Consider the following 115343-nt stretch of genomic DNA (forward strand, 5'->3'; position numbering starts at 1 on the left):
GCCAGCTCCGCCTTGATCTCCAGCGTCTCATCAAGGCCCTCACGCTCAGCCAGGGCCGCCAGCGCGACCTGATCGGCCATTTCATCGACGAGCCCGGTCTCGAAGAGGGCAAGGGTCGGCACATTGGCGGTATCGAGAATGTCAGAGATTGCCACCTGCGCTCGAGCATCGGACAGCCGAATCGGTGTCGGCCCGACCTCGGCCAGGATCGGATCGCCGCCTGTCTCGGCAATGTCCGGAGAGGGGGTCGCGAGAGGACCGTCCACCGCCTGCGCCGCAACCCAGAAAATCGTGCCCAGCGCCCCGATGGCTGCCAGGCCGTCCCTAAGGCCAAGGCGGCCCCCCGCTTTGACGCAGAGCTGCGCTGGATAAAAAGAGTTGAGCTTCGGCAAAATCTTAATCATTCCTTTCCATTTGGCCGATGCGCGCAAGAGTCAATAAGCGATAAGGAAACAGGCCCCGCGCCGGTTTGACACTAGAGGGGGGCTTTCTTATCTGTCCGGCACTGCGATGCCGAGCTGACGCCGATTGCCGCGCCCCCTCGCCGCACCGCCTCGATATAGCGCCGTCAACCGAAGCGAGATCGCATTTCATGGCTCAGAAATCATTCGTCCGCCGCCTATTCGGCTCCGCTAATGAGCGCCGGATGAAACCGCTGATGAAGCGGGCCAACGAGATCGACGCCTTGGCCGACCAGATGGCGGCACTCTCCGACGCAGAAATCATCGAGACGACGGAAAAGTTCAAAGCCCGCCACCGCGACGGTGAGACCCTCGACAGCCTGCTCCCCGAAGCCTTTGCGCTGGTGCGAGAGGCGGCGGACCGCGCCTTGGGCCTGCGTCCCTATCCCGTTCAGCTGGCGGGGGGCATGGTCATCCAAGGCGGGAACATCGCCGAGATGAAGACCGGTGAGGGCAAGACCCTCGTGGCCACCCTCCCCGCCTATCTCAACGCCCTGACCGGGAAGGGTGTCCATGTCGTGACGGTCAACGACTATCTCGCCAAACGCGACTCAGAATGGATGGCGAAGGTCTATAACGCCCTCGGCATGACCGTCGGTGCCGTCGTTCATGGCATGGACGATGCCCAACGACAGCAGGCCTATGCCGCGGACATTACCTACGCCACCAATAATCAGCTCGGCTTCGATTACCTCAGGGATAATATGAAGCAGCGGATCGAAGACATGGTGCAGCGGGGCCACCATTTCGCGATCGTTGATGAGGTCGATTCGATCCTGATCGACGAGGCCCGCACGCCGCTGATCATCTCCGGCCCCACCGAAGACAAATCCGACCTCTATAACGCGATCGATGAACTGATCCCCCTATTGGCGGAGGATCACTATGAGGTCGACGAGAAAAACCGCACCATTCAGATGACCGACGATGGCAACGAAGCCATTGAGGAGTTGCTGCGGGAGCGGGACCTTCTCGAAGGGGATCAGCTTTACGAAGCGGCGAATGTCAGCATCGTCCACCATGTGCAGAACGCGCTGCGGGCGCATAAGCTCTTCGTCCGCGACAAGGATTATATCGTACAGCGCGACCAGGTGGTCATCATCGATGAATTCACCGGACGGATGATGGAGGGACGGCGCTGGTCCGATGGGTTGCACCAGGCGGTCGAGGCGAAAGAAAACGTCCGTATCCAACCCGAAAACGTGACCCTCGCCTCGATCACCTTCCAAAACTATTTCCGCCTTTACGAAAAGCTCTCCGGCATGACCGGCACCGCACTGACCGAAGAGGGCGAATTTCAGGAAATCTACGGCCTGTCGGTTTACGAGGTCCCCACCAATCGCCCGATCGCGCGGGAGGATCTGGACGACGAACTCTATATGACGGCGAAGGAAAAATATCGCGCCATCGCCGCGCAAATCGCAGAATGCCATTTGCGCGATCAACCGGTCCTTGTCGGGACGGTTTCGATCGAGAAATCCGAAATTCTCTCCTCCCTCCTCTCCGACAAGCGTTTCTGGAAAGAAACGGCGGCTGTCCTGAGAGAGCGAGCAGCGGCGCTGAAAGAGGGCAAGCACGACGAACTGATCGCCCAGATGACAAAGCAGGCGGACGACCTAGAGGGCTTGGCTCGCAAACCGATCCCTGTGCCCCACAATGTTCTCAATGCCCGCTTTCACGAGCAAGAGGCGGAGATCGTCGCCCAGGCGGGGGTTCCCGGCGCGGTGACCATTGCCACGAACATGGCCGGCCGCGGGACCGATATTCAGCTTGGCGGGTCGGTGGACATGGAGATCATGACCTCGCTTTCCGAGGAGGATGACGCCGAAACCATCGCCCGTAAACGCACAGAGATCGAAGAGAAAATCCGCTCACAGAAAGAACGCGCCCTTGAAGCCGGCGGGCTCTACGTCCTCGCGACGGAACGCCATGAAAGCCGCCGTATCGACAACCAGCTGCGCGGGCGGTCCGGGCGTCAAGGGGACCCTGGCGCGACGAAATTCTTTCTTTCCCTCGATGATGATCTGATGCGGATTTTCGGCTCCGGTATGGAGAAGATGCTCAATCGGTTTGGGATCAAGGAAGATGAGTCGATCGAGCATCCCTGGTTCACCAAGGCCGTCGAAAACGCGCAAAAGAAGATCGAGCAGCGCAATTTCGACATGCGCAAGAACGTCCTCAAATATGATGACGTGATGAACGATCAGCGCCGCGCGATTTTCGAGCAGCGTATCGAGTTCATGAGCGCGACCGATGTGTCCGACATTGTCGGCGATATGCGGGCCACCTTTATCGACGATGTCGTTACCACCTATATTCCGCCCAAATCCTATGCCGAGCAATGGGACACCGAAGGGCTGAGTGAAGAACTTAAGGCCGTCTTTGGGCTTGAACTGCCGGTGGCGGATTGGGCCGCCGAAGAAGGCGTCGCCGATGCGGAAATCCGCGAACGGATTACCGAGGCGGCTCAACAGCGCTGGGCCGCCAAGGAACAGGAATTCGGCGAAGACTTCGTTCGGCAGGTCGAGAAAGAAATCCTGCTTCGGACCATCGATACAAATTGGCGGGAGCATTTGCAGATGCTCGACCACCTGCGGTCCGTCGTCGGGTTGCGGGGAATGGGGCAGCGCGATCCCCTCCACGAATTCAAGACCGAGGCCTTTGCGCTCTTCTCCGGTCTTCTCGAAGACCTTCGGCGGGACGTGACGCGCAATCTGTATCATGTGCAGATCAGGCGGCCGTCGGAAGAGGATCAGCGCTTCGACATCGAAGAGGCCAAACGCCTTTTGGAAAAACTTCAAGCAGAAGGGCGCCTCGACCCCGCCAGCCTGCAAGAGCGCCATATCGATGCCACGACCGGGGAAAACGATGCCGGTCACGGCAATCCCGATGCCCCCCAACGGACCTACGGTCAGGCGATCACTCACCGGACACGGCGGTCAGAGCGGGTCGGTCGGGAAGTCAACGCCGATGATCCGTCCACCTGGGATAAAGTGAGCCGCAACGCCCCCTGCCCCTGTGGATCAGGCAAGAAGTTCAAACATTGCCACGGCGACCCCAAGCGGCAAGCAGGACAAGCCGCCGAATAAGCAGCAGGCGCGATCTTGGCGCAATGACGTCGCCCCTATCGTCCGTTGGCGCCCCGTGCTTCCATCCCGAACCACGAAAGGGAAGACAAATGACAGAGCCACGAGCCGCCCTAGGGCGCCGCTTCCAGTCGATCCTCGAAACAATCGGCGCAACGCCGGTCGTGAAGATCAATCGCCTCAGTCCCGAGGGCGTCGATCTGTTCGTGAAGGCGGAATTCTTCAATCCAGGGGCGTCGGTAAAAGACCGTCTCGCCCTCTCGATTATCGAGCACGGGGAACGTACCGGTGCCCTGAAACCCGGACAGACCGTCATCGAAGCCACTTCGGGCAATACCGGCATCGGTCTTGCGATGGTTTGCGCGGCAAAGGGATACCCCTTCGTCTGTACCATGATCGAAACCTTTTCGATCGAGCGACGCAAGCTGATGCGGTATCTTGGCGCAAAGGTGATCTTGACACCGAAAGAAGAAAAAGGGGTTGGGATGGTCCGTAAGGCAAAGGAACTGGCCGAAGCCAATGGCTGGTTCCTCGCCCGGCAGTTCGAGACCGAGGCCAATGCCGATATCCATGAAAAGACCACCGGACCGGAAATTCTCGCTGATTTTGACGGCCATCGCCTCGATGCCTTCGTAACGGGGTTCGGCACGGGCGGCACTGTCACGGGGGTCGCGCGGGTCCTGCGCCAGCATCGTCCCGACACCAAAATCATCTTGTCCGAACCCGATACGGCGCAAATGCTGGCGAGCGGCACCCCGCAGGAGCGGGCGACGGACGGCAGCGCGGCGGCCACCCATCCCGCCTGGTCCCCCCACCCGATCCAGGGCTGGAGCCCGGATTTCATCCCCCTCGTCCTTCAGGAGAGTATCGACAAGAAGCTCTATGACGCGTTGATCCCGGTCAAAGGAGAGGACGGCATTCACTGGGCCAAGCGGCTGGCCGCCGAGGAAGGCATTTTGACGGGAATTTCCGGTGGATCGACCTTTGCCGTTGCTCACGACCTCGCTCAGCAAGCCGAAATAGGAAGTGCCATTCTCTGCATGCTTCCCGATACCGCAGAACGCTATCTGTCGACCCCGCTCTTCGCTGATATCAGCGCCGAAATGAACGACGAAGAAGTGGCGATCTTCAACGGCCCGATCATCTAACCTGTCGACACCGCGGATGGTCGGCTCGCCCCCCCTCAAATGAGAGCCGCGCCATCCGGTACGGTCGTCTCGACGAGGCGATGGTCGTCGATATGAATGACACGGTCCATCTGGGCCGCAAGGGATCGATCATGGGTGGCGATCATCGCGGCCAACCCCTCTTGGCGGACAAGGGTCAACAACGCCGCAAAAACCCGGCCTGACGTATCGACATCAAGGTTGCCTGTTGGCTCATCGGCCAGAAGGAGACGGGGTTGGTTTGCTAAGGCCCTGGCGATCGCCGCGCGCTGCTTCTCCCCGCCGGAAAGCTGCGCGGGCTGATGGTCCAGTCGATGATCGAGCCCCATCTGGCTCAACAAATCAGTGGCCCGCGCCTCCGCCGCCTTGGGGGAAACCCCGGCGATCCGTAGGGGAAAGGCCACATTCTGACGGGCCGTAAATTCCGGAAGAAGATGGTGAAACTGATAGACGAAGCCGATCTTTTCCCGCCGGACGGCCGTGCGCTCTCTGCTCGACAGGCGCGACACCTCGCCCCCCTCGATCAGGACGGTGCCCGCGGTCGGCGCCTCCAATAATCCCGCGATATGGAGCAAAGAGGATTTTCCGGAGCCTGACGGTCCCAATAGGCCGACGATCTCCCCCGCAGCGATAGAGAGAGTCGCCTCTTCAAGAATAATGAGGTCGCCATAGGCCCGCTTGATCCCCTCAAGCCGCAACACCGGCGCTTCATTGGGCGCACTCGACCGGACCTCATTCATAGCGCAAGGCCTCAACCGGATCGACCCGCGAGGCCCGCCAAGCGGGATAGGCGGAGAAAACAAAAGACATGCCGAGGGCAAAGCTCACCACGATCAGCACTTCTCGCCATTCGAATATCGCCGGGATCTCTTCGAGGTAATAAACATTCGGGTTGAACAGTCGGAAGCCGAACACCGCCGACAATGCCCGTTCGATCAAGGACAGGTTACTGATAATCAGGGCTCCAAGGCCGACGCCCGCCAGAGCGCCCAGAACGCCGATGATGGCGCCGGTCAGGAGGAACATGCGCATCACCATGCCCTCGGTCGCGCCCATCGTCCGCATCACCGCGATATCGCCGCGCTTGTCCTTCACCAACATGACAAGGCCGGAAACGATCAGCAAGGTGGCGACGGCAACAATCATCAGCATCAAGATCCTCATCAAGCCCCTCTCCGCCTGGACGGCATTGAAAAGATCCGCATTACGATCGCGCCAGTCGGAGAGATAGGCCGCCTCCCCCGCCGCCGCCTGGATGGCCGGTAGAACAAGATCAGGGGTCAGGGGATCGGAAATCCTGAGTTCAATCTCCGTCACCTCCCCCGGTCGTCGCGCAAACCGTTGAGCCTGCTCAAGGGGGAGATACATATAATACTGGTCGAAGAAAGAATTCCCGACGCTGAAGATCGCCCCGACACGATACTGAATTTGCGTGGTCGGTGTTCTGCCAAAGGGGGTTTCCGCTCCACCGGCCGTAATCGCGCTGATCACATCCCCCACCGAGGCGCCGAGGAGCCGCGAAAGCCCCACGCCGATCGCAACCTCGCGCTGGCCGGTTTCACCAGCCCCAAAGGTATCAAGGCTTCCCGCCCTCACCCCGTCCGCGATATCCTCAATCGCGCGCAAATCCTCCGCGGTAATGCCGATGGTCTGCGCCGCGCTTTGCCCCCGCGGACCGACGAGATAGGTCTCAATCCGCAAAACAGGCGTTGCCCGCTTGACGAAGGTCAGGTCTTCGATCCGCGAGATCTGTTGGGCCCGATCCACAGACTCTGTGTTCTGAACAAAAACATGCCCATTGACGCTCAACAATTGGGACAACAAATTGACGCGAAATCCCTGAAAAACACTCATGACCACAATCAATGTCGCCACCGATAACATAATACCGGAAAAAGCAATGAGGGTGATCAGCGAGACTCCGGCCCCGCGGCGGGTCGCCCCAAGATATCGGCGCGCCACAGACCATTCGAAGCGGCCAAATGGCCGAGCCCGACCAGCGGTCGGCGCGAATGCGGTCATGATGATATCTCCGTGGCCCCGATGTCTTCGGCCGGGATCCTCCTGCCATGGGGCGGCAGCAGCATCCATCCCGTATCATTCTTTTCGCAGCGATCGATCTGAAGGCGGAGGAGGTCGACCCGTGGCGGCACGTTGAACCGTAACGGTAGGCCTGTCATCCCGACCCCTGACGTCACAAAGAGCTGGCCCGAGGGGGTCGACGCCAGCCCATACCGCAAAATATCACAGGCGAAGGTCAGGCGGCAGGTCACGCCGGGCAAAAACACCTGACCGCCATGGGTATGGCCCGCCACCATCAGATCGAATCGGCCAGTTCTTGGGTCGGTAATCGCCTCGGGATTATGCTCGATCACGATGGTCGGCATCGGCGCCGCACTGCGCGGCGGCACCATGTCCAAGCCCTCCATCGTCGCCTGCTGATAATCCCGATAGCCAAGAAGGCGCAAATATTTGCCCTCCCCCTTGAAAATCGCTTCCCCTGGATTGAGCAAGGTAATGTCGGCGGCTTCCAATGCCTTGATCAAGTCGTCGCCATAGTCCGGCCCCGGATAGCCGACATCGTGGTTCCCAAGAACCGCGTAGACAGGCGCCTCAATGGCGGCAAAAGGAGCAAACGCATCCTTCAAACGAGCGGAATGCAGATTATTCGTGAAATCACCCGGCATGAGAACCAGATCTGGATCGAGGCTATTCACCGTACGAACGATCCGCTGCATGGAGGGCGTATTGGCAAACGACCCTCGGTGAAAATCAGCCACCACCGCCATATCGATCGTGCCCGGCAGGCCGGAGCCACAGAGCTCCACCGGCGTTTCGAAGACCAATAGCCGATAAGGTTCGATGAACCGGGCCCAGACCCCAAGCCCAAGCACAGCGGCGAGGATGAAGGTTGCTAGCCGTGTTGCAGGGCCGCCCCCCCGCACACTCAGCCAGACGGCAAGAAGGAAAATCGGAAGGAGGAGAAAGCTCCCCCAATAGATTACCGTCTGCATAATACCGCCGACACCACTTCGTTCTTGTCACACCGTCTTCGACCAGCTTGCCCCCCAAGGGGCTAGTGCCATCGAGCGCCCCAAGCGCCGCCCGCCCAGTGGCCCCAGCTCATCTCTTACGACAATTCTTGTTCGACGGCCTCGAAGGGTTTCGAGAGGACATCCTTTTTCGCATAGATCCCTTCGGCCTTTTGCGCCAACAGGCGATCGCGGTCTCGTTCGCGATATTCGGCCATGATGTCGGCGATCAATTGTTCCGAAAATCCCAACCCGGCGAGGGTTTCACCGGCGAGGGCCATGCTGCTTTCATACATCTCTCGGACCACGAAATCGGCCTTTACATCCATCATCTCGATCTCATGAAGGCGGTCATAGACCCGGGCCAGGATCCGTACCTTGGGGCACCGTTCCCTGACCGCCTGAACCACGGGTTTCAGCTTCTCCTTGGCATTCAGGGTAAAGACTATAGCATCGACATCGAGGGCGCCGGCCTGAAACAACAAATGGACATCGGTCCCGTTGCCGAAATAGACCTTATTGCCGAAGCGGGAGGCAACCTCGATCCGGCGCGGGCTGTTATCAATGCAAATCGTTTTGACGTTCGAGCTGCGGAGCACCTGATTGACGAGTTGGCCCATACGGCCAAAGCCAACGATCAGGACCGACCCGTGATCCTCCATATCGGTCACCGGGATGGCCGCCCCCGATGGATTATGCTCGAGCTTGGAGACCGCCATCATGATGAGCGGCGTCGCCATCATGGACAGGGTGACGATAGCGGAAAACATGGTGGCGTCCGCTGAGGTCAGCAACCCCTCCCCGACGGAGAGGCTGAAGACGACAAAACCAAACTCCCCCCCCTGCGACAGGACCGCCGCGGTCTTGAGGGCGGTGGGGGTGGCGGATTTCAGGATCCGCGCAAGGACAAAGATCACCGCCGCCTTGAAGACGATCAGCGCTGCGGCCCCGAACAGGACGACGACCCAGGCATTGCGCAGGACGGCGAGATCGAGCTGCATCCCCACGCCGATGAAAAACAGACCGAGCAGCAATTCCCGAAAGGGTTCGATGTCGCTCTCGATTTGGTGGCGGAAGGTGCTTTCGGCGAGGAGGACACCGGCGAGAAACGCGCCCAGCGCCATGGACAGCCCGGCCGCATCGACAATCAGGGCGGTGACGGCAACGATCAGCAGGGCGGCGGCGGTGAAAGCCTCCCGCGAGCCGGAGATCGCCACCAATCGCAGCACCCTGTCGAGAACGAAATGCGACAGGAACACGATGGCGGCAATGGCGCCCGCCGCAAGGCCGATGGCCTGCCAGTCGATGGGAAGGCCATCGGCTGCATTGTCCCCTTGCGTCGCAACGAAGGGGATCGCCGCGAAAAGAGGGATCACGGCCACATCCTGCAGGAGCAATACCGAGAACGCCTTGGTCCCATGGGGCGTGTTCAGTTCGTGTCGTTCCTCAAGCAGGCTGAGAGCAAAGGCCGTAGAGGAACAGGCGAGGCCAAACCCCACAATATAGGCAGGGCCTGTGCTCAGGACGTCGATGTAATCGATGACCCACCCGATCGCGGTGCCGGTCACGAGAAGTTGCATCAGCCCAAGGCCAAAGATTGTGTGCCGAAGCGACCATAGGCGGCTCAAACTCAGCTCGAGCCCGATCACGAAGAGAAATAAGACAACCCCGAGTTCGGCAATCGCGAAGACCCCATCGCCATTGTAGAGAAGGTTGAGCGCCGACGGCCCCAACAGCACGCCGGCACCGAGATAGCCGAGGATCGTTCCGAGCTTCAGCTTACGGAACAGCGGCACGGCGACCGCCGTCGCGCCAAGATAGAGCGCCGCATCGACCAGAAATTCAGTGCCCCCGCCAGCTGCCATCTCTTCTCAGCCCCCTTCCGTTGCCATGGGTTCGATCGCCGCCCCAAGCCCGTTCATCAAGTCGATGAAGCCTGGAAAGGATGTGGCGATCATGTCGGCATCGTCGATGGTCACCGGTGCCGCCGTCGCCATCCCCATGACCAAGGCGGACATGGCGATTCGATGATCGTGATGGGTCGCCACAGCCCCGCCACCACCAGGCCTCCCCCCATCGATCTCGATCCAGTCCTCTCCCGTCCGAACATCGACCCCATTCGCGCGAAGCAGGGCGGCGGTGGCGGCCAGGCGATCACTCTCCTTCACCCGTAATTCACCGAGACCGTCAAAGCGGGACGTCCCCGCCGCGAATGCCGCGACGACACAAAGGATCGGATATTCATCGATGAGCCCCGGCGCTTTGTCGGCGGTTATGTGGATGGCCGTGAGCGGCGCATATCGGAGGGTCAGATCGGCGATCGCCTCCCCCTCTTCCCCCCCCACTGGCACGGTTGAGAGGTCGGCGCCCATGGCGCTCAACGCCTCGAAAAAGCCGGTCCGATGAGGATTGGTCATCACACCCCGGAGCGTCACCACCGATCCATCGACAATGGCCGCCGCCGCCAGGGGAAAGGCCGCCGAGGAAGGGTCGCCGGGGACGGGGACGATCCCCCCCGCCGTCAATCGCTGGGCGCCGGGCAGCCGCAGGCGCCGCCCTCCCCCCCCAAGGGGCTCGATCGTCAGTCTACCGCCGAATTGAGGTAACATCCGCTCAGTGTGATCCCGGCACGGCACCGGTTCCTCAATGACCGTCTCGCCTTCGGCCCCGAGCCCGGCGAGCAGCACGGCACTCTTGATCTGGGCCGAGGGCTTGGGGAGTCGGTATTCGATGCCGCGGGGCCGTCCGCCGACGAGCCGGACGGGCAACTTGCCCTCCCGCGCGTCGCTCTCAATCCCCATCTCGCGCAGCGGGGCCAGGATCCGCTCCATCGGACGACCGCGCAGGCTCTGGTCGCCGTCGAAGGTGACGCTCACCCCCTGTCCCGCCGCCGCCCCCATCAGAAGGCGGGCGCCCGTGCCGGAATTGCCGCAGTAAAGCGCCTGGGCGGGCGAGGACCATGAGGCGCCCGTAACAGTCCACGATCCCTCTCCCTGGCGCTCAACCGCCGCGCCAAACCCCCTGACGCAACTGGCGGTCCGCAACACATCGTCGGCCTCCAGCAACCCCGTGATGGTCGTCGTACCCTCGGCCAGGCCGCCAAGGATGAGCGCGCGATGGGAGACCGATTTGTCACCGGGGGGGGAGATTGCCCCATTAAGGGGGCCGACCCGCCGCGACCTATACGTCGAAACCACGCGGACCCCCCTTTTATTGAAATCGCCGACGGTTCCGTTTTGACAGTGCCATAAGGCTCTGGCAACACCGCGCCTTCGATCGAGAGGTCCATGTGAGGGCCGTCGTCAATTCTTTTATCGGAGTGCTTCCATTGGCAAATGAAGACCTCGGTACCAAGCGCGATTGTCCCGAATGCGGGGCACGGTTCTACGACCTGAACAAAGATCCGGCGCAATGTCCGAAATGCGGAAATGAATTTACCCCCGAACTCCTGCTGAAACCGCGGAAGGCGCGGGCGGAAGAAGAAACCGCAAAGCCCGCCCCTGAGGCTGAGGACGAGGATGAGGACGAGGTCGACGAGAGCGAAGTCGAGACCAGCCTCGATGAGGCGGATGAGGACGGGCAACCGACCAAGAGCAAGCGCAAATCAGGGCTCGCCGAAGAAGATGAGGACGAAGATGAAGACGAGGATGACACCTCCGACATCGACGATATCGACGTTTCCATCGATGACGACGACGATTCGCTGCTCGACGATGATGACGACGACGATGACGATTTAGGCGGCGTCGTTCCCGGTGCGGGCGACGATGATGACGAACGCTGAGAGCACAGGGCTCCTGTCATATCGGTCGATATGATGGGCAACTGACCTTGAGCCGTTTCAGGACACTCGGCGCCGTGAAACGTCTCTAGGTCTTTGTGTGTCGCATGTTATTGACGCGAACCGGTTTTCCCTCGGTTGAAAATACGCAGGAGAGGAAGGCGGGCGTTGGCCCGCCTTTTTCTTCTGCCGCCGTCAAAGGCCCTCGTCAGGGGGTCGTAGACCCCCTGTCTGGCCTCCCCGCCTATGCGTCCTCGCCCCCGACCCGCTGAGCGAGGGCGGCCCCCATAAAGGCATCGAGATCCCCATCGAGGACCGCATCCGGCGAGGGGCTTTCGACGCCGGTGCGCAGATCTTTCACCATTTGATAGGGCTGCAACACATAGGATCGGATCTGGTGTCCCCAGCCGATGTCGGTCTTGGAGGCCGCCTGGGCATTTGCCTCTTCCTCACGGCGCTGCAATTCCATCTCGTAAAGACGGGCACGTAGCATGTTCCAGGCCGTGGCGCGGTTCTTGTGCTGCGATCGTTCCGACTGGCACTGCACCACGATGCCCGTCGGCTCGTGGGTGATGCGCACCGCCGAGTCGGTGGTGTTGACGTGCTGACCACCGGCGCCCGATGCCCTGAACGTATCAACGCGGCAATCGCTCTCAGCCACTTCGATCTCGATATTGTCGTCGATCTCCGGATAGACCCATACGGAGGAAAACGAGGTATGGCGGCGTGCGTTGGAGTCGTAGGGGCTGATCCGCACAAGGCGATGCACCCCCGATTCGACCTTCAGCCAGCCATAGGCGTTGATCCCCTTCACCAAGATGGTGGCGGATTTGATGCCCGCTTCCTCGCCGCCCTGCTCTTCGATGATATCGACCTTGTGGCCATGCTGCTGCGCCCAGCGGACATACATCCGATAGAGCATGTTGGCCCAGTCGTTCGACTCCGTCCCCCCTGCCCCCGCATGGATCTCGACAAAGGCATTATTGGCATCCGCCTCGCCCGACAGCAGGGCCTCAAGCTCGGCACGCCCGGCCCGATCTTTGAGATCGGCGAGGGCCGCCTGGATGTCATCCACCGCCGCGTCGTCGCCTTCGGCCTCGGCCATTTCGGCCAATTCCAGATTGTCGTCGAGCTCGGTCTGCATAGCGGTCAGGGCCGCAATCTGGTTTTCCAGATGGGTGCGTTCCTGCATCAATTTTTGGGCTGTGGAGGGATCGTCCCAGAGGCTGGGATCTTCGGCTTTTTCGTTCAGTTCACTGAGACGTTTGTTGGCAACGTCCCAGTCAAAGACGCCTCCTCAGCAGGGCCAGCGATTGCCGCACCTGCTCAGCGTCATGGGTCATTTCTGCGCGCATTGCGCTCTCCTCACTTCGGCCCCGGAAACTATCTTTTTCGGCCGAAAATGCAAGCCGCCGCCGGGGATCAGTAGATCCCGCCCAGATCGTCCGAGATGCTCTCATCAGCTCGCCCCTGGAGCGAGGGATCGCTATCCGTCGCGAAGCGATTGGCCCCATAGACATTATCCTCGGCCTTGAAGGCTTCGAGGATGACATTGGGGTCGCCGGACTGCGCAGGCTTTCCCGTCTTGGCGTTGACGCGGACCAGCCGAATACCGGACGGCGCCCGAAAGGGAACCACATCGCGCTTTGGCAGGACGCGGGCCATGAATTCCCCGAAAATGGGCGCCGCCACATTCGAGCCGCCTTCCCCCTGCCCCAAGCTCTGGGGCGTGTCGTAACCGACATAGACGCCAACGGCGAGGTCGGGGGAAAAGCCGACGAACCACGCATCATGATAATCGTCTGTGGTCCCGGTCTTTCCCGCCAAGGGATAATCGCCGTCAATTTGACTTTTGATGCGGGCCCCTGTCCCCCGGTCGATCACTCCTTCGAGGATGGAGACCATTTGAAAGGCGGTACGCGGATCAATAACATATTCCCGATCGTCCGCCAGAACCGGTTCGCCCTGGCCGGTCCAGGCCTCGGCATCACAGTCAAAGCAGGAGCGCTGGTCCCAGGCGTAAATTGTTTCCCCGTAGCGATTTTGCACCCGGTCGATGAGGATCGGTTCGATGCGTCGACCGCCATTCACAAATTGCGCATAGGCGGTGGTGATCCGCATCAGCGTCGTTTCCCCGGCCCCAAGGCTGATCGCCAATTCCCGAGGCAACCGCTCGGAGACGCCGAAGGTTTCGGCGGTGTCGATGATCCGCCCAATGCCGATATCCTGGGCAAGGCGGGCCGTCATCGTGTTCCGCGACTTTTCGATCCCGAGCCTTAGGGTCGATTCGCCGTAGAACCGGCCGGCAACGTAATTGCCCGGCTTCCACCAGCTATTCCCAAGCGACGGCGCCACGAACGGGGCGTCGAGCACGATCGAGGATGGCGTGTAGCCATTTTCAAGCGCCGTGGCATAGACGAACGGTTTGAAGGTCGAGCCGGGTTGCCGCCAGGCCTGGGTTGCGCGGTTGAATTCCGAAAGATCGAAGGAAAACCCGCCCACCATGGCAAGCACCCGGCCGGTATGGGGGTCCATCGCCACCAGTCCCCCATTCACCGCAGGGATCTGATAGAGCGCGAAATCCTCCCGCGCCTCGGACAGCGCCTCGACATAGACAACGTCGCCGGCGCTCAGCACCTGACCGGCGCGCGTGATCTGCGGCCCACGGCTGTCGATCGATCCAAATTCCCGTGCCCAGGTCAGCTGGTCGAGGGGAAGGCGACCGCGCTGGCCGTCCAGCAGCCCGATCTCGGCCGACTGATCGGCGACGGAGAGAACCACCGCCAATTCCCACGGATCGAGGTCCGCCGCCGCTTTTCTATCCTTGTAAAGACGGGTCTGTTCATCTTCGAGCGCCACTTGCCAGATGAAGGGCGCCTCACTGCTTGCCTCCCCCTCCACTGGCAGGCGTTCGGCGAGATCGTTCGGCAGGGCCAAGGTTGAAATCGGCCCGCGATATCCATGCCGACGATCATATTCCACCAGATGCATGCGGAAGGCGAGCCGGGCCATCCGCTGCATTTCGGGGTCCAGGGTGGTGCGGATCGACAGGCCCCCATCGTAAAGCGCCTCACTGCCATAAAGATCGGCGACCCGGCGGCGAACTTCCTCGGCAAAATACTGACCGGCATCTTCCCGCGCCCCGAGGGGCGGCGCGAGCGAGGCGCCGAGCGGCTGCGCCCGCGCGGTCTCCAACTCCTCGTCCGTCAGATAGCCATCTTCGTGCATCCGGCCCAAAATCCAGTTTCGCCGAGCGATCGCGCGGTCTTCATAGACGGTGGGACGATAATTGGCGGGCGCCTTGGCCAGGGTCGCAAGATAGGCCGCTTCATGCGGTTCAAGCGCAGAGAGCGGTTTCCCAAAGTAGTTGAGGGCCGCCGCCGCGACGCCATAGGAGCGATTTCCGAGATAAATTTCATTCAGATAGAGCTCAAGGATATGCTCTTTGGAGAACGCTTTCTCCATGCGCTGGGCGACAATCGCCTCCTTGGCCTTCCGCTCGAACCGTTGATCTGCGGTCAGCAGCATATTCTTCGCCACCTGCTGCGTGATCGTGGAGCCCCCCTCAAGGGAATTCCCCTGGAGTTTATCCGGAATGAAGCGGAGCGCGGCCCGTGCGATCCCGCGATAATCGAGTCCCCCATGATCGTAGAAATTCTTGTCCTCAGCCGAAATGAAGGCCTGCTTCACCACGGCGGGGATCGCCGCATCGGGGACGAATAACCGTCGCTCCCGGGCGAATTCGGCGAGCAATTCACCGGTGCCCGCATGGACGCGGGTGGTCACGGGGGGCTCGTAATCCGCGAGGGTCTGTTCGCTCGGCAGTCCGACATGCAGGCTCTGCAACCAGACGAAAATACCGATCACGACGGCGATGGCGGCCACCGTGCCGATCGCCGCCAGCCCGCCAATGATCCTCAGAAGGAGCATCCAAATCCCTCCTTTCTTGGCCTTGGGTTCATCTGCCGGATCGCTCGCGCGGCGTTTGACCCCGCCAAGATCGTATTTCGCGTTCATTCTGGATGCCGTTTCCGCCTAATGGCTCGTTATCGCCCGGATTGGGGGAGCGCTTCAACCGCTCATGCCGACCGTTGACCGATCACCCCCTTCTTAAACGGAGTATGCCTGCTCCTCACCGCCAGGGAAAGCGGGGCCTGCCTTACGATTTTTCGATCTTTTCGTTCGTTCGCTAAGGCTTTTCAGGGACGGAGATCCTCCGGTAAAGGCGGCCTGAGCAACAAGAGAATTGCGGGAGGGTGCCATGGGATTGAATACGCCGTCCGATGAGGAAACGGATCTGATGATCGGCCCGACCGATCAGGGCATGGTCCGAATCTATATCCAGTCGACCAGCGTGGACCTGCCCCTGGATTTCTCTCCGGAAGATGCTCTAGCCATCGCTGAGGAATTGAGCGCCGCGGCCAGCATGGCCCAATCTGTGGGGACCAAATGAAGAAGCTGTTTCTGGGCCTGGCCCTTCTGATCGTGGTCTTGGTGGCCGTCTTATTGATCGCGCCGTTTTTCATTCCCGCTTCGGTCTACGAAGAAAGGATCGAAGCGGCCGCTTCTGAACAATTAGGTCGCCAGGTGACCATTGAAGGCGCGCCGAGGATCTCGCTGCTTCCCGCAGAAATCACCGTCACAGGACTGACCGTCGCCAATGCTGACGGTTATGAGGCGGCGGTCTTCGCCGAAGTCGATCGGGCACAGATTGGGGTCAAATTGTTGCCGCTGCTGTCCCGGCGCGTGGAGATCACGAAATTCGACCTCGACCGTCCGACGATCAATCTCGAAGCGAGCGAAGACGGCGGAAATTGGGCGTTTGGGCGCCCTGCCGCCGATACGGAGACCGAGGCCGCCCCCCCAGGTGAAGCCCCCGACGCCCTGCCGGATCTGCGTCTTGGAACCGTGACGATCAATAAGGGGCATATCAGCTACCGCACGCCCGATGGGCAAACCTGGCTCGCCGAAAACGCCGATCTGCGTTTGACGCTTGAGAGCTTGGAGGACCCGCTCACCATTGAGGGGACCATGGTCGTCCAGGGCGAGCCCTCGCGTCTCGATGCCACTTTCACCACGCCGGGCCGATACGCTCGCGAAGGGGCGGCGGATCTGCGGCTTTCGATGACCGTCGGTGAGAATCACGCCTCGACGGAGATGGCGCTATCGGACGAGCTGAGCTTTGACGGGCGTCTTGATATCGACTTTCCCGCTTTGCGGAGCCTTTTTGCCCTCGCCGGCGTGGACCTTGGGACGGCCAATGGATTCAAGCGCCTGCGGCTCGACGGGCCGGTCAGCGGCTCCCTCGACGGCGTTCGGTTCGGTGAGGGGACGGCGTTGACCTTTGACGATATCACCGGGACCGGAAAGCTGGCGATCATGATCGACGGCGACAGGCCGAAAGCGACAGGCACCGTCGCCCTTGGGACCCTGGACCTCACCCCCTATCTGCCCCCCGAGCCCGAAGGCTTTGCGGCCCGTCGAAGGGCGGAGACAGGGGCAGACGCGGACTTCCCCGAATGGTCCGACGAGCCCATGGATTTCTCCGCCCTCCGCGCAATGGACGCCGATCTCGATATCCGTACCGGCGAGATCATCACTCCAAGCCTCACCGTGGGGGCCTCGGCCCTGCGTCTCGTGGCGGTGGACGGCAAGGCCCAGGCGATCGTCTCGGACACCTCGGTCTATGATGGCAGCGGCCGCGGTACCGTTACTCTCGACGCCACTCGCACCGTGCCGGAAGTGGCGATCGACTTCACGATGGAAGACGTCGATGCCGGCGCCGCCGCGCAAGAACTGGCAGGGATTACGCGCCTTGGCGGCAGAGGCTCGATCCGGCTCTTCAACCTGCGGGCCCGCGGGCAATCGCAGCGCGAGATGGTGGAGAGCTTGACCGGCGAAATCCGCCTGGTCCTCGACGATGGTGTGATCGAGGGGATCAATCTGGGCCAGATCGGGCAGGTCGCCTTCGATCTCTACGACCAGGTTCAGGCGGGGACTCTGTCGCTCAAGGCGCTCGATGCCGCGACCCTTGCCACCCGCTCCACCGAACTGTTCGCCGCCGCCAGAGGCCCGGCGCAGCAAACCGATTTTACGAATTTCACCCTCACCCTGGTGGCCGATCAGGGACGCGTGACCCCGACCACTGCCCAACTGGCAGGGCCCTATTTCGAATTCACAGGGGACGGCGACATCATCTTGCCCACACAAAGCCTTGAGCTCGCCCTCGCTGCCGCGGTGACGAAAGAAGGAACCGATACCAAACGGGTCCTGCCAACACCGATCCTTGTGACGGGGACGTTCAGTGATCCGAAGATCGGGATCAATCTCCGCAGCGTCGCCGAGCAAGCTGTGCGGAACCGGGTCGGCTCGGCCCTGTCCGATCGCGGTGTCGACCTTGCCCCGGGCGAGACCTTAGAGGAAGCGCTGACCGGCACCGCACGGAACGAGTTGATGCGTCGGCTTGGCGGCGCGGTGCCCGGCAATACGCAAACGCCCCCCGCCCCCGCGGAAGAGGGGGGCGACGAGGAGACCAACAGCGAGACCAACAGCGCCGAGCCGAGCGCGCCCGCCCCAGCGCCGTCGCCGCGGGAGGAATTGATCCGCCAGGGGATCGGCGCATTGCTCGGTGGGGGCGCGCGCCGGGACACCACCGGGGACACCGCCGACGAAGCGCCTGCTACGGACGGCACAGAATGAGGGGGGCAGGAACAGCCCCCTCGGGCCCGTCACAACGCAAAAGGTGCGGCCATGCATCTGGTGCATGATCCCGCCGCCGCCCCGCAAGCCGAGATCGATTTCGGCTCTTTTCTGACGGTCGATATGCGGGTTGGGACAGTCATCAAGGCCGAACCGTTTCCCGAGGCCCGTAAGCCGGCGATCAAATTGCTGATCGATTTCGGTGACGGCGTTGGCGAGAAGAAAAGTTCAGCGCAGATCACCGCGCATTATCAGCCCAAAGATCTCGTCGGCCGGCAGGTGGTGGCGGTGGTGAACTTCCCGCCCCGCCAGATCGGGCCCTTTATCTCAGAGGTGTTGGTCCTGGGGGCCGCCGATAGCACAGCCGGGATTGTGCTCCTCGCCCCCGATCAGCCCGTCCCCAATGGGGCCCGTATCGCCTAACCAACACGCAAAGGTCGGCGTGGCCGATCCGCGCCCATTGCTCGCGCCAAGGGGAGCCGCTGACGCCTCCCCTGACACTGGAGAAGAGAGCAAGGGCGAAGCGGTCATAGACCAGCGCCGTCAGACCGTTGGAAGCGTAAAGTCAGCAAACTGCTTCCGCAGCTCGGTCTTGAGAACCTTCCCTGTCGCGCCGAGAGGAATAGTTTCCACCGTCTGGACATCGTCGGGCCAGGAAATTTTCGGCAATTGCTGGCGCGTAAATTCCAGAATCTCCGCCGGCTCGGCATTCGCCCCCTTGGCCATCTCCACGATCAACAAAGGACGCTCCTGCCATTTCGGGTGCGGCATGCCGATCACCGCCGCATTGGCCACCGCGGGGTGAGAGAGGGCGGCATTCTCGATATCGATCGTCGACAACCATTCGCCGCCTGACTTGATCACATCCTTGGCCCGGTCGGTGATCTGCATACGGCCATCGGGATGGATAACCACCACATCGCCGGTATCGAACCATCCATCGTCGGTGAGCGTCTGGCCGTCATATTCGTAATAGGCCGACAGGACCCACGGGCTCTTGACCTGCAAATGGCCGTCGCTTTCCCCGTCATGCGGCAGGCAATTGCCCTCATCGTCGACAATCCGCATCTGCATGAACGGCACGGCCTTGCCCTGGCGGAGCTGAATTTGCACCCGCTCCTCTTCGGGCAGTTCGGACCAATCGTCTTCCTCGACATTCGTGGTCCCGATGGGCGACATTTCGGTCATCCCCCATCCCTGGCGCACCCTAACGCCGTGACGCTCAAAGCCCTTGATAATCCGTTCACTGAGCGCAGCACCACCGACCATCGTATGCTTCAGCGAGCTGAACGACAGATTGTTCTGATCGACATAGTTCAGAAGATTGAGCCAAACCGTCGGGACACCAAGGGCGTAGGCGACCTGCTCGCTTTCGAAGATTTCATAAAGGCTCTCCCCATCGAGCCCCGGCCCCGGCATGACCAGCTTTACCCCCATCATCAAGGCTGCGTAGGGGACACCCCAGGCATTGACGTGGAACATCGGCACCACGGGTAAGAGCGCGTCGCCCCGATCGAACGCGCCGACATTGGGCTGTGCGAGAACGAGGGCATGCAACACTGTCGAGCGATGGGTATAGAGCACACCCTTGGGCCGACCGGTCGTGCCGGAGGTATAACAAAGCCCGCAGGCGGTTCGTTCATCGAATTCCGGCCAATCATAGGTCGTCGGATGTTTTTCGATCAGACTCTCATAATTATGGACAGGCTTGTCACCAATCTCCGGCAAGGCCCCGGTGGCCGACAGAGCGATATAACTTTCCACCGTCGCCAGATGGGGCGCGAGCCCCTTGACCAGCGGCAGGAAGGTCTCGTCGTAGAACACGACCTTGTCCCGCGCGTGGTTCATCACATAGCCCGCATTTTCCGGCCCCAGGCGCGGATTGATCGTATGGCAAACCGCCCCGATTCCGGCGGTGGCATAATAGAGTTCGAGCTGGCGATGGGTATTCCAGCCCATCACGCCGACCCGATCGCCCTCGCCAACCCCAAGCGCGACCAATGCATGGGCAAGCTGGGCAATGCGCTCCCCCGCCTCCTTGAAGGTGTATCGGTGCATCCCGCCCTCAACGAGGCGCGTCACGACTTCTTGATTGGGACTTGATCGGACGGCATGGCGGAGGATTTCCGTCACAAGTAGCGGCGTTTCCATCATCAGACCATGCATATCAAATCTCCCTCAACCGTGGCGCCGAGCGCCATCCTGATTATTTGTCTTATGGCCCTTTTTGTGGCCGAACAATGCAGGAGACGCAATCATAGCAGGGGGAACTTTACCCAGGGGCGGTGCCGAGAGATCCCTGCTTCGCGATTAGATCGCCGCCATCACTTCATCGAAGAGCGACCGCACAATGGCGGGGTCTTCGGGAAAATTGGCCTGGGCCCACCGCTCGGTGAAGTCCTTAAGCGCGTTCCCCACCATCGGACCGGCGGTCAAACCCGCCGCGATGAAATCCGCCCCGCGAACGGGCAATACCGGAACCGGCGCCGTCGTCAGAGCACGGACGATTTCCGCCTTCGCCGCCGCGGACAGACGACAAAGGGCGAGCCCCTCCTCGGCGGCAGGGCGGCCATAACTGAAGAGCACCTCCCTTGGGGTGGCGCCGGCTTCCCAGACCTTGGCAATCTCCGGCAGGGTCAGGGCGTGCGCGAGCACGCTAGTGGGCGGTTTGAAAGCCGATTGCAGCATGGATCGCGTCGCCGTCGGCCACAGCGCGGCCAGGCACAGCCCCGCTGACGGCGCCCCCTCCCGCGCGGCGTGGATCCGCGCGAAGCTCACGGGGTCGGGGGCAACCTGGATGATCGCGTCGAGTATCGGCCCCTTCGCCGCCTCGCTCAAAACTGTCGGGGCCCCCGCCGCGCAAAAGAGTCGCGACACCTCGCTCCAGATCCGTTCTTTAGAGAGATGAAGCAGGCCACCGGCCAACGCCTCGGACGCCTGCCATCCGGCGACGTCGAGAGTGCCGCCGAAACGAGCCGAAAATCGCATAAAACGGAGTATGCGGAGATAATCTTCCTTGATCCGTTGTGCCGGTCGACCGATGAACCGTACCCGCCGCGCCATCAGATCCGCCCGACCATCATGATAGTCGTAAAGGCGCCCCTCCTTATCGAGGGACAAGGCGTTGATTGTGAAATCTCGCCGCGCGGCGTCTTTTTCCCAATCCTCCGTAAAGGAGACGGTCGCATGCCGGCCATCGGTGGCCACGTCGCATCGCAGGGTCGTTATTTCAAAAGGAACGGCAGACAGAACGGCAGTGACCGTACCATGTTCAAGACCTGTCGGGATGACCCTTATCCCGTGGCGGCCCAACAGCTTTAGCGTCTCTTCGGGCAGCAGGGTCGTGGCGATATCGATATCGGTATGCCCCGCAGCGCCCGGCGGCTGACCCAGCAGGCTGTCCCGGATACACCCGCCGACGAAACGGGCCTCCCCTTCCTCGTTGAGGATGGCGAGGAGCTTTGCTGCGTCCCCCGAGCGGGCCCAAGCGAAGGGGTCCGCCGTCATGACCCGATGGGCCGGTCGTGCCAGGCCCGCATGAAGGTATGCAAGATCCCGGCGGTCAGCCCCCAGACATTCCTGCGGGGCCCGGCTCCCTCATAAGGCGCGGCATACATCCGATAAACCACGTCCTTGAACTGACGTTCGGTGACCTGATGACTGGAGGGGTCGATGAAATGGTCGAGCGGCACCTCGAACGCTTCATCGACTTCGCGTGGACAGGGAATGATCGGCGGCGGGGCGGTCACAAGACCCACAACAGGGGTGACGGCGTAGCCAAGCCCCCCATAGTGGATGGCGAATGTCCCCACGACATCGACCGCATCGGGGGTGAGGCCGACCTCTTCCTCCGCCTCCCGCAGGGCCGTCTCGATGACGCTCTCCTCCTGCCGCTGTCCCCCGCCGGGGAAGCTGATTTCCCCGGCATGGGAGGGCATGGTCGGAGAGCGGACCGTCAGCAGAACGGTATGCCGCCCCTCCCGCTCGATAATCGGGATCAGGACGGAGGCCGGCCGAAATCTCTTGGGCGGCGAGGACAATTGAGGAGAATGAAGGCGATCGGGGTTCAGTTCACGGAACAGGTGACGTTCGGCGCGGGCCGCCTCCGCCTCGCAAAGACGTCTCAACCGGTCGGCAATGGAGGGGACCCCCGCAGAATCAAGCGCCATCACCTCGCCTCGCCAAGATCGAGGGGACGGTCCAGTCCCGGCAGCCTCAGAACATACCGCCCGTCTTCCCCCTCGACGGCCTCCTCCATCAGACGATAATATACATTTCGCCCAAGGCGTGCCCACAGATCATCGCGTATCCGTACATAGGGGATCATGGGCGTCTCTTTTGGCACCGCTGCTCCCCCGCCGGGGGGGGCGTCGGGCCGCAACTCTATCGGATGATCGGGGCCGAGGGTGACGACGTCGCCGACATTCGTCCGCATCCGGCAGGCCGTGCCTGAAAGATCCATATCCGTAATAATGAACGGGACGTCCTCGACCGTGATCGCCAATTTTTCCGCCGGACTGACCAGCACATATCCGTCCGGATCGTGGCGCAGAATGCGGGAAAGCAGCCTGACAAGGCGAGGCCGCGCAATGATGCCCCCCTCATGGATCCAGGTACCATCGTGCCGGATCGTCAACGCCATCCGTCCGTGACGGGCCGGATGCCATTGCGTCACCGGCAACGGCCCCTCTTCGGGAAGGTCGGCAAGGGCGGCGGCGATGGTGGGCAAATCGGACATACGCCCATAGGTGTGCGATCCCACCGCCGGGTCAAGATGGACGATGATCGCCCCGGCCCTTCCTCGCCACGCCGTCGGGCCGCCCTCCTACTCCCCCTCCTACTCGGTCGGCAGGCAGGTCAGGCAGCGGACATAGGTCCCTTGGGGATCGTTATAACCGGCGAGGGAACGGATTTCCGCCACCACCCGCCGGGCGACACGCCCCGCATCGAGCGCCGACGCCCCGGTGCCAGCGAAAAGGGTATCCGCCTCTCCGGTAATCCCATCATCGCGACCGGCAAGTCCTTCGAGGAAACGCTCAAAAGGGGTCCGCTCACGGGTGAGACCGATCACGGCGTAGTCTTCAAGGCCGGCCTTTTCGGCCGCCGACGCCAGGGCGTCATCGAGGGTGCCAAGTCGATCGACCAGCCCCAAACGCTGGGCGTCGAGACCGCTCCACACCCGCCCTTGGGCAATGCTGTCGACCCCATCGGGGGTCATTTCCCGCCCCTCGGCCACCAAGCCGAGAAAGCGGCCATAGATCTCCTCGACCGACGCTTGGATGATCTCTCCATAAGCTTCCGGCAGGGGCCCAACGCCGGTGGCATAAATGCCGGTCAGAGGCGTCGTCCCAACGCCGTCGGTGGAAATCCCGATTTCGGCAAAGCTCTCCTCGAAGGTCGGGAAGAAACTAAAGACCCCGATCGAGCCGGTGATCGTCACCGGGGAGGACCAGATTTCATCGGCATTCGCGCTGATCCAATAGCCCCCCGAGGCAGCCAGCGACCCCATGGAGACGATGACCGGTTTGCCCGCCGCCTTCACCGCCAAAACCTCGTCGCGAATGACCTCGGAGGCAAAGACCGACCCGCCGGGACTGTCGACCCGCAGCACCACCGCCTTGACGTCTTTGCGCGTACGGGCGCGCTTCAACTCAAGGGCAACCGCGTCTCCGCCGGCCGCGCCCGACCGTTCATCGCCATCGACAATCGCCCCGGCGACCGTCACCACAGCAATCTTATCGTCCTTATCATGGGGGTCTGAGACCGGCATGGACAGCCGGTAGGTGCGATAGCCGACGCCCCGAAAGCCCTTGAGCTCGCTCTTCTCGTCCCGCCCCACAATCGACGCGATATGCGCGATCTGGGAGGGACGGTCCATCAGTTGATCGACCAGGCCCGCCTCCAGGGCGGCCTTGGCCGCATTATTCCCCGCCGCGCGCATCAGGGCGGGGAATTGAGCCGCATATTCCTTGACGCCGCCGGAGACGGTCACGTCGCGCCGGGCGTCGACCTTGTCCGCATAGGCGCTCCAGAGATCGGAGAGATAGGCGATATTCGCTTCTTTGGCCTCGGCCGACATGTCGTTGCGAAGAAACGGTTCGACCGCCGCCTTGAAGGTGCCGACCCGGAAGACATGCGCGGTGACCTTCAGCTTTTCGAGCGCCTCGGCCAGATAGGTGTTGTAGGCCCCATAGCCCTCGATCGCGACCATCCCGAAATCGTGCAGCAAAATTTCGTCGGCAGCGGCGGCCACCAGATATTGCTCCTGGGTGTAATAATCACCGATGGCGATGACCTGTTTCCCCGCCGCCCGCACCTTTTCGACTTCGTCCGCCAGGTAGTGCGCCTTGGAGGCCGAGCCGGAGGGAATGAACAACCCTTGGAGATCGAGAACGACGACGTTGATCCGGTCGTCCTCAGCGGCGCTGCGCAGCACCGCGACAAGGTCGTGAAGGGAGACCGGCCCTTCGACGGGCATGGACAGCGCCGCCGCAAAAGCATCGGACAGCGGATCGGCCGGTGGTGTCGTTTCCACCAAGACGCCGGCCGGATTGATCACGAGCGCGCTTTCCGAGGGGACCTTGATTGAGGGGCCCCCCTCCTCCGCCTCCCCCGCCAGATCACGGGAGACCGAGGAGGCGATACCGATGACCACCACAAGGACCATCAAAAACAGGAGGGATTGGGCAAGTAGCGACAGGCCGATAACGACCTTGAACAGGCCCTTGAGAAATGACCACACGGTCAGACGGCTTCGCTCTTCGGCCATGATACCCCTCCACACAGATACGATTGCTTACCACAGCCGCCTTCCCCGTAAACCGTCGAGTCCGCGCGCGCTTGAGAGTTCTGTCGCCGCACTTGCCGAAAGTCCATTTGCTCCGAAGGGCGACCCTGACTACCCATGGGGACGAGACTGGATTGATCTGACGGCCGGCGGCAAAAAGGCGGCGGCAAAAGGAGACCTGATGGCAGACAAGGCCCCTTCGGCGCCCCCCCCAGACACCGACGACCTCCTTTCTTCGTTCGAGCGGCTATCGATGGTCGCAGCGGAGGTCGAAGCGGCACTGAACGAGGTGGTTTTCGGTCAGGAAGACGTTGTGAGGGAGGTCCTCACCACAGTTCTCGCAGGGGGGCACAGCTTGCTGGTCGGGGCACCGGGACTGGCCAAAACACGGCTGGTCAGTGCCATGGGCACAATCCTCGGGCTCGACCATGCCCGGGTACAATTCACCCCCGACCTGATGCCCGCCGACATTCTCGGGACGGAGATCCTGGAGGAGGACGGCACTGGGCGACGCGCCTTCCGTTTTATCGAAGGGCCGGTGTTCACCCAACTTCTCATGGCCGATGAAATCAATCGCGCCAGCCCACGCACCCAGAGTGCGCTCCTCGAAGCGATGCAGGAGCGGCAGGTCACCGTAGCGGGCGCGCCGCGTGCCTTGCCCTCCCCCTTCCTGGTCCTCGCGACGCAAAACCCCATTGAGCAGGAAGGGACCTATCCGCTCCCCGAAGCCCAACTCGACCGGTTCCTCCTCCAGACCTTGATCGGCTATCCCGATGCCGAGGCAGAGAAGCGGATGATTGCCGCCACGACCCGTAATGAGGATCTCTCCCCAAGTTCGGTGACATCGCCCGACACCCTCAAAGAAGTGCAAAGGCTCGTGCGCGCCATGCCGTTGGGGGAAAATCTGGTCAGCGAAATTCTCTCCCTTGTCAATGCGCTGCGTCCCGGGGGGGAGCAGGCGGATCACCTCCTTTGGGGCCCCGGCCCCAGGGCCTCCCAAGCCCTCAGCCTCGCGGTCAGGGCAAGGGCGCTGATCGACCGTCGCCCAGCGCCGGGGCTCGAAGATCTCATCGCCCTCGCCCCCGCCGCGCTCCGCCACCGAATTGCCCTCACCTTTGCCGCCCGCGCAGAAGGTCTCACCGTCGATCGCTTAATCAGCACCCTGACCGATCGCCTCTAAAGCCCCGATGTCCAGTCCCCGTCCCCTCGATCTCGAGCAATCCGCCACAAAGACGGCGGGGCACCTTCCTGCCTTGCTCGTCGATGCCGAGACCGTGGCGAATACCCTGATGGCGGGGGCCCATGGCCGTCGCCAGGGGGGATCGGGCGAGACATTTTGGCAGTACCGCCCCTATACAAGCGACGACAGCGCAACCCGTATCGATTGGCGGCAATCGGCCCGGTCGGCCCATCAACTTTTCGTGCGCGAGACCGAATGGGAAACAAGCGCCGTGATCGGCCTATGGAGCGCCGCCAGTGCCAGCATGGCCTATGGCTCGGATCAAAACGGCCCGACCAAACGCTGGCGCGCCCAGGTGCTGGCCGTTGCCCTTGCCCTCCTTCTGACCCGCGCGGGCGAGAGGATCTTGGACCTTGGACAGAGCCGCGGCGGGGGGCAGGGGGGAGAAGGCAGCGGCAGCGCAGGCGCGGTCATGGCCTTCGCCGAGGCCCTCCTCGCCCGCCCGCCATTGCCCACCGATTTGCCGCCCCTGGCCAGCCGACCACTGGCCCAGATCGTCTATATTTCTGATTTCTACGACGATCTCGACCCCTTGCTGAAACGCCTTTCTACCATCGCCGGAACGGGCCAGCCCCTGACCCTCGTTCAAATCTCCGATCCGGCGGAGGATGCGTTTCCCTTCGAAGGGCGCCGCCTGTTTCAGCAGGCAGCCGGGCAGGACCGGATCGTCTTTGGCGATGCGGCGGCGGTCAGAGACGCCTATCGCCAAGCCCGGACCGCGCATTTAGGAACCCTCGAGGATTTCTGCCGACGTCGTGGGATCCCCCTCCTTCATCACCGGACGGATCTGCCGGCGACCGCCTGTCTCTCAGCGCTTCACGCTGCGATTTCGGGATATCGCTTCCGATGACGGGACTGAGTTTTGCTGCCCCCTGGCTCCTTCTCGCCTTACTCGGCCTTCCCTTGCTCTGGTGGCTTCTCAAGGCGACCCCGCCGCCGCCCACCCGCACCCCTTTTGGCGGCACGGTCTTTCTCAAGGGCCTGCGCGCGACAAAGGATACGCCCGCGGCGACGCCTCTTTGGCTGTTGTTGATCCGTCTGTTCGTCCTTGCCCTGTTGATCATCGGCTTGGCAGGCCCGATCTGGGGCGCCAGGGATACGCTCGCCGGACAAAAACCACTATTGATCGTCCTCGACGACACCTGGCCCGCCGCGCCGGGCTGGCGCCAGCGCCAGGAGACGGTCAGAGCGCTGGCCCTCGACCCTGAGGCGGCAGGCCGTACCGTCCGTCTCCTGAGGACCGCAGGGGAAGCCAGCCTCTCCGACCCCATGCGGTTTGACCGGGCCGCCGATGACATTGCCGGGATTGTTCCGCAGGCGGGCAATGCCGATCGCGCCGGGGCCCTCCCCCTGATGGAGGGGGCGACGAGCATCCTGTGGATCAGCGACGGCGTTATCGGGCGCAGCGGCGCGGACGCCTCTTTTCTACAGCGCATAGCGCGGACCGAGGAGGTGTACCTCCTGCGTCCAGGCCCCGCCGGCGCCCTCGCCTTGCGGGGGATGACGGCGGAGAGCGAGGGACTTCGCCTGACGGTCGAGCGCATCGGCGATCATTGGAGCGAGGCCGATCTGCGCGTCATCGGGCGGGAGGGTCAGCGCCTAGCCGAGACGACCGTGCGCTTTGACGCAAACGCGCGCCAGGCGACCGGGAAAATCCGCCTCCCTCTCGCCCTCCAGAACGAAGTGATCCGGGCCGAGATCGGCGGCGTGACAAGTGCCGGCGCCACCTGGCTGGCCGATGCGGGGAGCCGCAGAGTCCGCGCCGGGGTGGTTTCGGACGGTGACGAAACCCTTCTGGACGGCGGATTTTATCTCCAAAGCGCGCTTGAGGAGGCCGCGGTGGTCGCCACCGCCCCCCTCGCCGATCTGTTGAACGCCGAGACGGGGATGATCATTCTCGATGATATCGGCACCATTCGCCCCGACCTTACCCAACGGGTCAGTCAGTGGGTCGAGGCGGGCGGGGTGCTGGTGCGCTTTGCCGGGCCGAATACCGCCAACACCTCCACACATCAGCGGCGTGACCTCCCTCCCTTGCTTCCCCTCCCCCTGATCGCCGGGGAGCGGGCCCTTGGCGGGGCGCTGTCCTGGACCAGCCCGCAAACCCTCGCCCCGTTCCCTCAGAATAGCCCTTTCGCGGGCCTCGACCTCAGCGGGGCGCCGGTGGTTCGCCGCCAGGTTCTCGCCAATCCCAATGCCCTCGACCAGGCTGAAATCTGGGCGTCGCTGACCGATGAGACGCCCCTTGTCACCGCCAGGCGGCAAGGAGACGGGGTGATCGTCCTGTTTCACGTCACCGCCACCCCGACATGGTCCGACCTGCCCCTGTCGGGAGTCTTCCCCGCCGTTTTCGGCCGTCTTGCCGATCTCGCGGCGGGCACGCTTGAGGTCGAAGCGGCGGCGACCTTGCCGCCCTACCTCCTCCTCGACGGCTTCGGCCGTCTCCGCCCCCCGGGCGACCGTGCCGAGGCCTTAAGATCGGCGCCGCGCGACGCCCAAGCGCGCCGACCGGCTCCCGGCCTCTATGGCGATGCGCGCGCGGCGCGGGCCGTGAACACCTATCCAGAAGGGGCAGCCCAGCTCGATCCCCTGACCGGCGTGCGGACCCCGGCCAATGTCACCTATCTCGCCACCGAGGGGACGGCGGGGCGATCGGGGCCGGCCCTGATTACCGCCGCCCTCGTCCTGCTGCTGATCGATGCGCTGGCAGGGGGCCTCCTGCATCGCCGTACCATCGGGACCGCCGCCCTGGTGGTCCTCGCCGCCATTCTGTTCCCTGTCATGACGAATGAGGCCGCCGCCCAAACCCGACGCCCTCCCATCGATCCGGCGGCGGCGACGGCAACCCTCAAGGTTCGGTTCGGCTATGTCGAAACCGGCGATGCGGCCACGGACCGCCTCTCACGCCAAGGATTGACGGGCCTTGCCACCGAAGCCTATCGGCGATCGGCCCTGGAACCAGCGCCGCCCATGGCCATCGACATAGAGAGCGACGACCTCTCGGTCTTCCCCCTTATCTATTGGCCGATCCGGCCGGATATCCCGCCCCCCTCTGATGCAGCCCTCGCCGCTCTTGAGAGTTTCATGGCGGGGGGCGGCTTGCTCTTGATCGACACGATGGACGGCGAGCAACAGACCGATGCCAGCCTGACCGCCGCCGGCGATGCCCTAAGGTCGATCCTCCTGCGGATGAATGTCCCCCCCCTCGAACCGTTACCCGAAGGGCATATTCTGACCAAATCATTCTATCGCCTCGACGATCTCCACGGACGAAATTCAGGTGGAGAGGTGTGGATCGAATCCGATAGTGCCCTACGGGAATCGACTGACGGCGTCCCCTCCCTGATCATTGGCGGACGTGACTGGGCTGCGGCCTGGGCCATCGACGACCGCGGCCAGCCGGTGAGGTCACCGGGAAGAGGGGGAGAGCGACGGCGCGAATATGCGTTCAGAGCCGGGATCAATATCGCTATGGTCGCCCTGACCGGAAACTATAAGGGCGATCAGGTCCATGTGCAGTCGCTCCTCGACGAGATGGGGGAGACGCGATGACCAGTTTGACGTTCTCTCCGATGTTGCCGCTGGTCCTCCTTGGACTGCTGGCGGGGATTGCCGTGATATCGGCTCTTTTGCGCGGGATGCGATCGGCGGCGGCGGGGGCGATCCAGCTCTTGGGCACCCTCTTCGGCGTCGTCTTCTTGCTGTCCCCGCAGATAACGGTCACGGACGGCGAAGCGATCCCCGATCTGGCCGTCATCCTGAGCGATACCAGCCGCAGCGTCTCCTTTGGGGATCGGAACACTATCGTCGAGGCGACATCGGCCAAATTATCCGAAACGCTGACCGCGATGGGCCTCGATGTGCGGCAGGCGAGCTTTGGCGGCCCGACGGAGAGCAACCTTGCCGAGGGGGTTGAGCGCGCCTTGACGGACATCTCCCGGAACCGCCTTGCCGGGGTTTTCGCCGTCACGGACGGACAAGTCTCAGGCGAGACGGCCAATGCGGCGATAAGAATAGAGAGCCCTCTCCACGCGCTGGTCACGGGCAATCCGCAAACGGAGCGGGATCGCCGCATCGAGTTGGTGGCGGCACCGCGCTACGGACTAGTGGGGGAGACCGTGAATATCCGCCTGCGTATATTATCTCCCGGCGAGCAGGGATCCCTGCCCGCAACGCTCTATGTCGGCGGCGAGGTCTATACCGAGACCAATCTGCCAATCGGGGAGATCGTGACCCTTTCGGTTCCCCTCGCCGTTCCCGGCGATCGGCTGATCGAACTGGAAGTCGCCGCCTCGCCCGCAGAACTCACCGAGCTGAATAATCGGGCTGTCGCCGTCATCACCGCCGTCCGGGATCGCCTGAGGGTCCTTTTGGTGTCCGGCGAGCCCCATGCGGGGGAGCGCGTGTGGCGGAATATCCTGAAAAGCGATCCCGCTGTGGACCTAGTCCATTTCACGATCCTCAAGCCGCAAAACAAGGTCGCCGTCGCGCGCGAGGAAGAGCTCAATCTCATCCAATTCCCCCATATCGAACTGTTCCTTGAGAAGCTCCCGGATTTCGACGTTCTCATTTTCGATCGGTATACCTACCGAAATGTCCTTGAATCCTTCGAGTTCGAAGAGATCGCGCGGTATGTTGAAAATGGAGGCGCGGTTCTTATCGCCTCGGGCCCTGAATATGCTGAGAGTGGCAGCCTGGCGAACCGCCCGAACCTCGCCTATATCCTCCCCGCGCTCCCCGCTGGAGCGGCCCGCGAGGGCGCCTTTATTCCCCAAAGATCTGCCCTCGGACAAAAACATCCCGTCACTCGATCGCTCGACGGTGAGGATCAGTGGGGACGGTGGCTTCGCTACATTCCGATCGCTGCCCCCGAAGGCCAAGTCCTGATGACCGGGCCTGAGGGCGCCCCCCTCCTCGTCGTGGACCGCGTCGGGGAAGGACGGATCGGCGTTTTGCTGTCCGACCATGTCTGGCTGTGGGCACGGGGCTTTGACGGTGGGGGGCCCCATCGAGAGCTTCTGCGCCGATTGGTACACTGGTTAATGAAGGAACCGGAATTGGAGGAGGAGGCCCTGAGTGGCCGTCTTGAGGAGTCGGGGCAATTGCGCATTGAACGCCAGTCCTTGGAAGCAGCCCCGCAGCCCGTCCAAGTCACCTCCCCCCGTGGGGAAACCCAGACCGTGCCGGTCGAGGAAGTCAGCCCAGGGCAGTTCGAAGCCCTCCTTCCCGGTGGGGAGCCCGGCCTCTATCGATTGAGGTCGCAGACCGCCGAGGGACGTCGCCTCTACGCCCTCGCATCGAGTGCCGAAGGGGGCACAAGCGAGACCGAGGCGGTCATCACCACGACAGAAAAAATTACGCCGATCACGGAAGAGACGGGCGGGGGCACCTTCATCATCCGATCGGCCCAAAGCCCCCTCCCCGACATCCGCATGGTGGGCGACGGCCGACGTGCCGCTGGGCGGGACTGGGCGGGTCTTGTCCGCCGCAATGTCATGACCGTTCAATCCGTCAGGCAAAAGCCGCTCCTCTCCGCCCCCCTAAGTCTCGCCTTTATCGGAGGGGCGATCCTGCTGGCATGGTTAATCGAAGGACGGAATTTTCGGCGATCCTCTTAGGGAAAGCGCAAATCGAGGGTGGTAGACGGATGGGTGATTTCTTGGGGAAAGGCCCATTCATGGCGAACCAGCATCGTCTTTTTCGATTGAGTGAAATGTCGTCGGACGACGCTGAGAAACTATCCTGGGACAGCCCCGCATCCGCCCGGATCAGATCAACATTGTCTCCCCATATCGGTAGTTCGGCGGATAAGGCCCCCCTCGATGAGCCCTTGAGGGTCGCCATCATCACCCTCGACGATGCCTGCATGGTGTTGGACGGTGTCAGAGCGCAATTGCGGGATATCGCCGAACCCGTAATTGCCGCGGCGGCGGACCCCGATCCCGCCAACCGCGCCCTTTTCGCCGATGAATATGACGAGCATCGAGAGCGGTTCCACAGCTTTCGACTAGACGATCAGGACCCGGCAGCCGCGATTCTCGGCGAGTCTTCCACCGCGATGAGTATCGATCTGCCAAATGGGACGGCCTATCGCGTAGGGCGCTTTTCGCTCGGCCAACAGGCAGAACTGACCCTCCCCCCGCCGGTCACCGCTTTCGCCGATCATGGGGAAATTGCCGAGATTCTTGGCGCCATCGACGCCGCTTTTTCGGTTCTCGACGGCGCGCTTGTCCGCTATCGTCAAGACAGTCGTTTTCTCTCGGCCCGGTTTTCCTTGCCGACCAAGGACGATGACGCGCCGCCGCCGGTCGCCTGACGCGATCGATTAGGGGTCTACCATGACAAAAATGATCTGTTCCCTCTTGGGCCTTTGCCTGCTGCTGTCCGGCTGTGCCGTCGGCACCACGGCCCGTCTTGCGGGCGATGTCGTGGAGGGCTCAGCCAAGACCGGTCTGATGGTGGGAAAGACCACGGGCAAGCTGGCGATCAAGACTGGGCGGGTCGTCACCCCTGGTGGTTCCCCTCAAGACTAGGCGAATCGGGGCAGCCTTTCTGCGATGGTCGCGCCGCCTCCCTCCTCCGCCGCCGCCTGGCCCGTATTGACGGCTGCCTTTCTGCGTCACCTTGAGACCCAGACAAGAGCCAGTCCCTACACGATCAGAAACTATCGGCAGACGATCGACCGGTTTTCGGATTTCGCGCGACGTCATCGCGGGGGTGAGGTCGACCTGGTCGATATTGCGCGCTGGCGAACGGCCGATTTCCGCGCTTTTCTCGCCGATCGCCGCGCTGAGGGGATCGCCCCGCCGACCCTCAGGCTCGACCTATCGGCGCTGAAGCAATTATTTCGTTTTATCGATCGCCGCACGGGCAGCGAAACGACCCCGCTTTATGCGTTAAGAACGCCAAAGGCACCGCGGCGCCTGCCCCGACCGATCGGTCAGGCCCCGGCCTTGGCCCTGGCTGAGGCCGCCGAGCACACCCAAGACTGGACGGTGCACCGGGATCGCGCCCTCTTCGCCCTTCTCTACGGGGCCGGGCTGCGCCTCTCTGAGGCCCTCGCCCTCGATCGTCGGGATCTCCCGCCAAGGGGGGTGTCCCTAAGGGTCCTCGGAAAAGGCGCCAAGATGCGCGATGTTCCATTGCTCGATGTCGTCCGCACAAGAATAGACACCTATCTCGATCATCGAGACAAGGCGATACCGGGCAACACAGCGCCCGCCCTGTTCCTCGGGGCCAAGGGCCGGCGGCTGTCCCCAGGGGTGGCGCAACGCGCCTTACGGCGGGAGCGGGCCACGCTTGGCCTGTCGGACGATGCCACGCCCCACGCCCTGCGCCATGCCTTTGCCACCCATTTATTGGCGGCCGGTACGGATCTCAGAACCCTCCAGACATTGCTCGGCCATAGCTCGTTGAAGACCACGCAAGGATACACCGAGATCGATGCCGGTCGACTGCTGGCGGTCCATGCCGCGGCCCATCCGCGAGGCAGATCGTCAGACTAGATCCATTTAACGTCAATAATAGTCGTGAAACGTGTCTGGGGCTATATTCTATCGCCTTTTCTCCTCGCGAATCTGCGCCTGCATTTTCTTGAATATGCGCTAGTCGCTGATCTGTCCGAAAGCATCGTGCTCAGGGGTCTGACCATGAAGATCCTGCTTGAGGATAACATCCGCCCCCGGCACTTCTTCGCGAAGCTTGAGGTCGACACGGTCGGCAATTTCCTGGGCATGCTTCAAGGTTAAATGGGGATCGAGCTCCAAATGACCTTGAATATAGGTCGTCGGCCCAGCCTTCCGCGTTCTTACGGCATGAACCCCCGCAACCTCGGGGTCGGCGGTGATGATACGCAGGATTTTCGCCCGTTCCGCCGCCGACACCTCCTCGTCCATCAATTGCGGCAGGGCACGCCGGGCGATGGAGATCACCGACCAGAAGAGAAACCCGGCCGCAAGGACACCGGCGACCCCGTCGGCCCAGAGGATCCCGAACCGCCCGGTCAATATGACCGCCAATAGGATCCCAGCATTGGCGATGAAATCGCCAAGATAATGCGCCCGATCGCTTTCGGTCGCGAGGGAGGTGGACCGGGAGAGGGCAAAGGTTTGGAACGCGACCAGGAGCAAGGTCGCCCCGATCGAGGCCACCATGACTTGGATCGCCAAATTGGCGTGGGCGAGCGGCGCCGGGTCGATCAGCGCCCTGATCGATTCGACCAAGACAAAGACGGCCGACCCGGTGATCATCACCAATTGCACGAGGGATGAGATCGCTTCGGCCTTGGCGTGGCCGAAGCGGTGGTTCTCATCGGGGGGTTGGGCCGCAATCCGTACACCAAGAAACGCAATCAGGCTCGCCAGGAGGTCAAGCAGACTGTCGGCAAGAGAGCCGAGCATCGCCACCGACCCCGTCTCGATCCATGCCGCAGCTTTTAGAATGACGAGGAGTGTCGCGACGAAAGCCGCCGCGCCCGTCGCCAGGCTTGGCCAGGATATGCCGCTCCGCTCGCTCATGTCGATCGGGACGCCAATTGGCCTGCCACGGCCCGAAGGCGGTCGGCCCGCGGCCCCAAGCCGGCCAGAGCGGCGAGGGCAGCCGCCGTAAGCGCCGAAACCCGGTCCCGCGCCCCGGCAAGACCGAGAAGAGACACAAAAGTCGCCTTGCCCGCGGCGCCATCAACGCCCGCAGGTTTACCCAATTCGGCGCTCGACGCGGTCTCGTCGAGAATATCGTCGACGACCTGAAACGCTTCCCCCACCGCCGCAGCATACTGGCGCAATGCGGCTTCATCCGACGGCGCCGCAGCCCCGACGATCGCCCCCATGACCGCAGCGGCCTCAATCAGCGCCCCGGTCTTGCGGCGCTGGATCCCCACTATGGCCGCTTCATCGCCGCCATCGGGATAAAGATCCATCATCTGGCCGCCAACCATCCCCCCTGAGCCCGCCGCCAGGGCCAGCTCTCGAACAAGGCGGCAGGCCGTCGGCGCCGTATATGTCCCCTCTTCGGTGAGAAGCGCAAAGGCATCGGTGAGCAGCCCATCACCGGCGAGGATAGCGATGGCCTCGTCATAGGCCTTATGGACACTGGGCCGTCCCCGGCGGGTGTCCGCATCGTCCATGGCGGGAAGGTCGTCGTGAATCAGCGAATAGCAATGCACCATTTCGATCGCCGTTGCCGCGGGCAGCGCCGCCTCATCGTCCGCGCCGAAAATCGACGCCGCTTCGAGGACGAGAAAGGGTCTGAGGCGCTTGCCCCCGCCCAAGGCCCCATGGGCCATCGCCGCGCGCAGGCGCCCCAGGGCCGGCGACTCCGTCCGATTGATAACAAGCCGATTTTCTAGGCTTTTGGTAACCAAGTTCGCACGGGTTATGAGATAATCGGAAAGGGTATCTGACATGGTCAGTCCCTTTTTCGAACTATATCGGTGGGTCAAGGCAGGTCCCGTCTCTATCCGCCATAAAACAGGCCTAATGTGAGTAAAAAATCGATCAGTCATTGTGCGATTGTTGGGGGCCTTATCCTTCCCGTTGCCCTTTTCGCCTCTTCTGCGTCGGGAACATTGGTCCGCGATCTCGAGATCGCCGTTACCATTGAAGGTGTCGACGATTCCGATCTGCGAGGCGATCTGCGTGCCTTGAGCGTCGTGATCAATCGCGATGAGGAAGAGCGCTTCACCGCCCTTGCGCCCCTGCGGCGCGCCGTCGCCAGCGATGCGCAAAAAATGAAGCAGGCGCTGCTCTCCTTGGGATATTACGCCGCGACGGTGGAGCCCAAGCTCACCCGCGCCGGTCTTGATGTCGACATTACCTATCTCATCGCCCCCGGCGAGCGTTTTGAGATCACCGACTACCGGATCGATTACACCGACCCTCAGGGGGAAGCGAGACCGGCCTCCCTCTCAGAGATCCCCGGCCTGACCCTGGACGGCGACCCGACGGGAGACCGGTTGAAGGGGCTTGGCGACAAGCTCATCAGCTATCTTTGGAACAACGGATACCCTCGGGCGGAAATCCGCCGAGATTATGTTGCGGCAAATTTCGGCGCCGGGACGGCAAGTGCCGTCTATGACGTCACCACAGGCCCCAGAGCCAGCTATGGCGACATCCGGGTCAGCGGCAATGAGCGCACCAAGGACAGCCACATCAAGGCTTATTTCCGTGAGGACGAGGGCGCGCTCTATCAACGCCGCGCGATCGATGCGTATAGAGATGCCCTTTCCCGCACCAGCCTCTTCCGTGAGGTCTCCGTCCAGCCCGCCCCGCCGCTCGAGGGCGGACGCACCGACCTTTTGGTCGAAGTGGCCGAGCGCCCCCATCGCACCATCGGCGGGGGGCTCAGCTTTGCCACCGATGTCGGCATTGGGGCGACCGCCTCGTGGGAGAACCGCAATACGTTCCGCGGCGGCGAGCTTCTCTCCGTCACCCTTGAAGCCTCTCAGCCCGAACAGCAATTCGGGCTCCTCTACGAGGATCCGCTTCCCCGTTTTCCGGGGGCGTGGAACGCGACGGCGCTGTTCCTCAACGAACAGACCGACGCCTATGAGGCGGTCACAGGCAAGGTCGGCACCGGCATCGAGCGAACCTTCCGTGAGGATCGACTTCGTTTGAGTGCGAATATTCAGTACACCTATTCAGATATTACGGATCTGTCCGACCCCGATTTTCCCGAGGGACGATCGGAGACGGTCCAATTCCTCTCCTTTCCCCTGCGCGCGCAGTATAACAATGCCGATGACGAGTTAAATCCAACCACTGGATTTAGCGCCGGGGCCACCGTCACCCCCTTTGTCGGCGATCTCCAGTTCAACCGCGTGACCCTTTCCGGTGCGACCCGACACAGCTTCGGCGAGGATCGGTTCATCCTGGCAGGGCGCGGCCTTGTCGGCGCGACCCTCGGGGCGAGCGGTACAGACCTCCCCGCCACTGAACGCTTTTACGCCGGCGGCGGCGGCTCGGTCCGCGGCTATGCGTATCAAGAGGCCGGACCGATCAATATCGAAACCGGCAACCCGACGGGGGGAGCCTCGATTACGGAGCTGAACCTTGAAGGCCGGGTCATGGTGCGGGAAAATATTCAGCTTGCTGTCTTTGCCGATGCCGGCACCGTGTTCGAGAGCGAAACGCCTGACTTCTCTGGGGACACCCTGGTCGGGGCCGGGATCGGCGTGCGCTATATGAGCCCCATTGGTCCGGTCCGCCTCGATGTGGCAACGCCCCTCGATCGTCGCCGCCTTACCGGCCTCCGCCCGAACGATGAGGGCGATCTGGTCGAGCAGACCGTCTTTCAGGACGATGTCATCCAAGTCTATATTGCCCTAGGACAACCGTTTTAATGTTGCGTGTTCTGACTTTCGTCGCCTGCGTAATCGGCGCTCTCTTGCTGCTGCTCCTGGCCACCGTTTTCGTCCTGCCAAAGACTGGGCCTGGGCGGGACCTCATCAATTCGATCGTTGAACCGAAAATTATCGATCTTGCCGACGCGCAGCTCGGTAGCGATCTAAGCTATGATGGAATCAAGGGCGCCCTTCCTGGTGAGATCATCATCGACAATATCGTCCTCTCTCAGGAGGGGGAGCGGTGGCTCACCGCTGAACGGCTGGTCCTGCGATGGTCCCCCTTCGCCTTGATCCGTCGCAAGGTTGTCGTGCAGGAGCTCGAAGGCCAGGCCATCACCGTCTATCGTCAGCCCACCCTTCCCGAGCGCCCCGCCCCTGAGGCGGAGGAGCAGCAGAGGGACGACGTCAGTCTCCCCTCCTTCGACGTGCAACGGCTGGCGCTGACTGATCTGTCGATCCGCGAGGCCGTACTGGGTGAGCGATACGACCTGACCCTGGTTCTCTCTGCCAAAGGGGCGGGGCAGACCTTGGAGGGGAAAGCCGCCCTCGACACCGAAAGCGGCAGCGATCGGCTCAGGCTGTCCGGCGCCTTTACCGGGACCCGTCTCAATCTCACATTATCCGGCAATTCCGCCGCCGATGGCCTTCTGACCACCGCCATTGGCGCAGAGGCGCCCATCGTCATTGCCCTCTCCGGAGAGGGGCCCCTGACCCAATTCGCCGGTAAGCTTAAGGCCGAGATTGGCGATTATGGCCGGGCCGAGGGCACCCTTTTAGGAGACCTTCAAACCCTTAATGGCGTCAACCTCACCCTGACCGCGTCCCCGGGCCGCCTTGCCCCGGCCCCGACCGAGCAAATCCTTGGCGACAGCGCGCGGATCACCGCGGCGGCCCGGCGCGAAGGCCAGACCATCACCGTCGATATCGAGGAAATTGACGGGCGCTTCGGACGCATTACGGGCACAGTAAAGCTCGATGCCGAGACCGAAAACGACCGACAGGTGGTTGCCGATCTTCGCGGCGAGCTGTCCACCGCCCTCGCCACGGATTATGGGGCCGAAATTGTCGCCGGTCCCTTGTCGTTGCAAGCGACCGCGACCCTTGGCGACCAGGTCACGCGTTTTGCGGGATTGTTCACCACCGCTATCGGGACCCTTACCGTTCAAGAGGGCCTGTCGGGCGGGGACCGCCTGTTCGATGGTCTGGTCACCGTCGACCTTAAGCGCGCGCCCGTTGAGGTGCCGCAGATCGGGCCCCTTCTCGACGAAGGGGTCACGGCGCGCACCTCCCTCTCTGTCGGGCAAGATCTGGTGATCGAAGCCGACGCAATCCGCCTGGTGGCGGGCGGGACCGCCCCCCTGCGCCTCAGTGCGGAGGGCCAAGCGCGCTACGCCGTCGATGGTGGGGCCTTTGCCGCGGATCTTCGCCTCAACGCCGATGCGGCGGCGGCGGCGCTGTTGCTGAGCAGTGACGTTGTCGAGGGGCCCCTCACCACAACCCTTGTGGCCGAGGGGACGACAGACAGCTTTACCCTGGAGGCCGATGCCGCCATTCCAGCGGGCCAGCTCGGCGGAGAGCCCTTCGCGGCGGGACGATTGCGGGCGGATCTGACCGGACTGCCTCTCCAGCCTCGGGGCGAGGTGCGCCTCTCTTCAACCGATCAGTCCTATGACGGTCGGGCCGTCCTTACCGCGACCGGTGACCGCATTACAGTGGAACAATTGCGGTTTCGCGGCGGCGATCTGGTCATATCGGGTCAGGGGGCGGTGACCCCCTCCCCCCTCACCGCCGCGGCGGAGTTGAGCATCGATGCAGGAGATGGCGCGGCCTTGATCACCGGCGAAACGCTGGTGGGACGGGCCGACCTTACCCTTAATTACGATGCGGGCGGCAGTCGGCTTGCCGCCAATGCAGATCTCAATGCCTTTGGCTATGGGCCGGTTTCGGCGGACAGCCTCGCATTACGGGCGTTAGGTCCCCTCAACGCCATCGCCTATGACCTCAGGGGCCAGAATCTTTCCCTTCCCTCCGCGTTCCTCGCTCGCCTTTCGGCCAGTGGTCAAGCCGACATCGATGAGGACGGCCCGCGGGTGATAGGGATCGAGACCTTCAGCACAGCGCTTAACGAAGACACCGAGCCCAATCGGATTACTCTCCTGGCCCCGACGCAAGTGACGATCGGCGAGGCCATCACCATTGCGCCGACCCGAATCGACTGGCTTGCTGAGGGCACGCTCTCCCTGTCCGGCAGCTATGCGGCGCAACGCTGGCAGGCGGCGGTCACCGCAAGGGACATCGCCGTTCCCGCCCTGACCAGCCCCGTGAGCGCCGATATTGCCGTCGATACATCCACTTCCCCGATCGCCCGCGCCGAGCTGACTAGCACGGTGAGCCCGGAGGATGAGGATCAACTCTATCGTCTGGGTGCCGAAGCCATATGGGATGGGCGCACCTTTGGGGTCGATGCGACGGTCACCCCCGAAAATGGCGCACCGCTGATCACCGTGGATATTGGAGTGCCCCTCGACCTGACCCGGGGGGAGAGCCTTGGCCTCGTCCTGCCCGACCGCCCCCTCACCGGCACCATCGCGGCGGAGGGGACCATCGATCCACTCTATGCGTTCATTCCGGCCATCCCCCCCTATCTGACCGGTGACTTATCGGCCCAAATTGCCCTTGAGGGGACACCGCAGGCCCCCGGCGCCTCGGGCCAGATCCGGCTCGAAGGCGGACGGGTGGAGGAGCCGCAGGTCGGGCTGACACTGACCGACCTCCGCGGCACCATCGACTTTGCCTATCGCGATCAGGCGGCCCGCGGCACGATCGACCTTACCGGCTCGGGGGTGAATGGCCGGGCGGATGCGTTTCGGCTCACCGGCACGGTCGATACCACGCCGAGCGATCCGCGGGTCGACGCGCGCCTCATTTTGGCCGATGCCACCTTGATCGACAGCCGTGATCTCGAACTGCGCACCGATGCGGATTTGACCCTCGCCGGCCCGTTCACCGATCTCTCGCTCAGCGGGTCGATCACGCTCGACGAAGTCTATGCGACGATCCCCGAGACCGAAGGCGGCGGTGGTCCCTCCTATCGTGAGGTTGAGGTGGTGCGGGTCGATGGTCCCAATCCGGAAGCCCCGACCCTCGACGACCCGGTCACGACCGAGCCCGCATTTAACCTTGCCCTCGATATCGATGTCAACGCGAACAACCGGATCTTCATCCGTGGGCGCGGCCTCAACAGCGAATGGGCCACCAATCTGCAGATCGATGGGTCTGCCAGTGCGCCGATTTTGACTGGATCGATCCGGGCCCTCGATGGGACATTCGATTTCGCCGGGCGGATTTTCGATCTTCAGGACAGCCGGATTGTCTTCAACCGTGTCCCGCCGGATCAAGCGGTCCTCGATGCGCGTGCGCGCTATGAGGCCGAGGAGGTCGTTGCCTTCATCAATGTCGAAGGGAAGGCGACGGATCCGCAGATCAGCCTCACCTCAACGCCGCCGCGTCCACAGGAGGACATTCTCGCCCTGGTCCTGTTCGGCAAAAGCCCCACCGAACTCAGCGCGCTTGAGTCGCTGCAAATCGCCAATTCCATTTCGCGGATCACCGGCGGGCCGAGCCTTGGCGGGGGCGGCCGGGGGGGCCTGCAATCGGCCCTTGGCCTCGATGCGCTCTCCATCGGCGTCGGCGATGGCGGCGGCGCCGAAGTCGCGGTGGGAAAATATTTATCCGATGACGTTTATGTCAGTGCGCGACGCTCCTCCACCGGCACGGATACGGAGGTGACGCTGACATATGAGGTAACCGATCATATCACTGTCGAGAGCACGCTTGAGCCGAACGGCGCGCAGAGTGTTTCCGCCAATTACAAGCGGGACTACTGAGCGACCGGATCGGCGCCGCCGCCCGATTGGAGGCTGGCGCCGTTGGGGGGGGGCCTTTCCGGCGCTGGTGATCGGTTTGGCAGGGCTGCTGATCCTCTTGCGCCCTGGCTTTGTCCATATGGTCGGTGTGTGGCTCTCCTCCCCCACCTATCACCACGGGGCCCTCGTGCCGTTTGCCAGCCTGGCCATAATCGCCGATGGGTGGCGACGGGAGGAGGTTTTCGCCCCCTACCCGCCGGCCCTCCTCGCGATCGCCGTCGCGGCCGCCCTTTATGCCGGAGGGAACATGATGGATGTCGCCTTGGGCCAGCATCTCGCCATTGCCCTTGGCCTTGCCTCCCTCGCGGCACTCTTCCTTGGACGATCTTTTGCGATCCGCCACCGCTTCGCCCTTGGCCTATTGGTGATGATGGTCCCGGTGGGGGAGGAACTCGTCCCCACGCTTCAAACGGTGACCGCCTTTGGGATCATGGCGGGTCTCTCCGCTTTGGATATTCCCGCTATCCGTGAGGGACTGCTCATCAGGACCGGCGCGGGAGATTTTCTTGTCGCCGAGGCCTGCGCCGGTCTTCGTTTTTTGATGGCCACGATCGTCACTGGCTCGATCCTCGCGCGATATGTCTTCAAGGATGTCCGACGCCAGATCGGTTTTCTCTTCTTATGCCTTTTCATCCCCGTCCTTGCCAATATTCTGCGGGCGACGGCCACGGTTGCCGTGGCAAGCTGGACGGATATGACGGTGGCGGCGGGGCTTGATCATATGATCTATGGCTGGGGCTTTTTTTTCGTTATTCTCGCCACTCTTGTTGGACTTGGTCTTGTCTTGGCTGAGGAGGGGGCACCCTCCCCGCCAGACCCGCCGATTGTTCCCGCCGCGGCGGGGGTGGGTCGCGTCATCTGGATCAGCACGGCGGCACTGGCCCTGATGTTCTTTGCAAGGATTGTATAGATGTGTGGGATCGCGGGCATTGTGGACCTGGTGGGAGAGCGGGAGATTCCTGAGTCTCCGCTCGACCGCATGGTAAAGGCACTGGCCCACCGGGGGCCCGATGGCGGCGGGGTCTACCGCGTTCCTGGCCTCGCCTTTGGTCATCGGCGCCTAGCCATCGTCGACCCAGATCAAGCCGCGCAACCCTATATCGGGTCCGAAGGCTCCGTGCTCACCTATAATGGCGAGATCTATAATCATGGGGAGCTTCGCGGCGATCTCGATCGCGCCCGGCGCCCAATCAAGACTCGGTCCGATACCGAAATTCTGTGTGAGCTGATGGAACTTCGGGGGGAGGATGCCCTCCCCTCCCTCGACGGCATGTTCGCCTTCGCCCATTGGACACCGCGTACGGAGACCTTGCTTCTCGTCAGAGACCGGATCGGTGAGAAACCCCTCTATCTCGCACAGACCCCCGATAATTTCTTGATCTTCGCTTCCGAAATTGATGCCATCCTCGAAAGTGGCCTCATCAGTGCAGAGATCAATCCTACGGCGGTCGCTGACTATCTTCTGTACGGCTATGTTCCCGATCCGAAGACCATCTATCGGGGGATCGGGAAATTACCCCCTGGCCATCTTCTAAAAATCGCCAGGGGGCAACCGATCGCCCCGGCAAAGCCCTGGTGGACACTGACATTCAAGCCCGACGACGGCTGCCTTTATGAGGCAGTGGTTGAAGAATTACCGCTACTCCTTGACCGCTGCGTATCAGCACAGATGATGTCGGACGTGCCCATCGGCGCCTTTCTGTCGGGGGGGCTCGATTCTGGGGCGGTCACGGCCTCGATGCAAAAGGCCGCAACGGCACCGGTCACCACCTGCGCCATGGGCTTTGCCGACCCCGATTTTGACGAGCGCGCGGCGGCACGCGAAACAGCCACCCATCTTTGCACGAACCATTTTGACTGGGAAGCGCCACTCTCTCCCGTCGAGGATGTGCCCCGCCTTGCGGCAATTTATGGTGAGCCTTTCGCCGATAGCTCGGCCCTGCCCACCGCTCACCTCTGTGCAGGTGCCCGCCGCCACGCCACTGTCGCTCTCTCCGGCGATGGAGGCGATGAAGTCTTCGCGGGCTATGATCGGTACGGGGGCATCCTGAATGAAGCGCGACTACGCCAGGCGATCCCCGGCGTCGTTCGGCGCTCGATCGTGACAAAGGCCGGCAATGCCTTTCCTGCTTTCACGGACCGTGTTCCCAAACCCCTCCGCCTTCGAACGGTCCTCCAATCCGTTGGGGAGGATCACGCGGCGGCCTATGCCCGCGCGGTCAGCGCCGTGTTACCCGATCTTAGTCGTACTCTTCTGTCAGAAGAACTTCGCGACTACCGGCCCGAGCATCATGTGGAAGAGGCAGTTTACAAGGCGGATACGGATGACCCGATCCTTTCTGCTCAGGCGGCGGATTTCGCCACCTGGCTGCCGGGTCGTATGCTCGTCAAAATCGACCGCGCCTCCATGGCCGTAGGGCTCGAAGTTCGCCCCCCCCTGCTCGATCATCGGTTGGTGGAATGGGCGGCGCGTCTGCCCAGGCGGATCAAATATTCAGAAGGCAAGGGGAAAGTCATCCTGCGGGAGGCCATCGGTGATCGCCTGCCCAAGGGCGTCAGTACCCGCGCCAAAAAGGGCTTTGGCTCGCCGGTCGATCATTGGTTCCGCGACCAGGATGGCAGCCTTAGCCGTCACCTCCTCGACCGAACGGCCTGGCGGGAATGTGGGTTTTTCGATCAGTCGGCGGTGGAAGATCTGGTTGCTCGCCATTGTGCCGGCCGACGGAATGCCGGCCAGGCCCTGTGGTCGATCCTGATGTTCGATGCCTTCCTCATCCGTAAACCTTCGGACCGCACAAGTATCGCCAGCTATTGAGCGCTGGTCGCCATCATGGAGACGAAGCGAGCGAAGATTGGCGCGCTGTCCTGCGGGCCCGGCCCCGCTTCGGGGTGATGTTGAACCGAGATGACCGGCGCGTTCCGAAGCGAGAACCCTGCATTGGAGCCGTCGAAAAGGGAGGTATGCGTGGCTTCGGCCTCGGCCGGCAGACTCGCGGCATCAACAGCGAAACCATGGTTCATTGAGACGATTTCAACGCGACCGGATCGATGGTCCTTTACCGGATGGTTCGCCCCATGGTGTCCCTGCGGCATTTTCATCGTCTTCGCGCCAATCGCCAATGCCAGGAGCTGATGGCCAAGGCAAATGCCAAGGAGCGGAAGGCGCGCCGCAAGGACCCCTTTGATCATCGGAACGGCGAATTGCGCGGTGGCCGCAGGATCCCCCGGCCCATTGGAAAGGACCACCCCATCTGGGGAGAGGGCAAGGATCTCCTCGGCGGAACTTGACGGGCCGACCACGGTCACCCGCGCCCCCGCCGCCACCAGGCAGCGCAGGATCGTCCGCTTTGCCCCAAAATCGACCACCACGGCATGGGGACCGTCCTCCCGTCCCGCCGCAAAGCCCTGATCGGACCACGCCCCTTCGCTCTCGGCATAGGGACTTGATTGGGTAACGGACTTGGTCAGCTCGGCCCCTTCTAGGCCGGGGAAGGCGGCGGCGGCGGCCCGCAGCGCCTCGATATCGAATTGACCGGAGGGGGAATAGGCGATCGTCCCATGGGGCATTCCCGTCTCGCGAATCCGCGACGTCAACGCCCTGGTGTCGATGCCGGACAGACCAATGATTCCGCGCCGGCGCATCCACGCATTGAGGTCTGCCCTCGCCCGATAATTCGACGGCGCCGTCACCTCGGCGCGGACCACCGCCCCGCGGGCCGCCACAGACGCGGCCGTCGACGCATTCTCGATATCCTCGTCATTAGCCCCTACATTCCCAATATGCGGAAAGGTGAAGGTGACGATTTGTTGGGCGTAGCTGGGGTCTGTCAGGATCTCCTGATAGCCGGTCATAGCTGTGTTGAAGCACACTTCTCCCACCGCCGCGCCGGTTTGGCCAAAGCCCTCACCCTCAAACACGGTGCCGTCGGAAAGGACGAGCCGCCCCGTGGTCGGTCGTTCCGTTCGATCTTGACTGATCCGCACGATGTCATAATCCCTATTTTACTTTTGGCGACCGGCCAAACGGTCCGTCCTTTAGTCTGTGGATGCACAGGAAGGAAGGGGGCCGATGAGAGAAGTCAGGGTGACTTCGGGATCGTCGAGCAGAAGATTTAGGGTATTTCGTTATCGTGCCCCTCGCGTGGCACTCAAAGAGGACGTCTGGCGCATCGCGCCCGCGCAGTAACGGTATGGTTTTGACACTGGTTGATAAAATCACCGCCGACTTAAAAACGGCGATGAAGGCGAAGGACGACAAGATTCGGGTCTCCACCCTGCGGCTGATCGTTGCGGCCCTTAAGGACCGCGACATTGCGGCAAGGGCGAACGATCAGTGCTGCGGCCTGAAGGACGATGACGTCCTCGCCATCCTGACCAAAATGGTGAAACAGCGTGAGGAGTCCGCCAAGACCTATGAAGAGGCCGGGCGGATCGAACTGGCCGAACAGGAACGGGAAGAAATCGAGGTCATCAGGACCTATCTCCCCGCGCAGCTCTCCGATACCGAGATCGACAGCGCCGTTGAGATGGTCATCGACGACCTTGACGCCGATGGTCTGAAAGATATGGGGCGCTGCATGGGGGCCCTGAAACAGCGCTATCAGGGGGCGATGGACTTCTCCAAAGCCAATCAGCGGGTGAAAGAGCGGCTTTCTCAATAGGATAACCGCCGCCTCAGCAGCAGGACGGACCCATTGATGTGAGGGGTAGCGGTGCCCCCTATTGGGGGTCACCCCCATCCTCAGCCGCGCGGGCGATAGCCGCAGCATTCCCCTCGCGGGGGCGAGCGGTGTTGAGGCTGTTCCAATAGGCGGAGGGGGCCAAGGGACGCGGGGCGCGACGCGTCTCGACCTCCGGCGGCGGCGATTTGGCTGGTCGCTCGGGCGCCCCGTATCGGCGTTGGGGCGCGACAGCGCCCGCTCGGATATTGCCGCGCCAGTCAGCCGAGGGCACAGCCCCTTTCCCGGTGATTTCAGCGGGCGTGTCAGGCAGCAGTAAAGACGTCATTTTCGCAAGCCCCGAAGGCTCGAACCGGTAGAGGTCATACATCCGTCGGAAGGCGCGGGTTCGGTGTCGGCCGAAACGGTGGCGCAAATGTTTGAGCGCGCCCTCCGCGCGCATCCGCCGCCGAACGGGCTTGAGCAGCCCCTGATCCGAAAGAACCATGGCAAACAAGGTCAGGCCCCGTTGGGCGGGCTCTAACGGCACCTCGCCCGCACTCTCGACCGGCAGGGCGAGGTGATAGGCCCCACGCCAATAGAAAGTGTGCTCGAGGAGATCGGTGTGGGTCGGCACCGACTGGCCCTGTCGGCCCTCGGCCAGCGCTTGGAGGGCTTCTGGACTATCGAGCCATTGGGCTGCATCCCCCGGCGCCCGGCGCCCTGGCCCCTCACCGGGCCGCACGGAGAGCAGCAGGATAAAGAGATCCACCGCCAACGCGATGAGCAGCGGCACGGCATCCCGCAGGGAGAGCCCCGGACCTCGCCCAAGACCCAGCGGCGCCACGATGCTGGTCCCTAATTTACCGAAGGCGGCGACAGTGGCATCGGCCCCCAGAGGCACATCGAAGGTGATGGTCGGCAGGGGAGGCATGGACGCCAAGGTGGCGGCGGCCTGGGTCATGGCGACCTCAAGGGCGGGATCGGGACAGGTGAAGACGATCCCCGCATCGTCGATCGGCCCCTGACCGAGGGCAATTCGCGCCCTTAGCGTTTCAATCGCGCCATTGACCGCGGAACTGTTGCGGAAGGCATCGTAGCGGTCGGCGGCGCGGATGAGCGTACGCTCGGTCGCCTCGAGAATGGCGTGGGCCTCGCTCGCGCTTAAATGACCGAAGCGCTCAGGCCCCAATTCGGCCAGATAGGAATCAAGCTGCGCTTTTTGCGCATAAAGACTGTCTGCGGCGAGCGGACGGCTGACGGCGCGCGGATCCGCCCCCGCAGGGAGGGGCCTCGGCGCGGGGCCGAGCTGGGCCGCAATTCGGGAGCGGAGCGCCTGCATGGTTTCCGCATCGGCCCGTCTGAGCCGATAGCGGGGGCCAGTTCCCGCCCCGCCGGTGTCCCCACAGGTGCCCCCCTCTTCCGCTTCGGTCGTCGCCCGGTCGGCGGACAGGGCAGCCACGTCATTCAGGGCCATCATGGCCGCGTCGAGCTGCGCGAAATTGGTGGAGAGCGCCCTCGCCACATCGTCGGTCTGCGCCGCCGCCACCCGCTGCGCCGAGGCGCGGGATTCGATGTGAGTCCAGTAAAAGCCGAATCCGAAACCGACCGAGATCGCCGTCAGAAGAAGATAGCCGCCAATAAAAGCCGGGAGCCACAGACCCGTGCGTCGGTCACGGATCATCGACAATGTCCAGGAGATCAGAAGGGTGAGGACCGCCACGGCAAAGGCAATGGTGAGGGTCAGTCCGATCCCGGGGGCCCGATTGCCGGCACTGATCAACGCCAACAACCCGCTGGTTGTGGACCACCATGAGAGAAGGAGCAGCGCCCCCAGAAGACCGGTGCGAATACGATCCTCATTTAAGATGAGGTGATGTCCCGCCTGACGGCACCTGTCCAGCAGACCCGACATGATTTGCCCCAATAACCAGCGCCCACCGCAACGCCGCCAGTCCACCTTTGTACCTTGGACGAAAAAGGCCGGACGTTCCAGTCCGGCCTTTGGTTTTCCCGTGAAAGAGAGGGCGGGGCAACGCCCCGCCCAAGGCAAATTGCCTTATTCGGCCGGCACGTTGACCGGGACGAAATCATATCCCGGCGCGCCGGTTTCGGCGAGGTCAAGACCGATCTCTTCCTCCGCCTCGCTCGACCGAATGCCGATCGTAAAGCGCAGCAGGAACCACAGGACGAGGCTGGTGCCGAACACGAAGATCGCATTGGCCGCCACACCGGTCGCCTGGGCACCGATCGAAATATCGGTGTTCGAGAACGGTACGATCAACGTCCCCCAAATCCCGCAGAACAAGTGCGCGGGAATAGCCCCGACAACGTCGTCGATCTTGAGGCTCTCAAGCAGCGGCATCGTCAGGAAGACGATGACCCCGCCGACACTCCCGACGATTACCGCCGTCAGGATCGGCGTGCCGAGGAGCGGTGCAGGGATCAGCGGCTCAGCCGTGATCGACACCAAGCCCCCGATTGCCCCGTTGAGGACCATCGGCAGGTTTATCTTGCCGAGGAGCAAGGTCGACAGGATGAGCACAGTCACAACGCCCGCGGCTGCGGCCATATTGGTATGGACGAAGATATCGGACACGGCGACCGCGTCGCTGATCGACCCCATGGCGAGCTGCGAGCCGCCGTTGAAGCCGAACCAGCCGAGCCACAGGATGAACGTCCCGAGGGTCGCGAGCGGCATGGACGAGCCATAAAAGGCCACCGGGCTGCCGTCACTGGTGAAGCGACCGGTCCGTGCCCCAAGGGCGAGCGCCCCCGCCAAAGCGGCCCATCCGCCGGTGGCGTGTACAAGGGTCGACCCAGCGAAATCAGAGAAGCCAAGCTCGGAGAGCCAGCCGCCGCCCCACTGCCAGCTGGCTTGGATCGGATAGATGAAGCCGGTCAGAACAGCGGTGAAGATAAAGAACGGCCAAACCCGGATCCGCTCGGCGAGCGTCCCCGAAACGATCGATGCCGCCGTCGCGACGAACACCATCTGGAAGAACCAGTCGGACGATGCCGAATAGCCCACATCCAGCGGCGCAGAATCGTCCGCCGACCACACAGCGAGCGAACCGATATAGCCGCCAGCCTCGCCGCCATAGATCAAATTATAGCCGCAGAGCCAAACCATCAGGCCGGCAATCGCATAAAGCGAGATGTTTTTCAGACAGATCGCCGCAACGTTCTTGGACCGCACGGATCCTGCCTCGAGCATGCAAAAGCCCGCCGACATGAACATCACGACCATCCCCATGATGAGGAAAAGTAGCGTGTTAAAGATAAACACCGTATCCGGTGCTGGTGCCCCGTCTTGCGCGACAGCCGGTGCGATTGCCACCGATGCCACCGAAGCTGTCGCGAGGATCCGCGAGAGCCGTGCATTAACCATTTCTGCCCCTCCGTGCTATTATGGCCTATCGATTCTGCCAGCCGACCTTAGGAGATCGGCAATGCAGCAAACGCAGATTGAACATAAAATCTGGCCTCTGTCTGCACTTTCGATAAAATTTGCTTCATAAATGTGCGCCGCAGCATAATCTCGCGCCGTTAAGATGACCGACGCCTCCGCCAAGTTAACGATATAACATCCGATAGCGCTTAGCTTTTCCCCCCAACCGTTCTCACCGGTCTGTGACGAGAAAAATTTTTGGCGCCGGGTGACCCTTCGGGGAAAGGTTTACCTTAATCCAAGCGGCGCGCCCCTCGCTCTCGACAGCCAAGGCGCGTAATGTCCTAGGCCGATGACACGCTTCACCCCGCAATTCCTCGACGAAATCCGTGCCCGGCTCCGCGCCTCGGACGTGATCGGCCGAACGGTGAAATTAACCAAGGAAGGCCGGGAATTCCGCGGCCTGTCGCCCTTCACTCAAGAAAAAACCCCAAGCTTTTTCGTGAATGACGAGAAGGGGAAGTTCTTTGATTTTTCGGCGGGCAAGTCTGGCGACATCATCGGCTTTTTGATGGAGACGCAAAATCTGGCCTTTCCCGAAGCGGTGGCGAGCCTTGCCGAGCTCGCCGGGCTCGACCTGCCCAAGAGCAGTCCAGAGGAGGAGGAACGGGCACGCAGCGCCAAGGGCGTGGCGGAGGCCAATCTCGAAGCGGCAAAATTCTTTCGTGAGCAGCTTACCCGTAAACCCGGCAAACACGCCCTCGCCTATCTAGAGCAACGCGGTGTCGGAGCGGCGGCACGCGGGGCTTTTGGGCTCGGCTATGCCCCCGGTGATCGGACAGCCCTTCGCGACACGTTAATGGAGAAAGGCTTCGACCTTTCCTGTCTGGTCGACGCGGGATTGGTGATTCGTCCCGACGACGGCGAGCCATATGATAAATTCCGTGATCGGGTGATGTTCCCGATCCTGTCCCGCGGCAAAGTCATCGCCTTTGGCGGTCGTGCGCTCTCCAGATCCGTGTCGGCGAAATATATGAATTCGCCGGAGACCGTCCTCTTCCATAAATCGGCGACTTTGTACGGTTATGACCGCGCGCGGAAAAAGCTTAAGGACGATACCCCGCTTCTTCTGGCCGAAGGCTATATGGACGTGATCGCCCTTGATGAGGCGGGGTATGCGGCGGTCGCCCCCCTCGGCACCGCGGTGACCGAGGCGCAACTGGGCCTTTTATGGCGGGTGTGCGATGAGCCCGTGGTCTGCCTCGACGGTGACCGGGCCGGGCAAAAGGCGGCCTTCCGGGTCATTGATCGCGCCCTCCCCTTGCTTGCGCCGGGGAAATCGCTTCGCTTCGCTTTTTTGCCGGAGGGGAAAGACCCCGACGACGTTCTGCGCGGCGACGGGGCCAAGGCCATGGCCCAGATCGTGGCCGCCGCCCGCCCCCTGGCGGAGGTACTTTGGGCCCATGAAACCGAGGCGCACCCCCAAACGACCCCCGAGCAGGTCGCCGGTTTCAGGCGCCATCTGCGCGATCGATTGGCGCAAATTCAGGATATCGACGTTCGGCGGGCCTATCAGCACTTCTTCACCGATAAATTGCGCGCCGAGAATGGCGCCGCCGGGCCCCGGACGGGGGGCCGCCCGCCTGCGGCCGGATGGCGGCCCGAGGGGGCGCGCGGCCGACCGTCCTCGGGGGGGTTTAGACCCTTCGCCCCGCCCCTCTCGGTGAGCCCGGCGCTAAAGGCGGTCAATCTCAACCGGACCGATGCGCGCACCGTGACAGAAGCGCTCCTGGTCCTGACCCTGGTCTTCCACCCAAGCCTCTTCAAAACCTGCGAAGATGAGATTTTCGCGCTGGAGCTGGTCGACCCGAACCTCAGCGCCCTTCTGGGCCACCTTGTCAGCTTCGTCGTCGAGTGTGAAACGCTTGACAGGGAAAGTCTGGAAAACCACATCTCCAGAGTCGAGAAGCATCAACTTACCTTTGCTCATTGGCGGGACCACAAGCGGCTCCGGTTGGAGCGGTTTCTACGTCCCGAAACGGATGATGATCAGGCACGGCAAGGTTGGCTCAATGCGTTATCGAAACATCGTTTCGACGGAGAGTTGGCGGCAGAGGTCGATGAAGCGGCGCGGTCAGCCTACAGGACCGTCGATGAGGAAAGACTTTGGCGCGAGGTGATCCGTCACCGGACGCGATTGGTGAATGATAGTAAGCCAGACGGCGGTTGAACTTCGGGGCGGCTCAGCCCAAAGTTCCCGTCCTCCAATAGGGATCCGGATGAGTAAAACGAATCAGGCCGTCACCGAAGAGGCAGATCGCCCCGTCCTCGATCTTAATCTCGCTTCTGTGAAGAAGATGATCGATGCTGCGAAAAAGCGCGGCTATGTCACCTATGATCAGCTGAATGCTGCCCTTCCCGAGAGTGAATACACCTCCGAACAGATCGAAGATATTATGACGAAGCTCTCCGATATGGGGATCAACGTCACGGAGGATGACGAAGACGGCGGGGACGGCGACGCCGACGAAGAGGGCGGGGAAAAGGCCCAGAGCTCGGCCGTCGTCAAAAAAGAATCGTCGGCAACTGTCGCCACCAACACCAAAGCCGACAGTGACCGTACCGATGATCCCGTCCGCATGTATTTGCGGGAAATGGGCGCGGTCGAATTGCTCTCCCGCGAGGGCGAAATCGCCATCGCCAAACGTATCGAGGCCGGGCGGGAATCAATGATTCGCGCCCTCTGTGAGAGCTCACTGACCTTTGAGGCGATCACCGTGTGGCGAGAGGAGCTCGAGGAAGGACGCGTCCTTCTGCGCGACATCATCGACCTCGACGCCACCTATGATGGGGGCCCTGAATCCAAGCCCGACATGACCAAGCCCGAAGTCGCGGAGGCGGTGCAGCGGGAGCAGGAAGAGCGCGCGGCCCAAGGGCTCGACGATGAGGATATCGACGAGGGTGACCTCTCGCTCTCCGCCAAGGAAGCGGAACTGCGCGAAGGGGTCATGGATACCTTTAGCGAGATCGCCGAGGACTTCAAAAAACTCCGTCGCTTGCAGGATATCCAGATCGAGCAGCAATTGAGCGGTGAAGATCTCAGCGACAGTCAGCTCAAGCGGTTGCGGAAATTACAGAAGGATATCGTCGAGCGGGTTCGCTCCGTGCGCCTTCACAACCACCGGATCGAGGCGCTCGTCGAGCAGCTCTATGAGATCAACCGGTCACTCATGGCCCTGGAAGGTCGCCTGGTCCGCCTCGCCGACAGCTATGGGGTCAACCGTCAGGATTTCCTGACCTCCTATCTGGGCTATGAACTCGATCCTGAATGGCTTGACCGGGTGTCGGCCATGGATGGCCGTGGCTGGACCCAGTTCACCACAAAAGGCCGCGACCAGATCGTCGATCTCCGTGAGAATATCGGTCAACTGGCGCAGGAAACAGGCTTGACGGTCAAGGACTTCCGCCGAATTGTTCAGACCGTGCAAAAGGGTGAGCGCGAAGCGCGAATCGCCAAGAAAGAGATGATTGAGGCCAATCTGCGCTTGGTCATTTCCATCGCCAAAAAATACACCAATCGCGGCTTGCAGTTCCTCGACCTCATTCAGGAAGGCAATATCGGCCTCATGAAAGCGGTCGATAAGTTCGAATATCGCCGCGGATATAAATTTTCGACCTACGCCACCTGGTGGATTCGTCAGGCCATTACCCGGTCGATCGCCGATCAGGCGCGGACGATCCGTATCCCCGTGCACATGATCGAAACGATCAACAAGATTGTCCGAACATCCCGTCAGATCCTCAACGAGATTGGGCGGGAACCCACCCCCGAAGAGCTTGCGGCCAAGCTCTCAATGCCCCTCGAAAAGGTGCGCAAGGTGATGAAAATCGCCAAGGAGCCGATCTCCCTCGAAACGCCGATCGGCGACGAGGAAGACAGCCATTTGGGAGATTTCATCGAGGACAAGAATGCGATCCTGCCCATCGATGCGGCGATCCAGTCCAATCTCCGGGAGACCACCACGCGGGTGCTCGCCTCTCTGACCCCCCGCGAAGAGCGGGTGCTGCGTATGAGATTTGGCATCGGAATGAACACCGATCACACTCTCGAAGAGGTAGGCCAACAATTTTCGGTCACGCGGGAGCGAATCCGGCAAATTGAGGCTAAAGCGTTGCGTAAGTTGAAGCATCCGTCCCGCTCAAGAAAGTTGAGGAGCTTCCTCGACAATTAAGGGCAGAAAGGCGCCTTATGGTGTTGCGCAAGGACCTTCTTGAGTTTCCGTCATCAGCCCATTCAGGCGCTCATTCTCCCTATACCGAGGACGAGACGCACCGAGCGTTGCCAGCGCCGGTCGCCCCGGTAATGCCGCTTGTCCCCGCCCTGCCGTTCGACCCGATGGGCTTTTACGCCGCTTGGATGCGGCAGGTCACCGAAGCGCTGCGCGTGTTCAGCGTCGGCGATATCAATATTTACTTCCCCTTCGGCAGTAATTTCACGCTCAACGCCGATCCCACCACGTCCTGGGGGTGGCTCTACGGCATGGCCACACCGCGCCCCCATACCGAGGAGCGGATCGTGCGAGAGGTGGCCAGCTATGGCAAGCAATTGGGCTGGATGATGGACATGCTTCTGCCCTTGGCCGAGCGGTCGGACGATATACCGGACGAGGATGTCGAGGCGTTGCGAAAAATGCGCGACGATATCGACCGTATCAAGGACGAAGAAGAGCGCGCCGGACGGACCGCCTAGGGAAGACGAGAAGCGCCGGCCGTTATGTCCTGTCCGATCAGCCCCTTGTGAGATCGGCGGATGGTAGACACCGCCGTTATGGCGGCGGATAAGCGCGCCCTGAGAGTGACGGATGAGGAGCGGTAATCGCAATGGTGTCATCTTGGCCCCGACGGGGACGGCCTGACAGCAAGGGACCTGGACCGAAGGGACGGGGTAAAACGGCGACACTGCTCGGGGGGAGCATTTTCGCGGTCATCGTCCTTTGGGCTCTTTGGCACGGCGTTGTGGGCCCGCGCGTCATCGCCCCCACGCCGGGGATCCCCTATGACCAGGCGCCAGCTCCCGATCCGAATCGCGCACCGCCCACCGAAGATCAGGACACCCCCACGCCTCTTTAAAATGCCCGCCGCGGTCAAGGCCCTGGGCGAAGACGTTCAGCGATCACCTGGCCGTGTACCCACCTGATCGCCTGGCGCGTCGCTGGTGACAGGGCCTGTCCGAGGAGACGCGGCGCGAAGCGGCGCTGAAAGGCCAGAACCGCAGGAACGGGGAAACTACGATCGAGCCCGTAGCCGATCTCGGTCAACTGGGTCAGGCTGTCATCATAGTCCGGGGGCGGCGGATCCTCCCCTGGGTGCCACTGACCGATGGCGAGGCGAGAGGCGGCAAGTCGGTCCCAGGGAAAGCGCTCCCCCGGATCGTCCTTGCGGGCCGGGGCGAGGTCTGAATGGGCAATCGCCGCAAGGGGGCCAAGACGGTGACGGCGATAGATCTCCGTCATCAGACCGATCAGGGCGTCGATTTGGAGATCGGGGAAATCCTCATACCCCCATAAATGACCCTTATTGACGATTTCGATGCCGATCGACGCGGAATTGACATCACGAACCGGCCCCCAGGCGCCAAGGCCTGCATGATGCGCCCGGTCCTTTTCGTCCACAAGCCGGACAATCCGGCCGTCTTGCTCGATGAAATAGTGTGAGGATACCCCCGCCTCGGGGTCGCGCAACCGGTCGAGCGCCTCCTCGGCGCTGGGCATTCCGGTATAATGAAGCACGACCAGCGTAATCGGTGTCCCCTCCCGGCTGGAATAGTTAGGAGAGGGAAGATCCTCAATCGGAACGGACATGACTAGGCTCCTGTATCCGTACGCCCTCGGGTCCCCCCACGGGAAGCGAGGCTTCGGTGGTTGCTTTTTTGGCACTGCGGATGGCGATAATCCCGACTCCGAGAAGGGTTAGCGCGCCCCCCACGATCAGACGAGCGGTCAGGGGTTCATCGAGGAAGAGCGTTCCTGCGGTCACGGCGATCACGGTGGTCAGAACACCTGAGGGCGCAAGAACAGTGACATCGACCCGCTGTAGCAGCCAGTAATAAGAGGCGTGCCCCATGATCGACGCGCCAATCGCTGAATAGATCAGGGCAGAGACAAATCCGCCCGTTGCGAGATTGGGAATAGCGTCAGGGACCTGATCACCGATGAGGACTATCGTCAGCCCCCAGCTCACCACCCCCCCCACGACCCCAAACCACGCAAGAAGCTGTAAGGCACTAACCCCATGGACGCGCTTGATCAGGATCGCCCCCAAGGCCTCACAAAAAGCGCCGGCGATAAGCAGGACCGCGCCAAGCGGAAGATTGGTGGCGCCGCTCATCGCCTCGCCCTCCCCCGTCACAATGATCACCGCGCCAAGAACCGCCAAGGCAGCGCCGGTGCCACGGCGCCAACCGACCCGCTCGCCGAGCAGGAGTATCGAGAGCCCCATCGCAATGGGGACGTAAAGCTCCACCAGCAGTGCCCCAACGCCTGCCGGCACAAATCGCAGGCCATTGAACAAAAAGGCGTAATTGAACCCACCGAAACATAGTCCAGCCACGAGGATCGGCCGCATCCGTCCCTTGTGCCAGCGTAGAAAGGGAATCAGGAGCACCGCAACAAGGCTCATCCGTAGAGCGACATAGAGGAGGGCCGGCACGTCATCGACGGTGGCCCGTACGACAACGATATGCAGCCCCCAAAGGGTGCAGACCATCAGGAGAACGGCACCGCGAAAAGGGGTCACGTGGCCTCTCCGAACTGGAGGGCCGCCAGACGCGCATAAAGCCCCCCTTTGGCCACAAGCTCGGCATGGGTGCCGGTCTCGACGATCTGGCCCCGGTCCATCACACAGATCAGATCGGCGTCGCAGACGGTGGACAGGCGATGGGCAATAACCAGCGTGGTCCGCCCCGCCGCAAGACGCTTGAGCGCCTCGTCGATCAGGCGTTCGCTTTCCGCATCGAGAGCAGCGGTCGCTTCGTCAAGGAGGAGGATGGGCGCATCCTTCAAAAAGGCCCGCGCCAGGGCCACGCGCTGGCGTTGACCACCGGAAAGCTTCTCGCCCCGCTCGCCCACCGGGGTTTGATACCCTTGCGGGAGGGCTTCGATAAAATCATGCGCGGCTGCCGCAACGGCCGCCGCCTTGAGGGCCTCATCATCAGCGTCCGCGCGCCCAAAGCGGATATTCGCCCCCACCGTGTCATCGAATAACACCGCATCCTGAGAAACAAGCGCGATGGCATCGCGTATAGAGGCCAGCGTAACACTGTCGATCGCTTGTCCAGCGATCAGTATGCGACCCGATTCGGCTTCATAAAGCCGGGGGATAAGGCCGAAGAGCGAGGATTTCCCCGCCCCACTCGGCCCCACCAGGGCAACGGTCGCCCCGGCCGGGACCGTCAGGTCGATCCCGCGCAGGATCGGCTCCCCCTCTCGATAGGCGAAATGAACCCCCTCGAAGCGGATGTCCGGCGGCCCCGCGGGTAAAGACAGTGATCTGGCGCCGGGGCGATCGGTGATGGTCGGGCGACGGTCGAGGACGTCGAACATCCGTTCGAGGGCGGAGAATCCCTCCTGCAAGGCGGCGTTCAATGTCCCAAGCCCCCTGGCGGGGGCTGAGAGGAGGGCCATGGCGACCAGAAAGGCGACGAGATCCGCCCCCGACATCAGGCCCGCATCAATCCGAAAAGCAGCGATTCCAATGATTGCAGCGATCGCCACCGCCCCGATCACCGTGATCACCGGCTCATTGGCGGCGTTGATTCGCAACAGGCGGTGGAGCAACCGATGACGCTCCTCGAAGGCCTCGCCAAGGCGCCGGCGCTCATAATCTTCGAGCCGATAGCTCGTGATCATGCGGCGTCCCTGGACACTTTCGGTCAAAACGCCGGTCAGCTCTCCGATTTGCCGTTGAACATGACGCCCCAAATGCCTGATCCGCTTGCCAAGCCACGTCACAGGAAGCCCCACCACGGGGTAGATGAGGAGGACGGCCAGAAACAGGATCGGGTCCAACACAACCAGCGCCACGACGATCCCGATCAGCCGGACCCCATCCCGCACCCCATTCGGGGCGCGAACAAGAGAGGTTCGCAGCACCGCCATGTCATTGGTGAAGCGCGAGACGAGGGGCCCCGCGCCATCCCCTTCGGTCTGGGCGAGGTCGAGGGTCAGGATGCGATCATACATCTTTTGCTGCACATCGCGCATCAAACTGATGCCAATTCCCTGGCTCGTGACGACTTGGCCATAGAACACCGCCGCCTGAAACAGACCGAGCACAAGGATGAGAACGGGGCCCCAGACCACCACATCGGCGGCATTGGCGGTAAAACGGCTCTCCTCGGTGGGCGATAGCCCCGCGAAAATCCACTGGGTCGCGAGAATGAAGGCAAACTCAGCCCCCGCCAGGGCCACCATAAAGCCAAAGCTGATCGCCAGTCGCCCCTTATAAGGACTGAGCGCTTCGCGCCAAAGCCTGAGGGCAAGCCGGGGCGTGGGATCGGAGGCTGACGGCGAAATGGGGTGGTCCATAGGGTTCTTTGCGTTTTTCCGCCGGACTTCGCTATAGGGAGCCGCGATGTAGCCGAGTGCGCCGTGCCCCGCAAAACCCCCTCCTCTCCCTCCTTTCGGCAGCGCCTTCTGACCCGAGCAATTTGGGCCTATATTCGGCTGGTCGAGGGCCTCGTGCGCTGGGATCGGGTGGGCCATGAGCATTATCAATCGCTGATCGCCTCCGGCGCCCCGTTCATCTGTGCCTTTTGGCACGCGCGGCTGATGATGATGCCCATCATCCAACGGCAACAGGGCCGCCCCCTCGCGGTACTGGTCTCCGAGCACCGGGATGGCGAAATGATCGCCCAGGTCATGACCCATTTTTCGATCGACACACGACGCGGCTCGGGCGCCGACCCCCGCAAGCCGGAGAAAAACAAGGGGGGCGCGTCGGCGCTCAAAGCCCTGACCCGCATCCTCAAGGAGGGGAAGAATGCCGGGATCACCCCTGACGGCCCCCGGGGACCACGCCGACAAGCCCAGGGAGGAGCCGCCCAGCTCAGCCGTCTCAGCGGTGCCCCCATCATCCCCATTGCTATCAGCGTCCGTTGGGGTCTTCGGCTCAACAGTTGGGATCGCTTCCTCATCCCCCTCCCCGTCCCCTTCGGCAAGGGCGCCATCGTCTTCGGCCCGCCCCTGACCATTCCTCGCACCGGTCTATCCATCGATGCCGCCTCCCGCCGGATTACCGACGCCCTCAATCAGGTCACCGACGAGGCGGACCGACAATGCGGACGCAACCTTGAAGATCTTGGCGACCGCCGTGACGACCATCCTGAGACGAAGGGGACCTAAGGGAATGACCGCCGCCCCCGTCAGTCTGTCGGCGTATCGCGCCCTGACCCACTGCCTGCGTCCCCTGGCGGAGCTGATCCTGTGGCGACGGGTCCGCGCCGGGAAGGAGGAGGCCGAGCGCCTCGACGAGCGGCGTGGCCGCGCCTCTCTCCCACGGCCGGCGGGGCCGGTCATGTGGATCCACGGCGCCAGCGTCGGGGAATCGCTGTCGGCGCTTCCCCTGATTGCCCGGCTGAGGGAGGAGCGGCCGGACCTTTTTTGCCTCGTGACGACGGGCACGGTGACATCGGCGCGGCTCTTGGCCGAGCGATTACCGGAGGGGAGCTGCCACCAATATATCCCCATCGACCATCCCGTCTATGTGCACCGGTTCCTCGATCACTGGCGGCCCGATGGCGGTCTCTTCATCGAGGCAGAACTCTGGCCCGTCCTGCTCTCCGCGTGCCAACGCCGAGACATCCCGCTGGCGCTACTCAATGGTCGCCTCTCTCCAAGCGCCTTTGAGGGATGGTCGAAACGTCCCCGAGTGGCCGCCGCGCTCTATGGCGCTTTCTCCGTCCTGACGGCCCAGGATCAGGACAACGCCGCCCGCCTCACCACCCTGGCGCGACGCCCGGTCGAAAGCCCCGGCAATTTGAAGCAAGCCGCTCCGCCGCCCCCGGCGGAGCCGGCCGCCATAAGCGCCCTCAAGGCGGCAATAGGCGACCGGCCCGTGATCCTTGCCGCCAGTACCCACGCGGGAGAAGAAGAACTAATCCTCCGTGTGCACCAAGAATTGCGTGGCGATTACCCTTCACTCCTGACACTGATCGTGCCGCGTCATCCCGAACGGGGAGCCGACATCGACGCGATGATCGCCGCGAAGGGTCTCTCGGGGGGGCGGCGCTCGGTAACCCCCTGGCCGCGCCCCTCGGACGCGGTCTTCATTGCCGATACGTTGGGCGAATTGGGGCTCTTCTATCGCCTGACCGTCCCGACATTCATGGGGGGGAGCCTTGTGGACCGGGGAGGCCATAACCCGATCGAGCCTGCCCACCTGTCGGTCCCTCTCTTTGTCGGCCCCCACCTTTTCAACTTCGCGGAGACCTACGCAGCCCTCGAACAGGTCCAAGCCGTGATACAGGTCTCCGATGTGAAGACATTGGCGACGGCGATGGCCGCCGCCCTCCGCGCGCCCGCAGAGGCGAACGCCATGGGGGGAAGAGCCCGAAGCTGGGCGGAACGCGGCGGGGCCGATGTCATGGATCGCACGATCGACTATCTAGCGCCCCTTCTGCCTGCAAAGCCCCACCAGCCCACAAAGGGGGGCACCCCATGAAGCCGCCTTCCTTTTGGCAGACCCCCGAGGGACGGCCCCATCCGCTTGCCCGGGCGCTCCTGCCGATCTCGAAAGTCTATGCCGCCCGCGTCGCGGCAAAAATCGCCCGCCATCGCCCTTATCTCGCGGGCATACCGGTGATCTGCGTCGGCAATGTCACCCTGGGCGGGGTCGGCAAGACCCCGTTCACCGCCAGCCTTGCCCATCGCCTCAAACGGAGGGGACGCAGCCCGATGATCCTGATGCGCGGCTATGGCGGCCGCCTCAAGGGACCGGTGCGGGTAACGAGCACGCATGAGGCGGCGGAGGTTGGGGACGAGGCGGTCATGCTGTCCCGTGACTGGCCGGTGATCATCGCCGCCGACCGCCCCGCCGGGGCCCGGTTGGCGGTGGAGGCGGGGGCGGATGTCATCGTCATGGATGACGGCTTTCAGAATCCTAGCCTTCGCAAGGACCTCTCCTTTCTGGTGGTGGATGCCGCCGCGGGGCTCGGCAATGGTCTCGTCTTCCCGGCGGGGCCGCTGCGAGAAGCCGCCGGGGCCGCCATGGCCCGCGCCGATGCCCTGGTGATGGTCGGGGATGGTCCGGTGCCCGACGCCCTTGGGGAGATGACGGCGCCCGTCCTTCGCGCCCGACTGAGGGCGATTGTCCCTGAGACGCTGATCGGTCAACGCGCCCTCGCCTTTTGCGGGATCGGGCGGCCCCAGAAATTTTTCGACGACCTCGCCCGCCAGGGGGTCGACCTTGTCGCCACAAGGGCCTTTGCCGACCACCACCCCTATACCCAAAACGATATCGCACAGCTCAGCTCAGCCGCCGCCGCCGAGGAGGCGCTTTTGGTCACGACGAGGAAAGATCGCGCGCGATTGAGCCCCGCCTTGTGTGCCGACCTTGTCGAGGTCGATGCGCGATTCGACCTTGAAACCGAAACCCCCCTCGACCTCCTGCTCGAAACCGTTTTGAAGGACCGATCATGAGTGACACCCCCGCCCCCGCCGAGGCCCGCTGGGACGCCGATATTGCGTTGCCGGCCCCGCGCGCCAATCGCCCCGCCACGCGGATGCATCGCCTGGAGGCCTCCCTCGCGGCATGGATCCTTGAGCGGGTCGGGCGCATGCCGGTGGAGAAGGCGGCCCTCCGCCTTGGCGGCCTGTTATCAATGGTCGGCCCCATGATACTGCCGGTCCATCGGCGCGGACACCGTAATCTCAGGCTGATCTATCCCGATATGACGGCGGCGGAACGGTCCGCTATCTTGCGCGGGGCGTGGCGCAATATCGGCATGACCGTCGCCGAATTCGCGCATCTCAAAACCCTGCCCGAGCGCGTAACGGTGATCCACGGAGAACGCCTCGACGAGATCATCGAGAAAGACGCCAAGGCCGTCTTCTTTTCGGGTCATTTCGCCAATTGGGAAGCCATGGCGGTGACACTTTTCGCCCATGGCATTCGCTATGGGGTCGTCTATCGACCAGCCAATAATCCCTATGTTGACAAAATGATCATTGAGCATCGCGCCGCCGCGATGTCGCGGCGCCAGATCCCCAAAGGAAAGAAGGGCGCCCGGGAGCTATTGCAGACCCTCAAGGACGGCCTGTCGCTCTGCCTGCTGACCGATCAAAAATTGAATGACGGGATCGAGGCCCCTCTTTTAGGCCTGCCCGCCATGACGACCCAGGCCGCGGCCCGTCTCGCCCTCTCCCACGATGTCCCGCTCATCCCTTTACAAATTGTCCGCCAGCCCGGCTCTCGCTTCACCCTCACCGTGCATGAGCCGCTACGTCTTAAGAAATCCGAGAACGACAAACAGGATGTCGCCGAGCTGACCGCGATGATGAACGAACGGCTCGGCGATTTTATCCTGGAACGACCGGACCAGTGGCTGTGGTTTCATCGCCGATGGCCGAGTGAGTTGGCCGGCTGACCGCCGCGCGATCCTGCCCCTCAATCAAAACTTGCCAGCAGCCGCACCAGCATCCGCGTCCGGTCGGAAAAGAGGCTGGGGGTATAATAGGCCCCCGCCGCCCGCTTGGAGACTTCCGACAGGGTGGGATAGGGCATGATCGCCTTGGTGAAGGCACCGATCTTCAAGCCGTTTGCGACGGCCAATTGCCAGGGACCGATCAGGTCGCCGGCCTTTTTCCCGACAATGGAGGCGCCGAGAAGGCGTCCCCCCTTGCCGATCACGACTTTGATCTTCCCGCGCGTCGCCCGCTCCGCCTGGGCCCGGTCGTTCTCCTCATAGTCCCAAAGAGCGGTTGAATAGCTCTCCCCTCGCGCCTCAGCCATCTGGGCGGTGAGGCCGACATGGGCGAGTTCGGGATCGGTGTATGTGACCCATGGCGCCTCTTCCTCATGGTTCTTGCCGCCCTTGATGCCGAAGGTCAGGCGAGGGGTCTTGAAGAGGATATTCTGCACCACGAGGCTCGCATGATAGCCCGCCACATGGGTAAACTGCCGCCCGCCAGTGCAATCCCCAATCGCGTAGATACGCGGGTTCGATGTGCGCATGAATTGATCGACGGTAATGCCCTTAGGGTGGGTGGCGACCCCGGCGGTCTGAAGATCGAGCGACGCTAATGGCGGCTGTCGCCCCACGGCGATGAGTAGATGGCTGCCCGTCACCTCATAGGGGGCACCGGCCTTTGCGCCCTTCACGATGATGTGCCCCTCGGCCCCCTTGGCAACTTCATGCACTTCGGTCTGGGTTTCGAGGGTAAGGCCCTCCCCCCTCAACTCCTCGGCAAGGATAGCGACAAGCTCAGGGTCGTCCTTGGGCAGAATATCCCCCCCGCGCTCTAGGACCGTCACCTTGGCCCCAAGGCGCCGGTGGGCTTGCGCCATTTCAATCCCGATAGGGCCGCCGCCAACGACGATCAGATGGTCGGGGCATTCCTTGAGATCGAACAGCGTCTCGTTGGTCAGATAGGGGACGGTCTTCAGCCCTTCGATAGGGGGGACGAAAGGCGCTGAGCCGGTGGCGATCACGAAATGCTTGGCCCTGACCACCGTATCGCCCGCCGTGACCTCTCGGCGGCCGGTGAACCGCGCATCCTCTCGCAACACCGTACAGCCAAGGGCTTCAAAGCGGTCCTGGCTGTCATTCGGCTCGATCGCGGCAATCACGCCGTGAACGTGATCGTGAACGGCGCCATAATCGATCAGGGGATCAGCCGCCTTGATGCCGAACTTACTCGCCGTTCGGATGGTCTGGGCCACCGCCCCCGCGGCCAGGAGCGCCTTGGAGGGAACGCAGCCGAAATTGAGGCAGTCTCCCCCCATTTTGTGCCGCTCGATCAGGACGACATCGCGCCCCAATTGCGCCGCACCCGCCGCCACCGACAGCCCGCCGGAGCCGGCGCCGATAATGCAGAGATCCGTCTTAAGAAGCTTGGTCATGGGTCACTGGCCTCCGGTTGCCTTGTCGGCGAGTTTCGCAGCACGGCCACCGCCGAGGCGTTTGATGAGAATGGGCAGCGCGCCCAGGACCGCAAGGCCGATAAAGGGTATGTAGACCTGCGGCTGGGCAAAAACCGAGAGGAGACCGGCATCCTGGAGTGTCGCGCTCCCCTTTTGAATGGCATTCCCAATAGAGACGTACACGAATGAACCGGGAATGATTCCGAAAAACGTGCCGATCAGATAGTTCGTGAGCTTCACGTTCAGGACACCGGCACCGATATTGATGGCGACAAAGGGGAAGGCGGGGACCAATCTGAGCAAGAACATGTAATTGAGTTCGTCCTCTCGGAAGCCCTTCTCCATTCGGGCAAGGGCGCCGCCGGCCTGTTTCGCCAGACTATCTTTGAACACCCATTTCGCCAGGGAGAAAATGACCGTCGCGCCAATGGTGGCCGCAATCACCACGGCGATCGTTCCGATCCATTGGCCGAACAGATACCCCCCCGCGATCGTCAACAGGGTCGCCCCCGGAAAGGAGATGGCGACAAGGACGGCATAAATGGTCACAAAAGTCAGTGTCGCCACAAAAGTGTGGGCGTCGATCCAGGCGGCGAAGTCATCCAAGGCTTCGAGCCGCAAATAGTTGTGTATCCCCGCCGCATAACCGAGGGCGATAAGAAGGCCGAGCCCCCCGATGGCGAGGAGCAGGCGGCCCCGCAGGCTTTTGCCCTCGCCGGCTTGTGGTTTTTGGCTCATCTCTCTCTCCCTCTCGCCGGCCCCGCTCGCGGGCATCGACCTCTGACACGAGCCCATTGCCGCCCGATGCTCTCTTCTTCGCAACGGGCGAAGGCATCGTTACAGACGAGGACACCAGGCCCACCGACCTCTCCTTGGATGAGGCATGTCACAGTGGCTTGACGGCGCGTCCCGCTTTGCCTAGGCAGCGCCTCTTTCATTCACCTGCCCTTGAGGCATTTCTCCATCAGGGTTGCCGTCATGAAACGCACCTATCAGCCCAGTGTTCTGAAGCGTAAACGCCGCCATGGGTTCCGTGCGCGTAAAGCGACGGTTGGCGGGCGTCGGGTCCTCGCCGCACGGCGGTCCAAGGGGCGGAAACGTCTCAGCGCCTAAACCTGACTTTTTGCCGGACGCGGTGCCTGTACCGGCGACAATGCCGGTGCCGGGGGGGTATGGTCATGGGCGCGTCCAGGGTCGAGAGACTGACCAAGCGCCGCGATTTCCTTTCGCTGCGGCGGGGTCGCAGGATCAATCGCCCCACCTTTCTGCTGCAAGTCGCCCCGAACGATCTTTCCGCCACCCGTATCGGTTTCACGGTCACGAAAAAGCATGGCAATGCCGTGCGGCGAAACCGGCTGAAACGCCGCTTGCGCGCGGCGGTCGAGAGCCTCAGCTCATCGTCGGTAAAGCCAGGATACGACCTCAATTTCATCGCGCGCCCCGCGCTCGGCGCGCGGCCGTGGCCACTTCTCCTTGACGACGTTCGTGGCGCCCTCGTAGAGGCTGGCGCTCTCTAGCTCTATTCCTCCCCCAATCAGCTCCGCGCGGAGGCGCCGATGGATCGCAACGTCATAATCGCTCTGGTTCTCTCGACCCTCCTGCTGTTCGGCTATGAGGCCCTGGTGCTTGGTCCGAAACGCGCGGCGTATCTCGAAGCCCAAGAAAAGGCGCAGGCAATCGCCGCGGAACAGATGGATCCTGCCGATGCGGGGGAGACCTTTTTGCCCGGCACCGAACGGTCGCTGAGCCGCGAGCAAGCCCTGGCGGAGGGGACGGCGCGGCTCCCCATCGAAACGCCGACCCTGTCGGGCTCGGTCAATCTTGAGGGCCTTCTCTTCGACGATTTGATCCTCAAGACCTACAGAGCGACCCTTGCGGCGGACTCGCCCCCCATCGTTCTTCTTAGTCCGCGGACCGCCACGACACCGCAATTCATGCGCGCCGGGCTGTCCATCGGCGGTGTCTCCGACAGAACGGCGCGCTGGCAGGCCCCGGAAGGCGCGGTGTTGACGCCCAAGACTCCGGTGATCGTCACGCGGCAGGAAGGCGATATCCAGTACCGGGCCACCCTCGCGGTAGATGAACAATTCATGTTCCGGGTCACCTATGAGGTGACGAATGGCAGTGGCGAAACCGTGGTCGCCCAGCCCTATGGCGCCGCCTATCAGCGCGGGATCCCGGCAGATCTTCAGAATTTCATGATCTTGTTCGAAGGGCCGATAGGGGTCGTCGATCATCGATTGATGGATCGCAAATATAAGAAACTTCTGTCAGGCGGCGGCATTGAGGATCGTGGCAGCGGCGGCTGGGTGGGGATCACCGACAAATATTGGCTCTCCGCCGCCATCCCTCCGCAAGACACCCCCTTCAAAGCCGAACTAGATGTGACGGACGGGGCGATCCCGTTGTTCCGGGCCTCCTATCTGCTCGAAACCCAATCAATCGCTCCTGGGGCCACAATACGCACTGAGGCCTATCTTTATGGCGGATCGAAGGAGGTCGAGGTCCTCCGCATGTATCAGGATCAGCTCGGGATCGACCGCTTTGTCTGGGCCGTTGATTGGGGGCATTTCTCTTTCCTGACGCGTCCCATTTTCGGCATTCTCGCCTTTTTCGAAGGGCTGACCGGCAATTGGGGCGTGGCGATCCTGCTCCTCACCCTGGTGATCAAGGCGGTTTTGTTCCCCCTCGCCAACATGTCCTACAAATCAATGGCCGGGATGAAAAAGGTCCAACCCGAATTGATGAAGATTCGCGAGCGTTATACTGACGACAAGACCAAACAGCAGCAGGAAATGATGGCGCTTTATAAGAAGCACAAAATCAATCCTGCTGCCGGATGTCTGCCAGTTCTGGCGCAGATGCCGATCTTTTACGCACTCTACAAAACGCTCTTTGTGACCATCGAACTCCGTCACGAACCGTTCCTCTATATCCCCGACCTCTCCGAGCAAGATCCGACAAGCGTCTTCAATCTGTTCGGCCTCCTGCCCTTCGATCCGACGACCGTCCCGCTGATCGGGTCGTTCCTCGGTATTGGTATTCTGCCCTTGTTGATGGGGGCGGCAATGTTCGTCCAATTGAAGCTGAACCCGCCGCCGCCCGACCCCACCCAGCGGATGATCTTTGGCCTTATGCCGTTGATCTTTATGTTCATTTTCGCCCCCTTCGCGGCGGGGCTCGTCCTCTACTGGTTCTGGAACACCTTCTTGTCCGTGATCCAACAATATATCATCATGAAACGTCAGGGGGCGGACGTCGATATTCTGGGCAATATCAAGCAAAGTTTTGGCAAGGCGCCGCAGGCGAATGACAACAAGGCCTGACCCCGACAAGCAAAGGTCGTTGCGATGACCGAAGAGAGCCAGAACACGGCACTCAGCGAAGACGCGCGGAAGCTGTTTCGGGGGGATTGCCAATTCATGCTGGGCGTCACGACCATGGCAGCCCTGCCGCCCCCGGATCTGCCGGAATTTGCCTTTGCCGGTCGCTCGAATGTCGGAAAATCGTCCTTGATCAACCGCCTCACAGGCCGAAAGGCCTTGGCCCGCACGTCCAATACCCCCGGCCGGACCCGCGAACTCAATTTTTTCGATCTTGGCGGGCGTCTCCGCCTCGTTGACCTCCCCGGCTATGGTTATGCCAAAGCCTCCCGCTCGGCGGTGGAAAGCTGGACTGGCCTCACCCGCGATTTCTTACGAGGGCGCCCCAATCTGCGCCGCGTCCATATCCTTGTCGACAGCCGCCATGGGCTGAAGCCGGTAGACGAGGAAACGATGAGCCTTCTCGACGAAAGCGCCGTTCCCTACCAACTTGTGCTGACAAAGATCGACAAGATCAAACCGACCGAGGCCGCCAGGCGAATAAAAGCGGTCGGCGAGGCCATTGGTCGACGCCCTGCAGCCCACCCTGACATTATCGCCACATCGAGTGAAACCGGTGACGGCATCGCCGCTCTACGGGAGGGGATGACCAGCATTGCAGCGACGTGAGCGTCGATGCGAGCTCGACCTCACAAGGCCATGCGTGTCACTCCTGTGTCACTTCTCGGCGATCGCGCCCAAGCTTTCCGCGGCGGCGAAGGCCACATCACGACGGGCCTGTTGCAGCGATTTGGCCCCAAGATCGGCAAGTCGTGCGGGGGCCGGGCCATGGCCCCGTGCGAAGGGCTCCGGTCGTTTGGTGGATTTCGAGATCGTTGTCGGCATATCCATTTTACTATCCATGGGACTCTAACGGATGACGCGGCAGCCCGTTGCATCTTTTCGCCCTAGACCCCACAGCCGGAGAGCCCAGATAAACAGCTATGGCTGACATTTCCCCTTCGACCGTTGCGGATCTGAAACACCTCGCCGGGGAGAAGGCGGTGGTCGATGGCACCGATGCCGCGCCGCTCCTGACCGAATGGCGTGGGCGCTGGAAGGGTAAGGCCCCCCTCGTCCTCGCCCCGGGCAGTGCTGATGAGGTCGCCGCGATCATGGCCTTCTGCCATGCCAACCGCGTGCCAGTGGTGCCGCAGGGCGGCAATACGGGGCTGGTCGGCGGACAGGTGCCCCAGGGCGACGTTCTTCTGTCGACAACCCGCCTTTCGGCGATCCGAGATGTCGATCCCGAAGGCTTCACGCTCAGCGCCGAGGCCGGGGTGCCCCTCCAGACGCTTCAAGAGACCGCCGCCGCCCATGGTCGCCTCTTCCCTCTCTCAATCGGCTCGGAGGGGAGCTGTCGGCTAGGCGGCATTCTCTCCACCAATGCCGGCGGCGTCCACGTCATCCGCTACGGCAATATGCGCGACCTTGTCCTTGGGATTGAGGTCGTGCTTCCCGACGGGCGGCTGTGGTCCGGCATGAATCGCCTCCGAAAAAACAATACGGGCTATGATCTCAAGCACCTGTTTATCGGTGGCGAAGGGACATTGGGCATTGTCACCGCCGCGGTCCTGCGCCTGTTCCCCCAACCGGTGGACCGCGCCACGGCCTTTCTGGCGCTGCCCTCCCCCGCCGCAGCGGTTGATCTTCTCTCCTTTGCCCAGGAGCGCAGCGGCGGCGCGCTCTCGGCTTTCGAGCTGATGACGGACCGGACCGTCGACCTCATCCTGCACCACTTTCCAGACCTCCCGCGCCCCCTCGACACCACCGCCCCCGCCTATGTGCTGCTCGAATTCGAGGCCGGACGAAAAGGAGAGCTCACGACCCTCGTTCACTCACTGCTGAGCGATGCGCTTGAGCGATCATGGATCATCGATGGGACGGTGGCCCAGAATACTCGCCAAGCTGAGGGCCTCTGGAGCCTTAGGCATCGGGCCTCAGAAGCGATGAAGAAAGACCCATCCTTCTGTGTGAAATGCGATATCTCCGTGCCGATCAGGGCCGTGCCGCCCTTCCTGGAAGCGGCTGATCGCGCGGTCGACCAGGCCGTCCCCGGCGCACGGGTCATCGCCTTTGGGCATATGGGCGATGGGAATATTCATTATGACATTCTCGGTCCTGAAGGGGGCGATGATAAAGTCTGGCGGGCGCGGGCAGGCGAGATCGAGCACCTGGTCCACGATGTCGTCGCCGCCCATGAGGGCTCCATCTCAGCGGAGCACGGTATCGGGCTCCTGAAGCGGGAGGAACTCCCCACCCGCAAGCCCGACACGGAAATCGACCTGATGCGGACGATCAAGGCCGCGCTCGACCCCCATGGGCTCATGAATCCCGGAAAACTTCTCTGAGAATGGAAACGGTCACGCTCCTCAAATTACTCTCCGCCCTCATCGTTCTTGGCGGGCTCTTTTTTCTTGAGCGGCTCTTCCCGGTGGCCCCGCGCAGGGGCGGCGTCAAACGCATCGGAAAAAATATCGGGCTTGCCGGGATCAACGGTCTTCTATCGCCGCTGGTGATTGTGCCGATTGCGGCATTGGCCGCCGCCACCGCCCCGGCGTGGCGCCCGGCGGCGCTGGACGGTGGATGGGGCCTCGCCCTTGATCTTCTGCTCCTCGATTTATGGATCTATGTCTGGCACCGAGCCAGCCACGAAACCCCCTTCCTCTGGCGCTTTCATGAGGTCCACCATCTCGACGAGTTTCTCGATGTCAGCTCGGCGGTCCGGTTCCATTTCGGAGAGGTGATCCTCTCCGCTCTCGCCCGCGGGGCCGTGATTTTTCTCCTGGATATTCAGCTGATCTCGGTCTTGATATTTGACGCCTTGGTGCTGATTTTCGCCGCTTTTCATCATGCGAATGTGGCTCTGCCGGGGGGGCTTGAGCGGGGCTTGAGGGTGTGCGTCGTCACCCCCTCTCACCATTGGGTGCATCACCACCGCCGACGCGCCGATACCGACAGCAATTACGGCACGGTCCTCACCCTTTGGGATCGTATATTTGCCTCGTTCAGCACGACGGAGCGCACCCCAAGCATGCCGATCGGGACGGAGGGGCGCCGGGAGAAGTCGTTCGTCGGATTGATTGCCCGCCCGCTGTCGAAAAGCTAAAATCGGGTCCCGTGACCTTTATCGACCCCACCCGCGAGCAGTTCTCGGCCCTTGCGAAAGGCACCTTTCCTGGCCCCGTCCATATGCTCAACCTCATCAAATATCGTCAGAAGGCGGCCTATGAAGACGGGCGGGAGGCCACGGGGGCCGAAGCCTACGCAGCCTATGGCCGGGCCTCTGCCCCAATTTTCCACAAAGCGGGGGGATCGATCATCTGGCGGGGCGTTCCGCTTGCCGGCGTGATCGGACCGGCGGACGAAAAGTGGGATCTTGGCTTCATCGCCGCTTATCCGTCGAAGGATCATTTCCTCGCCATGGTTAAGGACGAGGCCTATCAAGCGATCGTCTTCCATCGTCAGGCGGCGGTCGAAACCTCCCGCCTCGTCGCGTTCAGCCCGCGAGAGGGCGGGGACCGCTTTTGATTGAGACATTGGGGATGGTGGGCGGTGAGAGACTCGAACTCCCGACATCCTCGGTGTAAACGAGGCGCTCTACCAACTGAGCTAACCGCCCTTATGTCTTCCAGCTCGGTCCTATTGCTCGACCGCTCCGCTCGTATCGTCGTCGGTTTCGGGCGCGACGGCGGGATCGGCAGCAGGGTTGGGGGTCGGCGCCGTCGGGGCCTCATCGCCGAAGTCGAAAATGTCCGAAGCGTCGATTTCGCTCGGGTCAGTGGGGGCCGCCTCCTCTTCACCGATCAATTCCTGGCGCAACTCCACAGCGGAGATGCCCCGATCCGACGTGATCGCGAGAAGTAGCGAGGTCGCGAAGAACGCCGCACCGAGGGCCGTGGTGCTGCGGGTCAGGACATCAGCGGTGCCGCGACCGGACAGGAAATTGCCGCCGCCGCCCCCCATGCCCAACGCCCCCCCCTCGGAGCGTTGCAACAGGACCACACCTACAAGCGCGATCACGATGAGCGTGTGAAGGGTCAGCAAAACGGCGGTCATCGGCAACCTGCAAAATATCGAAAATGACTATCCTTGCGCCGAGCCGGGGAAGACGGACACCAGCCGACGGAAGGCGCCTTGTAACGGCGAACGGGCCGCCGCTGCAACCCGTGCATCCAATCGCGTCACCGCGGTGGCCACGGCCTCTGGATATTGGTGGTGCAAGGCATGGCCACCGCCGTCGATCACCGTCAGTTTAAAGCCCTGCATCGCCTGGCGCATGGCCCTCGCATGGACGGTCGTGACCACCGTCATATCGTGGGTGCCGGCCAGCGCCTCACAGGGGATCGTGATCTCATCATAACGGCGCGATTGGGCGTAGAGTTGTTCGTAAAGTCGGGTGATATCTTCGTTGTTCGCGTGAAATGTCTTCGGCCGAAAGGTGAGCGCCACCCGAGTCCGCTGATGATATCGGCTGGTCAGTGCACTGCCGCGCAAGGACCGCTCGACCGCCCGCTTGGCCCCAAAGCGAGCATAAAGGGGGATAAAGGTACGGCGGAACAACCATCCATAGTAAGGGTTGAGACCGACCCGATTGTACCACGTCACGCCGCCCGGCCACGGATGGGTCACCGGGGCGACGAGGACCAGTCCCGCCACGTCGTCGGGATAATCGAGGGCGTAGCGCAGGGCGACCGCCCCGCCGAAACTCTGGCCAAGAACGATGGGCCGAGAGATCCCCGCCTTACTCGCGGCTTCGTGGATCATCGCCGCCTGGACGTCGAGGCGCCAGCCATCCTGGGGGCGCTCGGAGAACCCATGCCCCGGCCGGTCAGGGATGAATAAGCGGCGCGTGTCCTGAAACCGACCGCTGAGATCGATGTCCATATCGAGGGCATTGGTCATCGATCCATGGATGAGGATCATCGGAGGCGGTCCCTTAGGCACCTCCTCTCCCTTCACCAGCGCGTGCAGGGTGCCGAGGGAGGTGTCGAACATTTCCCCCGCCGCGGGCATTTCCCGGGTAGCCTTTCGGCTCAACCAGACCGACCAGACGATCAGGACACCAATGATTCCAAGGCCGAAGAAGAACAGGTAGTTGAGGGGCATCAGGCCCTCACAATAGGCTCGAAATCATCAGCCTTGAGGCTGGCCCCGCCCACCAGCGCGCCGTTGACATTGGACACCGCCAGAATCTCCGCGGCGTTACCGGGCTTGACCGACCCCCCATAGAGCAACCGCGTGTCCGGGCTGGTCGCCTGACGCAGGGCTGCATGCATCTCTTCGATCTCCGCCGGGCCGGCGGTTTTCCCCGTCCCGATCGCCCAGATCGGCTCATAGGCCACGACAACGCCCTTGCCCGCCCCCGGAAACGCCGCCTTGAGCTGGGCGACAACGGTGTCGACGGCCTTGCCAGCTTCCCGGGTTTCAAGATTCTCCCCAACACAGAGAATGGGGATCAAATCGGCCTTGAGGGCGGCCGCCAGTTTTGCCTTGACCACCTCATCTGTCTCACCGTGATAGTCCCGCCGCTCCGAGTGGCCGACGATACAATAACAGGCCCCGGCATCGCGCAACATGGCCGCCGACAAATCGCCGGTATAGGCGCCGCTTTCCTCGGTATGGCAGTCCTGCGCGCCGAGCCCGATCGTGTCGAATTGGAGGGCATGCATCGGGGCGATCAGGGTCGCGGGGGGGCAGATCACCACATCGACATTGTCCGGCCTTGGGGTCTCGAGGCGTTGGGCCAAGGTCGTGACCTCAGCGAGATCGTCTTCGAGACCGTTCATCTTCCAATTTCCAGCGATCAGTCTGCGCACGTCACCATCTCCCATATTTTGGATCATCGATTGTGTTCCTGCCGGTGTCCCCGCCCCTTGCCAAGCCCGAGCCCTTGCCAAGCCGAGCGCCGCTCGCCAAACCGCCCTTCGCTCCTCCGCAGCGGTGAAAGAGGGTCTGGATGCTGACAACGTTCCGAAAAGCAACCAAAGGCGTCGGCGCGTGGGTCGTGTTGGGCCTCGCTATTCTAGCCTTTGCCTTTGTCGGTGTGCCCACCCTTTCAGGCTCCGGCGGCCAGGAGGCCATCCGGGTCGGCGGCACGGTATTCGAGGTTGCGGCGGTCGAGGAGGAATTCAGCCGCCGCTTCCAGCGCCAGCAACGGGGCGAGAATGCCCCCGCCAGCCGGGAGGAAGCCGTGGCGGCGGGATTGCTGGACCAGGTGGTGCGCGATTACGGCCTGAGGGCCTTGATCCTTGAGGAGGCCGACACGCTCGGCCTGGCCGTCAGCCCTGAGATGCTGACCACTTATTTGCGGGCGCAGCCGGCTTTTCTCGATGAGGACGGTGAGTTCGACTCTAACCGGTTCAACCGCGTGCTCGCCGCCAATCAACTCTCCCTCACTGAGCTGCGCGACCGTCTGTCCCTCGAACTCATCGAAGGCCAGCTCAACCGCGCCGTCGCAACCGGTGTCGGGGCGCCTGCCATCCTCGCCCAGTCCCTTGCTCTGCGACAGGGAGAAGAACGCGATGTCAGCCTTGTGACCTTTAGCGCCCCGGAGATTGCCGCCCCTTCCGAAGAAAATCTTCGTCAGTATTACGAAGAAAGGCAGGGCCGCTACCGCACCGGCGAAGCGAGGGGCTTTACCTATCTCTTGCTGACAGATGACACGATCGGCGCTGAGATCGCCATCAGTGACGAAGACGTTCGCCAACTCTACGATGCCCGGGTGGGAAGCCTAGGGACCCCCGAAATTCGCTCCCTCACCCAAGCCCAATTCCGAGACGCAAGCGCGGCACGCGACGCCTTAGCGGCGATCGAGGCCGGCGCCGCGTTCAACGACGCCGTCGAAGCCGCAGGCGGGACCCTCGCCACCCTCGACGGGGTCACCGAGAGCGCGATCGCCGACCAGGCGGTCGCCGAGGCCGCCTTCGCCGCGGCGTCGCCAGCCATTCTTGGTCCCATCGACGGGATTTTTGGAACCGTGCTGGTGAACCTGACCCAGATCGTCCCCGCGACAACCCCAAGTTTCGAGGAGGTCCGGGAGGATCTGGAGGCCGCCCTGCGACAGGAGGATCTTGGCCAGCGGATCGACGATATTTATACGGAAATTCAGTTTGCCGGCGACGATGGGACGCCGCTCGCGGAAGCCGCGCAGGGATTAGACCTGAGCGCCGTCACTATCTCCCCCAAGCCTTTGGCGGCGCTACAGGACGATGATCGCCTTCCCCCCGCTCTCCTCGCGGCCGTCTTCACCACGGCCCCCGGCGCCTATTTTGAAGAGGTTCGATTGCCTGAGGGGGGCGTCGCCTTTTTCGAACTCGGCGAGATCGTGCCGTCATCGGTACAGCCCTTCGAAGCCGTGGAGGAGGAGGTCGCCACAGACTGGCGCACGGACCAGCGTATTGAGGCCCTTCGGGGGGTGCGTGAGGCGGTGATGAGCGCAATCGCCGACGGGCAATCCTTTGCCGACGCCGTCGCGGCCGAGGGCGAGACAGTCAGCACCCGAACTTTGTCGGCGAATGTGCTGAACGACGACCTCCCGCCGGCCCTCGTCGAAGCGATCTTTTCCCGACCGATCGGCGAAGTTCTCGATGCCTTAGGCTCAGATCGGACCGATCTCACATTGGCAAAGGTCGAAGATGTCCGCTTCATTGCCCCGTCGACGGCGCCATCCCTCGCCCAGTTACGGCAAACACTGTCCCGCGACATCGCCACGGATCTCTTCGAAGCCTATCTCCTCAGCGCCGAACAGGATTATGGTATTCGCGTGAATGACGGTCTTTTGGCGGAACGCTTTGGCACGGCCCCATGACGACGGACGGCTACCTCACCCCCGCGCCCGCCTTTGAGGCGTTCGCCCGCATCTATGAGCGGGGGGAGGCGCAACTGGTCTGGCGCCGCGTGGTGGGCGATCTCGATACGCCGGTGTCCGCCTATCTCAAACTTGCCGGTCATCGAAAAAACGCCTTTCTGCTCGAATCCGTCGAGGGGGGCGATACGCTCGGCCGCTATTCGACCATCGGCCTGAAGCCCGATCTCATCTGGCGCGCCCATGGCGACAAGCCCGAGATCAATCGCACCCCTCATATCGATCCCAACGCGTTCCATCCCGATGAAGGCGGGACCATCGCCTCCCTCACGCGGGTTCTCGACGACTCCCGGATCGCGATCGATCCCGACATCCAAGCCCAATTGCCCCCCATGGCCGCGGGCATGTTCGGCTATTTCGGCTATGATTTCGTCCGCCTGGCCGAACATCTTCCGCATCGACCGCCCTCCCCCTACACCGTGCCGGACGGGTTGTTCGTGAGACCGACGATCCTGGCGATTTTCGACAATGTCACCCGCGACGTCACGGTGATCACGCAAGTCCGTGCCGACCCCCAAATCTCGGCGAAAGCTGCCTATGGGCGCGCGGCCGAACGCCTGGCCGATGCCATCGCCGATCTCAATCGGCCAGTCCCCGCCGAGGTGCCCGGCCCCACCGCCCCGGTCGAGTTCGAGGCGCACATCCCGCCCGAGGCGTATCGGGAGATGGTCCTCAAGGCGAAGGACTATATCGCGGCCGGTGACGTCTTTCAGGTGGTGCTCGCCCAGCGGTTCTCGACCCCTTACGATGGAGACCCTTTCTCCGTTTACAGAACCCTGCGGCGTATCAACCCCTCCCCCTTCCTCTTTTATCTGAACTTTGAGGGGCTGACGCTGCTCGGCGCCAGCCCGGAAATTCTCGTCAGGGTACGGCAAGGACAGGTCACCATTCGCCCGATTGCCGGCACCCGCCCCAGAGGGGCAACCCCGGAAGAGGATCTGGCCCTTGAGGCCGAACTCCTCGCCGATCCCAAGGAACGGGCAGAGCACTTGATGCTGCTCGATTTGGGGCGGAACGATGTCGGCCGGTCGAGTGAATTCGGCACCGTGACCCCCACCGAGACGTTCTTCATCGAACGCTACAGCCATGTGATGCATATCGTTTCGAACGTCACCGGCACATTGCGCCCCGATCTTCGTCCCCTCGATGCCCTGGCCCATGGCTTTCCCGCCGGGACATTGACCGGCGCCCCCAAGGTGCGCGCGATGGAGATTATCGACGAGCTCGAGCCGGAGGGACGGGGCCCCTATGGCGGTTGCATCGGCTATTTCGGGGCCGATGGCGGCTTTGACACCTGCATCGGCCTCCGCATGGCCATTCATACGGGGGGGCGGTTGCATGTGACCGCCGGCGCCGGAATCGTCGCCGACAGTCGCCCCGAGAGCGAGCAAGCAGAGTGTGAGGTCAAAGCCCGGGCCATTCTCACCGCGACGAAGATGGCCGCGGACCGCAAGGGCCGGAACTAGCACCGTTTCAGGTCAATCGGAGGCGTGAACCGTCTTTAGACCTTTGGCTTGTCGCCTTGTCTTCACGCGAACCGGTGCCCCCTTCGCTTGGAAAGGCTCTAACCTCCACGGCGAGGGCGACAAAAGATGTGTCCCCAAAGGGCGCACGAAGAACCGTTCGATTTTTCGATAAAAGCAATCTCGGTCTTTGCCTATGCCTTCAAGGATTAGTGCCAATGAGGAGAGGTGACTAATCCAACAAATGCGCCCTGACCCCAGATGACTAGGAATACCCAAAGACATAGAACATCTCTCCTGCACCGCCTTCGCGGCTCGGAAACGGGGACGATTTCGGTCTTAATGGGTCTGACGGCCCCGATCATCGTCGGATTTTGCGGCATTGGCGCCGAAATTGGCTATTGGCAGATGCGGTCCAACGCGCTCCAGGGCGCGAGCGACTCAGCTGCCTTTTCGGCGGCCGCGGTGCTGACCCAAGGGATGACCCTCGATGATGCCCAGGCGGCGGCGTTACGAGCCGCCCTTGCCAAAGGATTGAGCGAGGAGCGACTTGAGACGCCGATCGTGCACCATCCCCCCGTGGCCGGCGCCTATGCCGGGGACCCTAATGCCGTCGAAGTGGTCTTGTTCGAGCGGGTCAAGCGACATTTCTCGGCCCTCTATGCCGACAGTGACACCATCCGCCTCAGTGCCCGCGCGGTGGCGCGGACCGCCGGCTCCCGCCCTGCCTGCATTCTCGCCCTTCATGCGACCGAACCCGCCGCCATCCGCTTCTCGGGCTCATCGAGTATCGAGCTGGACGGATGCGATATCACCTCGAATTCCATCGCCTCGAACGCCATCGATTTCTCCGGCAGTACCGGCGTGACGGCGGAATGTGTCTCCGCGGTCGGCGGGGTGGAGGGGCATGAAAGCGCCCTGACCCTGACTGATTGCTTCTCGCCCTATGAATATACCCGTCGTTTTGCCGACCCCTATGCCAGCCTCGCCGTCCCGGCTGCGGGGCCATGCTCGACCAGTTTGAAGGGAGCCCTGAACAGCTCGCCCTCAGACGTGGTGACGGTGAATCCGGGGACGGTCTGTGCCGCAGGCGCAGGCGGCTCGACCCTCCAAATCAAGGGCGATGTGACGTTCAACGCGGGCCTTTATATTTTCAGTGGCGTCGAGATCCGCGTGAACTCGACGGCCGATCTCTCCGGAACGGGCGTTACCTTTGTCCTGAGGGATGGAGCGAGAATGCGGATGAATGGGGGCGCCGTCACGTCACTCACCGCGCCCGCCGATCCCGCCAATGATTATCACGGTGTACTGATGTTCGCCGATCCGTCGGATACGGCCGTCAACCACATCCTCAATGGCAACAGTGCGACATCCTTCACAGGGGTCCTTTATTTTCCGAATGCGGATGTGACCTATTCGGGCAGCAATTTTTCAGGGGGAACGGTCTGCACGATCCTCGTCGGCTCCACGATCTCCTTCGAAGGCAACAGCTATTTCGGTAGCGATTGTAGCGGCTTGGGCATTTCGGATTACGAAACTGCCCAGGTCATTTTGATCAAGGAATAGGAATGATGAAGACTTTGTTCCTCAAAATTGTCAGCCTCCTGAAACGAGAGGATGGGACAGCCGCAATCGAGTCCTGTATGTTCTCTCCGCTCCTGGTTCTGTCCGCCCTCGCCATTTCCGATATCGGGGACCGCGCCTCCTCACGGATGGATCTCGACCAGGCGCTGCGGGCGGGGTCCCAGGTGGCGATGTTGAACACGACCAACGATGTCGCCATCGAAGGCGCCGCGCTGATGGCGCTTGGCGAAAGCGTGAAAGGCACCGTCGATCTTGAGGGAAATTGCTCGATCAACAAGACCTGTATCGACGTCACGCATTATTGCGAATGCTCGGACGGTCTTTCAAGCCCGTGTGACGAGCTTTGCCCTACCCTCTATCCGCCGTCCGCCTTCGTCTCGATCTCGGTCAAGCGCCGGATCGACGGCCTGCTTTTCCCGGATACGCATGTTCACGCGAAAACCGAGGTCCGCCTGCGGTGAAACGTCTTATTACGGATGAAAAAGGAAGCGCCGTGGTCGAATTCGCGATCATGGCGCCTTTGGCCATCACGGCGCTGTTCTGGTTCATGGATGTGGCCTATGCCTTTCAGGCCCGGAACGCCTTTGTCCATAGTGTGAACGATGTGGCCCGGCAGGTTTATCTCGACCCGGACATTACCGATGAGGAAATGCTCACCATCCTCGAAGAAAACCTCGAAGGGTTCATCCAGAACATCACCATCGAGCTTGATACCACGTTGAGCGAGGGGCTCGACTATCGATTGATCGAGGCGAGCGGGATCTATGAGTTCAAAGCGCCCCCCTTCTCGGGACGACAGATCACCCTGATCGCGCAGAGCCGTGCCCCGGTCTTGCGCTACAATTGACCTCTATCTGAGGTCGGCCAACGTCCGGTGTCGGGGGCGGGGGGCCAAGTCCTTGACGAGGACGAGGGAAAAGCCGCGCGCCTCAACATCTTCGGCCCATCTCTCGACCACATCGAGGGTGATCGCATAGGGGTGACCGATCCCGATGGCCTGCCCCTCCGACTGGGCGATCCGCTCAAGCTTCGCCAATTGAGTCCGGACCTGTTGAGAGGTCAGGGTGTCGTAATCCGAGTCGAGAAAGACGTTCCGTTCGAGGACCGAGAAGCCCTCCGCTTCGGCAATAAGATGGGCCACGGGGCGGGGGGTCGTGATGGAATCGAGAAAGAATAACCCCCGGCGGTTGAGCTCGCCCAACACGACGGCCATCCTCGCCCGATCGGCGGTAAATCGGCTGCCGGTGTGGTTATTGACCCCCGAATAGCCGCGTAATTGAGAGAGCGCCGCGAGCAGCCCCCATTTGATGGCGTCAGCGTCCATATCCGTTGACAGCATGCCGGGCCCCGCAAGATGCGTCTCTGCGATGGGCTCCATCGGGAGATGCACGATGGCGTCGTGTCGGGGCCAAAGCGCGTCGATCATCTCCTGGGCATCCGCGGAGAAGGGCAGAAACGCCATGGTGAGCGGCACCGGCAGATCGTTGAGGCGGTCATAGGCGGCCCAGGAATAGCCCATATCGTCGATCACGAGGGCGATTCGCGGCCGCGCGTGGAAATCGACGCGGCGCCAGGGGGGGGACGGCGAGCGAAGATGAACCTCCCCAAGATCGATCGACCCCGCGTCATCTTTCGGGGCGTGGGGCGAGGCGGCTTGCCCCGCCGCACGCGCCTCGACGACAAGATTTCGTAAGGGCTCTGGGCTAGGGCGGGCCGGACTTGTGGAAAGGACCACCATAGTGCCAAGAGCCGAGCCGGCGGCAAACAGCCCGAGGAACAGTCCAGCGACGCCTTTCACAGCCCCCTCCTCATTCTTGCCCATGCCGCCGGGCGTGATAGAAGCAATGGGATACCATGATCCTCGTTCTCGACAACTACGATAGTTTTACCTGGAACCTCGTGCATCTCATCGGCACGGCGGAGACGGACATTCGCGTTGTACGGAATGATTCGCTCAGTGTCGAAGAGGCGATGGGACTGGGCCCCGAGGCCATCGTCATTTCTCCCGGTCCCTGCTCTCCCAGCGAAGCGGGAATTTCCGTCGATCTGGTCACCGCGGCCCACCAAACCGGGGTGCCGCTGTTGGGGGTTTGCCTCGGTCACCAGTCCATTGCCCAGGCCTTTGGCGGCAGCGTCGTTCGTGCCAAGACCTTGATGCATGGACGAACGAGTATCGTCGATCGGCAGGGTGACGACCCCCTGTTCGACGGCATGCCGAAGCAATTCACCGCAACAAGATATCATTCCCTCGTCGCCGCCCCCACCGATTTCCCAAGCCCCCTCGCCATTCTTGCCAAGGCGACCGATGACGGCGAGATCATGGCGTTGCGCGTGCGGGACGCACCGATTTGGGGGGTCCAGTTCCACCCTGAAAGCATCGCTTCGGAGCATGGGGCGCGCCTGATCGCGAATTTCCTGGCGGCCCGCCCGGCGGTGACGGCAGCGGCATGACCGACGGCTTTGCCCCCTTCCTGGCCCGCGTGGCCGAGGGTATTCCCCTGACGGCGGAGGAAATGGCCCGCGCCATGGGGCATCTTTTGCAGGGCCAAGTGGAGCCCGCAGCGGCGGGGGCGTTTTTGGTCGCTCTCAAAGTCCGCGGCGAAACGCCGGAAGAAATCATCGGCGCCGCCCGCGCCATGCGTGCCGCAGCCACCAGTTTTCAGGGGCCGGAGGATGCCGTCGACACCTGCGGGACCGGCGGGGACGGGGCGAACACGTTCAATATCTCGACGGCTACGGCGATCGTCCTTTCCGCCTGCGGGGTACCAGTGGCCAAACACGGGAACCGAGCCGTCAGTTCACAGAGTGGATCCTCGGATGTGCTGACAGCGCTCGGCGTGGATGTGACCATCCCCCCGGCCCAGGCCAAGGCGGCCCTGCGCGATCTTGGGCTCGCCTTTCTCTTTGCCCCCAATCATCACCCGGCGATGCGCCATGTGGCACCGGTCCGAAAGGCGCTCGGTGTCAGGACATTGTTCAATATGCTGGGGCCGCTGACGAATCCTGCGGGCGCGAAACGGCAGCTCCTCGGGGTCTATGATACGAGCCTCCTGACCCCGATTGCCGAGGCCTTGCGGGATCTTGGCTCCACAAAGGCCTGGGTCGTGCACGGCAGCGATGGCCTTGATGAGCTGACCGTGACCGGCATCAGCCACGTGGCCGCCCTCGAGGATGGGGAGATTACCCACCTCACCGTCGAACCCGAACAAGCCGGCCTTGACCGCCATCCGCCGGAGGCCCTGACCGGCGGCGACGCCACGGACAATGCCCGGGCCCTCACCCGATTGCTCGAGGGGGAGCCGGGGGCCTATCGCGATGCGGTGATCCTGAACACAGCGGCCGGCTTGGTCATTGCGGGACGGACGGCGAGCCTCAACGAGGGGGCGCGCCTCGCCGAAGTCGAGATCGACAGCGGGAAGGCCAAGGCGCTGCTCGACCGGTTCGTGACCTTTACCCAAGAAGGACGCACGGAATAGTGACGATCCTCGACGATATTATCGCCTATAAGAAGGATGAGGTTCGCGCCGCCAAGGCCGAGCGCGCGCCCGCCGCGGTGGACCGCGATGCCCAGGATCGGCGGGATGTTCGGCCCTTCGCCCACGCCCTCGATGAGACAGCCAAGGCCGGTTTTGGCCTGATCGCCGAAATCAAAAAGGCCAGTCCCTCCAAGGGACTGATCCGCGCCGATTTCGATCCCGCTCGATTGGCGGAGGCCTATCAAAGCGGCGGGGCGGCCTGTCTCTCCGTCCTCACCGACCAGCCGGCCTTTCAAGGACATCCGACCTTTCTGGAGGCGGCGCGGGGCGCCACCGATCTCCCCGCCCTCAGAAAAGACTTCATGATCGACCCCTATCAAGTCGGCGAGGCGCGCCTTTGGGGGGCTGATGCCATCTTGCTGATCATGGCCGTGCTGTCGGACTCGCAAGCGGCGGAATTGGCGGCGGCGGCGACAAGCTACGGCATGGATATCCTCATCGAGGTGCATGACGAGGCGGAACTCGACCGGGCCCTGTCCCTGCCGCGGGGCCTTCTGGGGGTGAATAACCGCAACCTCCATACGTTTGAGACCGATCTCGGCGTCAGTGAGCGATTGGCGCCCCTGGCGGGGGACCGCGCCTTGGTGGCCGAAAGCGGGATCGCCGGCCACGCCGATCTCCTGCGCCTCGAACGCAGCGGCATAAGGCGCGCCCTGGTTGGGGAAAGCCTGATGCGACAGGCTGATGTGACGGCCGCGACGCGCACCCTGCTGGGGCTTTAGCCCCGGCAGCGCCGCGCGGCGGAAAGCCGTGACGAGGCGTTGACATCCCTTGAGAACAACCCCAGAACGATCATGCTTTGTTCCGGAGCCGTAATTGCCTTGGCGGCGGTGTTCGGCACGACCGAAAAAAGGATTGGTGAATGCTGACCGAAAAACAGCGCGCCCTGCTGATGTTCATCCACGACCGTACGACCGAGACCGGCGTCTCCCCCTCCTTCGAGGAAATGAAAGAGGCGTTGGATCTGAAATCGAAATCCGGGATCCACCGGCTGATCACTGCCCTTGAGGAGCGCGGGTTTATCCGTCGGCTCGCCCACAAAGCCCGGGCGCTCGAAGTGGTGCGCCTGCCGGAGAATGTCGGCGCGGCCCCCCGTCCGCAGCCGAGCGCCCCCTTCGCCCCGCGCGTGATCGATGGCTCCCGGCCAACGCCGCCGCCCCCGGCTTCCGATCTGACCGAGATCTCGGTCCTTGGGAAAATCGCCGCGGGGACGCCCATCACCGCCATCCAGCACGAACAGGCCCGGGTGCAGGTGCCCCCCAGCATGCTTCGCTCGGGCGAGCATTTCGCCCTCGAAGTGGCGGGGGATTCGATGATAGAGGCGGGTATTTTCGACGGCGATACCGTGATTATTCAGCGCTGCGACGATGCCACGAATGGCGATATCGTGGTGGCACTGGTCGAAGACGAAGAGGCGACCCTCAAATATCTCCGCAAACGCGGCAATTCGATTGCCCTCGAACCGGCCAATGCCGCCTATGAGACGCGCATTTTCGGCGCCGATCAGGTGAAGGTTCAAGGTCGGCTGACCGGCCTGTTGCGCGATTATTGAGCCGTCGGACCGCGAGAGCCTGATAAGCGGGAAGGTATCGCCCCCCATTCCGCGGGCGCTCTAGGCGCGAGAGCCCGTCTCAACCGCTTTACCGCTCATCATTGGTCGCGGCCTCACGGTGATGGGCCACCAAATGCCACTCCCCCGCCACGGTCGCATAGACCGAGCTGGCCGATGCCGTGACGGGACGGCCCGCACATTCTCCCGCCACATCATAGGAAAGACTGACAATGCCCGGTACAGGGCTTGTGCTCTGTTGGCTGGAGAAATCGATTGCCGTCCATCCGGGGACGGCGGAAAGCGCCTTCCCAGCCGTCGAACGGATAACGGCGCCAACCGGCGAGGGAAAGCGCAACACAGCCTCAGAATGGCAGAGTTCATTCAAAAAGCGATCAGGATCGGCCCATAATTGCGTCTCAAGATCCCAAAATTGCTGTTCAACCGTCATGGTCAGGTCTCCAAACTATCGAGAAATTCGGTCGCTTGCTCGGTGATCGCCTGCCGATCATCGGCGGATTTTTTATCGAGATTGCCGTACACCAACGACATGCGCTGATTGGACCTCAGCCGGTCTTCATGGCGGATCAAAAAATCCCAGTAGAGATAATTGAACGGACAGGCGCCCTCCCCTATTTTCTTGGAGACGCTATAGGTACAGGACTTACAATAATCCGACATCCGATTGATATAGCTTCCTGACGCGGCATAGGGCTTTGAGGCAAAGACCCCTCCATCTGCGAAGATCGCCATGCCACGAACATTCGGCAGCTCCACCCATTCATAGGCGTCGGCATAAACGATCAGATACCATTCCTCGATCTCGGCCGGCACGACCCCGGCCAAGAGGGCAAAATTACCGGTGACCATCAACCGCTGAATATGGTGCGCATAGGCATGATCGCGGGTATTTCGGATGGCCTCAGCCAGACAGTGCATGTCGGTTTCGCCGGTCCAGTAAAAGGCGGGAAGGGACCGTTTCGCGTCCAGCGCGTTATCGTCCTTATAACCGGGCATTTCACGCCAATAGACGCCGCGAATGAACTCCCGCCACCCAAGGATCTGCCTGATGAAGCCCTCTACTGCGTTTAGCGGCGCTTGACCGTCCCTATACGCCTCTTCAGCGGCCTCGCAGACTTCCCGCGGCAAGAGGAGACCGGCATTGATATAGGCGGAAAGCAATGAATGGTTGAGGAAATCTTCTCCCGTTCCCATCGCATCCTGGTAATCGCCAAAGTTCGGCAGCGATGTCTCAATGAAGTCATCTAATTGCCGGCGCGCCTGATTTCGGGTCACTCCATACCGGAAATCTTCGAGGCTACCGAAATGATCGGCGAATGCCGCGTCGACCAAGTCGATCACGTCTTTCGTGGTCTCGTCATGGCGGATCGTTTTGCGCTCCGGTGCCTTATATTCTTTCGGCAAGCGTTTGCGGTTCTCCTGATCGTAATTCCATTCCCCTCCCGCCGGCGCATCGCCCTCCATCAAGAGGCCGGTGCGACGCCGCATATCACGATAGAAATATTCCATACGGAGGGTTTTGCCGTCCCCCGCCCATTCATCGAACTCTTTAAGGGAACAGAAGAAGCGGTCGTCCTCGCGGATCTCCACCGACCGACCAAAGCGGCGCGACCAGGACGCCATTTCTTCGGCCAATCGATATTCGCCGCATTCCGTGACGATGAGGCCCTCGAGATCCTCTCGTTCGTCAAGGGCGCGTTTGACCTCTCCCCCGAGACTGTGGGTGTTCCCGTCGTCATCATACCGGATATATCGAACCTCATATCCATCCTTGGACAGATCGTCGGCGAAATGCCGCATCGCCGAGAACAAAAACACGATTTTCTGCTTGTGATGCCGCACATAGGTCGCTTCCTCCCGGACCTCGGCCAGCAGGATCACGTCTTTCTCCTTATCGGCATCGCGCAAGCAGGATAAGGAGCGGGAGAGTTGGTCCCCCAGGATCAATCGCAGAACAGCCATAGGGTCCTCCTCAACCTCGCGAGGGGGATCTAGGCGGCGTTATCGTGGGCGCCAGAGGCCGGGCAGCGAACGTTTGAGCCGGGGCCCCGCCGAAAAGGAGTGTGTCCCTGTGGACGGAATGAGTTGGACCCTGATCCTGGCGGCGATGGCCGCTCTCTTTATCGCCGCCCAGGTGATGAAAGCCGCCCTGGGACTGATCGTCCGTTTTGCCCTTTATGGGTTCATGGCGGTGGTCATCCATATGCGTCAGACCGGGGAACAGATGCGCGATATCGACATCGATCAGGCCACCTTGTTGCTCACCGCTGCGGGCGTCGCCTTCGTCGCAACGGGGGCCATTGTGCTGCTCTTGTTTCGGAATACGCGCTGGCGATATCTGCTGTCGCCGCTGCTTGGCTTCGGTCTCACCTTCGCCGCGGTGGCGGCGGTCGGCTAGGGCGGAGCGCCCCATTTGGCTGACGCGGAACACGCCCTATCTATCATTCAGTCAAAGAGGATGATGTATGATTCGCCAATCGCTCACCGCTATCGCCCTTGTTGCCCTCTTCGTCCCCGCCTGCGCGTCGAATGATTTCGGCGACCGGATCGAGAACGCCTCTGACGAATGGCGCGACGGCGAGAAAAAGGTCGATCGCGGCGAAGATTTGGTCTCCGACGCCGAGAAGGACCTAAAGCGGGCCAAGCGCCGGCTTGATGAGGGCATTCGCGAGGAGGCAAAGGCTGAACGCCGCCTGGAGGAGGCCCGGGGGGCCTTCGACCAAGCGCGCGCCCTGGCGGGGCAGGCCTCCAATGCCGATGAGGCCGCTCGCGAAGCATCACGCATTCAGTCCATTGAGCGGGACATCCGGCGGGCCGAAGACGATCTGAAAGACGCCAGAGCGAAGCAAAGGGACGCAAAAAGCGATGCCGAAGGGGCCGAAAAACGCCTCAAACGCGGCAAGGAATTGATTGAAGAGGGCCAGCGCCAGATGGAAGAGGTCGAGACCACCTATCGCGAGATCACCGGCTGAAGCGCCTGCAGCCCTCTTCGCCAAGCCCCTTCCCCCCCACGGCCACAGCGGATAGCCTAAGGACGGTGGTTGACTTGGGGGGACGCGATGGGATGGCGGAGCTTTGCGGCGAGCGGCGGGGCCGTGCTCCTCGGCATGGTCTGTCACGCCGAGACGACACCGCCCCCTTCAGACCCTCGCTTCCCCTCCCTCGCCGACGTCATGCAAGGATATACGCCCCTCAACCGCGTTGAGGAGAGGACGGCGGGGGTGGCCCCCCGCCCCTATGAAGATTTGCTGCCACTGATCCCCCCGGCCCGTAATACCGGATCGGCCTGGCGCCTCTACAAGACGCAGTGGGACGCCGATGACGAGCGCGGCTACGAAGCCTTTATCCAGGCAATCGGCCGATCTGGCTGCATCTCGATCGATGATTGCTTGCGCTCCCCCGCAAACCCCTATCGCGACGCCAATGACGACACGCTTTGGCTCGGCGATTGTACCGACATGGTCTATGTTTTGCGCGGATATTACGCCTGGAAGAATGGCCTCCCCTTCGCCTTTCAGGATGGATATGCCATCAGGCGCGGTGACGGGGCCGGTCATGATCCGCGCTACTCCGCCTATGGCAATCAGGTGACGAGCCGTCGCGTCGTCACCCAGCGGGCGGGCAGCGGGCCGGTGAACGGCCAGCGCCTCCTCACCTCACTCTACGGCATCGTTTCCACCGCCATGTTCCGTGTCCATCCAGAGGATGACGGGCCGGTGGCGGCGGACTTTTATCCATTGGAAATCACGCGCACGGCCATCCGACCCGGCACCATCGCCTACGATATTTATGGGCATGTCTCGATTGTCTATGAGGTCGATCCGACCGGTCAGATCCTGCTGATCTCCTCCCATCCCGACTATACCGTGACGCGGGAGCCCTTCGGACCGCATGTCGTACGGTCCCACCCCAATCTCGGCGCGGGGCTGAAGGCATGGCGGCCGATCAAGCTCGTCGGGGCGACGCGTACATCGTCGGGTACCTATCTCGGTGGGCAGCTCGAAAGCGCCCGAAATGACGAGCTGGGCGATTTCTCGATGGAGCAATATTACGGCACCCACCCGGACGAAACCGGCAATTGGCGGGAGGCCCGCTATGCCGTCGGCGAGCGTTTCCTGCCCTATTATGAGTTCGTGCGAGAGCGTCTGCGGGACCCGGACGTCCCCTATGACCCGGTCGCCCATCTGCGCAGCGCCACCCGTGCCCTTTGCGATGCGTTCAAGGCACGGCGGGTGGCGGTCAATCTGGCGGTCTATGCCGGCATGCCGCACCAGCCACATCCTGATCGCCTGCCGCCGAATATTTATGGCACCTACGGCGATTGGGAACGCTATGCGACCCCCTCCCGCGATGCTCGGCTGAAGACCCAGGCCGTGGAGCTGCGAGGCCTTGTCACCGGTCTCATGGAAAAAGCCGCAGCGGACCCCCCCCTCGCCACAGCCCTCTTCGATGCCTATCGCAGTGAGGCCGATCGCTGCCCCCTTGGCTATAAGCGCAGCGATCGCCAGCGTGTGCGGTTCGATCTCGATGAGGCGGTGGCGCGCCTGTTCGACATGTCCTTCGACCCGTTTCATTGTCCCGAACGACGCTGGGGAGCGAAGGGGGACGAGCTGGCCGCCTGCACCGACGGTCCCGATAAGGATCGTTGGTACGCGGCGCAGAGATGGCTCCGCAATGATCCTGACCGACGCTACGACCTCAATATGGCCTTTACCGCAGATGCCCTTGCCTCCCCCGCCGAGGCCGCGCCATCGGGGGGAGGGCTTGGTCGCGCAACGCCGCCCCAGGTGGCGGTCAGACCCCTTTTGGAGGCGGCGGTCACAGACCATCTCAAGGTAAATGTTCCCCCCTCGACTGCCGAGACCGCCAATGACGAGGCCCTCCGCCCTCCCTTTCCCCTCGATGGGCGACCGACGGTCCACGCCCCCTAAGGACGCCGCTGCGGGAACTTGTCGGGGGCCCCGCCTTCGTTTCGCCGCGGACCTCCCCTAGGCTCGGCCCCATGCACATTGTCGGCTTCTGTCTCCTGCTCTTGGCCCTCACAGCGGTCTCGCCTTTTAGCGGCGCAGGGGCGGCGCCGGCAGCGCCGGGGGCGGAGGCGCGCGCCGAACAGGCGATGATCGAGCTGATCGAGGCGGCGCCCATGCGCGATGTCGCGGTGATCATCGGGTCGCCGGAGGGGCGCCTCTTCAGTTACGAAAAGGGCAAAGCGCGTCTTTCCGCTCCCTATCGGTCAGCCTCGGCGGCGAAGCTGCTTTCCGCTCTGACCCTCTATCGTCTTGTCGAGGACGGCACGCTGTCCCTGTCCGATTCCCCCCAGCGTTATCTTCCCTATTGGACGGACGCCCCCAGCGACCCCCGGAGCCAGGTCACCCTCGAACAGCTCCTTTCCTTCACCTCCGGCTTCAACGCGCGGCCCGGCGCCCGCGGGTGTATCCGGCGCAAGGAGACGACCCTGGCAGCCTGTGCCCGCCGTTTTTACGAGGAGGGACTCTCCACCTCCCCCGGGGAGGCCTTCAGCTATGGCCCGGCCCATTTGCAAATCGCCGCCGCCATGGCGGAAGCCGCCACCGGCAAACCCTTTCGGCAATTGTTTCTGGACACCCTGATCCGCCCCCAGGGGTTGAGCGCCGCAACGGATTTTGTCTCCCCCAGCGGCAGGAACCCGCGCGCCAGTGGCGGCGCGGTCGTGACCGGCGAGGATTATGAGCGCTTGTTGCGCGCCCTCCTCGCCGGCGATCTCATCGAGGATATCGACCGGTTCATCGCCCCGCGAACCCTCGGGGCCGTTACCGCCTATAGTCCGGCCGCCGGCGCAGCGCCCGGCTGGGCCTACGCGCTCGGCGCTTGGACGGAATGCGATGCCCCCGCCTTCACCCGCAACTGCGCCGAAGCGGTGACCCTGTCGAGCCCGGGGGCGTTCGGCTTTGTCCCGTGGATCGATTTCGGCCACGGATATTATGGGCTGATCCTGATGGAGAAACTTATCGTCGGCTTTCGCCCCGCCGCCCTTGCCGCAGTTGAGCTGGAGCAATCCCTTCAGCCCCTTGCCGAAGATCTTGTTGAATTCCACAAGGACCGGGCTATGCGCCCCGAACGGCATGACGCGCGCGAATGACGCGGGGTCCTTTCCCTCCTGGCTGCCGCCGCTATCTATTTCTCAAGAGGATTTATCGATGACCAATGTACTTCTCTACTTTCTCATCCCCCTGGCGGTGCTGGCGACAACCATCGCCTTGGGCTTTGGGATCTACTCCCTTGCCAAGGGCGGGCACTTCGCCAAGGAACATTCAAACAAGCTCATGCGTTTGCGGGTGATGTTTCAGGGCATTGCGCTGCTCCTGATGGCGCTTCTCGTTGTGTTGTTGGGCAATCAAGGATAACCGGCGCCCGTGGTGAGATTGACGCGTATCTATACCGGGACCGGCGATGACGGCACGACGGGGCTCGTCACAGGCGACCGTGTCGACAAAACTTCACCGCGCATCTGTGCCATGGGCGATGTCGATGAATTGAATGCGGCCATCGGGGTCGCGCTATCCGTGGTCACCGCCGACGATATTCGCGGCACCCTTCTCGCCATTCAGAACGACCTTTTCGACCTTGGGGCCGATCTTGCCACCCCCAAGGACGTGCGGGGCGCCCTGCGCCTGTCCGACACGGGGCCCCAGCGTCTTGAACGGGCCATCGACGCCCTTAACGAGGCGCTCCCGCCCTTGCAAAGCTTCGTCCTGCCCTCCGGCCCCGGCGGCGCCGGTCACCTGCACCTGGCACGGGCCATTGCCCGCCGGGCGGAACGCCGGGTCATCGCCCTGGCGCGATCGGCCGATCTGCCAGAACCGCTCAATCCGATCCTAGCCGTCTACCTCAACCGGCTTTCGGACTATCTGTTTGTGGCGGCGCGAAGCGTCGCGCGAGCCGCCGGTGGCGAGGTCACATGGGTCCCCGGCCTGAGTGCTGATGAGACGTAAGGGCGCGCGTCCTGTAAGAGCGGGACGGCGCCCTGTTGACCGGTACGGGCTTGCCCTCGTACATGCCGGTCTAGACATTGACTAGATTGGGCGCCCCCGCGCCCGCGCAACAAGGAGAGACGCCCGATGAAAATTCTCGTCCCAGTGAAGCGTGTCGTCGACTACAATGTGAAGGTTCGGGTGAAACCCGATCAATCAGGTGTCGATCTCGCCAATGTGAAGATGTCGATGAACCCCTTCGACGAAATCGCCGTCGAAGAGGCCGTTCGCCTGAAGGAAGCCGGTACCGCAGAGGAAATCGTCGTGATCTCCATCGGTCCTGAGAAAGCCCAGGACCAAATTCGCCAGGCGCTCGCCATGGGGGCTGATCGCGGCATCCTGGTCACCACCGACAGCGATCTCGAAAGCCTTGCCGTCGCGAAAATCCTCCAAAAGGTTTGCGACGAAGAGAAGCCTGAAATTGTCATGATGGGCAAACAGGCAATCGATGACGACCGCAGTCAGACCGGCCAAATGCTGGCGGCTCTGATGGGGTGGTCCCAGGGGACCTTCGCGTCGGAAGTGAAAAAGGACGGCGACAAGCTGCATGTGACGCGCGAGATCGATGGCGGTCTTCAGACCATCGCCCTCTCCCTCCCGGCGATCGTGACGGCGGATTTGCGCCTGAACGAGCCGCGTTATGCGTCGCTTCCCAATATCATGAAGGCCAAAAAGAAACCGCTCGACAAGAAATCCGTCGAGGATTTTGGCGTCGATACCGCGCCCCGCCTCGAAGTTCTGAAAGTGACGGAGCCACCGAAGCGCGAGGCCGGCATCATTGTTGAGAGCGTCGATCAATTGGTCGACAAGCTGAAAAACGAAGCGGGCGTCATTTAACCGGCTGCCGACAACAGCAAACGAGAGGAAGGATAAAGATTATGGCTATTCTTGTCGTCGCCGACCATTCCAATGACAGTTTGAGCGACTCCACCAGCAAGACTGTTACCGCCGCAACCAAGATGGGCGGGGATATCGACATCCTCGTTGCGGGGGAAAATGCCGGACCCGCCGCCGAAGCCGCCGCGAAGATTTCCGGTGTGCGCAAAGTGCTCCATGCCGACAATGCGGCCTACGCCAAACAATTGGCCGAGCCGATGGCTGAACTGATCGCCAAGGCCGCCGAGGGCTATGACGCGATCCTGGCGCCCGCAGGCACCAGTGGGCGGAATTTCATGCCTCGGGTCGCCGCGAAGCTCGACGTCATGCAGATCTCCGCCATTACGGGTGTGGAGAGCGCCGACACCTTCCTCCGTCCGATCTATGCCGGTAACGCCATATCGACCGTCAAATCGAGCGATAAAGTGAAGGTCATCACTGTTCAAGCCACAGCGTTTGAAGCGCCGGCCATGGACGGGTCAGCCAGTGTCGAGACCATCGACGCGGCGGATCTACCTTCTCTGTCCGAATTCGTCGGTGAGGAATTGTCGCAATCCGACCGTCCCGACCTCCAAGGCGCCAAAATCGTGGTTTCCGGCGGTCGTGCGCTCGCGTCCTCCGAAAACTTCGAGAAATATATCTATCCGCTTGCGGACAAGCTGAACGCGGCGGTCGGTGCGTCGCGCGCCGCGGTCGACGCGGGATATATGTCGAACGATTATCAGGTCGGTCAGACGGGTAAGGTCGTCGCTCCCGAGCTGTATATCGCTATCGGCATTTCCGGTGCGATCCAGCACCTCGCGGGGATGAAGGATTCCAAGATCATCGTCGCGATCAACAAGGACGAAGAGGCGCCGATTTTCCAGGTTGCCGATTATGGCCTGGTCGCGGATCTGTTCGAGGCCGTACCCGCGCTGCAAGAGAAAGTCTGATCATTCTTGATCGGCATGAAGAGGAGCTGGTCTGACGGGCCTGCTCCTTTTTTTTCGCCATGATGCGACAGGAGGGCGGCGCGTGGTCCTGCCTGTGCCCGTGCGCTGTGCCATTCCAAGTGAAATAGGCGCCGGGTCGGATCAAGAATATGCGATTAAAACAAAGGCCTAGAGACGCTTTGCGCCCTCAAGTGACCTGACCGCTCTAGGAAGCCGCCTGGCGAGCGACATATCCTTCGACCGTGTGGGCCTCAACCCCATTGGCTCTGAACAACCCTTCAACAGCCTCGGCCGCCCTGCGGGCGACACCGGCATTGAGCGAGCGGCAAACGATCTGCAATTCGCCTCCCTTCCCGGTCGGCCCTGGATAGCTCCCAATACGGAGGCCCTTCATCGCCCTTTCAAGGGCCACCAACCCTTCGGCCAGGCGGCTCTCAGGTCCGGCGCCGATGACGGAGAAAACCGTCATCCTCGGCCCCCTTTTGAGCTCGACATCGATCGCTTCCAACATGGCATTGAAGATGGCCGGCACACCGGCAAGGACATAAACCGTCCCCACACGGACGCCCGGCGCCCCCGATACGCTATTAGGGATAAGCGCTGCGCCCTCCGGCACGCGCGCCATGCGCCGACGCGCATCGGTCACCGCCTCACCCTTCTCCGCGTAAAAGTCAGAGAGGATCTGGAGGGCCTCCTCGCTTTCGCTCACCGGCAGGTCGAAGGCCGCGCCTATGGCATCGATGGTGATGTCATCGTGGGTCGGACCGATCCCGCCGCTGGTAAAGACGAGATCCGCCTTCTCCCGCAGGTCATTCACGGACTGAACGATCTGATCGTGATCATCACGAACGATCCGTACCTCAACAAGATCGATACCTCGCTGATCGAGCCAGCCCGCAAGATGATGGGCGTTCGCATCGCGGGTTCGCCCATTGAGAAGCTCTTCGCCGATGGCGAGCATCGCCGCGGTCGGCCTGAGGGAGGGCGCCTCGTCCATGCTCACTTCTCCCGCTTAACGGTCGACTTCGCCGAAGACGATATCAAGGGTGCCGATAATAGCCGATACGTCGGCGAGCATATGGCCGCGATTCATCCAATCCATGGCCTGAAGATGAGCATATCCAGGCGCTCTGATCTTGCAGCGATAAGGTTTGTTCGTTCCCTGAGAAACCAAATAAACCCCAAACTCCCCCTTCGGCGCCTCGACAGCGGCATAGGCCTCGCCGGCAGGAACTTTTGGCCCCTCAGTATAGAGTTTAAAATGATTGATGAGCGCTTCCATCGACGTTTTCATCTCGCCGCGCCGAGGGGGGCCAATTCGCGGATCCTCGGTCATGATCGGGCCAGGCTCTATCAGGGCAAGGCACTGTTTCATGATCTTGAGGGATTGCTTCATCTCCTCGATCCGCACGAGGTAGCGATCGTAGCAATCCCCGTTCTTCCCAATGGCAATATCGAAATCGAGTTCATCATAGATTTCGTAGGGCTGGGATTTGCGCAGATCCCACGGCACCCCCGACCCGCGCAACATGACGCCGGAAAAGCCCCAAGCGAAGGCTTCCTCTCGACTGACGACGCCGATATCCACGTTCCGCTGCTTGAAGATTCGATTGTCCGTAATCAGACCTTCAATGTCGTCGAGCACTTGGGGGAAGGTCTCACACCATTCACCGATATCGTCGAGAAGGTCTTGGGGCAGATCCTGATGTACGCCGCCAACACGGAAATAGGCCGCATGCAAACGAGCACCGCAAGCCCGTTCGTAGAAGACCATCAGCTTTTCCCGCTCCTCAAAGCCCCAGAGGGGTGGGGTCAGCGCCCCGACATCCATGGCTTGGGTCGTAATATTAAGGAGGTGGGAAAGCTGTCGACCGATTTCGCAGTAGAGCGTTCGAATAATTTTCGCTCGACGAGGGACATCGAGTTCGAGCAATTTCTCCGCCGCCAGAACGAAGGCGTGTTCCTGATTCATCGGCGCGACATAGTCGAGACGATCGAAATAAGGGATCGCCTGGAGATAGGTCTTGTATTCGATTAACTTCTCCGTACCGCGATGGAGCAAGCCGATATGCGGATCGACGCGCTCAACGATCTCGCCATCGAGCTCAAGGACGAGACGAAGCACACCGTGCGCGGCCGGGTGCTGCGGCCCGAAATTAATCGTAAACGGACGGTCGGAAGATGCATCCGAGGCGGAATCCTCAACCACGACGGTGCGGGTACCATCAGCCATTTATCAACTCTTTCCTTCCGAGAATGCCTTCATGACATCCGCTTCAGTCATCATCTTGTGCTTGCCGGCAAAGGCGTAATAGGTGGGCTTGCTGTCGACGAAGATTTCCGTCGTGAACGTCATATCGGAAACATCATCGAAGGCCCCGGCGTGAACGGATGTCATGGACTTGTCCCGAAGTCGCCAGAAAAGCGAGCTGCCACATGTCTTGCAAAAGCCGCGCTCGCCCCAGTCGGAGGATTGATACCAACCGACAGCCGCCTCCTCCTCGATCTGAAGGGAGCCGCCGCACATCACGGCCATGACCGGCCCGCCGGCCGTCTTGCGGCACATGCCGCAATGGCACGCATCGATCTCGTTCTTTTCCGGCTCAGCCGTGAACCTGACAGCGCCGCAGAGGCAACTTCCGGTCTTCTTTGCCATAGGTCAGTCCGCCTTTTCATCGCCTGGGAGCACATAGTCGCTTCCGCGCCAGGGGCTGAGCGTATCGAAATTCCTGAACTCTTGCGCGAGTTCCACAGGCTCATACACGACGCGAGACTGTTCGTCGTCCCACCTAACCTCCGTGAACCCCGTCAGCGGAAAGTCCTTTCGCAAGGGATATCCTTCGAAGCCATAATCAGTCAGGATACGGCGCAAATCGGGGTGTCCGTCGAACACGATGCCATACATATCGAAGGCTTCGCGCTCATACCAATCCGCATTAGGAAAGATTGACCGAACACTCGGACAGCTATCGCTTTGACCAACCGGCACCTTAATCCTGATGCGGGTGTTATTGTGCAGTGACAAAAGGTGATAGACGACCTCGAACCGCTTGCGTCTTTCCGGGTAATCGACGCCGCACAAATCGATCAACTGGACAAACCGGCAAATCGGATCGTCGCGAAGAAATTTCAACGTATCGACGATTTTGCCGGCGGCGACGGTCACGGAGAGCTCGCCAAAGGCCACCTCCTGCGCGATGATCGCCTCTCCGCCCCAGGCGGCAATGTGGTCTTTCAGTTCAATCAGGTCGTCCATGCTCATGTCCTGCATCCCCTGGTCCTGCATCCCCTGAAGCGTCGCCGTCCGGTGCGGCGTCGGCGCGAAGGGAGCGTCACCGCCGAATGGTGCCTTCCCGCCGCATCTTCTTTTGCAATTGCAGGAGCCCGTAGATCAGCGCCTCGGCGGTCGGTGGGCAGCCCGGAACATAGATGTCCACTGGAACGATACGGTCACAGCCGCGCACCACCGAATAGCTGTAATGATAGTACCCGCCGCCATTCGCGCAGGACCCCATTGAGACAACGTACCGGGGCGCCGGCATCTGGTCGTAAACCTTGCGGAGAGCGGGCGCCATCTTGTTGGTCAGCGTCCCAGCGACAATCATCAGATCGGACTGGCGGGGGCTGGCGCGGGGGGCCATGCCGAACCGCTCCATATCGTAGCGGGGCATCGAGGCTTGCATCATTTCGACCGCGCAGCAGGCGAGGCCGAAGGTCATCCACATGAGCGACCCTGTGCGCGCCCAGTTGATGACCGCATCCGCTGGAGCCGTGATAAACCCCTGATCGGCCAGTTCACGATTGAGACTGGTGAAGAAAGGATCCTCGTCATCGGGGTGATAGCCCTCGACCCGTGACCTGGCCGCCGTACCATAGGGCAGATTGGCGGGGGAAATGACGCTCGGCATCTGACCGGCCGGCGCGACATCCGCGATCGGTGCCCCCGTAACAGTGGTCTCCTCGGGCGCGACGATCGGCGCCCCTTCCTTCGTGTCGGAGTCCTTTAGCGCCATTCAAGCGCTCCTTTCTTCCACTCATAGAGAAAGCCGATGAAAAACACCGCCAGAAAGACGGCCATCGACCAGAAGGCATAGATTTGGAACCCGCGATCCATCCCGAGTTCAGGATTGAAGAGCGTGACCGCCCAAGGGAACAAAAAGGCCACGTCCAGATCCACAATGATGAAGAGGATCGCCACGATATAGAACTGAACATCGAATTTCAGTCGCGCATCCTCAAACGCCTCAAAGCCGCATTCATAGGTTGAGAGCTTTTCTGGGTCCGGCTCATTCGGCGCAAGGACAACGGGAAGGACGAGAAACAAGATCCCCAAAACCGACGCCAACCCGGCGAAGATAATGATCGGGAGATAGTCCTGAAGGAATGCGGCATCCGCCATGGGTCAAATCCTTTTCGTCCAATCGTCCGGTTCGCCGGCTCGATCCCGTGATCGGGAGTTTAGTGCGCCGACCGATCGGTGTCCTCTGACACGAGGTCGCCCCCGTGATGTGACATCCGTTTAGCGTCTTTTGCGCTGCCGTGAAGGGCCGATCACCGCCTCACTGGCCCTTTGGCTCTTAGCACAAGCTTACGCCTTGCTCTTTAGGGGGCATTGCGCCCCTGTCCCGCGAATAGGTCGGAAGTGACGGAAAATACACCTTGTTGACCTAGAGCGAGGGGTGATGCGGCCTCCCGCACGGGTCGCAGCGCGCAAAAAAAGGCCCCGGCCGCGATCGCCGGCAGAAAGAGGTAGCGTACATGGCCTTCGGGACAAGTCTTCGTCGGCGAGTGGAGCAGCTATCGTTCCGCAACAAAATGGGCCTCGCCACGATTTTTGCCTGCGCGCTCTGCGTGGCGACAGCCTGTGTTGCCTTCACCCTGCACGAATTAACGACCTATCGCGATGGCTTTGAGCAGGAACAGCACGGCCTGGCGGAGGTTCTCGCCTCTAATGTGACCGCCGCCGTCCTGTTCGGCGACGAAACCATGGCATCGGATCTTCTAGGCGCCATTCGGCTGGTCCCGCAAATCGACGCCGCCTACATTCTCGCCGATGGCCGGCTCTTTGCGTATTATGAAAGTGCCGCCGCCCTCCCGAAAGACCCGCAGCTGCTCAAATCGTTCACCGAGGGCTATCCGGGGCCGACCCTGAAGGTCCCGGTGATCAGTGACGGGGAGCATATTGGCGAGCTGTTCCTCCTCACCAACAATGACGAGTTAAAGGGGACGATTTCGTCATATTTGACGATCGCCACCCTCGTGTTTCTCGGCGCCTGTCTGATGGCCATGACCCTCGCCCATTGGGAGGCGCGGGCCATCTACTCCCCGATCTTGCGTCTTCGAACCATTATCCAGTCGATTCGGGAGACCCGGGACTATTCCGCCCGGGTCGAAACCGTGCCGGACAAGGATTTCGGTCGCCTGATCGATAGCTTTAACGCCATGCTGGCGGAAATCGAAAATCGTGACGAACGGCTAGAACGGGTTGTCGGCGACCTGGTCATGGCGCGCGACGCCGCCGATACCGCCAACAAATCAAAATCCCAATTCTTGGCGAATATGAGCCACGAGCTCCGGACCCCCCTGAACGCGATCATCAATTACGCCGAAATCATCATTGAGGACCTCGAAGACGTAAAGGGTGATGAAGCCTCAACCGAAAGCCTCGAAACCGCCTCATCCGATTTGGCGAAGATCAAAAGTGCCGGGATTCACCTCCTGACCCTCATCAATGGCATCCTCGACCTCTCCAAAATCGAGGCGGGGCGGATGGAAATCGATGCCTATGCCTTTGATCTGAAGATGACCCTGCGGGAAGTGGCCGACACTGTACGCCCCGCCGCCGAGCAGAACGGCAACCAATTGGTGATGCGCGTCGATGACCACGTCGGCACCATTGTCACCGACGGTATGAAACTGAAGCAATGCATCCTCAACCTGTTGAGCAATGCCTGCAAGTTTACCAAAGATGGAACCGTCAGCACAGAAATCAGATCGATTTCGGTCAAGGACGTACCATCCGTGGAAATCGTCGTGGCCGATACGGGCATTGGTATGGATGCCCACCAAATCGAGAGCCTGTTCGAAGCCTTTGTCCAGGCCGATGCTTCGACGACCCGACAATATGGCGGCACCGGCCTCGGCCTGGCCATCACCAAGCGTATGGTCGAATTGCTAGGCGGGACAATCCGGGTGGAGAGCGAACTGGGGACAGGCAGTCGCTTTATTATCATCGTCCCTTGCCAGCATCCTGCCGCCGAAAATATCGAAGTCGAAGATGTGTCAGCCGATATTGAGCACACCTTCCCCGGGACTCTCCCCGAAGCGCAAGGGACAGAGCGTCAGATTGCCCTTATCGTCGACGACGACGCGGCGGCGCGGGATCTGATGGCGCGTATCGTTCTTCGGCTTAATTACGAGGTTCGCTTTGCGAAAGACGGTGAACAGGCCCTGGCGATGATTGCCGAGGAAGACCCCGCTGTCATCGTTCTCGACCTCCACATGCCACGGATGAATGGTTGGACGCTTCTCCAACACCTCAAACGGCACGAGGAATACGCCGACATTCCGGTCATTGTCGTCAGTGTGGACGAGGATAGGGCGGCATGCCTAAAATTAGGGGCCGAAGACTATTTCACCAAGCCGCTCAATCGTCTGGAACTTGAACGGGCACTGATGTCCTATGCCGGAACGATTGATGGACGTGTACTGATCGTCGAAGACAATGAAAACGCAGTTGACCTCCTTAGTCGAGCTGCCAGTCAATTGGGGTTTGGTGTCGAGGTCGCCCGGTCGGCTGAGGCGGGACTGACCCTACTTTCCAAAGAGCCCTATCAGGGGATCATCCTCGATCTCGGCCTGCCGGGAATGAATGGCTTTGAATTTTTGTCGGTCTTACGAGAGACCCCGGATCTTCGCGAGATCCCTGTGATCGTCTTTTCCGCGCAAGAGCTCGACGACGACCAATTATCGACCTTGTCGACGAACGCGCAGGGCTACTTCCAAAAGGGCAATGTTTCACCGCGCGCAGTGCTCCGCAATCTGGTCAAGAAATCCAATTCGAGACATGGCCCGGAGGATCAGGAAGAGGTGAATTCCGCATGCTGATACTGATCGCTGAAGACAACGAAGATAACCTCGAAATCCTGACCCGGCGCTTGAAACGAAAGGGGCACGACTTGATCTGTGCCCGCGACGGCCAGGAAGCGTTAGACATGGCGTGCGACGCCCTCCCCGACATTATCCTGATGGACATCAGCATGCCGATATTGTCGGGCATTGAAGCAACACAGCAGATTCGCAAACATCCCCCCTTGCAGGAAACGCCGATTATCGCCCTCACCGCACACGCCATGGCCTCTGATCGGGAAAAATGCCTCTCAGCCGGGTGCACGGAATTCGCAACAAAACCCATCGATTTCAAAGCCCTGCTAGGAATAATCGAAAGGCTTACGAAAGAGCCGTCCACCGATCATACGGCATCTCGGCAGACCCTATGAAACGCACAATTTTCATCGTCGATGACGAATCCTACAACCGTGATATCGGGGCACGTGTCGTCAAACGCATGGGGCACGACGCGGAAACCTTTGCCGATGGTGCATCGGTGATCGCACGGATCGAGGAGACCACACCGGACGCCATTTTGCTCGACATCCACATGCCGCGTCAGAACGGTCTTGAGGTGTTAAAACAGCTGCGCCAGCAATTTGCCAAATCGGCCCTCCCCATCTTGATGGTCACCGCGGATACGGGCACCGAGAAAATCGTCGAAGCCTTTCATTCTGGGGCAAACGATTATGTGACGAAACCAATCGACAGTCAGACGCTGCGCGCTCGTCTCTCGACTCACCTTGAGCTCAAAGGCGCCGTCGAGCAGATCGAAGAATTCGCCAAAGGCGCCGAACGGCTGGTCGCAGAACGCACCCTTGACCTGCAAAAGCGCAACGAAGATCTCCAGCGAGAAATCCGCCTCAGGTTCGAAGCAGAACGGGTACTGGAGAAGAAAAAAGATGCCGCCGAGCGGGAGAGCGAAGAAAAGAGCGAGTTCCTTGCCATTCTCACGCACGAACTCAAGACCCCTCTTAATATCACGTCGGGTTTTGCTGAGCTGATCGCAAAAGACCACGAACACAGTCTCAGCCCCGGGCAATGTCGGGAATATGCTGGATACATTCACGACAGCTCCATCGGCCTGACCCGGATCATCGAAGACATTCTCATTCTCTCCGACGACAAGGAAACGAGGGAGGAAGATGAGAGTGAAATTTCGGTCGTCGACCTTGTCGCATCGGCCGAGCACGCCCTCAAACCTCCGGCAGCCGAACGACGCATCACCGTCGAGGCGGAGATCGATCGCGCCTTAATCCTTCGGGGGAATAAAGGTCGCCTGGCCGTCGCCCTTCGTCATATCCTCTCAAATGCCGTGAAATTCTCCCGCCCCGGCCAGACCTGTTCGGTCACAGCCCATATCCGAGAAGACTTCGGGATGGATATTTCGGTGATTGATAAGGGCATCGGTATGGACGACGCGCTTTTGGGGGAAGTGCTTCGCCCATTCCGCCAAGTGTCCAGCGGGCTTGATCGTCAATTCGAGGGGCTTGGCCTTGGACTGCCGGTGACCCGCCTGATCGTTGAGCAACATGGCGGTACCCTCACCCTTTCTAGCCGCCCCGGAGAAGGCACGACGGTGACGGTCAGCTTCCCCGCCGAGCGCACAATGATGAACTACCAGACACCTAAGACCAACTGGCAAACGCAAGCCTCATAGCTTTTTGAAAATCTTTAGGTCTTTTTGATAGTAAATGCGGGTATTCAGACGAGAATTTTGTATGAAGAAGACAAAACCCACTCTTGGGAAGCTTCTCCTCCTTGGATCTTTGTCTTCCATGGCGCTGTGCGTTGGCGGGGCGTCCGCCCAAAACGCCCATGATTTCACCGGCATGTCGCTTGAAGAGTTAATGAGTGTCGAAGTGACGACCGTGTCGAAGCGGCGCGAAGTCGCCTCGGACGCCGCCGCTGCCGTCTTTGTTTTGACCCGTGCAGATATCGAACGGTCGGGCGCGACGACGATCCCAGATGCGCTTCGCTTGGTTCCCGGCCTGACCGTCTCGCAGATCAATGCCAATACCTGGGGGGTGACCGTTCGCGGGTTCAACTCGCGCTTCGCCAACAAGCTCTTGGTGATGATCGATGGGCGTAGCGTCTTTACCCCCCTCTTTTCAGGGGTGAACTGGGACAAGCAAAATATCCTCCTCGAAGAGATCGAACGGATCGAAATTGTCCGGGGACCGGGGGGGACGCTCTGGGGCGCAAACTCCGTCAATGGGGTGATCAATATCATCACCCGCTCGGCCAAGGACTCCCAGGGCGCTCTCTTCAAGGCGGGGGTCGGTAACGAGCTGGAACGGCAATTGATAGCGCGGGTTGGCGGGACCTTGGGGGACAAGGGCGCTTATCGCGTTTATACCAAACACGAGGCCTATGACGGCTCGACGACGGCAGAGGGGATCGACGCCAATGATGATTGGAATATCCTCACTGGCGGGATCAGGGCTGACCTTGATCTGAGCTCCACAGACGCCCTAATGGTGAACGCTGAGTTCACCACCATCGAGGCGGGGGAAACCCTCGACCTGCCGCTCCTCACCGCCCCTTACAGCGTCCGGAGCCCTGCCGATATTGAGCGCGATAACGCCCATATCCTGACCCGCTGGACACGGACGATGGAAAATGATCGTGAATTGTCCATACAAGCGTATATAGACCATAGCGACATCACGATCCCCCAAGGCCAGGAAGAGCGCACAACTTTCGATATCGCGCTTCAGCATTCGACAAACATCGCACAAGACCATCATCTATTGTTCGGCCTCGGCTATCGTTCTATTGCAGATGAGATTAAGAACAGTAGCTTCGTCAGCATCACGAACAATGAAACTATAGTCGAGATCGTCAGCGGATTTGTTCAAGACATCTATGACGTCAGCGACGATTTCAAGCTGACCTTCGGTTCCAAATTTTCGTACAATGATTATACGGGCTTTGAATTGCAGCCTTCTGCGCGCTTCATTTGGCAGCCGTCGGAAAGCCAGACCTATTGGGGCGCGATTTCTCGCGCCGTCCGCATTCCCTCCCGCGTCGAGGATCAGGTTCAGCTGATCGGCACGGTCGTGCCGCCGCTCACCCCGACGACCAATCCCCGCCCCCTTCCCGCCGCTTTTGTCTTTACCGGGTCGGACAAAGTTGAGTCCGAAACCCTGGTGTCCTTGGAACTGGGTGCGCGCTTCCGTCCAGCACCCGGTATTTCCGTCGACCTTGCAACCTTCTACAACGATTACGACAATCTTCGCGCTTCGTCGCTCCAGGCGCCGCAGCCGGGAATACTGAACGGCGAGATGGCCACGATCGTTCCCCTGACGGTCGCCGATGTTGTTTCCGCCCAGAGCTTCGGTACGGAAATGGTCGCAAACTGGCAGGTCAAGCCGAACTGGCGCCTACAGGGCACTCTCACCCTGATCGACTTCAACACAGATGACCTCGACGACCCAACCCTCATAGCAACGCCTGCGGGGTCGCGGGATCCAGCCTCCCAGGCGACCTTCCGCTCCCTGCATGATGTAAACGACCGTATCAATTTCGACTTCGTCGTCAGATATGTCGACAATCTCGAAGACTTCGATATCGATGACTACACGCAACTCGATATTCACGGTAGCTACGATCTCTCCGATCGCGTCAGCCTTTCGGTGGCAGGCAGGAATCTCCTCGACGATGAGCATTACGAATTCGGGGTTGATCCCAGTTATGCCACCTTACCAACGGCTGTAGAGAGAAGCTTCTTCATTAGTCTGACGGCGCAGTATTGAGGGGTCATCAGACAGTCCGATGGCGATGATCCCTCGATATATCCACGCCGCACTTCGAAAGAGAGTGCTCGCCATTCTCGCGATGGTCGCGACAGTGCTCGCGATGACCTCTCCTGCCGCCGCCTCTCAGGACGCCGCGGCGGAAGAAGCACTAAAGGCGGCGTTCATCTATAACTTCGCCAAGTTCACCCAATGGCCTGATCTCGATCAGGACGACCCGGTTCATTTCTGTATTCAGACAGACACGATCGACACCAGGATTTTTGCCGGGTGGGAACAAAAATCCCTCAAAGGTCACCCCATCAAGGTATCCTTCGTCAGCGGAGATACCAACACCTTACCGAAAGATTGCTCTCTTCTTTTCATTCGCTACACTGAGGCAGAAACACTCCTCTCCCTGCTGAAAAAAGCGAATGACGCCAACATCCTGACCGTCTCCGACCGCGTCAACTTTGCGTCAAATGGCGGTCATATCGAACTGTTTCAAGAAGACAAAAAACTGAGGTTCCGCGTCAATTTAAGCGCCCTCAATAACGCTCGGCTCTCACTTGGATCCGGCATGTTGCGTTTGGCCGAACTTGTGAAGAGCAAGCGATGACCGGCCAAGCAAACTCACCCCTCAAAACCGGCCACTCTACTGGTTTCATGATGCGCAGTCATGGCAGCGTAGACAAGCATTTCGATCTTGAGCTGAAATACTCCAGCGATCGGGACCACGTGCTGCAGTGCCAGCGTCTAAGATACAAAGTCTATTGCGTCGAACGCGGGTGGTATGATGAAGTCACCTTCGAAGATGGGCGGGAGCACGATGAATTCGACGACAGATCCGTTCACGCCCTGATTACCCGCCTTCGCACTGGCGAAGGGGTCGGGGTTGTTCGGATGATTTTGCCGGAGAATAACGGAAACGGTCCGAACCTCCCTATCCAGGAAATCGACCCTTCCCCTCTGTCGCTGATTAGCAATCATGTGGACTTTGATCGTATGGCCGAAATTTCGCGGTTTGCGATCACCCGAGACTATCTCAAGGCCCAAGTCGGACAATCCATCGGTCAAAAGCGTCAAGGCTTTTCCCATCTGTCCTTGGGTCTCCTGCGCGCAGTGGTCCTGATGTCACGGGACAACAATATACGTTATTTGTGTGCGACCATGGAATATACCCTACTGACCCTGTTCGCGCGGGTGGGTATTCGGTTCATCCCCTTGGGCGAACCGCGCTCCTATCATGGCATCCGTCAGCCCTGCTATTGCGATCTCAACCAAGTGAAGGATGAGATGCGCATGCTCGCACCGGAATTCTTCTCCCAGGTGTTTGACAGCAACGACCCCTTCTAGAGCATTCTCAAGAGAATCGGCAGTCGGTTCGTGCAAAGAGAATACGATAGAAGTGAAACGGCTCTAGATCGGCAACGATCAATCGGAGTCGTGAATTATCTCTCTTTCGTCTGTATAAGGCCTCTGCAGTAGGCTGCAGAGGAGAACGGTCAACCGACGGCCTCAACGCCAATATCGGCTGCCATGCCGTGGGCATCCAGAACTTGCCGTATTCGGCGCAAGAGATCGTCGGGCTCAAAGGGCTTTGAGACAAAGTCACTGGCCCCGGCCTCCATGCAGGCCGTGATCTCTCCGGGAGAGGCATTTGCGGACAGGGCAACGATAGGCATGTCCTGATGCGGACCCTCTTCGGCTCGGACATGTCTCATCAGCGCAAGCCCGTCGACGACAGGCATCCGAATATCCGTGACCAGAAGAGAATATCGCTTCATTTCAAGCTTTGACAACGCGTCTTGACCGTTTTTGGCAACATCGACGTCAGGGGATAATCTCGACAATACAGTTCGTGCAAGGAGGGCATTGATTGGATTATCCTCCGCCAGGAGAATGCGCATCCTGTCTTGCTGTGTATCGGAGGCAACGTATTCGTCTTCCGAAAGATCTTTGCCCGTAACTTGTGCGATCAAGCTTTTTGTCCGGACAGGCTTTAACAGATAGGCGTCGAATCCCATCCGCCGGAATGAATCGTACCGCCCACGGGCCGCATCCGTCAGCAGCACCACAGAGCGCTGAGCCACCCCTGTCAATTCAGCGCCATAGGTTGTCGCCAGGACCATATCCATCAATAGACACGCATTAGGGGTCCTGGCCAGCCATGCCTTGACCATTGGAACGCTATCGGAGACCAAGTATCGATTGATACCAAGGCCGGACAATTGAAGCTCCATTGCACGTCGCTGGATCTTAGATCGTATACAGACAGCTACGGGAAACTCAGGTTCGATACGGTGTTTCAGGTCTTCGGCTGGCTGATCGACTTTTGAAACGAAGTTGAACGTAAAAGCACTGCCCTCCCCCGGCACGCTCTCAACAACGATGTCGCCCCCCATGGCCCTCGCCAGATTGCGCGCAATAGCCAAGCCAAGCCCTGTCCCTTCGGACCGGTCACCAGCTGCGCGCGCGCCACGATCAAATTGCTCGAAGATCGACGACTGGCGCTCGGGATCGATCCCCACGCCGGTATCTTCGATCCGTACAGAAATATTCGTCGTTCCGGCCTGATCGTCTGGATCGGCGGTCATAAAGACCGCAATGCCGCCTCGATCGGTAAATTTCACGGCGTTGCCAAGGATATTGAAAATGACCTGTTTGATACGCCCCTCATCGGCGAAAACCGTCTGGGGTACCGCCGGATCGACGAAACTCGCGATATCGAGATCCTTTTGGGCACAGCGCGGCGCCAAGAGTTCGGTCACGGCTTCGACGATAATCCGCAGATTGGTCGGCTCTTCCTCAAGCTCGATCCTCCCCGCTTCCAAGCGTGAGAAATCGAGGAGATCATTGATCAGCGTCAGGAGGTCTTCTCCACTCTGACGAATCGCTTTGACGTAGCAGTCCTGGCTCGCCGAAAGATTGCCGTCGAGAAGGAGGCCCGCCATCCCCAATATACCGTTCAGCGGCGTCCGCAACTCATGACTGATGGTTGCGACATGGTGGGACGTTGCCCCTCTAGGAAGGTGTGATGTGGTCTTAGAGAGAGCGACCATGGCACGGCCCCCTCCAAGGGCGTAGGTCGTCGTTTCGAACTCATCCCCGGCCACCAGGCCCGCTTGAAAAGCCGGAAGTTCCTCCCCGAGTCTGACGGTGTATCCCGCCTCGGTCAAAATATCTCCAAAGGACCGAGACATCTGCAGCACTTTTCCCTCTGGATCCAAGAAACAGAGAGGGTCGGCTCCCATGGAGAGAATGTCTTCCGGATGCACGCGCTGCCACCACCCCTTCGAGTCGAAGAAGTGATAGGGCCATCAGGTGAAGGAAGCTCAAAAAACTCCCGACAAATTGAGTTGGTTTGTCAGGGCAAGAAGAAAGGAACCGGGACTGGCGCCTTTCCTCGTTTCGTTGTTTTACTGACATTTCCATCGTTAAACGATTAGAAACGGAAACTGAGCCCCGCGCTATAAACGGTCGGATCGAGCTTAACCCGCGCATCCCCCTTAACCAGCAGCGCCAGAGATTCAGGGTCGATCAGCTTGAATTGGTTGTCCGCCTCAAGCTCAATCTTTTTGACGTCGGCAAAGACACCGATATTCTCGGTCAATTTCACGTTCACCCCGGCAGTCACCCCCCAGCCGGCGTGATTATCGACTTGCAAGCGTTCAAGGGTGTCTTCTTCCTCGTCGAACACAATCACATAAGTCGCTGCGACGCCGATATAGGGGCTGATCCTGCCGTCCACATTGAAATGATAACGGGCCTGGATCACCGGCGGGCCGTACCAAACGTCACCAAAATCCCCCAAAGCTCGCAAAGACCCCCGGGCCTTAATGGTGGAGGTCGGCGGCACCCCCAATGTCGCCGCGATCGAGACATTCCGCGTGAGAAAATAACCGATCTCAAAACTCGGCGTGATGACGTCCTCAACGGATACCGTGGAATTGGGAATCGACAGATCTTCGATTAAAGTTCTGTCACCGAAAACGACGTCGGTCGTGACGATGCCATTACTATCGAAATCAATCTGGGTTGCGCCAACGTTGAGATAGAAATTGTCGATCCAATTCGGCATAGCCTGCGCATTTGCGCCAAAGATCATCGTACTCGCCGCTAAAACGCCACTTGCGGTCGCTCGAACGCCCATTGGATTATCCTCACCTGTTTCACATTTTATTAATGATTGCTCCTATGAGAACAAGAGGCCGACGTCAAACACTTTAGTGGATAAGGTAAATTTGATTACTTGTATGCTGCAAAGCAATAAGAAGTAATACTGGGCCTAATTACCGATCTCGCCTGAAACACTGTGAGGACAGCGTCAACATTATCGGAATACGACAATAACGAGGAGGGTAAGAATTGCGACGACGGCGCCCAGTATCCTTACATCGGCAAACCAAAGCCGGGCGGTAACTGTCAGATCCGTCCTGCGGACCACGCCCTCCAGCGATTCCCCAGCCTGCGTGGGCATCACCTCTGATAGCACCAATCCAACGGCCATCCATACCGCCGTGGCAATACCGGCAACGATCGTAAAATGAGGCAATCCGTCGGGGATTTCCATAGCGGCGTAACTGGCCCTGTAAATAAACACCCCCGCCCCGATCGCATGCCCCATAATCAGCGTCGCCAACATCGCTCTCCCTCGGGCACGACGCCAGAACAGGCCCAGGAGAGAAACAGCGACGACCGGCGGCACGGCATAGCTGAAGACCTGCTGAATATAGGAAAAGACCCCGGGAAATTCGCGGATCACCAAGGGCCACAAGGTGGCAATGACCATCAGCCCCCCGGTGGTCCAACGACCGACGGCAAGGATCCGCTCGGACGACCAGGAGCGACGGTCCACCTCAAGAAAATCGTGCAGAACAAGAGTCGTCGCCGCGTTAAGCGTTGAGTCCACGGTGGACATTATCGCCGCGATCAACCCTGCGATGACGAGACCGGCAAGACCCACCGGCAGAAATTCCGCCACCAGGGCCGAGAAAACCTGATCGCTATTTTCAAGCCCAGGAAGAAGACTAAGGGCCATGGCCCCCGGAAGCGCCATAATGAACAGAGGGGCAAGTTTCAGGAGACCCGCAAAGATTGCCGCCCGTTGCGCCGTTTCGATGTTCCGGGCCGCCAAGACCCGTTGAATGACATATTGGTTCATTGACCAATAAAACCAGCCAAGCACCGGCACACCGATGACCAGACCGAGCCAGGGCAAAGCGGGATCGTCGAGGGGGCGGACCAGTGATAAATGGCCCGAGGGCAGGGATTGAATGACGTTCGACCACTGATAATCGAACTCGCCGAAAAGGATAAAGGTAAGAACCGTTGCCCCCAAAAGCAGGATAATGGCCTGCGCGATGTCGGTGTAGACCACGGCCCTTAACCCCCCTGCCGCAGTGTAGATCCCGGCGATCACCGCAAGACCGACAGAGAGGGGAAAGAAGGGAATTGCCGGTAGAAATGTGCGCAACACCACGACCCCCGCATAGACGCTGGCGGCCATATCCACAAACACCGTCAAGAAAATCGTCAGGACAGAGACATATTTGCGCAAGCCTCCACCGAAACGACGCTCGAAATATTCGGGGACGGTCGTCATTTTGAGGCGCAGAAAAACAGGAATCGTCGAGAAGGCCATGGCAACCAATAAAAAGCCGGCCATCAATTCATAATTCGCGACGGATAACCCTGTACTGTAGGCTTGGCCGGTCAGACCAATAAGTGTCGTGCTCGAAATATTCGAAGCAAAGAGAGAAAACCCAACCGCCGCGACCCCGAGAGATCGACCCGCGAGGAACAGATCATCCCCGGTGGAAATGGACCGACTGACCGCCCACCCCACGCTCAGGACAAAAACGAAATAGATGAGGATGACGGCGAGATCAATCCAAGAAAGCGCCCCCTCCATATTGCCTCTCTAGAGCCGTTTCAGGTCCATCGACGTCGGAAAAACGTCGCAAGCCCTTGTTTTATCGCTTTTTCGACGCGAACTACTGCCCACTTTGCTTGGAAATGCTTTCGATCAAGCGGGGGGCCGGTCGCCGCGTCGTGGTTCTCTTGCTGTTGGCGGGAGCGCCATCTGAGGGGGCCAGCGCTCCTGCCCCTCTGGACTGATTAGGCCGCGTCTTCGGCCGCCCCCGTCGTCGCCTTTGTCGACTTTTTGCCGCGCAATTCATCGAACAAACCAGTCACATGCTGTGCCCAAAACCGGATGTCCCAAGTCGTCACCGTCTCGTAGAGCGCCTTCATTCGTTCCTTCCGCTCCTCCACCGACATATCGATAGCGCAATCGATGGCAGCGTCCATATCGTTGGCGGAATAGGGGTTGGTCAAAATGGCCTGCGGCAGTTCGACGGCGACGCCCGCAAATTCGGAGAGGACGAGCGCCCCGGAACTTCCCTCCTTGGCGGCGATATATTCCTTGGCCACAAGATTGAGCCCGTCACGAACCGGCGTGATCCAGCAGGTATCGGCAACCCGGAAATAACTCACCAATTCTTCGAAGGGAATAGGCCGCATGGTGAGCATAATCGGCGTCCAGCCAAGGGTGCCGTATTTGCCGTTGATAGAGCCCACGAGACGTTCGATCTCCCGCTGCGCGGTCCGATAGATCGTCATCCCCTGCGCCGCGGCGGCACAGACCATCATCAGCTTCACCTTCCCGGTCAGCTCCGGTCGGCGAGAGAGAAGTCTATCGAAAGCCTCAAGTGTCTCTTTAGCCCCCTTAGTATAGTCCACGCGGCCAACCGATATGATGAGATGCAGATCGCCGATCTCACTACGAATCTCCGCGACACGTTCCCCGGCATCAAAGCGTGACAGATAATCCTGGATCAGCGGCGGGTTGGTCCCAATAGGACGGGAATCAATCACGATCCGGCGCCCCTTATGTTCGATATAGGGGGTCACCGTTGGTTCTGAGAGCGCCATTCCCGACGATACCAAAGGCGGGAAAACATCGAGCCGGTCCGCAAGGTCCACACCGCGCAGCGCCCGCGCCACTCCACAGAAATTCTCCGCATATCGCGGAATGTGGAATCCCAACAAATCCGTACAGAGAAGACTGTCGACGATCTCCTCGCGCCAGGGAAGCACATTGAAAATATCAGCAGAAGGAAAGGGTGTGTGATGAAAGAAAGCGATCTTCGTATCGGGCTTGATCTTGCGGATGTAATAAGGGGCCAGCCACAAATTATAATCGTGGATCCAGATCAACCCATCGTCCGACACCTCTTCGCACGCCGCCTCGGCGAACAGCCGATTGACCTCCCTGAAAGTATCCCAATTGGAGTTTTCCGAACTGAACAGCCAGGGAAAGGAGTGCAGAACCGGCCAAAACGCCTCCTTCGACGTCACATGATAGAATGACTTCACCTGATCGGCACTGAGGGGCAGCCTGACGACATCATAGTCGCCATAATCGTCCTCGATCGTCACCCGCCGCTGAAACTTTGACTGTTGTTTCGGGGCCACCTGCTTCCAGGCGACCCACGTTCCCTTATCCGCCGAGGCGCAAAACCCTTTAAGAGTAGGGACGATCCCATTAGGGCTTTTATTCTCTTTGAAGGTGGTTTGTCCGTTTTCCACCACCTCCTCATAGGGTTGGCGATGATAAAGGATGACGAGATCAGATTTTGACTTGGTCGACATTGTCTCCTTACGCGCCTTTACGCGTTGATCTTCCGATGGAGGGCATCATGAACACCGCCCGCGCCGTGATGGGGCGAATGGTAAACGTTCTGAAGGCCCTGAACAGCCTCTTTTAATTTGGCTTCGGCATTGCCGACGACGACCCCATCAAGCCCCGTGTGAAACAAAGACAGGTCGTTCAAGGTATCACCAGCCACGAGAACCGCGTCTCGCGGCAGATCATAATGGGCGAGGGTGCGCTCCAGGGTCGGTCCTTTCTGGATCCCCTTGGGAAGGACATCGAAATAGATTCCGTCGGAAATGATGACGTCGAACCCTTTGCCCCGAATGGCCTCGGCCAGCTCCTCGGCGCGATCGCCATCGTCATAAAAGTAGGAAAGCCGACGGCCGCCAAAGACATCCTGCAACCTCAGGAACGGCTGCGCCTTGGCAAGAGCGGCGATTTCGTCGGCCCCTGTCCATTTCTCGTCGATCCAATCCTCGACGGCGGTGACCGGCGCGTGCCCGTCGCCCTGGACGACCGTGGTGCCGACATCCCCGATGATGAGATCGGGGGTCGGGACATCGGCGGCCGTGATCTCTTTGATGAATTCAAGGTCCCGCCCCGTCACGAAAACAAGGCCCAGCCAATCGCGATTGGCCTCGACAAAATCATAGAGGGTCCGCCGCTGTTCGTCGTCGCCGCCGAGGAACGTCCCGTCGAGGTCTGTGGCGAGGATGGTGGATTTACCTGCAAGATCGGTCATGGCAGCCCCTATTGAGTTGCTTCAGGTGTCCTTGCCGCCGTAACGGACCTGAACAAAGAGGCGACCATCGCCTCCGGCGTCAGATCGCGCTTCAGCATGGCATCGACCGCGCAGGCAATCGGCGCGCTCACCCCTTGGGCCGTCATCACGGCGCAGACCTTCGCCACACTGTCAGCCCCCTCGAAAGTCGTCGCCGTCAGGGGCGCCGCAGGATCGGCAAGCGCTCGACCATAAGAATAATTCCGAGATTGGGGATCGGTACAGGCCAAGGCGAGATCCCCCGCCCCGGCGACGCCCAACAGCGTATGGGCCGAGCCGCCCAGGGCATCAGCAAGGGACGCCGCCTCTTCAAGGCCACGGGCCAAGATCGAGGCGCGGGTGTTGGATCCATGCCCAAGCCCGTCTGCGACACCGCAAGCGATCGCAATGACGTTCTTCATGATACCGCCAATTTGCGCCCCGATAAGATCCTCGACCGGTTCGACATGGAAGCTGTCCGAAGTGAGGCTTGCGGCCATTTCCGCCGCCAACTCCCCCTCCCCGGCGATGACAACGCTGGTCGGCTCCCCCCGCGCCACTTCGGCGGCGAAGCTCGGCCCTGAGAGGAACATCGCCCGCGCTTGCGGAATTGCGCTCTGTATACGGTCGGTCAACAATTCCTCGGTCTCTGGATCAAGCCCCTTGGCACAGGAAATGACGGGTGCAAGCGGCTTTACGTCTGAGGCAATTTTGTCGGCGATGGCTCCGACCCCTTTTGAGGGTAGGGCAATGAAGACGGCGTCGACGCCATCAACCGCCGCCGAAAGGTCACTGATCGGAATAACCGTATCGGGAAGAAGGACACCTGGGATATAGGCCATATTACGCCGTAACCGCGCCATATCGCCCATCATCTCCGCATTACGCCCCCAAAGACGAACGGTACGGCCCGCCCGGGCAAAGGCGATGGCCAGAGCGGTACCCCAGGCCCCGGCCCCAAGGACCGTCACCGTGTCGAATTGCGGATGGGCAGAAGCGGTTGCCCCCAAGGATGCGGTTCTGACGACGTTCAGTTGCTGCTTCATTGGGGGGAAATCTCCTTATGCACCGATAGGATCAACGCACCGGCAAGCAAATGGCTCCCTCCCCCTTGAAAAAATCGCCAAGCCGATTTCGTTCCGCATAGGTTCGATCGACAAGCGGGCAAGTCTAGGGGAGGATTATCGTCCCTGTTCGGAGAACAAGAGGTGCCCACCCACAGAGAGGGCGAGTGAGCGCGATAAGCTTTGCCGGGGGCGACCCCGTCATTGGCTGTCGCAAGAAGGCGAGCACAAAATCGATACCCTGTTCCCGTCGCCCCGATGATGTGGGACCGTGCCCCCCAAAGGACGAAAGAGAAACGAGATAGCGATCCGATGGTCTGCGCCTCCTCATCGTGACACAATCTCAGCCGATCAGGGCGTAGCCCCAATCAGCGACTGCTCTACTCCACAAAGTGCCAGATATTAGCACGATTGTCCACCCCTCTTCGCATCTGCGAAGGGAGGGGCATCTCAAGGCGAAACAGAGACGCGTCCAACTGTGCCGCATCGCCCCCCCCGCGCGTTGGCGATGAGGGGCCGCGCCCAAGACGCAATTAGAGAATAAGAAGGCGGATGGAGTACCCCACAATGGTGACGACAGCGACCCCGCCGGCCCAAAGGGCAACGAACCAAAGCGCCTTTGAAAGTGGTCTTGGCATCTCGTCGCCTCCTTAGTGATAACCGGCGTCGGGATCGATCTTTCCACGGAACACCCAATAGGCATATCCCGTATAGGCAAGAATAATCGGTATCAGGATCACGGCGCCGACAAACATGAAAATCTGCGATTTAAAGGGGGTCGCCGCATCGAGGATCGTCACTTCCGTGGGGACGATATAGGGATAAACCGAGACCCCAAGCCCCACAAAGCACAAGGCGAATAGCGCAAGGCTCAAAACGAAGGGGGAGTAATGATAGGGTCGCCTATTGATCGACTGGAATAAGAGGAACGTCAGGACCGCCACGGCGAGGGGAACGGGCGCGGCCAAAATCAAGCCTGGCATTTCGAACCAGCGATCCGAATAGCTGCTCTCCACAAAGGGGGTAAAGAAACTCACCACCGCGATAAAGGCGATCGTGGCCACCGCAAAGCGCCAAGCGAGATAGCGCGCGCGGTCGTGAACCGGCCCCTCGGTTTTCATCAGGAGCCAGGTCGCGCCCAGTAATCCATATCCCATGACCACCGCCGCACCGGTGAGGAGAGAGAACGGGCTCAACCAATCGAACCACCCGCCCCCATAGGCGCGGCCATCGACCTCAATGCCCTGAAGCCAGGCCCCAAGCGTCACCCCTTGGGCGAAGGCGGCGGTGATCGATCCCCCGATGAAGGCACGGTCCCAATAGCGATTCCAGCGCAAGGTCCGCCACCGATATTCAAAGGCGACCCCTCGAAAAACCAGCGCCAGCAACATGGCAATGATCGGCGCATAAAGGGCGGGCATGATGATGCCGTAAGCCATGGGGAAGGCCGCGAATAAGCCCCCGCCCCCCAGCACCAGCCAGGTCTCGTTCCCGTCCCAAACCGGCGCGACCGTGTTCATCATCAGGTCGCGATCCTTCTTCTCAGGAAAGAACGGATAGAGGATCCCCACCCCAAGATCGAAGCCGTCGAGCACGACATAGATAAAAACGGCGGTGGCGAGGAGAAAGGCCCAGGAATGGGCGAGCCAAATGCTGACTTCCATGACGATTTACTCCGCCGAGGCGCTAGGGGGATAGGGATCGAAAAGGGGAGCGGGGACGATACCGCCCGTGCGGATCGGCGCCGCCTCGGCCCCAGGCTCACTCGGGAGAGGCGCGGCGGCCATCAGGCGCAGAATGTAGAAGACCCCTGCCCCAAAAACGAGGAAGTAGATCACGATGAAGGCGAGGAGCGACGTGCCCACGGCCGGCGCATCCAACGGACTCACCGACTCGCTTGTCCTGAGCACCCCATAGACCGTGTAAGGTTGACGTCCCACCTCGGTGGTAATCCACCCGGCGATCACGGCGACGAGCCCCGAAGGACTCGAATAGAGGGCCGCTCGGTGAAGCCATTTATTGGTGTAAAGGGTGCCACGAAACCGAGCCCACAGGCCAAAAAGGCCCACCCCGAGCATGAGAAAGCCAAGGGCCACCATAATTCTGAACGACCAGAAGACAATCGCCACCGGCGGCTGCTCATCGTCCGGGATCGTATCAAGGCCCGCCAGCGGCGCATCCCACTCATGTTTGAGGATCAGCGAGCTCAGCTTAGGGATCCCGACGGCATATTTCAGCTCTTGCTCCTCATCGTCGGGGATGCCGAACAGATAGAGCGGCGCACCGTCGGGGTGGCTTTCATAATGCCCCTCCATGGCCATGACTTTTTGCGGCTGATGGTCGAGCGTATTGAGACCATGGAGGTCGCCGAGGAAGATTTGCAGGGGCGCGACAACCGCCGCCATCCCCATGGCCATGGAGAACATGGTCTTCACCCCCGCATTGCCGCCCCGCCCCTTGAGGAGATGCCAGGCCGCGACCCCGCCGACGATGAAGGCGGTGGTGAGATAAGCCGCCGTCAAGGTGTGGGCCAAACGGTAAGGGAAGCTTGGGTTGAAGATGATCTCCAGCCAATTGACCGGGATGAATTGCCCGGCATCGTTGATCGTATAGCCGGTGGGGGTGTGCATCCAGCTATTCACGGAGAGAATCCAGGTGGCGGAAATCGCCGTTCCGATGGCCACCATCAGACAGGCGATCATATGCAGGGTTGCCCCCACCCGCTCCCGACCGAAGAGCATTATGCCAAGAAAACCTGCTTCGAGGAAAAAGGCGGTCAGCACCTCATAGGCCATGAGGGGGCCAATCACCGGACCGGCCTTGTCGCTGAAGACCGACCAATTCGTCCCGAATTGATAACTCATCGTGATGCCGGAGACGACGCCCATGGCGAAGGCGATCGCGAATATCTTAATCCAAAACTTGAAGAGTCTCAGATAAGCATCCTTTTTCGTGCGTAGATAGAGGGCGTTCAGAACAGCGAGATAGCTCGCAAGGCCAATGGAGAAGGCCGGGAAGATAAAGTGGAAGGCAACGGTGAAGGCGAACTGGATCCGCGCCAGGATCAGGGGATCAAATTGAGCGAACATAGCAACACCCTCGGAT

100 protein-coding genes and 1 tRNA gene (1 of these 101 only partly in view) are annotated in these 115343 nt (G+C 61.3%); 55 read left to right on the plus strand and 46 right to left on the minus strand.

What is annotated here, in order from left to right; all coding sequences use genetic code 11:
• Positions 1-404: the 5' portion of a peptidylprolyl isomerase gene (locus PB2503_RS12385; RefSeq protein WP_013301596.1), read on the minus strand. Its footprint begins 577 nt before the window's first position; 404 of the gene's 981 nt are visible here — the first part of the coding sequence; it begins with the start codon at positions 402-404; its stop codon lies off the left edge, out of view.
• Between the two features lie 188 nt (positions 405-592).
• On the opposite strand from PB2503_RS12385, the gene secA reads away from it, so the two are divergent.
• Positions 593-3550, plus strand: a complete 2958-nt coding sequence (gene secA, locus PB2503_RS12390) for a preprotein translocase subunit SecA (RefSeq protein WP_049782012.1) — start codon at positions 593-595, stop codon at positions 3548-3550.
• Positions 3551-3639: 89 nt separating this feature from the next.
• Positions 3640-4695, plus strand: a complete 1056-nt coding sequence (cysK, locus tag PB2503_RS12395) for a cysteine synthase A (RefSeq protein ID WP_013301598.1) — start codon at positions 3640-3642, stop codon at positions 4693-4695.
• A gap of 35 nt (positions 4696-4730) precedes the next feature.
• Here cysK and PB2503_RS12400 read toward each other — a convergent pair whose 3' ends face one another.
• From PB2503_RS12400 to aroA, 5 genes are all read right to left on the minus strand, one after another.
• The gene (locus tag PB2503_RS12400) at positions 4731-5453 is read right to left on the minus strand and encodes an ABC transporter ATP-binding protein (RefSeq protein WP_013301599.1); all 723 of its coding nucleotides are present in this window, start codon (positions 5451-5453) and stop codon (positions 4731-4733) included.
• A complete protein-coding gene (locus PB2503_RS12405; protein WP_013301600.1) occupies positions 5446-6735 on the minus strand; it encodes a lipoprotein-releasing ABC transporter permease subunit in 1290 nt (429 codons plus the stop codon). Before PB2503_RS12405 ends, PB2503_RS12400 begins: the two co-directional genes overlap by 8 nt.
• The gene (locus PB2503_RS12410) at positions 6732-7727 is read right to left on the minus strand and encodes a metallophosphoesterase (protein ID WP_013301601.1); all 996 of its coding nucleotides are present in this window, start codon (positions 7725-7727) and stop codon (positions 6732-6734) included. Before PB2503_RS12410 ends, PB2503_RS12405 begins: the two co-directional genes overlap by 4 nt.
• A gap of 116 nt (positions 7728-7843) precedes the next feature.
• The gene (locus tag PB2503_RS12415) at positions 7844-9610 is read right to left on the minus strand and encodes a monovalent cation:proton antiporter-2 (CPA2) family protein (RefSeq protein WP_013301602.1); all 1767 of its coding nucleotides are present in this window, start codon (positions 9608-9610) and stop codon (positions 7844-7846) included.
• 6 nt (positions 9611-9616) lie between these two features.
• Positions 9617-10942, minus strand: a complete 1326-nt coding sequence (gene aroA, locus PB2503_RS12420; protein WP_013301603.1) for a 3-phosphoshikimate 1-carboxyvinyltransferase — start codon at positions 10940-10942, stop codon at positions 9617-9619.
• 131 nt (positions 10943-11073) lie between these two features.
• Between aroA and PB2503_RS12425 the strand changes: the two genes are divergently transcribed.
• On the plus strand, positions 11074-11529 hold the full coding sequence (locus tag PB2503_RS12425; RefSeq protein ID WP_041535696.1) for a TIGR02300 family protein: 456 nt from the start codon (positions 11074-11076) through the stop codon (positions 11527-11529).
• A gap of 241 nt (positions 11530-11770) precedes the next feature.
• Here the strand turns inward: PB2503_RS12425 and prfB are convergent.
• Together prfB and PB2503_RS12435 are read right to left on the minus strand one after the other, a co-directional pair.
• A protein-coding gene (prfB, locus tag PB2503_RS12430; RefSeq protein WP_148235287.1) for a peptide chain release factor 2 occupies positions 11771-12881 on the minus strand; the annotation gives its coding sequence in 2 pieces (ribosomal slippage) (positions 11771-12811 and positions 12813-12881; 1110 coding nt in all).
• Between the two features lie 67 nt (positions 12882-12948).
• Complete coding sequence (locus PB2503_RS12435; protein ID WP_158305854.1) at positions 12949-15456, minus strand: penicillin-binding protein 1A; 2508 nt, start codon at positions 15454-15456, stop codon at positions 12949-12951.
• A gap of 331 nt (positions 15457-15787) precedes the next feature.
• Here PB2503_RS12435 and PB2503_RS12440 point away from each other — a divergent pair, with 331 nt between their 5' ends.
• Genes PB2503_RS12440 through PB2503_RS12450 form a run of 3 tightly spaced genes read left to right on the plus strand, consistent with a single transcriptional unit; the run spans position 15788 to position 18648 of the window.
• The gene (locus PB2503_RS12440; protein ID WP_013301608.1) at positions 15788-15979 is read left to right on the plus strand and encodes a DUF6324 family protein; all 192 of its coding nucleotides are present in this window, start codon (positions 15788-15790) and stop codon (positions 15977-15979) included.
• A complete protein-coding gene (locus PB2503_RS12445; protein WP_013301609.1) occupies positions 15976-18225 on the plus strand; it encodes an AsmA family protein in 2250 nt (749 codons plus the stop codon). Before PB2503_RS12440 ends, PB2503_RS12445 begins: the two co-directional genes overlap by 4 nt.
• A 51-nt stretch (positions 18226-18276) precedes the next feature.
• The gene (locus PB2503_RS12450) at positions 18277-18648 is read left to right on the plus strand and encodes a tRNA-binding protein (protein ID WP_013301610.1); all 372 of its coding nucleotides are present in this window, start codon (positions 18277-18279) and stop codon (positions 18646-18648) included.
• Positions 18649-18768: 120 nt separating this feature from the next.
• On the opposite strand, the gene PB2503_RS12455 is transcribed toward PB2503_RS12450, so the two are convergent.
• The 5 genes from PB2503_RS12455 to sppA form a co-directional block, all read right to left on the minus strand.
• Positions 18769-20391 carry a long-chain fatty acid--CoA ligase gene (locus PB2503_RS12455; protein ID WP_013301611.1) on the minus strand — a complete coding sequence of 541 codons (1623 nt, stop codon included), beginning with the start codon at positions 20389-20391 and terminating at the stop codon, positions 18769-18771.
• A 144-nt stretch (positions 20392-20535) separates the two neighbouring features.
• Positions 20536-21732 (minus strand): CCA tRNA nucleotidyltransferase, encoded by a 1197-nt coding sequence (locus tag PB2503_RS12460; protein WP_013301612.1) that lies wholly within the window; start codon positions 21730-21732, stop codon positions 20536-20538.
• Positions 21729-22394 (minus strand): NUDIX hydrolase, encoded by a 666-nt coding sequence (locus PB2503_RS12465; RefSeq protein ID WP_013301613.1) that lies wholly within the window; start codon positions 22392-22394, stop codon positions 21729-21731. The genes PB2503_RS12460 and PB2503_RS12465 overlap by 4 nt, the downstream gene beginning before the upstream one ends.
• Entirely contained in the window at positions 22394-22963 is a 570-nt protein-coding gene (locus PB2503_RS12470) for a DUF1285 domain-containing protein (RefSeq protein ID WP_049782013.1), read from the minus strand. The genes PB2503_RS12465 and PB2503_RS12470 overlap by 1 nt, the downstream gene beginning before the upstream one ends.
• Before the next feature lie 99 nt (positions 22964-23062).
• Positions 23063-24994, minus strand: a complete 1932-nt coding sequence (sppA, locus tag PB2503_RS12475; RefSeq protein ID WP_013301615.1) for a signal peptide peptidase SppA — start codon at positions 24992-24994, stop codon at positions 23063-23065.
• A 199-nt stretch (positions 24995-25193) separates the two neighbouring features.
• Here sppA and PB2503_RS12480 point away from each other — a divergent pair, with 199 nt between their 5' ends.
• The 7 genes from PB2503_RS12480 to PB2503_RS12510 are packed head-to-tail and all read left to right on the plus strand — an operon-like array spanning position 25194 to position 33757.
• A complete protein-coding gene (locus PB2503_RS12480; protein WP_083811121.1) occupies positions 25194-26192 on the plus strand; it encodes an AAA family ATPase in 999 nt (332 codons plus the stop codon).
• A 7-nt stretch (positions 26193-26199) separates the two neighbouring features.
• Positions 26200-27102 (plus strand): DUF58 domain-containing protein, encoded by a 903-nt coding sequence (locus PB2503_RS12485; protein ID WP_013301617.1) that lies wholly within the window; start codon positions 26200-26202, stop codon positions 27100-27102.
• Entirely contained in the window at positions 27099-29804 is a 2706-nt protein-coding gene (locus PB2503_RS12490) for a DUF4159 domain-containing protein (RefSeq protein WP_013301618.1), read from the plus strand. Before PB2503_RS12485 ends, PB2503_RS12490 begins: the two co-directional genes overlap by 4 nt.
• Positions 29801-31870, plus strand: coding sequence for a hypothetical protein (locus tag PB2503_RS12495; RefSeq protein WP_013301619.1), 2070 nt, complete (start codon positions 29801-29803; stop codon positions 31868-31870). Before PB2503_RS12490 ends, PB2503_RS12495 begins: the two co-directional genes overlap by 4 nt.
• 59 nt (positions 31871-31929) lie before the next feature.
• Positions 31930-32568: a hypothetical protein gene (locus PB2503_RS12500; protein ID WP_148235288.1), complete on the plus strand. Its 639-nt coding sequence runs from the start codon at positions 31930-31932 to the stop codon at positions 32566-32568.
• A 22-nt stretch (positions 32569-32590) separates the two neighbouring features.
• The gene (locus PB2503_RS12505) at positions 32591-32785 is read left to right on the plus strand and encodes a hypothetical protein (RefSeq protein ID WP_013301621.1); all 195 of its coding nucleotides are present in this window, start codon (positions 32591-32593) and stop codon (positions 32783-32785) included.
• Positions 32786-32809: 24 nt separating this feature from the next.
• Entirely contained in the window at positions 32810-33757 is a 948-nt protein-coding gene (locus PB2503_RS12510) for a tyrosine recombinase XerC (protein ID WP_013301622.1), read from the plus strand.
• A gap of 99 nt (positions 33758-33856) precedes the next feature.
• On the opposite strand, the gene PB2503_RS12515 is transcribed toward PB2503_RS12510, so the two are convergent.
• Together PB2503_RS12515 and PB2503_RS12520 are read right to left on the minus strand one after the other, a co-directional pair.
• The gene (locus PB2503_RS12515; protein ID WP_013301623.1) at positions 33857-34768 is read right to left on the minus strand and encodes a cation diffusion facilitator family transporter; all 912 of its coding nucleotides are present in this window, start codon (positions 34766-34768) and stop codon (positions 33857-33859) included.
• The gene (locus PB2503_RS12520) at positions 34765-35655 is read right to left on the minus strand and encodes a polyprenyl synthetase family protein (protein ID WP_013301624.1); all 891 of its coding nucleotides are present in this window, start codon (positions 35653-35655) and stop codon (positions 34765-34767) included. The genes PB2503_RS12515 and PB2503_RS12520 overlap by 4 nt, the downstream gene beginning before the upstream one ends.
• Before the next feature lie 75 nt (positions 35656-35730).
• On the opposite strand from PB2503_RS12520, the gene PB2503_RS12525 reads away from it, so the two are divergent.
• The 4 genes from PB2503_RS12525 to asnB all read left to right on the plus strand — a co-directional run bounded on the left by PB2503_RS12525 (position 35731) and on the right by asnB (position 44334).
• Positions 35731-37590, plus strand: coding sequence for an autotransporter assembly complex protein TamA (locus PB2503_RS12525; RefSeq protein WP_013301625.1), 1860 nt, complete (start codon positions 35731-35733; stop codon positions 37588-37590).
• Positions 37590-41480, plus strand: coding sequence for a translocation/assembly module TamB domain-containing protein (locus tag PB2503_RS12530; RefSeq protein WP_013301626.1), 3891 nt, complete (start codon positions 37590-37592; stop codon positions 41478-41480). Before PB2503_RS12525 ends, PB2503_RS12530 begins: the two co-directional genes overlap by 1 nt.
• Positions 41481-41547: 67 nt before the next feature.
• A complete protein-coding gene (xrtA, locus tag PB2503_RS12535; protein ID WP_013301627.1) occupies positions 41548-42429 on the plus strand; it encodes an exosortase A in 882 nt (293 codons plus the stop codon).
• Positions 42430-44334 carry an asparagine synthase (glutamine-hydrolyzing) gene (asnB, locus tag PB2503_RS12540; RefSeq protein WP_013301628.1) on the plus strand — a complete coding sequence of 635 codons (1905 nt, stop codon included), beginning with the start codon at positions 42430-42432 and terminating at the stop codon, positions 44332-44334. It begins immediately after the preceding gene.
• Here the strand turns inward: asnB and carA are convergent.
• The gene (carA, locus tag PB2503_RS12545) at positions 44328-45503 is read right to left on the minus strand and encodes a glutamine-hydrolyzing carbamoyl-phosphate synthase small subunit (protein ID WP_013301629.1); all 1176 of its coding nucleotides are present in this window, start codon (positions 45501-45503) and stop codon (positions 44328-44330) included. The two genes, asnB and carA, sit on opposite strands and share 7 nt — an antisense overlap.
• A gap of 206 nt (positions 45504-45709) precedes the next feature.
• On the opposite strand from carA, the gene PB2503_RS12550 reads away from it, so the two are divergent.
• Positions 45710-46180 carry a GatB/YqeY domain-containing protein gene (locus tag PB2503_RS12550; protein ID WP_013301630.1) on the plus strand — a complete coding sequence of 157 codons (471 nt, stop codon included), beginning with the start codon at positions 45710-45712 and terminating at the stop codon, positions 46178-46180.
• Between the two features lie 58 nt (positions 46181-46238).
• Here PB2503_RS12550 and PB2503_RS12555 read toward each other — a convergent pair whose 3' ends face one another.
• Both PB2503_RS12555 and PB2503_RS12560 read right to left on the minus strand, forming a co-directional pair.
• Positions 46239-48092, minus strand: coding sequence for a hypothetical protein (locus tag PB2503_RS12555; protein WP_013301631.1), 1854 nt, complete (start codon positions 48090-48092; stop codon positions 46239-46241).
• A 144-nt stretch (positions 48093-48236) separates the two neighbouring features.
• Positions 48237-49568, minus strand: a complete 1332-nt coding sequence (locus PB2503_RS12560; RefSeq protein WP_013301632.1) for an ammonium transporter family protein — start codon at positions 49566-49568, stop codon at positions 48237-48239.
• A 352-nt stretch (positions 49569-49920) separates the two neighbouring features.
• On the opposite strand from PB2503_RS12560, the gene dnaG reads away from it, so the two are divergent.
• From dnaG to PB2503_RS12575, 3 genes are read left to right on the plus strand one after another with little or no spacing between them, the layout of a single operon-like run.
• Positions 49921-51798, plus strand: coding sequence for a DNA primase (gene dnaG, locus PB2503_RS12565; protein ID WP_013301633.1), 1878 nt, complete (start codon positions 49921-49923; stop codon positions 51796-51798).
• Positions 51799-51847: 49 nt separating this feature from the next.
• Positions 51848-53800: an RNA polymerase sigma factor RpoD gene (gene rpoD, locus PB2503_RS12570; protein ID WP_013301634.1), complete on the plus strand. Its 1953-nt coding sequence runs from the start codon at positions 51848-51850 to the stop codon at positions 53798-53800.
• Between the two features lie 17 nt (positions 53801-53817).
• On the plus strand, positions 53818-54318 hold the full coding sequence (locus PB2503_RS12575; protein WP_013301635.1) for a hypothetical protein: 501 nt from the start codon (positions 53818-53820) through the stop codon (positions 54316-54318).
• Positions 54319-54712: 394 nt separating this feature from the next.
• Here PB2503_RS12575 and PB2503_RS12585 read toward each other — a convergent pair whose 3' ends face one another.
• Genes PB2503_RS12585 through PB2503_RS12595 form a run of 3 tightly spaced genes read right to left on the minus strand, consistent with a single transcriptional unit; the run spans position 54713 to position 58153 of the window.
• The gene (locus PB2503_RS12585; protein ID WP_013301637.1) at positions 54713-55429 is read right to left on the minus strand and encodes an N-acetylmuramoyl-L-alanine amidase; all 717 of its coding nucleotides are present in this window, start codon (positions 55427-55429) and stop codon (positions 54713-54715) included.
• A complete protein-coding gene (locus PB2503_RS12590; protein WP_013301638.1) occupies positions 55413-56363 on the minus strand; it encodes a DMT family transporter in 951 nt (316 codons plus the stop codon). Before PB2503_RS12590 ends, PB2503_RS12585 begins: the two co-directional genes overlap by 17 nt.
• A complete protein-coding gene (locus PB2503_RS12595) occupies positions 56360-58153 on the minus strand; it encodes an ABC transporter ATP-binding protein (protein ID WP_013301639.1) in 1794 nt (597 codons plus the stop codon). Before PB2503_RS12595 ends, PB2503_RS12590 begins: the two co-directional genes overlap by 4 nt.
• Positions 58154-58216: 63 nt before the next feature.
• Between PB2503_RS12595 and PB2503_RS12600 the strand changes: the two genes are divergently transcribed.
• From PB2503_RS12600 to PB2503_RS12615, 4 genes are read left to right on the plus strand one after another with little or no spacing between them, the layout of a single operon-like run.
• Positions 58217-58969 carry a lysophospholipid acyltransferase family protein gene (locus PB2503_RS12600; protein ID WP_013301640.1) on the plus strand — a complete coding sequence of 251 codons (753 nt, stop codon included), beginning with the start codon at positions 58217-58219 and terminating at the stop codon, positions 58967-58969.
• Between the two features lie 4 nt (positions 58970-58973).
• Positions 58974-60287: a 3-deoxy-D-manno-octulosonic acid transferase gene (locus PB2503_RS12605; protein ID WP_013301641.1), complete on the plus strand. Its 1314-nt coding sequence runs from the start codon at positions 58974-58976 to the stop codon at positions 60285-60287.
• A complete protein-coding gene (gene lpxK / locus PB2503_RS12610; RefSeq protein WP_013301642.1) occupies positions 60284-61264 on the plus strand; it encodes a tetraacyldisaccharide 4'-kinase in 981 nt (326 codons plus the stop codon). The genes PB2503_RS12605 and lpxK overlap by 4 nt, the downstream gene beginning before the upstream one ends.
• Positions 61261-62211, plus strand: a complete 951-nt coding sequence (locus PB2503_RS12615) for a lysophospholipid acyltransferase family protein (RefSeq protein WP_013301643.1) — start codon at positions 61261-61263, stop codon at positions 62209-62211. The genes lpxK and PB2503_RS12615 overlap by 4 nt, the downstream gene beginning before the upstream one ends.
• 20 nt (positions 62212-62231) lie before the next feature.
• Here PB2503_RS12615 and PB2503_RS12620 read toward each other — a convergent pair whose 3' ends face one another.
• The gene (locus PB2503_RS12620) at positions 62232-63686 is read right to left on the minus strand and encodes a dihydrolipoyl dehydrogenase family protein (RefSeq protein ID WP_013301644.1); all 1455 of its coding nucleotides are present in this window, start codon (positions 63684-63686) and stop codon (positions 62232-62234) included.
• A 3-nt stretch (positions 63687-63689) separates the two neighbouring features.
• Entirely contained in the window at positions 63690-64445 is a 756-nt protein-coding gene (locus PB2503_RS12625; RefSeq protein WP_013301645.1) for a TVP38/TMEM64 family protein, read from the minus strand.
• Positions 64446-64685: 240 nt separating this feature from the next.
• Here PB2503_RS12625 and rpmH point away from each other — a divergent pair, with 240 nt between their 5' ends.
• From rpmH to yihA, 4 genes are all read left to right on the plus strand, one after another.
• Positions 64686-64820, plus strand: a complete 135-nt coding sequence (gene rpmH, locus PB2503_RS14425) for a 50S ribosomal protein L34 (protein ID WP_013301646.1) — start codon at positions 64686-64688, stop codon at positions 64818-64820.
• Positions 64821-64885: 65 nt separating this feature from the next.
• Positions 64886-65224, plus strand: a complete 339-nt coding sequence (gene rnpA, locus PB2503_RS12630; RefSeq protein ID WP_013301647.1) for a ribonuclease P protein component — start codon at positions 64886-64888, stop codon at positions 65222-65224.
• A gap of 39 nt (positions 65225-65263) precedes the next feature.
• Positions 65264-67033 carry a membrane protein insertase YidC gene (gene yidC / locus PB2503_RS12635; RefSeq protein WP_013301648.1) on the plus strand — a complete coding sequence of 590 codons (1770 nt, stop codon included), beginning with the start codon at positions 65264-65266 and terminating at the stop codon, positions 67031-67033.
• 24 nt (positions 67034-67057) lie between these two features.
• Positions 67058-67699 (plus strand): ribosome biogenesis GTP-binding protein YihA/YsxC, encoded by a 642-nt coding sequence (yihA, locus tag PB2503_RS12640; protein WP_013301649.1) that lies wholly within the window; start codon positions 67058-67060, stop codon positions 67697-67699.
• A gap of 48 nt (positions 67700-67747) precedes the next feature.
• On the opposite strand, the gene PB2503_RS14755 is transcribed toward yihA, so the two are convergent.
• Positions 67748-67921: a hypothetical protein gene (locus PB2503_RS14755; RefSeq protein ID WP_158305855.1), complete on the minus strand. Its 174-nt coding sequence runs from the start codon at positions 67919-67921 to the stop codon at positions 67748-67750.
• A gap of 92 nt (positions 67922-68013) precedes the next feature.
• Between PB2503_RS14755 and PB2503_RS12650 the strand changes: the two genes are divergently transcribed.
• The 3 genes from PB2503_RS12650 to PB2503_RS12660 are packed head-to-tail and all read left to right on the plus strand — an operon-like array spanning position 68014 to position 70600.
• Positions 68014-69420 (plus strand): FAD-binding oxidoreductase, encoded by a 1407-nt coding sequence (locus PB2503_RS12650; RefSeq protein ID WP_013301651.1) that lies wholly within the window; start codon positions 68014-68016, stop codon positions 69418-69420.
• Positions 69421-69422: 2 nt separating this feature from the next.
• On the plus strand, positions 69423-70178 hold the full coding sequence (locus tag PB2503_RS12655) for a sterol desaturase family protein (RefSeq protein WP_013301652.1): 756 nt from the start codon (positions 69423-69425) through the stop codon (positions 70176-70178).
• An 11-nt stretch (positions 70179-70189) separates the two neighbouring features.
• Positions 70190-70600, plus strand: a complete 411-nt coding sequence (locus PB2503_RS12660) for a DUF1330 domain-containing protein (RefSeq protein WP_013301653.1) — start codon at positions 70190-70192, stop codon at positions 70598-70600.
• Positions 70601-70615: 15 nt separating this feature from the next.
• On the opposite strand, the gene PB2503_RS12665 is transcribed toward PB2503_RS12660, so the two are convergent.
• The 4 genes from PB2503_RS12665 to tpiA form a co-directional block, all read right to left on the minus strand.
• Positions 70616-70691 (minus strand) — tRNA-Val (locus PB2503_RS12665).
• 20 nt (positions 70692-70711) lie between these two features.
• Complete coding sequence (gene secG / locus PB2503_RS14430) at positions 70712-71128, minus strand: preprotein translocase subunit SecG (protein ID WP_013301654.1); 417 nt, start codon at positions 71126-71128, stop codon at positions 70712-70714.
• Positions 71129-71155: 27 nt separating this feature from the next.
• Positions 71156-72178 carry an alpha/beta fold hydrolase gene (locus PB2503_RS12675; RefSeq protein WP_013301655.1) on the minus strand — a complete coding sequence of 341 codons (1023 nt, stop codon included), beginning with the start codon at positions 72176-72178 and terminating at the stop codon, positions 71156-71158.
• Positions 72178-72903: a triose-phosphate isomerase gene (gene tpiA / locus PB2503_RS12680; protein ID WP_041535710.1), complete on the minus strand. Its 726-nt coding sequence runs from the start codon at positions 72901-72903 to the stop codon at positions 72178-72180. The genes PB2503_RS12675 and tpiA overlap by 1 nt, the downstream gene beginning before the upstream one ends.
• Positions 72904-73028: 125 nt before the next feature.
• On the opposite strand from tpiA, the gene PB2503_RS12685 reads away from it, so the two are divergent.
• From PB2503_RS12685 to PB2503_RS12705, 5 genes are all read left to right on the plus strand, one after another.
• Entirely contained in the window at positions 73029-74879 is a 1851-nt protein-coding gene (locus PB2503_RS12685) for a peptidylprolyl isomerase (RefSeq protein ID WP_013301657.1), read from the plus strand.
• Positions 74876-76402, plus strand: coding sequence for an anthranilate synthase component I (gene trpE / locus PB2503_RS12690; RefSeq protein WP_013301658.1), 1527 nt, complete (start codon positions 74876-74878; stop codon positions 76400-76402). Before PB2503_RS12685 ends, trpE begins: the two co-directional genes overlap by 4 nt.
• A gap of 339 nt (positions 76403-76741) precedes the next feature.
• Positions 76742-77965, plus strand: coding sequence for a hypothetical protein (locus tag PB2503_RS12695; protein WP_013301660.1), 1224 nt, complete (start codon positions 76742-76744; stop codon positions 77963-77965).
• A 2-nt stretch (positions 77966-77967) separates the two neighbouring features.
• Entirely contained in the window at positions 77968-78444 is a 477-nt protein-coding gene (locus tag PB2503_RS12700; protein WP_041535010.1) for a TadE/TadG family type IV pilus assembly protein, read from the plus strand.
• Positions 78445-78476: 32 nt separating this feature from the next.
• On the plus strand, positions 78477-78830 hold the full coding sequence (locus tag PB2503_RS12705) for a TadE/TadG family type IV pilus assembly protein (RefSeq protein WP_013301662.1): 354 nt from the start codon (positions 78477-78479) through the stop codon (positions 78828-78830).
• Positions 78831-78833: 3 nt separating this feature from the next.
• Here PB2503_RS12705 and PB2503_RS12710 read toward each other — a convergent pair whose 3' ends face one another.
• Positions 78834-79781, minus strand: a complete 948-nt coding sequence (locus tag PB2503_RS12710; protein WP_049782014.1) for a divergent polysaccharide deacetylase family protein — start codon at positions 79779-79781, stop codon at positions 78834-78836.
• Positions 79782-79837: 56 nt separating this feature from the next.
• Between PB2503_RS12710 and PB2503_RS12715 the strand changes: the two genes are divergently transcribed.
• The 4 genes from PB2503_RS12715 to lexA all read left to right on the plus strand — a co-directional run bounded on the left by PB2503_RS12715 (position 79838) and on the right by lexA (position 83071).
• Positions 79838-80434, plus strand: a complete 597-nt coding sequence (locus PB2503_RS12715; RefSeq protein ID WP_013301664.1) for an anthranilate synthase component II — start codon at positions 79838-79840, stop codon at positions 80432-80434.
• A complete protein-coding gene (gene trpD / locus PB2503_RS12720; protein ID WP_013301665.1) occupies positions 80431-81459 on the plus strand; it encodes an anthranilate phosphoribosyltransferase in 1029 nt (342 codons plus the stop codon). The genes PB2503_RS12715 and trpD overlap by 4 nt, the downstream gene beginning before the upstream one ends.
• The gene (gene trpC, locus PB2503_RS12725) at positions 81459-82241 is read left to right on the plus strand and encodes an indole-3-glycerol phosphate synthase TrpC (RefSeq protein WP_013301666.1); all 783 of its coding nucleotides are present in this window, start codon (positions 81459-81461) and stop codon (positions 82239-82241) included. The genes trpD and trpC overlap by 1 nt, the downstream gene beginning before the upstream one ends.
• Positions 82242-82381: 140 nt before the next feature.
• Positions 82382-83071 (plus strand): transcriptional repressor LexA, encoded by a 690-nt coding sequence (gene lexA / locus PB2503_RS12730; RefSeq protein WP_013301667.1) that lies wholly within the window; start codon positions 82382-82384, stop codon positions 83069-83071.
• 88 nt (positions 83072-83159) lie between these two features.
• Here lexA and PB2503_RS12735 read toward each other — a convergent pair whose 3' ends face one another.
• Together PB2503_RS12735 and PB2503_RS12740 are read right to left on the minus strand one after the other, a co-directional pair.
• A complete protein-coding gene (locus PB2503_RS12735; RefSeq protein ID WP_013301668.1) occupies positions 83160-83519 on the minus strand; it encodes a hypothetical protein in 360 nt (119 codons plus the stop codon).
• 2 nt (positions 83520-83521) lie between these two features.
• Positions 83522-85051: a cryptochrome/photolyase family protein gene (locus tag PB2503_RS12740; protein ID WP_013301669.1), complete on the minus strand. Its 1530-nt coding sequence runs from the start codon at positions 85049-85051 to the stop codon at positions 83522-83524.
• Positions 85052-85160: 109 nt separating this feature from the next.
• Between PB2503_RS12740 and PB2503_RS12745 the strand changes: the two genes are divergently transcribed.
• The 8 genes from PB2503_RS12745 to PB2503_RS12780 all read left to right on the plus strand — a co-directional run bounded on the left by PB2503_RS12745 (position 85161) and on the right by PB2503_RS12780 (position 91907).
• Positions 85161-85487, plus strand: coding sequence for a hypothetical protein (locus tag PB2503_RS12745; RefSeq protein WP_148235290.1), 327 nt, complete (start codon positions 85161-85163; stop codon positions 85485-85487).
• Between the two features lie 67 nt (positions 85488-85554).
• Complete coding sequence (locus tag PB2503_RS12750; RefSeq protein ID WP_013301671.1) at positions 85555-86061, plus strand: DUF4398 domain-containing protein; 507 nt, start codon at positions 85555-85557, stop codon at positions 86059-86061.
• 87 nt (positions 86062-86148) lie between these two features.
• On the plus strand, positions 86149-88020 hold the full coding sequence (locus PB2503_RS12755; protein ID WP_013301672.1) for a hypothetical protein: 1872 nt from the start codon (positions 86149-86151) through the stop codon (positions 88018-88020).
• Positions 88021-88091: 71 nt separating this feature from the next.
• Positions 88092-89207: a serine hydrolase domain-containing protein gene (locus PB2503_RS12760; protein ID WP_013301673.1), complete on the plus strand. Its 1116-nt coding sequence runs from the start codon at positions 88092-88094 to the stop codon at positions 89205-89207.
• A gap of 58 nt (positions 89208-89265) precedes the next feature.
• A complete protein-coding gene (locus tag PB2503_RS12765) occupies positions 89266-89472 on the plus strand; it encodes a twin transmembrane helix small protein (protein ID WP_041535713.1) in 207 nt (68 codons plus the stop codon).
• Between the two features lie 9 nt (positions 89473-89481).
• Positions 89482-90060, plus strand: a complete 579-nt coding sequence (locus PB2503_RS12770; RefSeq protein WP_013301675.1) for a cob(I)yrinic acid a,c-diamide adenosyltransferase — start codon at positions 89482-89484, stop codon at positions 90058-90060.
• A 126-nt stretch (positions 90061-90186) separates the two neighbouring features.
• The gene (locus tag PB2503_RS12775) at positions 90187-90936 is read left to right on the plus strand and encodes an electron transfer flavoprotein subunit beta/FixA family protein (protein WP_013301676.1); all 750 of its coding nucleotides are present in this window, start codon (positions 90187-90189) and stop codon (positions 90934-90936) included.
• 41 nt (positions 90937-90977) lie between these two features.
• Positions 90978-91907: an electron transfer flavoprotein subunit alpha/FixB family protein gene (locus PB2503_RS12780; protein WP_013301677.1), complete on the plus strand. Its 930-nt coding sequence runs from the start codon at positions 90978-90980 to the stop codon at positions 91905-91907.
• Positions 91908-92112: 205 nt separating this feature from the next.
• On the opposite strand, the gene PB2503_RS12785 is transcribed toward PB2503_RS12780, so the two are convergent.
• The 6 genes from PB2503_RS12785 to ndhC all read right to left on the minus strand — a co-directional run bounded on the left by PB2503_RS12785 (position 92113) and on the right by ndhC (position 96306).
• The gene (locus tag PB2503_RS12785; RefSeq protein WP_013301678.1) at positions 92113-92904 is read right to left on the minus strand and encodes a competence/damage-inducible protein A; all 792 of its coding nucleotides are present in this window, start codon (positions 92902-92904) and stop codon (positions 92113-92115) included.
• A 15-nt stretch (positions 92905-92919) separates the two neighbouring features.
• Positions 92920-94140, minus strand: a complete 1221-nt coding sequence (locus tag PB2503_RS12790; RefSeq protein WP_013301679.1) for an NADH-quinone oxidoreductase subunit D — start codon at positions 94138-94140, stop codon at positions 92920-92922.
• Positions 94141-94143: 3 nt separating this feature from the next.
• On the minus strand, positions 94144-94563 hold the full coding sequence (locus PB2503_RS12795; RefSeq protein WP_013301680.1) for a GFA family protein: 420 nt from the start codon (positions 94561-94563) through the stop codon (positions 94144-94146).
• A 3-nt stretch (positions 94564-94566) separates the two neighbouring features.
• Positions 94567-95169, minus strand: coding sequence for an NADH-quinone oxidoreductase subunit C (locus PB2503_RS12800; RefSeq protein ID WP_013301681.1), 603 nt, complete (start codon positions 95167-95169; stop codon positions 94567-94569).
• Between the two features lie 70 nt (positions 95170-95239).
• Complete coding sequence (locus PB2503_RS12805; RefSeq protein WP_041535716.1) at positions 95240-95815, minus strand: NuoB/complex I 20 kDa subunit family protein; 576 nt, start codon at positions 95813-95815, stop codon at positions 95240-95242.
• A 95-nt stretch (positions 95816-95910) separates the two neighbouring features.
• Positions 95911-96306, minus strand: coding sequence for an NADH-quinone oxidoreductase subunit A (gene ndhC / locus PB2503_RS12810; RefSeq protein WP_013301683.1), 396 nt, complete (start codon positions 96304-96306; stop codon positions 95911-95913).
• A 359-nt stretch (positions 96307-96665) separates the two neighbouring features.
• On the opposite strand from ndhC, the gene PB2503_RS12815 reads away from it, so the two are divergent.
• The 6 genes from PB2503_RS12815 (at position 96666) to PB2503_RS12840 (ending at position 104110) form a co-directional block, all read left to right on the plus strand.
• Positions 96666-99014 carry a response regulator gene (locus PB2503_RS12815; RefSeq protein WP_013301684.1) on the plus strand — a complete coding sequence of 783 codons (2349 nt, stop codon included), beginning with the start codon at positions 96666-96668 and terminating at the stop codon, positions 99012-99014.
• Positions 99008-99406, plus strand: a complete 399-nt coding sequence (locus tag PB2503_RS12820; RefSeq protein WP_013301685.1) for a response regulator — start codon at positions 99008-99010, stop codon at positions 99404-99406. Before PB2503_RS12815 ends, PB2503_RS12820 begins: the two co-directional genes overlap by 7 nt.
• Entirely contained in the window at positions 99403-100677 is a 1275-nt protein-coding gene (locus PB2503_RS12825; protein ID WP_013301686.1) for an ATP-binding response regulator, read from the plus strand. The genes PB2503_RS12820 and PB2503_RS12825 overlap by 4 nt, the downstream gene beginning before the upstream one ends.
• Positions 100678-100738: 61 nt before the next feature.
• The gene (locus PB2503_RS12830) at positions 100739-102775 is read left to right on the plus strand and encodes a TonB-dependent receptor plug domain-containing protein (protein ID WP_013301687.1); all 2037 of its coding nucleotides are present in this window, start codon (positions 100739-100741) and stop codon (positions 102773-102775) included.
• 64 nt (positions 102776-102839) lie between these two features.
• Positions 102840-103373 carry a YfiR family protein gene (locus tag PB2503_RS12835; RefSeq protein ID WP_158305856.1) on the plus strand — a complete coding sequence of 178 codons (534 nt, stop codon included), beginning with the start codon at positions 102840-102842 and terminating at the stop codon, positions 103371-103373.
• Positions 103370-104110 (plus strand): PEP-CTERM/exosortase system-associated acyltransferase, encoded by a 741-nt coding sequence (locus PB2503_RS12840; RefSeq protein WP_013301689.1) that lies wholly within the window; start codon positions 103370-103372, stop codon positions 104108-104110. Before PB2503_RS12835 ends, PB2503_RS12840 begins: the two co-directional genes overlap by 4 nt.
• A gap of 149 nt (positions 104111-104259) precedes the next feature.
• Here the strand turns inward: PB2503_RS12840 and PB2503_RS12845 are convergent, their stop codons facing one another.
• The 9 genes from PB2503_RS12845 to PB2503_RS12880 form a co-directional block, all read right to left on the minus strand.
• Complete coding sequence (locus PB2503_RS12845; protein WP_013301690.1) at positions 104260-105957, minus strand: response regulator; 1698 nt, start codon at positions 105955-105957, stop codon at positions 104260-104262.
• A gap of 242 nt (positions 105958-106199) precedes the next feature.
• Positions 106200-106907, minus strand: a complete 708-nt coding sequence (locus PB2503_RS12850; protein WP_049782015.1) for an OmpW/AlkL family protein — start codon at positions 106905-106907, stop codon at positions 106200-106202.
• Positions 106908-107087: 180 nt separating this feature from the next.
• Positions 107088-108668, minus strand: a complete 1581-nt coding sequence (locus PB2503_RS12855) for a sodium:solute symporter (RefSeq protein WP_013301692.1) — start codon at positions 108666-108668, stop codon at positions 107088-107090.
• A 206-nt stretch (positions 108669-108874) separates the two neighbouring features.
• Positions 108875-110410 carry a glucosylglycerol-phosphate synthase gene (ggpS, locus tag PB2503_RS12860; protein ID WP_013301693.1) on the minus strand — a complete coding sequence of 512 codons (1536 nt, stop codon included), beginning with the start codon at positions 110408-110410 and terminating at the stop codon, positions 108875-108877.
• A gap of 17 nt (positions 110411-110427) precedes the next feature.
• Positions 110428-111156 carry an HAD family hydrolase gene (locus tag PB2503_RS12865; protein WP_013301694.1) on the minus strand — a complete coding sequence of 243 codons (729 nt, stop codon included), beginning with the start codon at positions 111154-111156 and terminating at the stop codon, positions 110428-110430.
• An 8-nt stretch (positions 111157-111164) separates the two neighbouring features.
• Positions 111165-112220 (minus strand): NAD(P)H-dependent glycerol-3-phosphate dehydrogenase, encoded by a 1056-nt coding sequence (locus PB2503_RS12870; RefSeq protein WP_013301695.1) that lies wholly within the window; start codon positions 112218-112220, stop codon positions 111165-111167.
• A gap of 551 nt (positions 112221-112771) precedes the next feature.
• Positions 112772-112876: a hypothetical protein gene (locus tag PB2503_RS14615; protein WP_013301696.1), complete on the minus strand. Its 105-nt coding sequence runs from the start codon at positions 112874-112876 to the stop codon at positions 112772-112774.
• A 12-nt stretch (positions 112877-112888) separates the two neighbouring features.
• Positions 112889-113902: a cytochrome d ubiquinol oxidase subunit II gene (gene cydB, locus PB2503_RS12875; protein WP_013301697.1), complete on the minus strand. Its 1014-nt coding sequence runs from the start codon at positions 113900-113902 to the stop codon at positions 112889-112891.
• 6 nt (positions 113903-113908) lie between these two features.
• Positions 113909-115327, minus strand: coding sequence for a cytochrome ubiquinol oxidase subunit I (locus PB2503_RS12880; RefSeq protein ID WP_013301698.1), 1419 nt, complete (start codon positions 115325-115327; stop codon positions 113909-113911).
• Positions 115328-115343: the final 16 nt, after the last annotated feature.

This window comes from Parvularcula bermudensis HTCC2503, assembly GCF_000152825.2.
GTDB lineage: Bacteria > Pseudomonadota > Alphaproteobacteria > Caulobacterales > Parvularculaceae > Parvularcula > Parvularcula bermudensis.

Coding starts and splice junctions, on each gene's coding strand:
- PB2503_RS12845 (WP_013301690.1), bottom strand. CDS start 105,957: ATGTCTCGGTCCTTTGGAGATATTTTGACCGAGGCGGGATACACCGTC.
- rnpA (WP_013301647.1), top strand. CDS start 64,886: ATGGGCGCGTCCAGGGTCGAGAGACTGACCAAGCGCCGCGATTTCCTT.
- PB2503_RS12575 (WP_013301635.1), top strand. CDS start 53,818: ATGGTGTTGCGCAAGGACCTTCTTGAGTTTCCGTCATCAGCCCATTCA.
- PB2503_RS12560 (WP_013301632.1), bottom strand. CDS start 49,568: ATGGTTAATGCACGGCTCTCGCGGATCCTCGCGACAGCTTCGGTGGCA.
- PB2503_RS12870 (WP_013301695.1), bottom strand. CDS start 112,220: ATGAAGCAGCAACTGAACGTCGTCAGAACCGCATCCTTGGGGGCAACC.
- PB2503_RS14755 (WP_158305855.1), bottom strand. CDS start 67,921: ATGGATATGCCGACAACGATCTCGAAATCCACCAAACGACCGGAGCCC.
- lpxK (WP_013301642.1), top strand. CDS start 60,284: ATGAAGCCGCCTTCCTTTTGGCAGACCCCCGAGGGACGGCCCCATCCG.
- PB2503_RS12880 (WP_013301698.1), bottom strand. CDS start 115,327: ATGTTCGCTCAATTTGATCCCCTGATCCTGGCGCGGATCCAGTTCGCC.
- PB2503_RS12625 (WP_013301645.1), bottom strand. CDS start 64,445: ATGAGCCAAAAACCACAAGCCGGCGAGGGCAAAAGCCTGCGGGGCCGC.
- PB2503_RS12620 (WP_013301644.1), bottom strand. CDS start 63,686: ATGACCAAGCTTCTTAAGACGGATCTCTGCATTATCGGCGCCGGCTCC.
- PB2503_RS12825 (WP_013301686.1), top strand. CDS start 99,403: ATGAAACGCACAATTTTCATCGTCGATGACGAATCCTACAACCGTGAT.
- PB2503_RS12510 (WP_013301622.1), top strand. CDS start 32,810: ATGGTCGCGCCGCCTCCCTCCTCCGCCGCCGCCTGGCCCGTATTGACG.
- PB2503_RS12715 (WP_013301664.1), top strand. CDS start 79,838: ATGATCCTCGTTCTCGACAACTACGATAGTTTTACCTGGAACCTCGTG.
- rpoD (WP_013301634.1), top strand. CDS start 51,848: ATGAGTAAAACGAATCAGGCCGTCACCGAAGAGGCAGATCGCCCCGTC.
- PB2503_RS12800 (WP_013301681.1), bottom strand. CDS start 95,169: ATGAGCATGGACGACCTGATTGAACTGAAAGACCACATTGCCGCCTGG.
- PB2503_RS12455 (WP_013301611.1), bottom strand. CDS start 20,391: ATGCATGGTCTGATGATGGAAACGCCGCTACTTGTGACGGAAATCCTC.
- PB2503_RS12500 (WP_148235288.1), top strand. CDS start 31,930: ATGGCGAACCAGCATCGTCTTTTTCGATTGAGTGAAATGTCGTCGGAC.
- PB2503_RS12865 (WP_013301694.1), bottom strand. CDS start 111,156: ATGACCGATCTTGCAGGTAAATCCACCATCCTCGCCACAGACCTCGAC.
- secA (WP_049782012.1), top strand. CDS start 593: ATGGCTCAGAAATCATTCGTCCGCCGCCTATTCGGCTCCGCTAATGAG.
- PB2503_RS12505 (WP_013301621.1), top strand. CDS start 32,591: ATGACAAAAATGATCTGTTCCCTCTTGGGCCTTTGCCTGCTGCTGTCC.
- trpD (WP_013301665.1), top strand. CDS start 80,431: ATGACCGACGGCTTTGCCCCCTTCCTGGCCCGCGTGGCCGAGGGTATT.
- PB2503_RS12480 (WP_083811121.1), top strand. CDS start 25,194: ATGGCAGACAAGGCCCCTTCGGCGCCCCCCCCAGACACCGACGACCTC.
- PB2503_RS12585 (WP_013301637.1), bottom strand. CDS start 55,429: ATGTCCGTTCCGATTGAGGATCTTCCCTCTCCTAACTATTCCAGCCGG.
- PB2503_RS12685 (WP_013301657.1), top strand. CDS start 73,029: ATGCTGACAACGTTCCGAAAAGCAACCAAAGGCGTCGGCGCGTGGGTC.
- PB2503_RS12405 (WP_013301600.1), bottom strand. CDS start 6,735: ATGACCGCATTCGCGCCGACCGCTGGTCGGGCTCGGCCATTTGGCCGC.
- PB2503_RS12495 (WP_013301619.1), top strand. CDS start 29,801: ATGACCAGTTTGACGTTCTCTCCGATGTTGCCGCTGGTCCTCCTTGGA.
- PB2503_RS12450 (WP_013301610.1), top strand. CDS start 18,277: ATGCATCTGGTGCATGATCCCGCCGCCGCCCCGCAAGCCGAGATCGAT.
- PB2503_RS12465 (WP_013301613.1), bottom strand. CDS start 22,394: ATGGCGCTTGATTCTGCGGGGGTCCCCTCCATTGCCGACCGGTTGAGA.
- PB2503_RS12460 (WP_013301612.1), bottom strand. CDS start 21,732: ATGACGGCGGACCCCTTCGCTTGGGCCCGCTCGGGGGACGCAGCAAAG.
- PB2503_RS12740 (WP_013301669.1), bottom strand. CDS start 85,051: ATGGCTGTTCTGCGATTGATCCTGGGGGACCAACTCTCCCGCTCCTTA.
- PB2503_RS12615 (WP_013301643.1), top strand. CDS start 61,261: ATGAGTGACACCCCCGCCCCCGCCGAGGCCCGCTGGGACGCCGATATT.
- PB2503_RS12815 (WP_013301684.1), top strand. CDS start 96,666: ATGGCCTTCGGGACAAGTCTTCGTCGGCGAGTGGAGCAGCTATCGTTC.
- PB2503_RS12805 (WP_041535716.1), bottom strand. CDS start 95,815: ATGCCGAGCGTCATTTCCCCCGCCAATCTGCCCTATGGTACGGCGGCC.
- PB2503_RS12595 (WP_013301639.1), bottom strand. CDS start 58,153: ATGGACCACCCCATTTCGCCGTCAGCCTCCGATCCCACGCCCCGGCTT.
- PB2503_RS12760 (WP_013301673.1), top strand. CDS start 88,092: ATGCACATTGTCGGCTTCTGTCTCCTGCTCTTGGCCCTCACAGCGGTC.
- PB2503_RS12765 (WP_041535713.1), top strand. CDS start 89,266: ATGACCAATGTACTTCTCTACTTTCTCATCCCCCTGGCGGTGCTGGCG.
- PB2503_RS12820 (WP_013301685.1), top strand. CDS start 99,008: ATGCTGATACTGATCGCTGAAGACAACGAAGATAACCTCGAAATCCTG.
- PB2503_RS12735 (WP_013301668.1), bottom strand. CDS start 83,519: ATGACGGTTGAACAGCAATTTTGGGATCTTGAGACGCAATTATGGGCC.
- PB2503_RS12850 (WP_049782015.1), bottom strand. CDS start 106,907: ATGGGCGTTCGAGCGACCGCAAGTGGCGTTTTAGCGGCGAGTACGATG.
- PB2503_RS12515 (WP_013301623.1), bottom strand. CDS start 34,768: ATGAGCGAGCGGAGCGGCATATCCTGGCCAAGCCTGGCGACGGGCGCG.
- PB2503_RS12780 (WP_013301677.1), top strand. CDS start 90,978: ATGGCTATTCTTGTCGTCGCCGACCATTCCAATGACAGTTTGAGCGAC.
- ndhC (WP_013301683.1), bottom strand. CDS start 96,306: ATGGCGGATGCCGCATTCCTTCAGGACTATCTCCCGATCATTATCTTC.
- cysK (WP_013301598.1), top strand. CDS start 3,640: ATGACAGAGCCACGAGCCGCCCTAGGGCGCCGCTTCCAGTCGATCCTC.
- sppA (WP_013301615.1), bottom strand. CDS start 24,994: ATGGCCGAAGAGCGAAGCCGTCTGACCGTGTGGTCATTTCTCAAGGGC.
- PB2503_RS12795 (WP_013301680.1), bottom strand. CDS start 94,563: ATGGCAAAGAAGACCGGAAGTTGCCTCTGCGGCGCTGTCAGGTTCACG.
- lexA (WP_013301667.1), top strand. CDS start 82,382: ATGCTGACCGAAAAACAGCGCGCCCTGCTGATGTTCATCCACGACCGT.
- PB2503_RS12470 (WP_049782013.1), bottom strand. CDS start 22,963: ATGTCCGATTTGCCCACCATCGCCGCCGCCCTTGCCGACCTTCCCGAA.
- dnaG (WP_013301633.1), top strand. CDS start 49,921: ATGACACGCTTCACCCCGCAATTCCTCGACGAAATCCGTGCCCGGCTC.
- PB2503_RS12605 (WP_013301641.1), top strand. CDS start 58,974: ATGACCGCCGCCCCCGTCAGTCTGTCGGCGTATCGCGCCCTGACCCAC.
- PB2503_RS12490 (WP_013301618.1), top strand. CDS start 27,099: ATGACGGGACTGAGTTTTGCTGCCCCCTGGCTCCTTCTCGCCTTACTC.
- PB2503_RS12555 (WP_013301631.1), bottom strand. CDS start 48,092: ATGTCGGGTCTGCTGGACAGGTGCCGTCAGGCGGGACATCACCTCATC.
- PB2503_RS12655 (WP_013301652.1), top strand. CDS start 69,423: ATGGAAACGGTCACGCTCCTCAAATTACTCTCCGCCCTCATCGTTCTT.
- PB2503_RS14615 (WP_013301696.1), bottom strand. CDS start 112,876: ATGCCAAGACCACTTTCAAAGGCGCTTTGGTTCGTTGCCCTTTGGGCC.
- PB2503_RS12400 (WP_013301599.1), bottom strand. CDS start 5,453: ATGAATGAGGTCCGGTCGAGTGCGCCCAATGAAGCGCCGGTGTTGCGG.
- PB2503_RS12750 (WP_013301671.1), top strand. CDS start 85,555: ATGATTCGCCAATCGCTCACCGCTATCGCCCTTGTTGCCCTCTTCGTC.
- PB2503_RS12775 (WP_013301676.1), top strand. CDS start 90,187: ATGAAAATTCTCGTCCCAGTGAAGCGTGTCGTCGACTACAATGTGAAG.
- PB2503_RS12530 (WP_013301626.1), top strand. CDS start 37,590: ATGTTGCGTGTTCTGACTTTCGTCGCCTGCGTAATCGGCGCTCTCTTG.
- PB2503_RS12840 (WP_013301689.1), top strand. CDS start 103,370: ATGACCGGCCAAGCAAACTCACCCCTCAAAACCGGCCACTCTACTGGT.
- PB2503_RS12550 (WP_013301630.1), top strand. CDS start 45,710: ATGGTTTTGACACTGGTTGATAAAATCACCGCCGACTTAAAAACGGCG.
- PB2503_RS12435 (WP_158305854.1), bottom strand. CDS start 15,456: ATGCTCCTTCTGAGGATCATTGGCGGGCTGGCGGCGATCGGCACGGTG.
- PB2503_RS12440 (WP_013301608.1), top strand. CDS start 15,788: ATGGGATTGAATACGCCGTCCGATGAGGAAACGGATCTGATGATCGGC.
- ggpS (WP_013301693.1), bottom strand. CDS start 110,410: ATGTCGACCAAGTCAAAATCTGATCTCGTCATCCTTTATCATCGCCAA.
- yidC (WP_013301648.1), top strand. CDS start 65,264: ATGGATCGCAACGTCATAATCGCTCTGGTTCTCTCGACCCTCCTGCTG.
- PB2503_RS12445 (WP_013301609.1), top strand. CDS start 15,976: ATGAAGAAGCTGTTTCTGGGCCTGGCCCTTCTGATCGTGGTCTTGGTG.
- PB2503_RS12830 (WP_013301687.1), top strand. CDS start 100,739: ATGAAGAAGACAAAACCCACTCTTGGGAAGCTTCTCCTCCTTGGATCT.
- PB2503_RS12415 (WP_013301602.1), bottom strand. CDS start 9,610: ATGGCAGCTGGCGGGGGCACTGAATTTCTGGTCGATGCGGCGCTCTAT.
- PB2503_RS12675 (WP_013301655.1), bottom strand. CDS start 72,178: ATGCCCCTCAACTACCTGTTCTTCTTCGGCCTTGGAATCATTGGTGTC.
- PB2503_RS12785 (WP_013301678.1), bottom strand. CDS start 92,904: ATGGACGAGGCGCCCTCCCTCAGGCCGACCGCGGCGATGCTCGCCATC.
- cydB (WP_013301697.1), bottom strand. CDS start 113,902: ATGGAAGTCAGCATTTGGCTCGCCCATTCCTGGGCCTTTCTCCTCGCC.
- PB2503_RS12650 (WP_013301651.1), top strand. CDS start 68,014: ATGGCTGACATTTCCCCTTCGACCGTTGCGGATCTGAAACACCTCGCC.
- rpmH (WP_013301646.1), top strand. CDS start 64,686: ATGAAACGCACCTATCAGCCCAGTGTTCTGAAGCGTAAACGCCGCCAT.
- PB2503_RS12790 (WP_013301679.1), bottom strand. CDS start 94,140: ATGGCTGATGGTACCCGCACCGTCGTGGTTGAGGATTCCGCCTCGGAT.
- trpE (WP_013301658.1), top strand. CDS start 74,876: ATGACGACGGACGGCTACCTCACCCCCGCGCCCGCCTTTGAGGCGTTC.
- PB2503_RS12485 (WP_013301617.1), top strand. CDS start 26,200: ATGTCCAGTCCCCGTCCCCTCGATCTCGAGCAATCCGCCACAAAGACG.
- PB2503_RS12700 (WP_041535010.1), top strand. CDS start 77,968: ATGATGAAGACTTTGTTCCTCAAAATTGTCAGCCTCCTGAAACGAGAG.
- tpiA (WP_041535710.1), bottom strand. CDS start 72,903: ATGGGAGATGGTGACGTGCGCAGACTGATCGCTGGAAATTGGAAGATG.
- PB2503_RS12520 (WP_013301624.1), bottom strand. CDS start 35,655: ATGTCAGATACCCTTTCCGATTATCTCATAACCCGTGCGAACTTGGTT.
- PB2503_RS12410 (WP_013301601.1), bottom strand. CDS start 7,727: ATGCAGACGGTAATCTATTGGGGGAGCTTTCTCCTCCTTCCGATTTTC.
- PB2503_RS12695 (WP_013301660.1), top strand. CDS start 76,742: ATGGGTCTGACGGCCCCGATCATCGTCGGATTTTGCGGCATTGGCGCC.
- PB2503_RS12755 (WP_013301672.1), top strand. CDS start 86,149: ATGGGATGGCGGAGCTTTGCGGCGAGCGGCGGGGCCGTGCTCCTCGGC.
- asnB (WP_013301628.1), top strand. CDS start 42,430: ATGTGTGGGATCGCGGGCATTGTGGACCTGGTGGGAGAGCGGGAGATT.
- PB2503_RS12855 (WP_013301692.1), bottom strand. CDS start 108,668: ATGGAGGGGGCGCTTTCTTGGATTGATCTCGCCGTCATCCTCATCTAT.
- secG (WP_013301654.1), bottom strand. CDS start 71,128: ATGACCGCCGTTTTGCTGACCCTTCACACGCTCATCGTGATCGCGCTT.
- yihA (WP_013301649.1), top strand. CDS start 67,058: ATGACCGAAGAGAGCCAGAACACGGCACTCAGCGAAGACGCGCGGAAG.